Origin of the sequence: Burkholderia lata (assembly GCF_000012945.1) — a bacterium.
Lineage (GTDB): Bacteria > Pseudomonadota > Gammaproteobacteria > Burkholderiales > Burkholderiaceae > Burkholderia > Burkholderia lata.
In genome coordinates, this window is the sequence record NC_007510.1 from 2,214,393 (window position 1) to 2,325,523 (window position 111,131).

Annotated in this window: 107 protein-coding genes, 3 tRNA genes and 2 pseudogenes (2 of these 112 cut by a window edge); 50 read left to right on the forward strand and 62 right to left on the reverse strand. The window is 66.1% G+C overall.

The window, feature by feature from the left end; translation table 11 throughout:
* Both BCEP18194_RS15885 and BCEP18194_RS15890 read left to right on the forward strand, forming a co-directional pair.
* A protein-coding gene (locus tag BCEP18194_RS15885; RefSeq protein WP_011352309.1) for a PhoH family protein crosses the window boundary here: on the forward strand, window positions 1-134 show its final stretch. 1,669 nt of this gene lie to the left of the window's left edge; only the last 134 of its 1,803 coding nucleotides appear in the window; its start codon lies beyond the left edge, outside the window; it ends in the stop codon at window positions 132-134.
* A 240-nt stretch (window positions 135-374) separates the two neighbouring features.
* Complete coding sequence (locus tag BCEP18194_RS15890; protein ID WP_011352310.1) at window positions 375-1,469, forward strand: C40 family peptidase; 1,095 nt, start codon at window positions 375-377, stop codon at window positions 1,467-1,469.
* A 138-nt stretch (window positions 1,470-1,607) separates the two neighbouring features.
* On the opposite strand, the gene BCEP18194_RS15895 is transcribed toward BCEP18194_RS15890, so the two are convergent.
* The 10 genes from BCEP18194_RS15895 to BCEP18194_RS15940 all read right to left on the reverse strand — a co-directional run bounded on the left by BCEP18194_RS15895 (window position 1,608) and on the right by BCEP18194_RS15940 (window position 9,259).
* Entirely contained in the window at window positions 1,608-2,618 is a 1,011-nt protein-coding gene (locus BCEP18194_RS15895; protein ID WP_011352311.1) for an inorganic phosphate transporter, read from the reverse strand.
* A 10-nt stretch (window positions 2,619-2,628) separates the two neighbouring features.
* Window positions 2,629-3,255 (reverse strand): DUF47 domain-containing protein, encoded by a 627-nt coding sequence (locus BCEP18194_RS15900; RefSeq protein WP_011352312.1) that lies wholly within the window; start codon window positions 3,253-3,255, stop codon window positions 2,629-2,631.
* A 140-nt stretch (window positions 3,256-3,395) separates the two neighbouring features.
* A complete protein-coding gene (locus tag BCEP18194_RS15905; RefSeq protein ID WP_011352313.1) occupies window positions 3,396-4,778 on the reverse strand; it encodes a replicative DNA helicase in 1,383 nt (460 codons plus the stop codon).
* A gap of 139 nt (window positions 4,779-4,917) precedes the next feature.
* Window positions 4,918-5,370 carry a 50S ribosomal protein L9 gene (gene rplI, locus BCEP18194_RS15910; RefSeq protein ID WP_011352314.1) on the reverse strand — a complete coding sequence of 151 codons (453 nt, stop codon included), beginning with the start codon at window positions 5,368-5,370 and terminating at the stop codon, window positions 4,918-4,920.
* A gap of 27 nt (window positions 5,371-5,397) precedes the next feature.
* A complete protein-coding gene (rpsR, locus tag BCEP18194_RS15915) occupies window positions 5,398-5,673 on the reverse strand; it encodes a 30S ribosomal protein S18 (protein WP_006486248.1) in 276 nt (91 codons plus the stop codon).
* A 4-nt stretch (window positions 5,674-5,677) separates the two neighbouring features.
* Entirely contained in the window at window positions 5,678-5,977 is a 300-nt protein-coding gene (gene priB / locus BCEP18194_RS15920) for a primosomal replication protein N (protein WP_006486250.1), read from the reverse strand.
* Window positions 5,978-6,017: 40 nt separating this feature from the next.
* Window positions 6,018-6,392 (reverse strand): 30S ribosomal protein S6, encoded by a 375-nt coding sequence (rpsF, locus tag BCEP18194_RS15925; protein WP_006402295.1) that lies wholly within the window; start codon window positions 6,390-6,392, stop codon window positions 6,018-6,020.
* A 243-nt stretch (window positions 6,393-6,635) separates the two neighbouring features.
* A complete protein-coding gene (locus BCEP18194_RS15930; protein WP_011352315.1) occupies window positions 6,636-7,538 on the reverse strand; it encodes an anti-sigma factor family protein in 903 nt (300 codons plus the stop codon).
* A complete protein-coding gene (locus tag BCEP18194_RS15935; protein WP_011352316.1) occupies window positions 7,528-8,169 on the reverse strand; it encodes an RNA polymerase sigma factor in 642 nt (213 codons plus the stop codon). Before BCEP18194_RS15935 ends, BCEP18194_RS15930 begins: the two co-directional genes overlap by 11 nt.
* 178 nt (window positions 8,170-8,347) lie before the next feature.
* Entirely contained in the window at window positions 8,348-9,259 is a 912-nt protein-coding gene (locus tag BCEP18194_RS15940) for a LysR family transcriptional regulator (RefSeq protein WP_011352317.1), read from the reverse strand.
* Between the two features lie 172 nt (window positions 9,260-9,431).
* On the opposite strand from BCEP18194_RS15940, the gene gcl reads away from it, so the two are divergent.
* The 5 genes from gcl to lysM all read left to right on the forward strand — a co-directional run bounded on the left by gcl (window position 9,432) and on the right by lysM (window position 13,932).
* On the forward strand, window positions 9,432-11,207 hold the full coding sequence (gene gcl, locus BCEP18194_RS15945; RefSeq protein ID WP_011352318.1) for a glyoxylate carboligase: 1,776 nt from the start codon (window positions 9,432-9,434) through the stop codon (window positions 11,205-11,207).
* 43 nt (window positions 11,208-11,250) lie between these two features.
* Window positions 11,251-12,060, forward strand: coding sequence for a hydroxypyruvate isomerase (hyi, locus tag BCEP18194_RS15950; protein WP_011352319.1), 810 nt, complete (start codon window positions 11,251-11,253; stop codon window positions 12,058-12,060).
* A 41-nt stretch (window positions 12,061-12,101) separates the two neighbouring features.
* Window positions 12,102-12,995 carry a 2-hydroxy-3-oxopropionate reductase gene (locus tag BCEP18194_RS15955; protein WP_011352320.1) on the forward strand — a complete coding sequence of 298 codons (894 nt, stop codon included), beginning with the start codon at window positions 12,102-12,104 and terminating at the stop codon, window positions 12,993-12,995.
* 329 nt (window positions 12,996-13,324) lie between these two features.
* Window positions 13,325-13,450, forward strand: a complete 126-nt coding sequence (locus BCEP18194_RS42255) for a hypothetical protein (RefSeq protein WP_277399336.1) — start codon at window positions 13,325-13,327, stop codon at window positions 13,448-13,450.
* Between the two features lie 11 nt (window positions 13,451-13,461).
* Window positions 13,462-13,932 carry a peptidoglycan-binding protein LysM gene (gene lysM / locus BCEP18194_RS15960; RefSeq protein ID WP_011352321.1) on the forward strand — a complete coding sequence of 157 codons (471 nt, stop codon included), beginning with the start codon at window positions 13,462-13,464 and terminating at the stop codon, window positions 13,930-13,932.
* Between the two features lie 101 nt (window positions 13,933-14,033).
* Here lysM and BCEP18194_RS15965 read toward each other — a convergent pair whose 3' ends face one another.
* On the reverse strand, window positions 14,034-15,056 hold the full coding sequence (locus BCEP18194_RS15965) for an asparaginase (RefSeq protein WP_011352322.1): 1,023 nt from the start codon (window positions 15,054-15,056) through the stop codon (window positions 14,034-14,036).
* A gap of 271 nt (window positions 15,057-15,327) precedes the next feature.
* Between BCEP18194_RS15965 and BCEP18194_RS15970 the strand changes: the two genes are divergently transcribed.
* The 3 genes from BCEP18194_RS15970 to BCEP18194_RS15980 all read left to right on the forward strand — a co-directional run bounded on the left by BCEP18194_RS15970 (window position 15,328) and on the right by BCEP18194_RS15980 (window position 17,169).
* Complete coding sequence (locus BCEP18194_RS15970; RefSeq protein WP_011352323.1) at window positions 15,328-15,618, forward strand: PsiF family protein; 291 nt, start codon at window positions 15,328-15,330, stop codon at window positions 15,616-15,618.
* A 283-nt stretch (window positions 15,619-15,901) separates the two neighbouring features.
* Entirely contained in the window at window positions 15,902-16,351 is a 450-nt protein-coding gene (locus BCEP18194_RS15975; protein ID WP_011352324.1) for a membrane protein, read from the forward strand.
* A gap of 230 nt (window positions 16,352-16,581) precedes the next feature.
* The gene (locus BCEP18194_RS15980; protein WP_011352325.1) at window positions 16,582-17,169 is read left to right on the forward strand and encodes a BPSL1445 family SYLF domain-containing lipoprotein; all 588 of its coding nucleotides are present in this window, start codon (window positions 16,582-16,584) and stop codon (window positions 17,167-17,169) included.
* 105 nt (window positions 17,170-17,274) lie between these two features.
* On the opposite strand, the gene BCEP18194_RS15985 is transcribed toward BCEP18194_RS15980, so the two are convergent.
* The 9 genes from BCEP18194_RS15985 to mltG form a co-directional block, all read right to left on the reverse strand.
* Window positions 17,275-18,339: a glycosyltransferase family 4 protein gene (locus BCEP18194_RS15985; protein WP_041492866.1), complete on the reverse strand. Its 1,065-nt coding sequence runs from the start codon at window positions 18,337-18,339 to the stop codon at window positions 17,275-17,277.
* A 254-nt stretch (window positions 18,340-18,593) separates the two neighbouring features.
* Complete coding sequence (locus BCEP18194_RS15990) at window positions 18,594-19,769, reverse strand: AAA family ATPase (RefSeq protein ID WP_011352327.1); 1,176 nt, start codon at window positions 19,767-19,769, stop codon at window positions 18,594-18,596.
* Between the two features lie 28 nt (window positions 19,770-19,797).
* The gene (locus BCEP18194_RS15995; RefSeq protein WP_011352328.1) at window positions 19,798-20,970 is read right to left on the reverse strand and encodes a mechanosensitive ion channel family protein; all 1,173 of its coding nucleotides are present in this window, start codon (window positions 20,968-20,970) and stop codon (window positions 19,798-19,800) included.
* An 89-nt stretch (window positions 20,971-21,059) separates the two neighbouring features.
* Window positions 21,060-21,416, reverse strand: a complete 357-nt coding sequence (locus tag BCEP18194_RS16000) for a Rap1a/Tai family immunity protein (RefSeq protein WP_006485939.1) — start codon at window positions 21,414-21,416, stop codon at window positions 21,060-21,062.
* 119 nt (window positions 21,417-21,535) lie between these two features.
* Window positions 21,536-22,246 carry an ankyrin repeat domain-containing protein gene (locus BCEP18194_RS16005; RefSeq protein WP_011352329.1) on the reverse strand — a complete coding sequence of 237 codons (711 nt, stop codon included), beginning with the start codon at window positions 22,244-22,246 and terminating at the stop codon, window positions 21,536-21,538.
* A gap of 43 nt (window positions 22,247-22,289) precedes the next feature.
* Window positions 22,290-23,069 carry a TatD family hydrolase gene (locus tag BCEP18194_RS16010; protein WP_011352330.1) on the reverse strand — a complete coding sequence of 260 codons (780 nt, stop codon included), beginning with the start codon at window positions 23,067-23,069 and terminating at the stop codon, window positions 22,290-22,292.
* A gap of 141 nt (window positions 23,070-23,210) precedes the next feature.
* A complete protein-coding gene (locus BCEP18194_RS16015) occupies window positions 23,211-24,239 on the reverse strand; it encodes a DNA polymerase III subunit delta' (protein ID WP_011352331.1) in 1,029 nt (342 codons plus the stop codon).
* A gap of 19 nt (window positions 24,240-24,258) precedes the next feature.
* Window positions 24,259-24,879 carry a dTMP kinase gene (tmk, locus tag BCEP18194_RS16020; protein ID WP_011352332.1) on the reverse strand — a complete coding sequence of 207 codons (621 nt, stop codon included), beginning with the start codon at window positions 24,877-24,879 and terminating at the stop codon, window positions 24,259-24,261.
* Window positions 24,879-25,898, reverse strand: coding sequence for an endolytic transglycosylase MltG (gene mltG / locus BCEP18194_RS16025; RefSeq protein ID WP_011352333.1), 1,020 nt, complete (start codon window positions 25,896-25,898; stop codon window positions 24,879-24,881). The genes tmk and mltG overlap by 1 nt, the downstream gene beginning before the upstream one ends.
* A 77-nt stretch (window positions 25,899-25,975) precedes the next feature.
* On the opposite strand from mltG, the gene BCEP18194_RS16030 reads away from it, so the two are divergent.
* Together BCEP18194_RS16030 and BCEP18194_RS16035 are read left to right on the forward strand one after the other, a co-directional pair.
* Window positions 25,976-27,010 (forward strand): YgfZ/GcvT domain-containing protein, encoded by a 1,035-nt coding sequence (locus tag BCEP18194_RS16030; protein ID WP_011352334.1) that lies wholly within the window; start codon window positions 25,976-25,978, stop codon window positions 27,008-27,010.
* Between the two features lie 76 nt (window positions 27,011-27,086).
* Window positions 27,087-27,932 carry an NRDE family protein gene (locus tag BCEP18194_RS16035; protein WP_011352335.1) on the forward strand — a complete coding sequence of 282 codons (846 nt, stop codon included), beginning with the start codon at window positions 27,087-27,089 and terminating at the stop codon, window positions 27,930-27,932.
* A gap of 20 nt (window positions 27,933-27,952) precedes the next feature.
* Here BCEP18194_RS16035 and BCEP18194_RS16040 read toward each other — a convergent pair whose 3' ends face one another.
* From BCEP18194_RS16040 to BCEP18194_RS16055, 4 genes are all read right to left on the reverse strand, one after another.
* The gene (locus tag BCEP18194_RS16040; RefSeq protein ID WP_011352336.1) at window positions 27,953-28,393 is read right to left on the reverse strand and encodes a GNAT family N-acetyltransferase; all 441 of its coding nucleotides are present in this window, start codon (window positions 28,391-28,393) and stop codon (window positions 27,953-27,955) included.
* 41 nt (window positions 28,394-28,434) lie between these two features.
* Complete coding sequence (locus BCEP18194_RS16045; RefSeq protein ID WP_011352337.1) at window positions 28,435-29,394, reverse strand: alpha/beta hydrolase; 960 nt, start codon at window positions 29,392-29,394, stop codon at window positions 28,435-28,437.
* Between the two features lie 157 nt (window positions 29,395-29,551).
* Window positions 29,552-30,031, reverse strand: coding sequence for a PaaI family thioesterase (locus BCEP18194_RS16050; protein WP_011352338.1), 480 nt, complete (start codon window positions 30,029-30,031; stop codon window positions 29,552-29,554).
* Entirely contained in the window at window positions 30,028-30,342 is a 315-nt protein-coding gene (locus BCEP18194_RS16055; protein ID WP_011352339.1) for a Dabb family protein, read from the reverse strand. Before BCEP18194_RS16055 ends, BCEP18194_RS16050 begins: the two co-directional genes overlap by 4 nt.
* A 121-nt stretch (window positions 30,343-30,463) precedes the next feature.
* Between BCEP18194_RS16055 and BCEP18194_RS42450 the strand changes: the two are divergent.
* Window positions 30,464-30,664 (forward strand): annotated as a pseudogene (locus BCEP18194_RS42450) (Arm DNA-binding domain-containing protein); the annotation flags it as partial.
* Window positions 30,665-30,850: 186 nt separating this feature from the next.
* Window positions 30,851-31,774, forward strand: a complete 924-nt coding sequence (locus tag BCEP18194_RS16060; protein ID WP_011352340.1) for a recombination-associated protein RdgC — start codon at window positions 30,851-30,853, stop codon at window positions 31,772-31,774.
* Window positions 31,775-32,049: 275 nt separating this feature from the next.
* Here the strand turns inward: BCEP18194_RS16060 and BCEP18194_RS16065 are convergent, their stop codons facing one another.
* Window positions 32,050-32,580: an isochorismatase family protein gene (locus tag BCEP18194_RS16065; protein WP_041492867.1), complete on the reverse strand. Its 531-nt coding sequence runs from the start codon at window positions 32,578-32,580 to the stop codon at window positions 32,050-32,052.
* Window positions 32,581-33,400: 820 nt separating this feature from the next.
* Here BCEP18194_RS16065 and BCEP18194_RS16070 point away from each other — a divergent pair.
* A complete protein-coding gene (locus BCEP18194_RS16070) occupies window positions 33,401-35,548 on the forward strand; it encodes a hypothetical protein (protein WP_041492868.1) in 2,148 nt (715 codons plus the stop codon).
* 163 nt (window positions 35,549-35,711) lie between these two features.
* Here BCEP18194_RS16070 and BCEP18194_RS16075 read toward each other — a convergent pair whose 3' ends face one another.
* From BCEP18194_RS16075 to BCEP18194_RS16095, 5 genes are all read right to left on the reverse strand, one after another.
* Window positions 35,712-37,112, reverse strand: coding sequence for a GGDEF domain-containing protein (locus BCEP18194_RS16075; protein WP_011352343.1), 1,401 nt, complete (start codon window positions 37,110-37,112; stop codon window positions 35,712-35,714).
* 261 nt (window positions 37,113-37,373) lie between these two features.
* On the reverse strand, window positions 37,374-38,552 hold the full coding sequence (locus BCEP18194_RS16080; protein ID WP_011352344.1) for an acetyl-CoA C-acyltransferase: 1,179 nt from the start codon (window positions 38,550-38,552) through the stop codon (window positions 37,374-37,376).
* 50 nt (window positions 38,553-38,602) lie between these two features.
* Entirely contained in the window at window positions 38,603-39,235 is a 633-nt protein-coding gene (pncA, locus tag BCEP18194_RS16085) for a bifunctional nicotinamidase/pyrazinamidase (RefSeq protein WP_011352345.1), read from the reverse strand.
* Between the two features lie 40 nt (window positions 39,236-39,275).
* Complete coding sequence (locus tag BCEP18194_RS16090; protein ID WP_011352346.1) at window positions 39,276-41,360, reverse strand: 3-hydroxyacyl-CoA dehydrogenase NAD-binding domain-containing protein; 2,085 nt, start codon at window positions 41,358-41,360, stop codon at window positions 39,276-39,278.
* A gap of 202 nt (window positions 41,361-41,562) precedes the next feature.
* Complete coding sequence (locus BCEP18194_RS16095) at window positions 41,563-43,206, reverse strand: 3-(methylthio)propionyl-CoA ligase (protein WP_011352347.1); 1,644 nt, start codon at window positions 43,204-43,206, stop codon at window positions 41,563-41,565.
* Window positions 43,207-43,352: 146 nt separating this feature from the next.
* On the opposite strand from BCEP18194_RS16095, the gene BCEP18194_RS16100 reads away from it, so the two are divergent.
* The 5 genes from BCEP18194_RS16100 to BCEP18194_RS16120 all read left to right on the forward strand — a co-directional run bounded on the left by BCEP18194_RS16100 (window position 43,353) and on the right by BCEP18194_RS16120 (window position 47,160).
* Window positions 43,353-44,921 (forward strand): protein adenylyltransferase SelO, encoded by a 1,569-nt coding sequence (locus BCEP18194_RS16100; protein ID WP_041492869.1) that lies wholly within the window; start codon window positions 43,353-43,355, stop codon window positions 44,919-44,921.
* A gap of 44 nt (window positions 44,922-44,965) precedes the next feature.
* Window positions 44,966-45,397 carry a peptide-methionine (R)-S-oxide reductase MsrB gene (gene msrB / locus BCEP18194_RS16105; RefSeq protein WP_011352349.1) on the forward strand — a complete coding sequence of 144 codons (432 nt, stop codon included), beginning with the start codon at window positions 44,966-44,968 and terminating at the stop codon, window positions 45,395-45,397.
* Between the two features lie 121 nt (window positions 45,398-45,518).
* The gene (locus tag BCEP18194_RS16110; RefSeq protein WP_011352350.1) at window positions 45,519-46,049 is read left to right on the forward strand and encodes a septation protein A; all 531 of its coding nucleotides are present in this window, start codon (window positions 45,519-45,521) and stop codon (window positions 46,047-46,049) included.
* Between the two features lies 1 nt (window position 46,050).
* Window positions 46,051-46,359 carry a BolA family protein gene (locus tag BCEP18194_RS16115; protein WP_011352351.1) on the forward strand — a complete coding sequence of 103 codons (309 nt, stop codon included), beginning with the start codon at window positions 46,051-46,053 and terminating at the stop codon, window positions 46,357-46,359.
* Window positions 46,360-46,377: 18 nt separating this feature from the next.
* Window positions 46,378-47,160 carry a peptidylprolyl isomerase gene (locus tag BCEP18194_RS16120; protein ID WP_011352352.1) on the forward strand — a complete coding sequence of 261 codons (783 nt, stop codon included), beginning with the start codon at window positions 46,378-46,380 and terminating at the stop codon, window positions 47,158-47,160.
* A 171-nt stretch (window positions 47,161-47,331) separates the two neighbouring features.
* On the opposite strand, the gene BCEP18194_RS16125 is transcribed toward BCEP18194_RS16120, so the two are convergent.
* The gene (locus BCEP18194_RS16125; RefSeq protein WP_011352353.1) at window positions 47,332-47,877 is read right to left on the reverse strand and encodes a GNAT family N-acetyltransferase; all 546 of its coding nucleotides are present in this window, start codon (window positions 47,875-47,877) and stop codon (window positions 47,332-47,334) included.
* Window positions 47,878-47,882: 5 nt separating this feature from the next.
* Window positions 47,883-51,947 carry a phosphoribosylformylglycinamidine synthase gene (gene purL, locus BCEP18194_RS16130; protein WP_011352354.1) on the reverse strand — a complete coding sequence of 1,355 codons (4,065 nt, stop codon included), beginning with the start codon at window positions 51,945-51,947 and terminating at the stop codon, window positions 47,883-47,885.
* Window positions 51,948-52,278: 331 nt separating this feature from the next.
* Between purL and BCEP18194_RS16135 the strand changes: the two genes are divergently transcribed.
* The 3 genes from BCEP18194_RS16135 to pgi all read left to right on the forward strand — a co-directional run bounded on the left by BCEP18194_RS16135 (window position 52,279) and on the right by pgi (window position 56,911).
* Window positions 52,279-53,580 carry an FAD-dependent oxidoreductase gene (locus BCEP18194_RS16135; protein ID WP_011352355.1) on the forward strand — a complete coding sequence of 434 codons (1,302 nt, stop codon included), beginning with the start codon at window positions 52,279-52,281 and terminating at the stop codon, window positions 53,578-53,580.
* A gap of 52 nt (window positions 53,581-53,632) precedes the next feature.
* Window positions 53,633-55,177 (forward strand): NAD(P)H-hydrate dehydratase, encoded by a 1,545-nt coding sequence (locus BCEP18194_RS16140; RefSeq protein ID WP_011352356.1) that lies wholly within the window; start codon window positions 53,633-53,635, stop codon window positions 55,175-55,177.
* A 111-nt stretch (window positions 55,178-55,288) separates the two neighbouring features.
* Window positions 55,289-56,911: a glucose-6-phosphate isomerase gene (gene pgi / locus BCEP18194_RS16145; RefSeq protein ID WP_041492870.1), complete on the forward strand. Its 1,623-nt coding sequence runs from the start codon at window positions 55,289-55,291 to the stop codon at window positions 56,909-56,911.
* A 60-nt stretch (window positions 56,912-56,971) separates the two neighbouring features.
* Here pgi and BCEP18194_RS16150 read toward each other — a convergent pair whose 3' ends face one another.
* Entirely contained in the window at window positions 56,972-57,685 is a 714-nt protein-coding gene (locus BCEP18194_RS16150) for an ABC transporter ATP-binding protein (RefSeq protein ID WP_011352358.1), read from the reverse strand.
* Between BCEP18194_RS16150 and BCEP18194_RS16155 the strand changes: the two genes are divergently transcribed.
* A complete protein-coding gene (locus BCEP18194_RS16155) occupies window positions 57,684-58,358 on the forward strand; it encodes an arylesterase (protein WP_011352359.1) in 675 nt (224 codons plus the stop codon). The two genes, BCEP18194_RS16150 and BCEP18194_RS16155, sit on opposite strands and share 2 nt — an antisense overlap.
* A gap of 73 nt (window positions 58,359-58,431) precedes the next feature.
* Here the strand turns inward: BCEP18194_RS16155 and BCEP18194_RS16160 are convergent, their stop codons facing one another.
* From BCEP18194_RS16160 to tig, 7 genes are all read right to left on the reverse strand, one after another.
* Window positions 58,432-60,366 carry a SurA N-terminal domain-containing protein gene (locus BCEP18194_RS16160; protein ID WP_011352360.1) on the reverse strand — a complete coding sequence of 645 codons (1,935 nt, stop codon included), beginning with the start codon at window positions 60,364-60,366 and terminating at the stop codon, window positions 58,432-58,434.
* A gap of 458 nt (window positions 60,367-60,824) precedes the next feature.
* A tRNA-Asp gene (locus BCEP18194_RS16165) sits at window positions 60,825-60,901 on the reverse strand.
* 23 nt (window positions 60,902-60,924) lie between these two features.
* A tRNA-Val gene (locus BCEP18194_RS16170) sits at window positions 60,925-61,000 on the reverse strand.
* A 204-nt stretch (window positions 61,001-61,204) separates the two neighbouring features.
* Window positions 61,205-63,628: an endopeptidase La gene (lon, locus tag BCEP18194_RS16175; RefSeq protein WP_011352361.1), complete on the reverse strand. Its 2,424-nt coding sequence runs from the start codon at window positions 63,626-63,628 to the stop codon at window positions 61,205-61,207.
* Between the two features lie 197 nt (window positions 63,629-63,825).
* Window positions 63,826-65,097, reverse strand: a complete 1,272-nt coding sequence (gene clpX / locus BCEP18194_RS16180; protein WP_006489345.1) for an ATP-dependent Clp protease ATP-binding subunit ClpX — start codon at window positions 65,095-65,097, stop codon at window positions 63,826-63,828.
* A 164-nt stretch (window positions 65,098-65,261) separates the two neighbouring features.
* Complete coding sequence (gene clpP / locus BCEP18194_RS16185) at window positions 65,262-65,915, reverse strand: ATP-dependent Clp endopeptidase proteolytic subunit ClpP (protein WP_010092137.1); 654 nt, start codon at window positions 65,913-65,915, stop codon at window positions 65,262-65,264.
* 140 nt (window positions 65,916-66,055) lie between these two features.
* The gene (tig, locus tag BCEP18194_RS16190; protein WP_011352362.1) at window positions 66,056-67,402 is read right to left on the reverse strand and encodes a trigger factor; all 1,347 of its coding nucleotides are present in this window, start codon (window positions 67,400-67,402) and stop codon (window positions 66,056-66,058) included.
* Between the two features lie 388 nt (window positions 67,403-67,790).
* Between tig and BCEP18194_RS16195 the strand changes: the two genes are divergently transcribed.
* Complete coding sequence (locus BCEP18194_RS16195; RefSeq protein ID WP_011352363.1) at window positions 67,791-68,936, forward strand: glycerate kinase; 1,146 nt, start codon at window positions 67,791-67,793, stop codon at window positions 68,934-68,936.
* A gap of 62 nt (window positions 68,937-68,998) precedes the next feature.
* Window positions 68,999-69,448: a MarR family winged helix-turn-helix transcriptional regulator gene (locus BCEP18194_RS16200; protein ID WP_011352364.1), complete on the forward strand. Its 450-nt coding sequence runs from the start codon at window positions 68,999-69,001 to the stop codon at window positions 69,446-69,448.
* A gap of 174 nt (window positions 69,449-69,622) precedes the next feature.
* On the opposite strand, the gene BCEP18194_RS16205 is transcribed toward BCEP18194_RS16200, so the two are convergent.
* Both BCEP18194_RS16205 and BCEP18194_RS16210 read right to left on the reverse strand, forming a co-directional pair.
* A complete protein-coding gene (locus BCEP18194_RS16205) occupies window positions 69,623-70,621 on the reverse strand; it encodes a 2-dehydropantoate 2-reductase (protein ID WP_011352365.1) in 999 nt (332 codons plus the stop codon).
* Between the two features lie 99 nt (window positions 70,622-70,720).
* Window positions 70,721-71,866 (reverse strand): helix-turn-helix transcriptional regulator, encoded by a 1,146-nt coding sequence (locus tag BCEP18194_RS16210; protein WP_011352366.1) that lies wholly within the window; start codon window positions 71,864-71,866, stop codon window positions 70,721-70,723.
* A gap of 302 nt (window positions 71,867-72,168) precedes the next feature.
* Here BCEP18194_RS16210 and BCEP18194_RS16220 point away from each other — a divergent pair, with 302 nt between their 5' ends.
* The 4 genes from BCEP18194_RS16220 (at window position 72,169) to BCEP18194_RS16235 (ending at window position 75,917) form a co-directional block, all read left to right on the forward strand.
* Window positions 72,169-73,215 carry a porin gene (locus BCEP18194_RS16220; protein ID WP_011352367.1) on the forward strand — a complete coding sequence of 349 codons (1,047 nt, stop codon included), beginning with the start codon at window positions 72,169-72,171 and terminating at the stop codon, window positions 73,213-73,215.
* Between the two features lie 21 nt (window positions 73,216-73,236).
* Window positions 73,237-74,445, forward strand: coding sequence for an MFS transporter (locus BCEP18194_RS16225; protein ID WP_011352368.1), 1,209 nt, complete (start codon window positions 73,237-73,239; stop codon window positions 74,443-74,445).
* 16 nt (window positions 74,446-74,461) lie between these two features.
* On the forward strand, window positions 74,462-75,571 hold the full coding sequence (locus tag BCEP18194_RS16230; protein ID WP_011352369.1) for a class II histone deacetylase: 1,110 nt from the start codon (window positions 74,462-74,464) through the stop codon (window positions 75,569-75,571).
* A gap of 115 nt (window positions 75,572-75,686) precedes the next feature.
* Window positions 75,687-75,917, forward strand: coding sequence for a hypothetical protein (locus tag BCEP18194_RS16235; RefSeq protein WP_011352370.1), 231 nt, complete (start codon window positions 75,687-75,689; stop codon window positions 75,915-75,917).
* A gap of 105 nt (window positions 75,918-76,022) precedes the next feature.
* Here the strand turns inward: BCEP18194_RS16235 and BCEP18194_RS16240 are convergent, their stop codons facing one another.
* Window positions 76,023-76,319, reverse strand: coding sequence for a hypothetical protein (locus BCEP18194_RS16240; protein ID WP_041492872.1), 297 nt, complete (start codon window positions 76,317-76,319; stop codon window positions 76,023-76,025).
* A gap of 413 nt (window positions 76,320-76,732) precedes the next feature.
* Between BCEP18194_RS16240 and BCEP18194_RS41675 the strand changes: the two genes are divergently transcribed.
* Window positions 76,733-76,900 (forward strand): hypothetical protein, encoded by a 168-nt coding sequence (locus BCEP18194_RS41675; RefSeq protein ID WP_167316018.1) that lies wholly within the window; start codon window positions 76,733-76,735, stop codon window positions 76,898-76,900.
* A 70-nt stretch (window positions 76,901-76,970) separates the two neighbouring features.
* Window positions 76,971-77,291, forward strand: a complete 321-nt coding sequence (locus BCEP18194_RS16245) for a hypothetical protein (protein ID WP_041492873.1) — start codon at window positions 76,971-76,973, stop codon at window positions 77,289-77,291.
* A 235-nt stretch (window positions 77,292-77,526) separates the two neighbouring features.
* Here the strand turns inward: BCEP18194_RS16245 and BCEP18194_RS16250 are convergent, their stop codons facing one another.
* From BCEP18194_RS16250 to BCEP18194_RS16265, 4 genes are read right to left on the reverse strand one after another with little or no spacing between them, the layout of a single operon-like run.
* Window positions 77,527-78,153 carry an alpha/beta fold hydrolase gene (locus BCEP18194_RS16250; protein WP_011352372.1) on the reverse strand — a complete coding sequence of 209 codons (627 nt, stop codon included), beginning with the start codon at window positions 78,151-78,153 and terminating at the stop codon, window positions 77,527-77,529.
* On the reverse strand, window positions 78,150-78,635 hold the full coding sequence (locus tag BCEP18194_RS16255) for a hypothetical protein (protein WP_157687185.1): 486 nt from the start codon (window positions 78,633-78,635) through the stop codon (window positions 78,150-78,152). Before BCEP18194_RS16255 ends, BCEP18194_RS16250 begins: the two co-directional genes overlap by 4 nt.
* Window positions 78,636-78,689: 54 nt before the next feature.
* Window positions 78,690-78,884 (reverse strand): hypothetical protein, encoded by a 195-nt coding sequence (locus BCEP18194_RS16260; protein ID WP_041492874.1) that lies wholly within the window; start codon window positions 78,882-78,884, stop codon window positions 78,690-78,692.
* Window positions 78,885-78,886: 2 nt separating this feature from the next.
* Entirely contained in the window at window positions 78,887-79,522 is a 636-nt protein-coding gene (locus BCEP18194_RS16265) for a hypothetical protein (protein ID WP_011352374.1), read from the reverse strand.
* Window positions 79,523-79,569: 47 nt separating this feature from the next.
* Between BCEP18194_RS16265 and BCEP18194_RS41215 the strand changes: the two genes are divergently transcribed.
* Window positions 79,570-80,193 carry a hypothetical protein gene (locus BCEP18194_RS41215; RefSeq protein ID WP_011352375.1) on the forward strand — a complete coding sequence of 208 codons (624 nt, stop codon included), beginning with the start codon at window positions 79,570-79,572 and terminating at the stop codon, window positions 80,191-80,193.
* A gap of 364 nt (window positions 80,194-80,557) precedes the next feature.
* Here BCEP18194_RS41215 and BCEP18194_RS41225 read toward each other — a convergent pair whose 3' ends face one another.
* The 7 genes and pseudogenes from BCEP18194_RS41225 to BCEP18194_RS16295 form a co-directional block, all read right to left on the reverse strand.
* Window positions 80,558-81,100, reverse strand: coding sequence for an HNH endonuclease signature motif containing protein (locus BCEP18194_RS41225; protein WP_011352377.1), 543 nt, complete (start codon window positions 81,098-81,100; stop codon window positions 80,558-80,560).
* A complete protein-coding gene (locus BCEP18194_RS41230) occupies window positions 81,097-81,552 on the reverse strand; it encodes a hypothetical protein (protein WP_011352378.1) in 456 nt (151 codons plus the stop codon). Before BCEP18194_RS41230 ends, BCEP18194_RS41225 begins: the two co-directional genes overlap by 4 nt.
* Before the next feature lie 292 nt (window positions 81,553-81,844).
* Entirely contained in the window at window positions 81,845-82,168 is a 324-nt protein-coding gene (locus tag BCEP18194_RS16280) for a hypothetical protein (protein WP_041492875.1), read from the reverse strand.
* A 276-nt stretch (window positions 82,169-82,444) separates the two neighbouring features.
* On the reverse strand, window positions 82,445-82,714 hold the full coding sequence (locus BCEP18194_RS16285) for a serine protein kinase PrkA (RefSeq protein ID WP_011352379.1): 270 nt from the start codon (window positions 82,712-82,714) through the stop codon (window positions 82,445-82,447).
* Between the two features lie 22 nt (window positions 82,715-82,736).
* Window positions 82,737-83,003, reverse strand: coding sequence for a hypothetical protein (locus tag BCEP18194_RS42095; RefSeq protein ID WP_011352380.1), 267 nt, complete (start codon window positions 83,001-83,003; stop codon window positions 82,737-82,739).
* A 374-nt stretch (window positions 83,004-83,377) separates the two neighbouring features.
* Window positions 83,378-83,530, reverse strand: a pseudogene (locus tag BCEP18194_RS42100) (Arm DNA-binding domain-containing protein); the annotation flags it as partial.
* A 173-nt stretch (window positions 83,531-83,703) separates the two neighbouring features.
* Window positions 83,704-83,790, reverse strand: a tRNA-Leu gene (locus BCEP18194_RS16295).
* Window positions 83,791-84,025: 235 nt separating this feature from the next.
* Here BCEP18194_RS16295 and hpnD point away from each other — a divergent pair.
* Window positions 84,026-84,859: a presqualene diphosphate synthase HpnD gene (gene hpnD, locus BCEP18194_RS16300; RefSeq protein WP_041492876.1), complete on the forward strand. Its 834-nt coding sequence runs from the start codon at window positions 84,026-84,028 to the stop codon at window positions 84,857-84,859.
* A 10-nt stretch (window positions 84,860-84,869) separates the two neighbouring features.
* On the opposite strand, the gene BCEP18194_RS16305 is transcribed toward hpnD, so the two are convergent.
* From BCEP18194_RS16305 to BCEP18194_RS16315, 3 genes are all read right to left on the reverse strand, one after another.
* Window positions 84,870-86,090, reverse strand: a complete 1,221-nt coding sequence (locus tag BCEP18194_RS16305; RefSeq protein WP_011352383.1) for a DUF1501 domain-containing protein — start codon at window positions 86,088-86,090, stop codon at window positions 84,870-84,872.
* Window positions 86,091-86,157: 67 nt separating this feature from the next.
* Window positions 86,158-87,660: a DUF1800 domain-containing protein gene (locus BCEP18194_RS16310; protein ID WP_011352384.1), complete on the reverse strand. Its 1,503-nt coding sequence runs from the start codon at window positions 87,658-87,660 to the stop codon at window positions 86,158-86,160.
* A 132-nt stretch (window positions 87,661-87,792) separates the two neighbouring features.
* Window positions 87,793-88,071 (reverse strand): hypothetical protein, encoded by a 279-nt coding sequence (locus BCEP18194_RS16315; protein ID WP_011352385.1) that lies wholly within the window; start codon window positions 88,069-88,071, stop codon window positions 87,793-87,795.
* 258 nt (window positions 88,072-88,329) lie between these two features.
* Here BCEP18194_RS16315 and ompR point away from each other — a divergent pair, with 258 nt between their 5' ends.
* From ompR to BCEP18194_RS16335, 4 genes are all read left to right on the forward strand, one after another.
* Window positions 88,330-89,064, forward strand: a complete 735-nt coding sequence (gene ompR, locus BCEP18194_RS16320; protein ID WP_006478565.1) for an osmolarity response regulator transcription factor OmpR — start codon at window positions 88,330-88,332, stop codon at window positions 89,062-89,064.
* A gap of 40 nt (window positions 89,065-89,104) precedes the next feature.
* Window positions 89,105-90,466: an ATP-binding protein gene (locus BCEP18194_RS16325; protein WP_011352386.1), complete on the forward strand. Its 1,362-nt coding sequence runs from the start codon at window positions 89,105-89,107 to the stop codon at window positions 90,464-90,466.
* Between the two features lie 189 nt (window positions 90,467-90,655).
* Entirely contained in the window at window positions 90,656-91,204 is a 549-nt protein-coding gene (locus tag BCEP18194_RS16330) for a peroxiredoxin (protein WP_011352387.1), read from the forward strand.
* A 76-nt stretch (window positions 91,205-91,280) separates the two neighbouring features.
* Window positions 91,281-91,808, forward strand: a complete 528-nt coding sequence (locus BCEP18194_RS16335; protein WP_011352388.1) for a carboxymuconolactone decarboxylase family protein — start codon at window positions 91,281-91,283, stop codon at window positions 91,806-91,808.
* 134 nt (window positions 91,809-91,942) lie between these two features.
* Here the strand turns inward: BCEP18194_RS16335 and ispF are convergent, their stop codons facing one another.
* Together ispF and ispD are read right to left on the reverse strand one after the other, a co-directional pair.
* Complete coding sequence (ispF, locus tag BCEP18194_RS16340) at window positions 91,943-92,428, reverse strand: 2-C-methyl-D-erythritol 2,4-cyclodiphosphate synthase (protein WP_011352389.1); 486 nt, start codon at window positions 92,426-92,428, stop codon at window positions 91,943-91,945.
* A 28-nt stretch (window positions 92,429-92,456) separates the two neighbouring features.
* Window positions 92,457-93,167, reverse strand: coding sequence for a 2-C-methyl-D-erythritol 4-phosphate cytidylyltransferase (gene ispD, locus BCEP18194_RS16345; RefSeq protein ID WP_011352390.1), 711 nt, complete (start codon window positions 93,165-93,167; stop codon window positions 92,457-92,459).
* A gap of 107 nt (window positions 93,168-93,274) precedes the next feature.
* Here ispD and mfd point away from each other — a divergent pair, with 107 nt between their 5' ends.
* The 4 genes from mfd to BCEP18194_RS16365 all read left to right on the forward strand — a co-directional run bounded on the left by mfd (window position 93,275) and on the right by BCEP18194_RS16365 (window position 99,728).
* Window positions 93,275-96,745 carry a transcription-repair coupling factor gene (gene mfd / locus BCEP18194_RS16350; protein ID WP_011352391.1) on the forward strand — a complete coding sequence of 1,157 codons (3,471 nt, stop codon included), beginning with the start codon at window positions 93,275-93,277 and terminating at the stop codon, window positions 96,743-96,745.
* A 105-nt stretch (window positions 96,746-96,850) separates the two neighbouring features.
* Window positions 96,851-98,071: an acetylornithine deacetylase gene (gene argE, locus BCEP18194_RS16355; protein WP_011352392.1), complete on the forward strand. Its 1,221-nt coding sequence runs from the start codon at window positions 96,851-96,853 to the stop codon at window positions 98,069-98,071.
* A gap of 60 nt (window positions 98,072-98,131) precedes the next feature.
* The gene (locus BCEP18194_RS16360; RefSeq protein ID WP_011352393.1) at window positions 98,132-99,151 is read left to right on the forward strand and encodes a threonine/serine dehydratase; all 1,020 of its coding nucleotides are present in this window, start codon (window positions 98,132-98,134) and stop codon (window positions 99,149-99,151) included.
* Between the two features lie 145 nt (window positions 99,152-99,296).
* On the forward strand, window positions 99,297-99,728 hold the full coding sequence (locus BCEP18194_RS16365; protein ID WP_041492877.1) for a DUF3574 domain-containing protein: 432 nt from the start codon (window positions 99,297-99,299) through the stop codon (window positions 99,726-99,728).
* A gap of 84 nt (window positions 99,729-99,812) precedes the next feature.
* Here BCEP18194_RS16365 and BCEP18194_RS16370 read toward each other — a convergent pair whose 3' ends face one another.
* The gene (locus tag BCEP18194_RS16370) at window positions 99,813-102,329 is read right to left on the reverse strand and encodes a penicillin-binding protein 1A (protein ID WP_011352395.1); all 2,517 of its coding nucleotides are present in this window, start codon (window positions 102,327-102,329) and stop codon (window positions 99,813-99,815) included.
* A 443-nt stretch (window positions 102,330-102,772) separates the two neighbouring features.
* Between BCEP18194_RS16370 and BCEP18194_RS16375 the strand changes: the two genes are divergently transcribed.
* From BCEP18194_RS16375 to BCEP18194_RS16390, 4 genes are all read left to right on the forward strand, one after another.
* On the forward strand, window positions 102,773-103,453 hold the full coding sequence (locus BCEP18194_RS16375; RefSeq protein WP_011352396.1) for a PspA/IM30 family protein: 681 nt from the start codon (window positions 102,773-102,775) through the stop codon (window positions 103,451-103,453).
* An 88-nt stretch (window positions 103,454-103,541) separates the two neighbouring features.
* Complete coding sequence (locus BCEP18194_RS16380; RefSeq protein ID WP_011352397.1) at window positions 103,542-104,708, forward strand: tetratricopeptide repeat protein; 1,167 nt, start codon at window positions 103,542-103,544, stop codon at window positions 104,706-104,708.
* A gap of 231 nt (window positions 104,709-104,939) precedes the next feature.
* Entirely contained in the window at window positions 104,940-105,371 is a 432-nt protein-coding gene (gene mscL, locus BCEP18194_RS16385) for a large conductance mechanosensitive channel protein MscL (protein WP_006487991.1), read from the forward strand.
* A gap of 333 nt (window positions 105,372-105,704) precedes the next feature.
* On the forward strand, window positions 105,705-106,151 hold the full coding sequence (locus tag BCEP18194_RS16390; RefSeq protein WP_027784713.1) for a hypothetical protein: 447 nt from the start codon (window positions 105,705-105,707) through the stop codon (window positions 106,149-106,151).
* Window positions 106,152-106,217: 66 nt separating this feature from the next.
* Here the strand turns inward: BCEP18194_RS16390 and BCEP18194_RS16395 are convergent, their stop codons facing one another.
* On the reverse strand, window positions 106,218-107,111 hold the full coding sequence (locus BCEP18194_RS16395; protein ID WP_041492878.1) for an NAD(P)-dependent oxidoreductase: 894 nt from the start codon (window positions 107,109-107,111) through the stop codon (window positions 106,218-106,220).
* Window positions 107,112-107,246: 135 nt separating this feature from the next.
* Between BCEP18194_RS16395 and BCEP18194_RS16400 the strand changes: the two genes are divergently transcribed.
* Together BCEP18194_RS16400 and BCEP18194_RS16405 are read left to right on the forward strand one after the other, a co-directional pair.
* On the forward strand, window positions 107,247-107,456 hold the full coding sequence (locus BCEP18194_RS16400; protein WP_011352399.1) for a dodecin: 210 nt from the start codon (window positions 107,247-107,249) through the stop codon (window positions 107,454-107,456).
* Window positions 107,457-107,676: 220 nt separating this feature from the next.
* Complete coding sequence (locus BCEP18194_RS16405) at window positions 107,677-108,606, forward strand: LysR substrate-binding domain-containing protein (RefSeq protein WP_006402708.1); 930 nt, start codon at window positions 107,677-107,679, stop codon at window positions 108,604-108,606.
* A gap of 82 nt (window positions 108,607-108,688) precedes the next feature.
* On the opposite strand, the gene BCEP18194_RS16410 is transcribed toward BCEP18194_RS16405, so the two are convergent.
* Entirely contained in the window at window positions 108,689-110,101 is a 1,413-nt protein-coding gene (locus BCEP18194_RS16410; protein WP_011352400.1) for an 8-oxoguanine deaminase, read from the reverse strand.
* 509 nt (window positions 110,102-110,610) lie between these two features.
* Here BCEP18194_RS16410 and uraH point away from each other — a divergent pair.
* Together uraH and BCEP18194_RS16420 are read left to right on the forward strand one after the other, a co-directional pair.
* Entirely contained in the window at window positions 110,611-110,964 is a 354-nt protein-coding gene (uraH, locus tag BCEP18194_RS16415; protein ID WP_011352401.1) for a hydroxyisourate hydrolase, read from the forward strand.
* 52 nt (window positions 110,965-111,016) lie between these two features.
* A protein-coding gene (locus BCEP18194_RS16420) for a urate hydroxylase PuuD (protein WP_011352402.1) crosses the window boundary here: on the forward strand, window positions 111,017-111,131 show its beginning. It continues 1,079 nt past the right edge of the window; only the first 115 of its 1,194 coding nucleotides appear in the window; it begins with the start codon at window positions 111,017-111,019; the stop codon falls past the right edge of the window.

A 111,131-nucleotide genomic window follows, 5' to 3' on the forward strand; every position in this document is an offset into this window, starting at 1 on the left:
CTTACCTGACCGAAGGCAGCTCGGGGCTCACGTACGTCGTCGACCGCTTCAAGGGCTGGGGCCACAGCGGCCACGTGACGCTCGCACGCGGCGAACGCTCGCGACTCGCCGACTACGCGTCGGACATCCTGTAACGCGACAGGCCGGCCCGTCGGCCGGCTTCGACGCAACGCAAAGCGGCGCTCCTTTCCGGAGCGCCGTTTTTATTTGGGGTCGAAAACGCAAGTAACACATCGTCACGCAACAACCCGGTTTACGCGCGAAACTTCAAGTAAATTCTCAAGAATGGTTGCTTAAGCCCCGCCGGAGCGTCTACCATCGGGTCTGTCTGTTGTCATACGATTCGCGAGCGCGCCGCGCTTGCCCGCCTTGCCATGCTTCGAATCTGGGTTCCCGTTGCTGTCGTTTCACTGCTTGCGGCCTGCTCCAGCGTGCCGCCGCAGTCGGCATCGCGCCCCGCCTCGGGCATGAAGATCACGACACCGCGCGCATTCCCCGCCCCCGCCAATTTCCCGAAGTTCGTCGATCACAGCGTCGGCCAGGAAGAAATCTCGATCCAGGCGATGAGCCTCGTCGGCGTCCCGTATCGCTGGGGCGGCAACACGCCGACCAGCGGCTTCGACTGCAGCGGGCTCGTGCGCTACGTGATCGGCCGTGCGGCCGACGTGAACCTGCCGCGCACGACGGCCGACATGAGCGGCCGCGGCGTGTCGATCGATCCCGACCAGATCGCGCCGGGCGACCTGATCTTCTTCAATACGACCGGGCGGCCGCATTCGCACGTCGGCATCTATGTCGGCAAGCTGCGCTTCGTCAACGCACCGTCGACGGGCGGCACCGTGCGGCTCGACTACCTGACGAATCCTTACTGGGCCAAGCGTTTCGACGGCATTCGCCGCGTCGTGCCGCCGCGCGGGGCGCCTACGCCGTTCGATGCGCCGACCTATGAAGCCAAGCGTGACGAGCCGCGCAGCGCGCCCGTCGTGGCGCCCGCCCCGGTGGTCGTGACTGCCGCCGCGCCGCGGCAGCCGGCCTATACGTCGTCGCAAGCTGCTGCGACCCAGGCACCTGCACCGGTCATGCCGTCCCCGCAGGTCGTATCGACCGCAGCGGTTGCCCCCGCAGCCGCGTCGGCCGACCCGTATGAACCACCGCCGCCGCGCATGCAGGCGGCCCAGCAGCAGGCTACGTCCGTGAATGACGGTACGGGCAGCGCCGCGATGACGGCGAATGCCGCACCGGCCGGCCCGGCTGAGGCCGGCACACAGATTCCGACGACGGCGCTGACTGCCGCCCAGGCTGCTGCTTTCGATGCGGAGCCGCCGTCCGCCGCCGCCGCGGCGTCACCGCGCAGTGTCGAGCCCGCCCCCGTTCAGGTACTACGTGCGTCGACCCAATCCGCGCCCGCCAGCCCGCGCACCGCCACCGCTGACGATCCGATTGCCCGGTTCGCGAACGGAAGTTACTAGCCCGCTTCGCCCTCGCCTGCGGCCACCCGCGACCGCAGCCGCTCTTCGCCGCACCTTCCCGCACCCCAAAAGAAAATGCGCCGCAGCCTTTCGGCTTGCGGCGCATTTCATGTCCGTTCGACAGTATCGAATCGGCGATCAGAAGATCTGGTGACCGAGCCACCATCCACCGGCCGCGAACAACGCAGCCGCGGGCAGCGTCAGCACCCACGCCCACACGATGTTGCCGGCCACACCCCAGCGCACGGCCGACAGCTTCTGCGTCGCGCCGACGCCGACGATCGCGCCGGTGATCGTGTGCGTGGTCGACACAGGAATGCCGAGGAACGACGCGAGGAACAGCGTCATCGCACCGCCGGTTTCCGCACAGAAGCCACCGACCGGCTTGAGCTTCGTGATCTTCTGGCCCATCGTGCGCACGATGCGCCAGCCGCCGAACAGCGTACCGAGGCCCATCGACAGGTAGCACGCGCCGATCACCCACGCCGGCGGTGCATCGGCGGTCGCCGACGCATAGCCCGACGCGATCAGCAGCATCCAGATGATGCCGATCGTCTTCTGCGCGTCGTTGCCGCCGTGGCCGAGGCTGTACAGCCCGGCCGACAGCAGCTGCAGCCGGCGGAAGCGCCGGTCGACCTTGCTGGGCGCGGTACGGAAATACAGCCACGACACGCCGAGCATGAACAGCGAGCCGAGGATGAAGCCGAGCAGCGGCGAGATGAAGATGAACGCGATGGTCTTCAGCAGCCCGTCGATGTTCAGCGAGCTCCAGCCCGACTTGGCGAGCGCCGCGCCGACGAGGCCGCCGATCAGCGCATGCGACGAGCTCGACGGGATCCCGTAGTACCACGTGATCACGTTCCAGCCGATCGCACCGACGAGCGCACCGAACACGACGTAGTGGTCGACGATCTCGGGATCGATCGTGCCTTTACCGACGGTCTGCGCGACTTTCAGGTGAAAGATGAAATACGCGATGACGTTGAACGCCGCCGCGAACACGACGGCCTGCTGGGGTTTCAGCACCCCGGTGGACACGACGGTGGCGATCGAGTTCGCCGCGTCGTGAAAGCCGTTCATGAAGTCGAATACGAGCGCGACGAGCACCAGCGTCGCGACCATCCATAGGGCGAGTTGTATCGAATGCATCGTGGTCCGCTCAGGCGTTTTCCAGCACGATGCCTTCGATGATGTTCGCGACGTCCTCGCACTTGTCGGTGATCTCTTCGAGCAGCTCGTAGATCGCCTTCAGCTTGATGAGCGTCTTCACGTCGTCTTCCTCGCGGAACAGCTTCGACATCGCCGCGCGCAGCACGCGATCGGCTTCCGACTCCCAGCGGTCGATCTCCTCGCACTGCTTGAGGATCTGCGCCGACTGCTTCATGTCGGACAGCATCGCAACGGCCTGCTGAACGTGCTGGGCCGACTGCGTGACGATGTGCGCGAGCTGGCTCGCTTCCGACGTGACGGCACGCACGTCGTACAGCGACACGGCCGTCGCGACGTCCTCCATCAGGTCGAGGATGTCGTCCATCGTCGTGATCAGCTTGTGGATCTCGTCGCGATCGAGCGGCGTGATGAAAGTCTTGTGCAGCAGATCGATCGCTTCGTGCGTGAGCTTGTCGGCGGCCTTCTCGGCGGTTTGCACGTTTTGCTTGTGAATCTCGGCGTCGGCGAGATTGTCGATCAGCAGTTCGAGCTCGCGGCCACCGGAAACGATGTACTTCGCGTGCGCATTGAAGAGTTCAAAGAACTTGCCCTCGGTGGGCATGAATCGACCGAACATGGGATTCCTGAGAGATTGTCAAACTACTGTCACGAAAACGGGCGACATTGTACCGTTATTCGGTCGTGCCGCGACGCGCGCACATGCGCGCGCCGGGATTGGATACAACGTTTGGCGATTTAGGGCTTTACAAACCGGCGTTACTCGCCGTAGAACGTCTGCGCCCCTGCAAAGTTGTCGAACTTCGTGTATTGCCCCAGGAACGTGAGGCGAACGGGGCCGATCGGGCCGTTACGCTGCTTGCCGATGATGATCTCGGCCGTGCCCTTGTCGGGGCTGTCCGGGTTGTAGACTTCGTCGCGGTAGATGAACAGGATCACGTCCGCGTCCTGTTCGATTGCGCCTGATTCACGCAAATCCGACATCACCGGACGCTTGTTCGGACGCTGCTCGAGGCCGCGGTTCAGCTGCGACAGCGCGATCACCGGCACGTCCAGTTCCTTCGCGAGACTCTTCAGCGATCGCGAGATTTCCGAGATTTCGGTCGCGCGGTTCTCGCCCTGCGACGAACCCGACATCAGCTGCAGGTAGTCGACGATGATCAGGCCGAGCTTGCCGCATTGCCGCGCAAGACGCCGCGCGCGCGAGCGCAATTCCATCGGGTTCAGGCCACCGGTTTCGTCGATGAAGAGCTGTGCCTCGCTCATCTTCTGCACCGCGTGCGTCAGCTTCGGCCAATCCTCGTCCGTCAGGCGCCCCGTCCGCATCCGGTGCTGGTCGAGCCGGCCGATCGAGCCGAGCATACGCATCACGAGCTGGGTGCCCGGCATTTCCATCGAGAACACCGCGACCGGCAGCCCGTACTCGACCGCCACGTATTCGCCGATGTTCATCGAGAACGCGGTCTTACCCATCGACGGACGCCCTGCGACGATGATCAGTTCGCCACCGTGCATCCCGGACGTCATCCGGTCGAGGTCGACGAAGCCCGTCGGGGTGCCCGTGACGTCACTCGGATTTGCCGTGTGGTACAGCGTATCGATGCGCTCGACGACCTGCGTGAGCAGCGGACCGATCTCGAGGAAGCCCTGGTTGCCGCGCGCGCCATCCTCGGCGATCGAGAACACCTTCGACTCGGCCTCGTCGAGCAGCTGACGGACTTCCTTGCCTTGCGGGTTGAACGCATCGGCCGAGATTTCGTCGGCGACCGACACGAGCCGGCGCAGCACCGCGCGGTCGCGCACGATTTCCGCATAGCGGCGGATGTTCGCCGCGCTCGGCGTGTTCTGTGCGAGGGCATTCAGGTACGCGAGCCCGCCGACGTCGTCGGCCTTGCCGGACGTGGTCAGCGCTTCGTACACGGTCACGACGTCGGCCGGGCGCGTCGACGCGATCAGGCGGCCGATGTGCTCGTAGATGATCCGGTGGTCATAGCGGTAGAAGTCGCCCTGCGACAGGAAGTCGGCAATCCGGTCCCAGGCCGCGTTGTCGAGCAACAGGCCGCCGAGCACCGACTGCTCGGCTTCGACCGAATGCGGCGGGACTTTCAGCGATTCGATTTGAGGATCTTGCGGCGCGTTCATGGGTTGGGATTATCGCGAATTACACAGGACGGCGCCATACCGGCCACCAGCGAGCGGGCAATAAAAAAGGCAGGCCCCGGTTGCCCGGGCGCCTGCCCTTGTCCGGACGGCGGAAGCCGCCCGGAAAGCTTGCGTACGCTTACGCGTGGTCGCCGATCACGTTGATCGTGATGTCGACGACGACGTCCGTATGCAGCGCAACCTGGACGCTGTGCTCGCCGATCATCTTCAGCGGGCCTTCCGGCATGCGAACTTGCAGCTTCTCGACTTCGAAACCTGCCTTCTTCAGCAGTTCCGCGACGTCGCCGTTCGTGACCGAGCCGAACAGACGGCCGTCAACGCCCGACTTCTGCGTGATTTCGAACGACTGGCCGTTCAGCTTCTCGCCGACTGCCTGCGATGCTGCCAGCTTTTCAGCGGCGATCTTTTCGAGTTCAGCGCGGCGAACTTCGAATTCGGCGATCGCTTCCTTCGTTGCACGGCGAGCCTTGCGGTTCGGGATCAGGAAGTTGCGAGCGTAACCGTCCTTGACCTTGACGATGTCGCCGAGGTTACCCAGATTGGCGACTTTTTCCAACAGAATGATTTGCATTCGAATTCTCCTTATTGCGTCGCCTGATTACGCCTTGTGCTGATCGGTGTACGGCAGCAGCGCGAGGAAACGCGCACGCTTGATGGCCGTATCCAGCTGACGCTGATAGTGCGCCTTCGTACCCGTCAGACGAGCCGGCGTGATCTTGCCGTTTTCGCCGATGAAGTCCTTCAGCGTTTCCGTGTCCTTGTAGTCGATCTGCTCGACGCCTGCAGCCGTGAAACGGCAGAACTTCTTGCGCTTGAAGAGCGGGTTTTGTTGCTGACGACGCTTGTCGAATTTCTTACCAGTCGGGCGGGGCATGATTTCAGTCCTTTCCAATGTCCTGCAATGCTGTGATGTGAAACACCAAGGTTCTCGCGTTGCGGCTTTTCTTTGCCAGGAAGCCCGTGAACAGCGTTTCGACGCCCATTTCACGACTTTCCAGCTTGCCGCTCGCCTCACCGGCCGCCACCGCCTCGATCGTCATTTCGACCTGACGGGGAATGCCTGCTTCGACGACTTCCGTGCGGTGATGCAATGTGGCGCTTGCGATCGGAACACCAGCCGGCGTATATCGCACCGGCGCGCGTTCGACGACGCTTGCCGTCAATTGCAACCTGTTCACGTGAGTGACGCGCTCCTTGATGGCTTAATGAATGACGAACTTAAGCCTGCGCTTCGGTCGGCTGAGCTGCAGCCGCCTTCTTGGCTTCTTCGCGCTGAACTTCCTTCATCATCGGCGACGGGCCGGTTTCGGCCTTCTTCATCTTGACGATGAGGTGACGCAGCACGGCGTCGTTGAACTTGAACGCGTGTTCGAGTTCGTCGAGCGTCGTCTGGTCGCACTCGATGTTCATGCAGACGTAGTGAGCCTTCGCGAGTTTCTCGATCATGTAGGCCAGTTGGCGACGGCCCCAGTCTTCGACACGGTGGATCTGACCGCCGTGCGACGTGATCGTGGTCTTGTAACGCTCGATCATCGCGGGCACTTGCTCGCTTTGATCGGGGTGCACGATGAATACGATTTCGTAATGACGCATTACACACTCCTTGTGGATTAAAGCCACCCGGGCGTCTGAACCGGTGTGGCAAGTGAGAAGCCGAAGATTCTAACCCGGATACGGGGCGCATGCAAGACCAATCGACGATTCGCGTGCGGATTCGGCCGTGTTTTCAAAGACTTGAAGGGGGCGCCCGGCAAGCGGGCCACCTTTCGGCCCGTTTTCCCGGTCAGGGTCGGAACAGAGATGCGCGGCGGGCCCGCAGCCCGCGCCGCCATGCCGTCACTCGGTGCGCGTGACGCCGAGCCGCGCATCGAGCGCGGTCCTGAACGCCGCGAGCGCCGACGGCTCGGCATCGGTCACGGCCCACCACGTCATCCCGGCCGCGTCCCAGCGGTCGAGCGCATAACCCTGCGACACGGTCGAGTACGGCGCCCCCGGCCCTTCCCCGGCCGGCCGCACGTAGACGTCGATCACGTGCTGCCGGTAACGGTAGACGAGCACCGCGACGCGACGCCGCCCGACGTAGTCGAGCCGGCCGCCGACCAGCGCGAAGCCGTCCGTCGCAAGATCCTCGACCGGCGGCGCATAGTCGATCCGGCCGTTGAACCACGGCTTGACCGTGTGCCGATCGGTCGAGATCACGTCGATGTCGCGCGCCGACAGGTCGGCCCGCACATGGCTCGACACGAGTTCGTCGACCGTGCGGTCGGTGTCGGCGTGACGCGCCGACAATGCCATCCCGCCCGCCGCGGCAACCGCCACCAGCAGCGCGACGCCCCAGCCGAGTCCCGGCAGCGCGGCGACCCGCGGCCCCGTGCCGGCCGACGCCGGGCGTGCCGACCCGCCTTGATCGGTCAGCCACGAGAACCAGCGGCGACCACGCGGACGCGGCTGCGCCTGCGGCTGTGACCGCGGTTCGGGCTGCGGCTCCGCCCGCGCGGGTTCGCGCACGGGCGCATCGGCCGCGGCCGGCAGGCTCGCGAGAATGCGGGCCCGCAACGCATCCGGCGCACGGTGATAGTCGGCCTGACGCACGGCCTGCACCAGCGTGACGATCCGCGCGCGTTCACGGCGGCACGCTTCGCACCCTTCGACATGCTGCTGGACCCGCAACGCATCGGGCGCCGACAGCTCGCGGTCGACGTCCGCGTCCAGCAACGCTCGCGCTTCGTTACAGTCCATCGATAGCCTCCGATGCGGTTCCGCCAGCCGGCGTACGGCCCGGCCTGCCTTCGGCCGCCGGTGCCGGCGGGCCACCCAGCAGCGCGGCAAGCTTGCGCCGGCCGCGTGCGAGCCGCGACATCACCGTGCCGACCGGCACGTCCGCGATCGCCGCAATCTCGCGGTAACTCAGGTCCTCCATCTCGCGCAGCACGAGCACCTCGCGGTATTCGGGCGGCAGCTTCGCGAGCGCTTCATTCACGAGCCGCACGTTCTCGCCGCGCAGCAGGTGCGCGAGCGGATCGTCGGTCGCCGGTTGCCAGTCGTCGGGCACGTCGGTGTCGTCGAGCGTGTCGGGCAGCGCAACCTCGTGCGCATGCGTGCGGCGCCTCCACTCGGTGTACCAGGTGTGGCGCACGATCGTCAGCAGCCACGGCCGCGCGTTGTCGCCGCGACACGAATCGACGAAGCGCAGCGCGCGCATGCACGCGTCCTGGACGACGTCGTCCGCATCGCCGGCGCTGCCGCTCAGCCAGCGCGCGAGGTTGTACGCGGCGTCGAGATGCGGCAGCACGAGCACGCGAAACCGCTCGCCGCGCGCAACCGCGTCGTCCGCCGACCGCTCATCGACTGCCTGTCCGGCTTGCCCCACATGGCCTCCCTGGTCCCGGCGGCCGAAGCCGCGCCCGTTCCGGGCACGGTGCCCGGACAGACCGGCAACGTGCGCGCTCGATGACCTTACCGTCGTTGCGTCGAGTTTATTCCCGCGCCGCGCGCCCGAAGCGTAAATAAATCGTCGAACAGCCCGGTGGCCGGGCCGTCCGCGCCGGTTACGGCGTGGTGCTCCAGTAGCCGGGGCTCGCGTAAGCGGCGCGCAGGTAGTCGATGAAGTAGCGCACGCGCGCCGGCACGTAGCGCTGCTGCGGGTAGACCGCGAGGATGTCGTAGTCGGGCAGCGCATACTCGTCGAGCACGGTCTCGAGCGCGCCCGTCTCGAGCTGCGCGGCGATTTCCCACGTCGAGCGCCAGCCGAGCCCGAGACCCTCGGCGACCCAGCGGTGCAGCAGCTCGCCGTCGTTGCAGTCGAGATTGCCGGCCACGCGCATCGTCGCGATCTTGCCGTGGCGCTGGAAATACCAGCCGCGGTTCTGCCCGCCCTGCAGGTTGAACGCCAGGCAGTTGTGCTTGAGCAGATCGTCGAGCGACTTCGGCCGGCCGTGCCGGCGGAAATACTCGGGCGTGCCGCATACGACTCGCCGGTTCGACGCGAGCTTCACCGCGACGAAGTTCGGATCGACGGCCCCGCCGATCCGGATCGACAGGTCGTAGCCCTCGCGCACGAGATCGACGACGCGGTCGGTCAGGTTGAACGACAGCTGCATCTCGGGCTTGTCGACCAGAAAGCCGGGGGCGTGCGGCGCGACGTGCTTGCGCCCGAACGCAGCCGGTGCGGACACGATCAGGTGCCCGCTGACCGCCCGCCGCCCGGCGGCCAGCTCGTTCTCGGCCTGGTCCCATTCGGACAGGAGGCCGCGGCAGCGCTCGAGGAACGCGGCGCCCTCCTCGCTGACCACCAGCCGCCGCGTCGAGCGGTACATCAGCTTCACGCCAAGACGCTTTTCGAGCGCGTCGATGCGCCGCCCGAGCACCACCGGCGACACGCCCTCCTCGAGCGCCGCCGCCGCGAGGCTGCCGGCATCGGCCACCCGCACGAACGTCTCGATCTGCTTGAAGCGATCCATCTCCTGTCTCCGTCTCTGTTCCGGCACCGGCGGAAAGCCCCGCCCGGCCGTCATTCCATACTTTTAGTTTCGAAAAAAGCGACTCCGGCTGATCTTATCAAACCTTTCCTGCATCCCTAAAGTGTCCTCAACAGACCCATTTGCAAGATCCACCCCATTCAAGGAGACATTCATGGCCAAGATGAGAGCCGTCGACGCAGCTGTGCTCGTGCTCGAGAAAGAAGGCATCCAGACCGCGTTCGGCGTGCCGGGCGCAGCGATCAACCCGTTCTACTCCGCCATGCGCAAGTCGGGTGGCATCAGCCACGTGCTGGCACGCCACGTCGAAGGCGCGTCGCACATGGCCGAAGGCTTCACGCGTGCCGCCCCGGGCAACATCGGCGTGTGCATCGGCACGTCGGGCCCCGCCGGCACCGACATGATCACAGGCCTCTACTCCGCATCGGCCGACTCGATTCCGATCCTCGCGATCACGGGCCAGGCACCGCGTGCCCGCCTGTACAAGGAAGACTTCCAGGCCGTCGACATCGAATCGATCGCGAAGCCCGTCACGAAGTGGGCCGTCACCGTGCGTGAGCCGGCACTCGTGCCGCGCGTGTTCCAGCAGGCATTCCACCTGATGCGCTCGGGCCGTCCGGGCCCGGTGCTGGTCGACCTGCCGATCGACGTGCAGCTCGCCGAAATCGAATTCGACATCGACACGTATGAACCGCTGCCGGTCTACAAGCCCGCGGCCACCCGCGCGCAGATCGAGAAGGCGCTCACGATGCTCAACGACGCGGACAAGCCGCTGATCGTGTCGGGCGGCGGCGTGCTCAACGCAGCGGCCGAAGACCTGCTCGTCCAGTTCGCCGAAACGATCGGCGTGCCGGTGATCCCGACGCTGATGTCGTGGGGCGCGATTCCGGACGACCACCCGCTGATGGCCGGCATGGTCGGCCTGCAGACGTCGCACCGCTACGGCAACGCCACGATGCTCGCGTCCGACTTCGTGCTCGGCATCGGCAACCGCTGGGCGAACCGCCACACGGGCAGCGTCGAGGTCTACACGAAGGGCCGCAAGTTCGTGCACGTCGACATCGAGCCGACGCAGATCGGCCGCGTGTTCGGCCCGGATCTCGGCATCGTGTCGGACGCGAAGGCCGCGCTCGAGCTGTTCGTCGCCGTCGCACAGGAATGGAAGGCCGCCGGCAAGCTGAAGGACCGCAGCGCATGGGTCGCCGACTGCCAGGAACGCAAGCGCACGCTGCAACGCAAGACGCACTTCGACAACGTGCCGGTCAAGCCGCAGCGCGTGTACGAAGAGATGAACAAGGTGTTCGGCCGCGATACGTGCTACGTCAGCACGATCGGCTTGTCGCAGATCGCCGCCGCGCAGTTCCTGCACGTGTTCAAGGCGCGTAACTGGATCAACTGCGGCCAGGCCGGCCCGCTCGGCTGGACGATTCCCGCCGCGCTCGGCGTGCGTGCAGCGGACCCGAGCCGCCCGATCGTCGCGCTGTCCGGCGACTACGACTTCCAGTTCATGATCGAGGAACTGGCAGCCGGCGCGCAATTCAAGCTGCCGTACGTGCACGTCGTCGTGAACAACTCGTACCTCGGGCTGATCCGCCAGGCGCAGCGTGCGTTCGACATGGACTACTGCGTGCAGCTCGCGTTCGACAACGTGAACGCACCGGAACTGAACGGCTATGGCGTCGACCACGTGGCCGTCGCGGAAGGCCTCGGCTGCAAGGCGCTGCGCGTGTTCAAGCCGGAAGAGATCGAGCCGGCGCTGCGTCAGGCGCAAACGCTCGCGGAAGAGTTCAGCGTGCCGGTGGTCGTGGAAGTGATCCTCGAGCGCGTGACGAACATCTCGATGGGCACCGAAATCGACGCGATCAACGAATTCGAGGATCTCGCCGAAAAGGCCGAGCACGCACCGACCGCAATCTCGATGCTCGACTGAACCGCACGACATTTTTGACTGACCGACCGAAGAGGCTTAGCTCATGCCGAAGTTTGCTGCAAACCTGACCATGCTGTTCAACGAAGTGCCGTTCCTCGACCGCTTCAAGGCGGCCGCCGACGCGGGCTTCGACGCCGTCGAGTTCCTGTTCCCGTATCCGTACGCGAAAGAGGAACTCGCCGAGCGGCTCGAGACGCATCGCCTGCGCCTCGTGCTGCACAACCTGCCCGCCGGCAACTGGGACCAGGGCGAGCGCGGCATCGCGTGCCTGCCCGATCGCGTCGGCGAATTCCAGGAAGGTGTCGGCCGTGCGATCGAGTACGCGAAGGCGCTGAAGGTGCCGCAGCTGAACTGCCTCGTCGGCATCCCGTCGGCGAGCACGGCGCGCGACAAGACCTTCGTCACGATCGTCGACAACCTGCGCTTTGCCGCCGACGCGCTCAAGCGCGAAGGCATCCGCCTGCTCGTCGAGCCGTGCAACTGCTTCGACATCCCGGGCTTCGCGCTGAACCGCTCGTCGGAAGGGCTCGACGTGATCCGCGCGGTCGGCTCGGACAACCTGTTCCTGCAGTACGACATCTATCACATGCAGCGCATGGAAGGCGAACTGGCCGCGACGATCGAACGCAACCTCGCATCGATCGGCCACGTCCAGCTCGCGGACAACCCGGGCCGTAACGAGCCGGGCACGGGCGAGATCAACTACGCGTTCCTGTTCGCGCTGCTCGACCGGCTCGGCTATGCCGGTTACGTCGGCTGCGAGTACAAGCCCCGCACCACCACGACGGAAGGCCTCGGCTGGCTGCAAAGCGTCGCCGGCTGCGCACCGGGCTCGGCGCGTCGCGCCGCCTGAGTCACGCCCTTCCCGTTTTCAGCCCTATAGGAGACATTTACATGGCAACCATCGGTTTCATCGGCCTCGGCATCATGGGCGCGCACATGGCGCGCAACCTGCTCAAGGGCGACCACCAGCTCGTCGTGAACGGCGCGTTCCCGATCCCCGACGACCTGCGCACGAGCGCAAAGGTCGTCGCGAACTCGACCGAAGTCGCGCAGAACGCGGACATCATCGTCGTGATGGTGCCGGATACGCCGGACGTGCGTAACGTGCTGTTCGCCGACGACGGCGTCGCGAAGGGCCTGACGGCCGGCAAGCTCGTGATCGACATGAGCTCGATCTCGCCGCTCGACACGCAGGAATTCGCGAAACAGATCAACGCCCTCGGCTGCGACTACCTCGACGCACCGGTGTCCGGCGGCGAAGTCGGCGCACGCGAAGCGTCGCTGACGATCATGGTCGGCGGCCCGGAAGCGGCATTCGAGCGCGCCAAGCCGCTGTTCGAGAAGATGGGCAAGAACATCACGCTCGTCGGCGACAACGGCGCGGGCCAGACCTGCAAGGTCGCGAACCAGATCATCGTCGCGCTGAACATCGAAGCGGTCGGCGAAGCGCTGCTGTTCGCCGCGCGTTCGGGCGCCGATCCGGAGCGTGTGCGCCAGGCGCTGATGGGCGGCTTCGCCGCATCGCGCATCCTGGAAGTGCACGGCGCGCGGATGACGAAGCGCACGTTCGATCCGGGCTTCCGCATCGAGCTGCACCAGAAGGACCTGAACCTCGCGCTCGACGGCGCACGCAAGCTCGGCCTCGCACTGCCGCACACGGCCAGCGCACAGCAGCTGTTCAGCGTGTGTGCATCGCACGGCGGCAAGGCATGGGACCACTCGGCACTCGTGCGCGCGCTCGAGATCATGTCGAACTTCGAGATCGGCCAGACGCCGGCCGCGTAACACGGCTGCAACGATGCGCGTTTCCGCTGCGATGGCGGACGCGCACGACAGACACACGTGACCGGCACGGCCGGTCGCATCGATGCGCGATGCACCACGCACTCGCGCATCACGGTGGGGCGCCCCGCCCTGTACTGCCGAACGGCATGCGGGACGGGGCGAAAAACGCCGCTCTGGGCTGAGAGCGGCGTGGTGGGGTCCGCAGCGGCACCCGGCGACGCCGGGGAAGCCTTGGTCGGTCAGACGTCGTCGTCGGGTGTCCGCCTGTCGGATTTCGCGTATTACATTTCTTTACGTTCAAGCGTGCGATTTTTCATGCAATCGTCGTCATGAACGCCTACACTTTCGCCACGCCTTTCGAGAAAACCGCCGCGCTTGCGCTCACCTCCGGTGACCGCGCCCAGCGCGGTGTTTTTTTCGCCACTTCACGGCGCGTTTTCTTTTCAACCACCTAAGGAGTGCAACGATGGGTCTTCTTTCGTTTATCAAAGAGGCGGGTGAAAAACTGCTGGGTCATGCCGATGCGCAAGCAGCGGAAGATCCGAATGCCGCAAACCAGACCGCGGCCGATGCGATCAAGAACTACATCAACACGCAGGGTCTCGATACGTCGAACCTGACCGTCGCGTTCGACGGCGCATCGCGCACCGTGACGCTGTCGGGCAGCGTCGCCGACCTCGACACGAAGGCCAAGGTCAAGGTCGCGGCCGGCAACGTGCAAGGTGTCGCGGGCGTCAACGACGACGATCTGCAGCCGGACGATCCGGAAGTGCAGTACCACGACGTGAAGTCGGGCGACACGCTGTCGGCCATCGCCAAGGAAGTCTATGGCGACGCGAACAAGTACCCGGTGATCTTCGAGGCGAACAAGCCGATGCTGTCGAGCCCGGACCGGATCTACCCGGGCCAGAAGCTCGTGATTCCGCCGCAGTCCTGAGCATTGTTGCCGGACTGACGGACGCAAAAAAGGCAGGCCGATGGCCTGCCTTTTTTTCATGGTGACGCGCGCGGCCCGCGCCGCACGTATCGGTCAGCCGGTTACAGCGTATCGAACATGCGTTGCAGCGCGTCGCGACCGTCGATGCCGTTCGCGAGCGCGAGCATCAGCAGCACGCGCGCCTTGTACGGGTTCAGCGACCCCGCGCTCACGAAGCCGAGCGCATCGTCGCTCGCGGCGCCGTTGCGCATCACGTGCCCCGACCCGACGCGCGACGCGCGAACCACCGCAACGCCTGCGTTTACCGCATCGGCCAGCGCCGCCTGCAGCGTCGCATGGATCGAGCCGTTGCCGGTGCCCGCGACGACGAGACCGCGCACGCCGGCTGCAACGAGCGCATCGACGGCCGTACGCGTCACGCCCGCGTAGCTCGCGACGACTTCGACGGGCGGCCACACGGCGGCGATCGCCAGTTGCGTGTCGCGCGAACGCGTCACGCGGCGTGCGAATTCGACCCGGCCGTCCTGCACCCAGCCGAGCGCGCCGAGCTCCGGCGACTGGAATGCATCGACCGCGTAGGTGCTCGTCTTCACGACGTCGCGCGCGCCGTGGATCCGGTTGTTGAACGCGACCAGCACGCCCTGCCCGCGCGCGGACGGATGCGCAGCCACCGTCACCGCGTTCAGCAGGTTCAGCGGGCCGTCGGACGACAGCGCGGTCGCCGGGCGCATCGCGGCCGTCAGCACGACCGGCTTGTCGCCATTAACGACCAGATGCAGCGCATACGCGGTTTCCTCGAGCGTGTCGGTGCCGTGGGTGATCACGATGCCGTCGACCGCAGGATCGGCCATCAGCGCGTCGATCCGCGCGGCGAGCGCATTCCACAGCGGCAGCGCGAGATCCTTGCTGTCGATGCTGGCGATCTGCTCGGCGTCGATGCGCGCGACGGACGCGAGCGCCGGCACCGCGTCGACCAGGAAATTGACGCCGAGCGCACCGGCCTGGTAGCCGGCCGTGCTGGCCGCGTCGGGTGCGGCGCCGGCGATCGTGCCGCCGGTAGCGAGCACGGCGATGCGCGGCAGGGCCGCCGCGGACGAAGGAGATGCGGAATTCGGAGTATTCATGGCCGCGATTGTAAAGGCTTGCGGCCGGGATCCGGCAGGTTCCGGCGCGGCGATCGGGGCTGGCCGCCGCACATCATGGTTTGTCCCGATCGTTCGGCCGCACGTGCCGTCAACGGCCGTGGTGTCCGCAACGTTATAGAAAGTGCCGTTTTGGTGTTTTCACATTGATTTGCCATAATCGGAACGCGCTGTGCGATGCGGCCCTATCCTCATCGCGCGGTGCTTCGTGACGGCGTCGATAACACGCAATTCACCCCATGGGAGTGTCGAAATGAAAATCCAATCGCTCGTAGCCGCAGTGCTTCTCGGCGGCATGCTGGCTTCCCCCGCGTTCGCGGCGAACAGCCAGCAGGACAAGATGAAGGCCTGTAACACCCAGGCATCCGGCAAGACGGGCGACGAACGCAAGGCGTTCATGAAGGACTGCCTGTCGGCAAAGCCCGCGAAGGCCATGTCGCAGCAGGAAAAGATGAAGGCGTGCAACACGCAGGCCACCGGCAAGAAAGGCGACGATCGCAAGGCGTTCATGAAGAGCTGCCTGAGCAACGCGCCGGCCGCCTGAGTTCCGGCGCTCCCGTATCGAATGCCGCGCACCGCTTCGGCGGGCGCGGCATTTTTGTTTTCGTTGCATGCGCATCGACGCGCCCCGCCCCCCCGCGCTTCTGCCGCGCTTTAGCCACGCCTCCCGCCCCGCTTTCCCGCCTTGCCGTACCGGCGCCGCCACATGGTGCGGCAATTCGCCGCGTTTTCTTCTATGATGGCTGCAACGCGGCCCATCCAAGTACAAGAAGCGCCATCGGGCCGCCCTCGAGACAGACGCGCACGCGCGTCAAACGGAGGCATGGATGGCATGGAGACAACACCGCTGGTTCCGCCGCTGGCTGATCGTGATCGTATTCTGGGCCGTGCCCGTTGCGATCGTCGCCGTGCGCGAGATCCGCGAGGAAATGGCGTACAACAAGGCGGACCTGCAGCTCGCGCTGACCACCTGGCAGCTCACCGACGCGCAGCAGGCAGCCGGCACCGCCGCGAAGTGCCACGGGGATCCTGACGAGGCGCGCGCGGCCGGCTGCCCGGCCGACGTGCTCGCCGCCAATGCGCCGCGCCAGCAGGCAGCCCGCGACGAATACGTGGTGCGCCGCAGCACGCTCGCGAGCTACCTCTGGCACGCGTTCGTCGGCTACTGGGTCGTGCCGGCCGCGTTCCTGTTCGCCTGCGGGGTCGTGATCGCGCTGATCCGTCGCGCGCTGCGCCGCCCCCCGATCAAGCCGCCTGTTCCGCCCGTCACGCACTGATGCGCGCGGCAGGCGCCGCCGTCCGATCGACCACCGTGTTTCCCGCATGCCGACGCGACGTCGACGCGCGGGCGCCGGTGCGTCCGTTGGCGCGCCGCGACATCCCCGAGCGATTTGACGCTTTTTCACGCCGCAACGAAAAGAGGCCGTAATCCGCTGTGATATAACTGCCGACGTGATCCGCTCCCTGAGCGAGACTCACTCCGAACATCATCCGATGGAGAAGAACGATGCAAAAACGGAATCTTGTGCTGAAAGCCGCCGCTGCGCTCATCGTCGGTAGCCTCGCGCTCACCGGTTGCACCACCACCCCGGACAAGCCGGACAACGCCGCAACGAACGCGTCGAAGCGCCAGGCAATCGACTCGAGCGTCGACGCCACGCTGTCGCGCATGTACTCCACGGTCAAGGGTTCGCGTGAACTCGTCGCGAAGTCGCGCGGCGTGCTGGTCTTCCCGGACGTCATCCAGGCCGGCTTCATCGTCGGCGGCCAGTCCGGCAACGGCGCACTGCGCGTCGGCGGCAGCACGGTCGGCTACTACAACACGTCGTCGCTGTCGGTCGGCCTGCAGGCAGGTGCGCAGTCGAAGGCGATCGTGTTCCTGTTCATGACGCAGGAAGCGCTCGACGAATTCCGCGGCTCGGACGGCTGGGCTGCCGGCGCCGGCGCGTCGGTCGCGCTCGTGAAGATGGGCGCGAACGGCGCGGTCGACACGACCACGGCCACCGCACCGGTCCAGGTCGTCGTGCTGACGAACGCCGGCCTGATGGGCGACGTGTCGATCAACGGCACGAAGGTCTCGAAGCTGAAGATCTGACGCTCGTGCACCGCCCGTGCGCACGGCGCGCGGACCATGCACAAACGGCGATGTCCTTGCGGGCATCGCCGTTTTTTTATCCGCGCGCGTCCTGCGCCTCGCGCATCAGGTCGTCGAGTCGATCACCTTGAAACGCGAGCGTTTCTGCGCACGGATCACCGACTGGTAGACGTCGACATACTGCTGCGCCATACGGCGCGACGTGAAACGTTCCTCGAAGCGCTGCCGCACGCGCGCGCGCGGCAACAGGTGCAGCCGGTTCACGGCGGCCACCGCACTGATTTCATCCTCGACGATGAAACCCGACACGCCCTCGTCCACCACTTCGGGCACCGCGCCGCGATTGAACGCGATCACCGGCGTGCCGCACGACATCGCCTCGATCATCACGAGGCCGAACGGTTCCGGCCAGTCGATCGGAAACAGCAGTGCATGCGCGCCCGACAGGAATTCGGCCTTCTGGTGATCCGCGATCTCGCCGATGAATTCGACGTGCGGCAACGCGAAGAGCGGCTTGATCTCGCGCTCGAAGTATTCCTGGTCGGCCGCGTCGATCTTCGCGGCGATCTTGATCGGCAGCCCGCACTGGCGGGCAATGCGGATCGCCGTGTCGACGCGCTTCTCCGGCGAGATGCGGCCGAGGAACGCGAGGTAGCGCGGCTCGACCGGCTGCGGCATGTACAGCGTATCGGGCAGCCCGTGGTAGACGGTCGTCAGCCATTTCGCCTGCGGCAGCGGCTGGCGCTGCGAGTTCGAAATCGAGATCACCGGCGCCGTGTTGAACGTGTCGAACACCGGCTGCTGCTCGGGCAGGTCGAGCCGGCCGTGCAGCGTCGTCACGTAAGGCGTTTCCTGCCGGTTGAAGACCGAGAACGAGTAGTAGTCCATGTGGAAATGGAGCACGTCGAAGTCCTTCGCGCGGCGCGCGACCGTCTCCATCAGCAGCATGTGCGGCGCGACCCGGTCGCGGATCGACGAGTCGAGCCGCAGCGCGCGCGGCCAGACCGGCTCGAGCTTCGCCCGCGTCGTCGAATCGCCGCTGGCGAACAGCGTCACATCATGGCCGAGCTCGACGAGCGCCTCGGTGATGTAGGACACGACGCGCTCCGTGCCGCCGTACAGCTTCGGCGGTACCGATTCCGTCAGCGGCGCGATCTGGGCAATTCTCATGGTCCACGTCTCCTGTGTCCTGTCCGTTGCGGCACGGCCGGCGGGCCTTCGGGCTGTCGCGCCCTGCTCGCCCCCATGCAGCGCTGGCCGGTTCGGGGCGCCGGCCGGATATCCCTTCATTATTCGCGATCCCGCTGCCCGGAGCCGCCCGTCTTTCATTTTATGGGTGTTGTTACAGGCAGGATACATTCCGCCTGTCGGGCCGATCCGGCCCCATGTTGACGATCACGCCAGAGTGCAGGCCGCCGCGCCCGTCAGCGCGACGGCCACTTCCATGCGGGCAGGTCGCGCGTATCGGCATCGACGAGCCCCGTCGCGCCGAGCTGTTTGTCGAGCACCAGCGATTCGCAGCCGGCCTCGCGCTCGAGCGTCGCGATCAGCCGCGCCGCGTGCGACACGACGAGCACCTGGGAACGCTGCGCCGCCTGCGCGATCAGGCGGCCGAGCGCCGGCAGCAGATCGGGGTGCAGGCTCGTCTCCGGTTCGTTCAGCACCATCAGCGCCGGTGGCCGCGGCGTCAGCAGCGCGGCCGCGAGCAGCAGGTAACGCAGCGTGCCGTCCGACAGTTCGGCCGCCGCGAGCGGCCGCAGCAGCCCCGGCTGGCGCATCAGCACGTCGAAGCGGCCACGGCCGCCCGGATTGTCGATTTCGACCGACGCGCCGGGAAACGCGTCGTCGAGCGCCGCATCGAGTGCGGCGCCGTCGCCGATTTCGCGGATCGTCTGCAACGCGGCGGCCAGGTCGGCGCCGTCGTCCGCGAGCACCGGCGTATGGGTGCCGATGTGCGACTGCCGCGCCGGCGCCTGCGCATCGGTCCGGAAATGGTCGTAGAAGCGCCACGAGCGGATCCGTTCGCGCACCGCGATCATCTCGGGCGCGCCGGTCGGATCGGCGAACTCGGTCATCATGCTGTCGAAGCTGGCCACCGGCTGCGGAATCGTCTGCCAGTCGCCCGATGCGGTGCGCGCGCGGATCTGCGCGCCCTGCCGGTCGACCAGCAGCGTCGACGGGCGCAACATCGCACCGCCCCAGATGCATTCGCGCTTGACCACCGGATCGAGCGAGAACTGCGAGCTGCTCGGAATCGGCATGCCGAGATCGATCGCATAGCCGAAATCGTCGCAGGCGAAGCCGAGCTTCAGGCTGACCGGCCCCTTGCGCACCGTGCCGGTCACCGGCGTGTCGCCGTCCAGCATCGCCCGCGAGAAACGCTCGGGGCCGGCCCACAGCGTCGACGGCAACCCGCCTTCGCGGGCGAGCGACGGGATCACGCGCCCCTGCGCGGTGTCGGCGAGCAGCCGCAGTGCGCGGTATACGCTCGACTTGCCGCTGCCGTTCGGCCCCGTGACGACGTTGAGCGCCGCGAGCGGCACGATCAGCTCGCGCAGCGAGCGGTAATTGGCGATGGCGAGCGTGTTCAGCGCGGTCATGACGATGGAGGAGGCATGCGGGCCGCTGTCAGCGGCCTTCGGCAGTTTGCGGGTCGGCCGCGGTATTGGCCGCCGTACTGGCGGCAAGCGACCGCGCGTGCGGCCGTTCGGGATTCGGTGCATCCGGCGCGGAATCGTGCGGATACAGTTCCATCCGGCTGCGCGGCAGGCATTGCGGATAGCGGTCCTGCAGGTAGGCGATCAGCCCTTCGCGCACGCGACAGCGCAGGTCCCAGCACGACGACGAATCGGCCGCGCTGACGAGCGCGCGCAACTGCATCGTGCGTTCCGTCGCGTCGGTCACCTGCAGTACCTGCACGCGGCCGTCCCACTCGGGTGCCGCATGAACGAGCCTCGCGAGCTCCTCGCGCAGCGGCGCGAGCGGCGTGCGGTAATCGACCGACAGATAGACCGTGCCGATGATTTCCGAGCTGCTGCGCGTCCAGTTCGTGAACGGGTTCTCGATGATCCACTGCAGCGGCACGACGAGGCGCCGCTGGTCCCACAGCCGCACCGACACGAACGACCCGGTGATTTCCTCGATGCGCCCCCACTCGCCCTGGATCACGACCACGTCGTCGAGCCGGATCGGCTGCGTGAGCGCGATCTGCAGCCCGGCGATCAGGTTACCGAGCACCGGCCGCGCAGCGATCCCGGCGACCAGGCCCGCGACGCCGGCCGAAGCCAGCAGGCTCGCGCCGACCTGGCGCACGTTCGGGAACGTCATCAGCGCCGCGCCGGTGCCGATGATCACGATCAGCACCATCACGGTCCGCACGAGCACCCTGGCCTGCGTATGGATCCGCCGGGCCTGGAGGTTGTCGGCCGTATCGATCGGATGGGCCTGGATGATGGCGTCGCCGACGCCGGCCGCGAGCCGCACCAGCAGCCACGTGAGGGAAATGATGGAGCCGACCGCCGCCGCCGTGCGCATGCCGCGCACGAACGACATGCCGTCGTCCGCCTGGACCCACAGGAATTCAAGCGCCAGCAGCGCGAGCACGACGAGCGACGGTCGGTCGATGTAGCGCAGGATCGCGCTCATCAACGGATACGGCTGCGCGATGCGCTTGACGATGCGTGCGCCGAGACGGTGCACGACCGTGACGACCAGCAAGACAATGACGGACACGGCCAGCGTGCCGAGCCACGAATGCAGCGGCGCATCGGTGATGCGCTGTAGTTCCTCGATTGAAATCATCGGCGCCCGTGGGTGATGAGGCGCGCACGCCTCGTCCTGGATGCGTCGGCGACATCCGGGCCACGCGCGGGCCCGGACACGGCGTCAGGTCAGTTGCCGCTCCTGCAGGGGAACGCCTTGCCGAGACCGAGCGACACCGCGGTGCTCGCGTTGTAGTCGGCCAGCTTCGGATTTTCCGCGATGTACTTGCGCACCGCGTCGGTCATCTGCTGCGCCCGGATGTCGGGCGGCAGGCAGAAATACTGGCCGACCCGCGGCCCCGTCGTCCCGCCGATCGCATCGATGGTGTTGTAGACGCCGTCGGCGGCGCCTTCGATGTAGGCCGCGCACGACGCCCGCGACTTGACGTCCGTCTTCGCGCACAGCCGGTCGAGATCAGCGCCCGTGAAAGCCGCCGCCGACAACGGCACGGCAAACGCCGCGGCACAAAACATTGCGCGCAACATGGTGTTCCTTATGTCAATGCGGCCCGAGGCCGCCTGCTGCCTTGGCCGGCGCGGCGCCCGGACGCCCTGCTCCGGCCGGAATCCGGCCGGGCGGGCATCGTCTGCCGCACCGAAAACCGTCATTTTGCACTCTTTTGCGCATCTGCCGGCGTCGATGCCCCGATGCGCGTCGTCCGCTTGCTCAGGATCTCGATCGCGTCCGGCGCGTTGTAGTGCTTCGCGAATTCGAGCGCGGTGATGCCGAGCTGGTTCTTCACCTGCGGATCGGCGCCCTGGTCGAGCAGCAGCGTGACCGTCGACGGATGGTTGCCGCGTGCGGCCATCATCAGCGGCGTCGTGCCGTTCGGCGATGCGGTATCGATGTACGCGTCGTGGTCGAGCAGCAGCTTCACCACGGCGTCCTGGCCGTTGGTCGCCGCGTAGTGCAGCGGCGCCCAGCCCTTCTTGCTGACTTCCGCGCCCTTGTCGATCAGCAGTTTCGCGAGGCCGACGTCGCCGTTCAGCGACGCGAGCATCAGCGCGGTTTCGCCGGCCTTGTCCTCCTTCTCGAGGTCGACGTTCGGCGTCGTGGCGAGCGCCGCCGCAACCTTGTCGGACTTCTCGCGCGCGGCGATCACGATCAGCGGGTCGCCGTTCGGCGCGATCGTGTTCGGGTCGAGCTTGCCGCTCTTGAGCTGCTTGCCGATGTCGGCGATGTCGTCGAACTTGACGGCCTTGACGATCGCATCGAGCGATTCGGCATGCGCGCCGGCTGCCGCGAACAGGCCGCTCGCGACGAGCGCGGCAGCAACGAGTGCACGTTTCGGCAGATGATTGGTCGGCTTCGTCATTGTTGTGGGCTCCTTCCCTGGGTTGTCGGCTGCGCGCACGTCGTTAGCGGGCGATCTTGAACAGCCGGAAAAAGTTCTGTGTCGTCGCATCGGCGAGCGCCTCGACGGCAATCCCGCGCTCGGATGCGATAAAGCGTCCGACATGGCTGACGTACGCAGGTTCATTCGGCTTGCCGCGATACGGCACCGGCGCGAGGTACGGCGAGTCGGTCTCGATCAGCAGCCGGTCGAGCGGCACGCGCCGCGCGACGTCCTGCACGTCGGTCGCACTCTTGAACGTGACGATGCCCGACAGCGAGATATGGAAGTTCTGCGCTAGCGCCTGCTCGGCCACCGACCACGGCTCGGTGAAGCAGTGCATCACGCCGCCCGGTACGTCCGCACGCTCCTCGGCCATGATCCGCAGCGTGTCTTCCGACGACGAGCGCGTGTGGATGATCAGCGGCTTCATCGTCGCGGTCGCCGCGCGGATATGCGTGCGAAAGCGTTCGCGCTGCCATTCCATGTCGTCGATCGAGCGGCCTTCGAGACGGTAGTAGTCGAGGCCCGTTTCGCCGATCGCGACGACCTTCGGGTGCGCGGCCAGCTCGACGAGCTCCGCGAGCGTCGGCTCGTGCATGTCCTCGTGATCGGGATGCACGCCGACCGACGCATAGACGTTGTCATGCGCGTCCGCGATCGCAAGAACCTCCGGCAGCGTCTCGAAATCGACCGACACGCACAGCGCGTGCGTGACGTCGTGCTCGCGCATGTTCTCGAGAACGGCCGGCAGGCGGTCGGCCAGGCCCTTGAAATTGATATGGCAGTGAGAGTCGACGAACATCGTGTTTCCTGAATACGTAAGGCGGGTGCTCATGCGCGCGCCGGCATGCGGCAACGGGCGGCGTTCGCGGGCCGGACGGCCACGGTCGCGTCGCGGCGTGCGCCGGTCATCGTTTCGCAACCCACACGAAACAATGCCGGATCACGCGAACATTTCCCGGTATCCGAGAAACAATTCCTCGAATACGAGCCGCGCGTTGAGCGGATGGTTCTCGACCGTCCGCTGCCGCGTCACGGCCTTCATGAAGCGGGCGAACGCGTTCGCGTCGACCGCTTCCGCACAGCGCGCGAGCGCCGCCGCGTGCGCCGGGAAGTAGCGCGGCGCGCCCGCCATCCGCTGGGCAAGCAGGTCGTACAGCCAGCGCTGCAGCCAGCCGAGCACCAGCGGCACCGGCAGCTTCTGCAGCGTCTCGCCGCACGCGAACGGGTCGCAGGCCGCACCGGCCGCGAGCTGCCCGAGCGTGTAGTCGCGCAGCGGGCGGTTCTCGTCGCTCGCGAGCGCCAGCGCAGCGAGCGGCGCACCACCGACCTCGGCGAGCAGTGCAGGCGCATGATCGACGCCCTGTGCGGCGAGCCAGGCCGCGGCCGCGTCGGGCGCCGGCACGGTCATCGGCCACTGCCGGCAGCGGCTGATGATGGTCGGCAGCAGGCGGTCGATGCGCGCCGACACGAGCAGGAACACGACGCCGGACGGCGGCTCCTCCAGCGTTTTCAGCAGCGCGTTCGACGCGGCGACGTTGAGTGCCTCGGCCGGATACAGCACGACGACGCGCGCGCCGCCGCGATGCGAGCCGACCCCGCAGAAGTCGAGTAGTGCGCGCACCTGCTCGATCTTGATCTCCTTGCTCGGCGCCCGCGTCTTCTTGCCGCCTTCGTCCGCATCGGCCGCCTTCGCGTCGTCCGCGGCGCCCGGCGCCTCGCCCGCCAGCGCTTCCGGCAGCACGATCCGGTAGTCCGGATGGTTGCCCTGCGAGAACCAGGTGCAGGCCGCGCAGGTGCCGCACGGCTCGCCGTTCGGCTGCGGCGATTCGCACAGGAAGCCCTGCGCGAGATGCTGTGCGAACTGCAGCTTGCCGATCCCGGCCTGACCGTGCAGCAACAGCGCGTGCGGCCATTGCGCACGCAGTTGCTGCAGGCGGTTCCAGTCGTCGGTCTGCCACGGATAGATCATGTGGTGCGTTCCTTGCGAATTACAGCGCGGCGAGCACGCGTTCGAGCTGATGGCGAATCTCGGGAATCGTCTGCGTCGCATCGACGATCGCGAAGCGGTGCGGCGCCTCTTCCGCGCGCCGCAGGTATTCGCTGCGCGTGCGCGAGAAGAACGCGTCGGATTCGCTTTCGAACTTGTCGGGCATGCGCGCGGCGCCGCGACGCTCGCTCGCGACTTGCGGCGCGACGTCGAACAGCACCGTCAGGTCGGGCTGGAAGCCGCCCTGCACCCAGCGCTCGAGCGTCTCGAGCTTGTCGCGCGGCAGCCCGCGGCCGCCGCCCTGGTACGCGAACGTCGCGTCGGTGAAGCGATCGGACACGACCCAGTCGCCGCGCGCGAGCGCCGGCTCGATCACGAGCGCGAGATGCTCGCGGCGCGCGGCGAACATCAGCAGCGCTTCCGTCTCGAGATCCATCGGCTGGTTCAGCAGGATCTCGCGCAGTTTCTCGCCGAGCTGCGTGCCGCCCGGCTCGCGGGTGACGACGACCTGCCGGCCGGCCGCGGCCAGCTTGCCCTGGAGGCGTTCGCAGAACCATTGCAGGTGGGTGGTCTTCCCCGCCCCGTCGATGCCTTCGAACGTGATGAATTTACCGCTCGCCATTATTGACCTCGTATGTACTTGTCCACGGCCTTGTTGTGGTCGCCGAGCGTGTCCGAGAACACGCTCGTGCCATCGCCTTTCGCGACGAAATAGAGCGCGCTCGTCTGTGCCGGATTGATCGCCGCCTGCAGCGCGGCCACGCCCGGCAACGCGATCGGCGTCGGCGGCAGCCCGCGTCGGGTGTAGGTATTGTAAGGAGTGTCCGCTTGCAGGTCGCGCTTGCGCAGCCGGCCGTCGTACGCATCGCCGAGCCCGTAGATCACCGACGGATCGGTCTGCAGCGGCATGCCGATGCGCAGCCGGTTCGCGAACACGGCCGCAACGAACGCGCGATCGGCCGCGTGGCCCGTTTCCTTCTCGACGATCGACGCGATCGTCAGCGCTTCGTAAGGTGTCTTGTACGGCAAGCCCGGCACGCGCGCGGCCCAGGCCTCGTCGAGACGCGTCTGCATCAGATGGTACGCGCGCCGGTAGATGTTCAGGTCGCTCGTACCCTTGTCGAACAGATAGGTATCGGGAAAGAACAGCCCCTCGCCGCTGCCGCGCTGCACCGCGTTGTCCGACGCGCCGATCGCGCGCAGCAGCTCGGCGTCGCTCATGCCGGCCGTCGCGTGCGCAAGATCGGGGTTCGAGTCGAGTTCCGCGCGCATCCGCTTGAAGGTCCAGCCTTCGATGACCGTCGCGACGTACTCGTTCACGTCGCCGCGCGCGATCTTCTGCAGGACCTCGTATGGCGTGATGCCGGTCTTGAATTCGTAGTTGCCGGACTTGAGCCGGCTCGACAGCCCGAGCACGCGCGTCATCGCGACAAAGCCGAGCGGCTCGACCGGCACGCCGCCGCGCTTCAACTGGAGCGCAACGCTCTTCACGCTGCTGCGCGGCTTGATCGTGACGTCGAGCGATGCCGAACCCAGCAGCAGTGGCCGGGTTGCCCAGTAATATCCGCCGCCCGCGCCGGCAGCGGCCACAACGACGGCCAGCGCCACGATCGTCGCGGCGCATTTCTTCAGTAGGGACATGGAAACGTGACTCAGGTAAGACCCATATAATACTTGCTCGCCTCCGTCAAAGTCAGGGTTGACTGTTCCCTCATTCCATGAGCACACCGTTCGCTTCACCGGCAGTCCAGGCCGCACCCGCCTCGCTCCCCGTTTTCCCCCGCCCGTCCGCCGCCGATTTCGATGCGCCGGGCGCCTGCATGCCGTTGCCGCAGTTCGGCGTGATCGACGTGGCCGGCGATGATGCCGCGACGTTCCTGCACAGCCAGCTCACCAACGACATCGAACATCTCGACGCCGCGAGTGCGCGGCTGTCCGGCTATTGCTCGCCGAAGGGGCGCCTCCTCGGCTCGTTCCTCACGTGGCGCGCCGGCCACGGCGTGCGCCTGCTGGTGTCGAAGGACGTTCAGCCCGCCGTGCAGAAGCGGCTGTCGATGTTCGTGCTGCGTGCCAAAGCGAAGCTGACGGATGCGAGCGACACGCTCGCGGTGGTCGGCTTCGCGGGCGACGTGCGCGACGTGCTGTCGGGCATCTTCGATGCGCTGCCGGACGGCGTGCACGTGAAGGTCGACGGCCCCGCCGGCACGCTGATCCGCGTGCCCGATGCAGCCGGCCGCAAGCGCTACCTGTGGATCGGCCCGCGTGCGGAAGTCGATGCACGCCTCGCCGCACTCGGCAGTTCGCTGCCGGTCGTGTCGCCGGCCGTCTGGGACTGGCTCGACATCCGCGCGGGCGAACCGCGCATCACGCAGCCTGCCGTCGAACAGTTCGTGCCGCAGATGGTCAACTTCGACGTGATCGGCGCCGTTAACTTTCGCAAGGGGTGCTACCCGGGCCAGGAAATCGTCGCGCGCAGCCAGTACCGCGGCACGATCAAGCGCCGCACCGCGCTCGCGCACGTCGCCGGCGAGACCGATACCGTGCATGCCGGCGTCGAGCTGTTCCACAGCGACGATCCCGGCCAGCCGTGCGGGATGATCGTCAACGCCGCGGCCGCGCCCGCGGGCGGTGTCGACGCGCTCGTCGAGATCAAGCTCGCCGCGCTCGACAACGGCACGGTGCACCTCGGTTCGGCCGACGGCCCGGTGCTCGCGTTCGATACGCTGCCGTACGCCTGGCCGACGGAAGCGTGATGCACTGACAACCCGTTCGCGCGCCGGCTCGCGAGTCGCAGCCGGCGCCCGATGTTTCCTGCGAGAGATTCGCCCGATGTGTCTGATTGCCTTTGACTGGCAGCCCGATGCCGCCGCCGGTCCCGTCTTTACCCTCACCGCCAACCGCGACGAGTTCTTTCGTCGGACAAGTGCACCGCTCTCGTGGTGGGAAGATGTACCGGGCGTGCTGGCCGGCCGCGATCTCGAAGCGGGCGGCACGTGGCTCGGCGTATCGCGCGACGGCCGTTTCGCTGCACTGACGAACTACCGCGCGCCGTTCGATATTCGCGCCGGCGCGCCGACCCGCGGCAAGCTCGTGTCCGATTTCCTCGGCGGGCCGTCCGTCGCGCCGCTCGACTACCTTAGGCAGTTGGCCGAGCATGCGGCCGTCTACAACGGCTTCAACCTGCTCGTCGGCGACTGGCGGCGGCGTGAACTCGCGTGGTTCTGCAATCGCGCGCCCGAGGGCGAAAGCGCTGTTGCCGCGCCCGTCGCGATCGCGCCCGGCGTGCATGCGCTGTCGAATGCGCGGCTCGATACGCCCTGGCCGAAGGTGGTACGCAAGCGCGCGGAGCTCGGCACGCTGCTCACCGACAATCCGACCCCGTCGCTCGACGAGCTGATCGCGCTGATGCGCGACCCGCATGTCGCGGACGACGACGCACTGCCGCACACGGGCATTCCGATCGAGCGCGAGCGTGCGCTGTCGGCCGCATTCATCGAGACGCCCGAATACGGCACGCGCGGCACGACCGCGCTGCGCGTCACGATGAAGGAAGGCGTGCGGCTGACGGTCGAGATCAAGGAACGCTGCGACGACGACGGCTCGCACCGCACCGTCCGCCCGGGCACGTTCGAGCGCGCGTTCACGTTCGACCTCGACGCAACACCGCCGCGCTGAGCGCGCGAGCAGGCGCCGCGCTACGGCGCGCGCGCCATCTCGACGTGCGGCACGCCGGCTTCGACGAACGGTTCACCGACCGCCGCGAAGCCGTGCCGCAGGTAGAACGACACGGCCGAATCCTGCGCGTAGAGCCGCACGACAATTTCGCCGCGTCGCCGCGCCGCTTCCAGCAGTGCGTTGAGCACGGCTGACCCGACGCCCTGCCCGCGCGCGTCGGCCAGCACCGCGACGCGCCCGATCGTGCCGGACGGCAGCAGCCGCCCCGTCGCAACCGCGCGTCGTCTGCCGGTCGCCGCATCGACCCGGTACGCCACCGCATGGAGCGACAGCGGATCGTCGTCGTCGAGCTCCCATTCCGGCGGGATCTGCTGCTCGCGCACGAACACCGCGTCGCGAATCCGCGCGGCGTCGCCGCCCAGTACCACCCAGTCGCCCGTTTCCACCACGCCGTCCGTCATCGCAGCTCCCATGCGGCGCGTCCGCCGCTCAACAACCGCCGTCAAACGTCGTCGAATGCGGCCTTCAGCGCCGCGACCGCATCGGCATGCGCGGCCCGTACCTCGGGCACGTAGCCGCCCATCTTGAAGAATTCGTGGATCATCCCCGGATAGCAGACCAGCGTGACCACGTTGCCCGCCGCACGCAACTTCTCCGCATACGCGGCGCCTTCGTCGCTCAGCGGATCGTATTCGGCCGTCGCGATCCACGCCGGCGCGACACCCGCGAACGACGGTGCATCGCGCGTGCCGTCGAGCGGCGCGAAACGCCAGTCGTCGCGGTCTGCCCGATCGCGCACGTATTGCGTGAAGAACCACTGGATCGTGTCCTGCGTCAGCAAGTAGCCGTTCGCGAGCCGTGCGTGCGATTCGGTGTCCTGGTAGCCCGTCACGCCCGGATAGATCAACATCTGCAGCGCAAGGCGAATGCCTGCGTCGCGTGCGAGCACCGCGCAGACGGTCGCGAGCGTGCCGCCCGCGCTGTCGCCGCCGACGGCCAGCCGTGCGGCGTCGATGCCGAACGTGGCGGCCTCGCGATGCAGCCATTGCAACGCATCGTCGGCGTCGTTCACCGCGGTCGGGAATCGATGTTCCGGCGCGAGCCGGTAACCGACCGAGAGCACCGCGCATTGCGCATCGCGCGCGAACATCCGGCACAGCGCATCATGTGTATCGACGCTGCCGACCGTGAAGCCGCCGCCATGGTAGTAGACGAGCGCGGGCAGCGGCTCCGCGAGGCTCGGCTCAACCGGCAGGTACAGCCGTGCACCGATCGTGCGGCCGTCGCGCGTCGGCACGACGCATTCCTCGACCGAATGCATCGGCGCCGATGCGACGTCGAGGATCGGCGCGCTCTTCTCGTACGCGGCGCGCGCCTGCTGCGGCGTCTGGTGGTGATAGGACGGACGTTTCGCACGCTCGATCATGTCGAGCACCTGGGCGATCTTCGGATTCAGCGGCATCGGTTAGGACGGCGCCTGCGGGGCGCCGTGAACGGACAAGCGTGCATGATGCCATGCGCGCGTCAGGTGAGCGTTATGCGCCGGGCGTATCGAAAATCCCGCCCCGCAAAACAAAACGGCCCTGCCGGTGAAGAGGCAGGGCCGTGGGTCCGGGCGCTTACGCGTCGCTCGGGCCGGGCTGGGCGTCCGGCGCGGTGCGCGAGCGTTGCCGCTTGATGTCGCGGCCCACCGCGAGCCGCCGCATGTACTTGAACGTGCCGAGCGCCTTCGCGACGAAATTGCCGTCGCTGTCGCGCACTTCGCCTTCGCAGTAGGCCATCGTCGTCGAGCGATGCATCACGCGCCCGTAAGCGCGCAACTCGCCGCGCCCCGGCTGCATGAAGTTCACCTTCATCTCGACCGTCACGACGCCGACGCCGTCATCAGTCAGGCTGCGTGCGGCCATCGCGAGCGCGATGTCCGCGAGCGTCATCGTCACGCCGCCGTGCGCAATGCTCCACGTGTTCATGTGCCGCTCTTCGAGCGGCAGCACGAGCTCGCTCGCGCCGTCCTTCGCGGACACGAGCTGCACGCCGAGCAGGTCGACGAACGGGCTTTCGATCGACGGGCCGTCCGTCGGGGTTGCCGCGTCGCTCATCGCGGGCTGTCGACGATGTAGTCGACGCACTCGCGCGATTCAGCCACCGCGACGACGAATTTCTTCACTTCCTGGTGAACGGGGTGCACCTGGTACGCATCGAGCGCGGCCTTGTCCGCAAAATCGGACACGAGCACGATGTCGGCGGTCGCGTCGAGGCCGGGCGTCGCCACGCCGACGTCGATCTGCAGCGTGCCCGGCACGAGGTCGCGGCAGCCTTCGAGCTTTTCCTTCAGCTTCAGCGCGTTCTGCGCGCGCGTCGCGCCTTCGGCCGATTCTTTCAACTTCCACATGACGATATGACGGATCACTTCGGTTGCTCCTGTTCGTTCTGGTTCGGCGACTTGCCTGTCACCCTTCTTGCCAGTCGGGCATCTTACGCCCTTCCACCGTTCGCTCGCGTTCGTCGGGAATTGCGTCTAGCCGAGAAAGATGCGGGTAACAAAGCGGGTATCGTTTCGATCACGCGAAGACGATACCCGCTTTTTCACCGTGTCACTTGATGCCGTCAAGATCCGACAAGCAAAGGCAGGCGATAAGCGTACCAAACTTGCCGACTTCGATGGACTGGATCTGTTGGTGAGTCCGCCCGGCTCCAGGCTCTGGCGATACAAGTGCAGAATTGCCGGGAAGGAGAATTTCTTTGCTGTCGGCGAATATCAAAGCATCACCCTTCAAGACACGCGTGGCGAATTTAGCGAGCGATGCCCACCTACCCGGTGCTACAACCGCCAACGACTTGAACCGTCGCACCGATCGACCGAATCCGCACCGGAAGCATCACCGTCATATAGAATGGTGCGCTTTGCCCGTACTCCTATGTGGTTCAAGAACCTTCAGCTTCATCGTCTTCCGGCACCTTGGGCCGTTACCCCCGATCAGATGGAAAAATGGCTGGCGCCCCACGCGTTTCAGCCGGGCAGCAGCGTCGAGATGCAGAGCCACGGATGGGCGTCGCCGCGTGACGACGGCGCACTGGTGTATTCGATCAACCGGCAAATGTTGCTGACGTTTCGTGCCGAAAAGAAGCTGCTCCCGGCGTCGGTCGTCAATCAGGTGACCAAGGAGCGAGCGCTCGAAGTCGAGGAGCAGCAGGGCTTCAAGGTAGGGCGAAAGCAGATGCGCGAACTCAAGGAGCAGGTGACCGACGAACTGCTCCCGCGTGCGTTCACCATTCGCCGCGACACCCGCGTGTGGATCGATACGGTGAACGGCTGGCTCGTCATCGATGCGGCTTCACAGGCTGTTGCCGACGATGTTCGCGGCCTGCTCGTCAAATCGATCGATCAGTTGCCGCTCGCCGGTGTTCAGGTGGCACATTCGCCGGTCGCCGCGATGACGGATTGGCTGTTGTCCGGCGAGGCGCCGGGCGGATTCACCGTGGACCAGGACGCCGAGTTGCGCTCGAGCGGCGAAGGCGGCGCCACGGTGCGATACGTCGGCCACGCGCTGGAAGCGAACGACATGCGCCGGCACATCGAGGCCGGCAAACAATGCATGCGCCTTGCGATGACCTGGGACAACCGGATCTCCTTCGTGTTGACGCCGTCGTTGACGATCAAGCGCGTTACGCCGCTCGACGTAATCAAGGAAGCGGCGGATCCGACCGCGCAGAACGACGCTGAACGCTTCGACTCGGATGTCACGCTCATGACCGGTGAATTGGGGCGGATGCTCACCAGTCTCATCGATATCCTGGGTGGCGAGCAGCACAACTCGCTTCATCAGGCGGCAGCAGCCTGAACGCCGTCGGCAGCCGCGAAACCTCCCCGCGACGGCGAGGTTTCGCGCCGGCGCGACAGTACAACGAGGACTGTCGTCGCCCTGTCGGAGGGTCACGACCGGGCGCTCGCGCACGATGCCCGATTCTTCTCCGTGTCGGCCGCCGACGCGAGGATCCCGCCCGCGACCGCCGGCAGCCAGCCTGCCAAACCTGCCGGCGCCAATGTCCGGCATCCCGAGATTCACGCCTCCGGCTCCAGCAACGCTGTTTCCGTCAGCGCATCCGGCACCTCGAGTCACTTGATCAGGCGCAGCACATCGCGAAAACGCGGATGCCGGCTGGAGCCCAGCCATTCGAACGCGATCATCTCGACCGTCGCGATTTGCACCCCCGCCGCCCCGAGCCGAGCGATCCCCGCGTCCCGGTCGATCGTCCTGCGCGACCCCACGGCATCGCTGACCACCGTGACTTTGCGGCCGCTGTGCAACAACCCGAACGCCGTTTGCAACACGCACACGTGCGCCTCGCAACCGGCGACGATGACGCTATTGCGCCCGGCCGGCAATGCATCGACCAGGCCCTCCGCGCACGCGTCGAAATGGTCCTTGACGACGGTGTTCGAACACAGCTCCTTGATCTCCGGTACGTTCCGGCCCAGCTGGACTGGGCTCTGCTCGGTACCCATCACCGGCACATCGAGTATCTGCGCAATACGGGCCAGTCGGACAGCCTGCGTGACAACGGCTACCCCGTCGTGAATCACCGGCATCAGCCGCGTCTGAAAATCAACCAATACGACCACTGAATCGTCGGACACGTGCAGCACGGCGCATTCTCCGAAGTGAAGGCGACGTCAACCACCATCGACCATCGATGAATAGTCGCTCAGTCGCAAAATCGTCAGCCCCGCAAGAGACGAATATCGAATCGCATCAGTGACCGACTGCGTCAATTCGGTAAACGGAGGCGAGCCCCAAGCCTACCAAACTTGCCGACGCCGTAGGTGCGATCGCGTGACGTCCGGTTCTCGGGATCACTCGCCGGTCCGGTCGCAGGAACGCCGTTTGCTCACCGCTCCGGATTGCCTAATCCACCGCATTCCGCGCCTTCCGTTTGCACCACCCGGGATACAGCGACGGGCGAACCGTCACGATTCAATCCCGGTTCGGAATCAATCGCCAATACGGACATCGATTGCCAATCTAATTTCACCAACCTCAATAATCAGCGCACTACCTCCTCATTAATTCGCATATTTTACCGATTCGGTAAGCAATAATTGCAACCTCATTTCAGAACACTATTCGAAATCCATAAAATCATTATTGACTTCGACTTTATCCGAACTTTAGAATCCCCTACGACGGCTTACGTTTTGTTTATCACGCCGCACACGCACCACCGCCGGCACTACCCCGGGACCTCAACCGAGAAGTCTTTCATGCCTGGCCGGGGCAGCGCCTCCTTTTGTTTTCAAATCGAGAATTAACCATCAATCGGTTATTTCCCATTCAATTCACCCCCGAATCACGCCCGGATTAATTCCACCATTCCCAGGAATTCCGCAATACCGGATGAAGCAAGCCGAGCAGCCGCTCACTCGATAATTCTCATAAAAATCGCCAGTCATCAGGAGGGACATCAACATGCATCGCCTTGCGAAGTCGCTGTGTCTCGGATTCATCTGCGCCGGCCTGCTCGCGGCCTGCAACGACGACGACGTCAAATCGAGCAACCCGCCGTCGAACACTGCCGCGCTGTCGTTCCGCATGGACACCGGCGGCCAGATCAACGCGTTCTACCGGCAGGACAAGGTCGCCGCGCACCTGCTGGTGCGCTCGTCGACGAAGCCGCGCCTGCTCGTCGTGTTCCCCGCCGGCAACAGCGGCACCGGGCTGTGGTTCGACGACACTGCACAGCCGGTGAACTGGAGCCTCGATACGTCGCCGTCTGCGCTATCGGCTCCCGACGCGCACGGCCGCCCGCTGTACGGCATCGGCGCCGACGTGTCGGTCGACACCGCCACGCTGACGATCCGCCAGGGCGTGCTCAGCAACGTGCGCTTCCTGCGCGACTTCAACGGCGGCGCGACGATTCCGCAGCAGATCCTCACCGCGCCGACGGTCCAGGGCAGCGCCGCGCAATGGCAACGCGACCGGATCGACGGCGCGCCCGGCTATTCACTGCGCATCACGCTGCGCGACGGCGGCGGCAGCATTACGCCGGCAGCGGACGGCAAGCTCGTCCTGAGCGCACCCGCGGGCTCGCATACGCTGCGGCTGCATATCGATGCGCTGTCGGGCGAGACGCCGTTGTCGCCGATCACGCACGCCGACCTGCTCGCGCCGTCCGTGAACCCCGACCCCGTGAGCCAGAACGTGCTCGAGTTCCTGAGCTTCCACGACAAGCTGCTGGCCGGCTCGTGGCAGTACGACACCTACTTCGGCCGCGACACGCTGATCTCGGTGCGCATGCTGATGCCCGTGCTCGAACCCGCGGCGGTCGAGGCCGGCCTGTCGTCGGTGCTGAGCCGGCTGTCGACCGACGGCAAGGTCGCGCACGAGGAAGGGATCGGCGAATTCGCCCTCGTCGACAACCAGAAGAACGGGCGGCCGAACGATCCGACGCCGACCTACGACTACAAGATGATCGACAGCGACTATCTGCTCGCGCCGATCGCGGCCGCGTGGCTGATCGACGATACGCGCGGCCAGGCCCGCGCGGCCGCGTATCTCGCGCAGCGCGGCAGCGACGGGCAGACCAATGGCAGCCGCCTGGTCGTCAACCTGCTGCACGTCGCGACGACCGCACAGCCGTTCGCGCAGCAGCCGTCGGTCGCGAACCTGATCCACCTGCGGCCCGGCGAGATCGTCGGCAACTGGCGCGACAGCACCGACGGGCTCGGCGGCGGCGTCTACCCGTACGACGTGAACGCGGTGCTCGTGCCGGCTGCGTTGCGCGCAGCGAACGCATTCCTCACGCGCGGCCTGCTCGATCCGTATCTGGATGCCGGACAGCGCGCGACGCTCGCCAACACGGCGAACCAGGCGGCGACGTGGGAAACGCAGGCACCGCCGCTGTTCCAGGTCAGCGTGCCGGCCGCGCAGGCAGCCACCGACGTGTCGGCCTATGCGCCATCCGCTGGTGTGCCGACCGGCGCCGCGCCAGGCACGCCGCTGGCGTTCTACGCGCTGTCGCTCGATCAGCAGGGCAACCCGATTCCGGTGATGAATTCGGACGGCGGCTTCGCGCTGCTGTTCGGCACGCCGCCGGACAACGAACTTCAGCGGATCGTCGCCGACGTCACGCGGCCGTTCCCGACCGGGCTCGTGACCGATGCCGGCATGCTGATCGCGAATCCCGCGTATGCCAGCCAGGCGCTGTGGCCGAAGTTTACGAGTTCCGCATATCACGGCACGGTGATCTGGTCGTGGCAGCAGGCGATGTGGGTAGCCGGGCTCGATCGCCAGCTCGCGCGCCAGGACCTGTCGGCCGCGACACGCACGCTGCTCACGCAGGCGCGGCAGACGATCTGGCAGGTGATCTCGAACGGACGCGACATGCGCACGTCGGAGATGTGGACGTGGTCGTACGTGAACGGCAAGTACCAGACCGATGCATTCGGCACGCGCAGCGCGGACGCCACCGAGGCGAACGCGGCGCAGCTCTGGAGTACGACGTATCTCGCGATCCGCGATCCGCAGCAGCGCGCGGGCAAGTACTGGTGGCAGGCGTCGCAGCGGATGCAGGATGCGCAGCCGAAGCAGAGCGCGGCGGCCCTGGCATCGCGGTAACGCATCACCGGACGCGTGCTGATCGGGCATGCAAAAGCCCCGGGGGCGTTACCGCCTCCGGGGCTTCGTTAGAGATCGAGGCGCGCGACACCGCCGCTGTACGCCCGAGTTGCCGAATGTCCCGCGCCCGGTCACCGGTACCTGCGTGCCGCGCAAACCGCTGTCACCGCGACACGACCCGGTTCCGCCCTTCACGTTTCGCCTGATACAAGCGTTCGTCGACCACGCGCAGCAACGCATCCACCGTGCTGCCGTCGGCCCCGTATTGCGCGACACCCACGCTGACCGTCACCTGTACGCGCTTGAAATCGAGCCCGAATGGCGAGCTCGCGATCGACGAGCGCACGCGCTCGGCCGTCATCCGCGCGCCTTCGAGCGGCATATCCGGCAGCAACGCCATGAACTCCTCGCCGCCGACGCGTGCCAGCCCGCCCGCCGGCCGGATCGCATCGAGGCACTGGCGTACGACGCCGCGCAGCACCTCGTCGCCGATCTGGTGCCCGTACGCATCGTTGATGTTCTTGAAATTGTCGAGATCGAGCGCGAGCAGGCAGAACGGTGTGCCGTCACGCTCGGCCCGCACCATCTCGCGCTCGACCTGCGCGATGAACTGCCGGCGGTTCGACGCACCCGTCATCGGGTCGGTCGCGGCCATGTATTCGAGCTTCTGGTTCGTGCGCCGCAACTCCTGCAGCGCGCTCTCGGTACGCGCCATCGATTCCGACAGCCGGCTCATCAGGTCTTCCTGGCTGTAGATCGCCGAGAATGAGCGCGTCGTCTGCAGCGCCTGCACGACACCGTAGCTGAGCAGGAAGAAGCCGCCGGCGAAAATCGCATGCGCGAGCCACCACATGTGATTCCACGGCTTGCCGAGGATGAACGCGAGCGACGACAGCGCGAACGCCATGATCGACACGCCGTAGATCACCATCAGCGGCGAGCGGATCCGCCGCGCGAGCAGCACGGCGACGTTCAGCAGCGAGAACACGAGCGCACCGCCCTCCATCGACAGCCGTGTGCCCAGCGCGCCCGCGACCGGTGAATACGCGATGTACGCGACGACCACGTTCACGATCACGAAAAACACGATCCACGGCAGCCACGTGCGCACGCTGGTGCGCCTCTCGATCCGATCGGGCGGACGCGAATACGACAGCAGGCCCGTGAGCAGCAGGATCGACATCACGAGCCGCGACGCGGGGCCGTACAGCAGGAACAGCCAGATGTTGTGATGCGCCATTCCGGTGAACGCACCGTGCAGCGCGTAGATCATCGCGAAGCCGAGAAAGCCAAGTGTCAGCCAGCGCAGCAGCGGCTCGCCAGATGAGCGGTAGCACACCCACGTCACGTAGGTGACGAACGCGCCTTCGAGGGTCGCGGCAGCGATTGCGATTTCATGGAACGCGTGGCTCTCGAACACGACGTGCGGGTCGCTGAAGAACCACAGATAGGCGATCAGATAGGCTGGCAGCAACGCGAATCCAATCAGCAGGCATTTCGCGTAGAGCCTCGCGGCCGCGCTGACGACGCGCGGCGGTTCCCCGGCTGCATAGGTCGTACTCATTCGGTCCCCGGTCGGTCTGCTGCGTTGGTTCGAACCTTCGCGGCACGGATCGCGCGACGCATGATCCGGCCCATCGTGCCGAAAGGCAAATGTCAGAGCAAGTATAGGTGGGGCAATTCGTTTGACAAGTAAGGGGAAACGGCATTGCCGGGCGCATGCCTTTTGCTTCCCGATTGTTTCGAATGGTGGTTCAGTCGCACCGATTCGCGTCGCGGCCGCCTGCCTCGCCGAAGCGAAACCGCGGCCGCCATCTGCCAAAGATCAGAGGATTTCGAACAGGCCGGCTGCGCCCTGCCCGCCGCCGATGCACATCGTGACGACCACGTACTTCACGCCGCGTCGCTTGCCTTCGATCAGCGCATGGCCCGTCAGGCGTGCGCCCGATACGCCGTACGGATGGCCGACCGCGATCGCGCCGCCGTTCACGTTCAGTCGATCCTCAGGAATCCCGAGCGTGTCGCGGCAGTACAGCACCTGCACCGCGAACGCTTCGTTCAATTCCCACAGGCCGATATCGTCGACCTTCAGCCCTGCCTGCTTCAGCAGCTTGGGGACCGCGAACACGGGACCGATGCCCATCTCGTCCGGCTCGCACCCGGCCACCGCGAAGCCGCGGAACACGCCGAGCGGCTGCAGCCCTTCGCGCTGCGCGGCGTCGGCGCTCATCACGACGCAGGCCGACGCGCCGTCCGAGAACTGGCTCGCGTTGCCGGCGGTGATCACGCCACCCGGCACGGCCGACCGGATCTTCGACACGCCTTCGAGCGTCGTGTCGGGGCGGATCCCTTCGTCGGCCGAGACCGTCACTTCCTTCGTGAACAGGCGGCCCGTTGCCTTGTCGGCGAGGCCCGCGAGCACGGTGATCGGCGCGATCTCGTCGCGGAAGCGCCCGGCTTCCTGCGCGGCCGCGGCCCGCAGTTGCGACTGCACGCCGTACTCGTCCTGCCGCTCCTTCGAGATGCCGTAGCGCTTCGCGACGTTCTCGGCGGTCTGCAGCATGTTCCAGTAGATCTCGGGCTTGTGCTGGACGAGCCAGCCTTCCTGGATCATGTGGTGGTTCATCTCGTTCTGCACGCACGAGATCGATTCGACACCGCCCGCCACATACACTTCGCCTTCACCGGCGATGATCCGCTGCGCGGCCAGTGCGATGGTCTGCAGCCCGGACGAGCAGAAACGGTTCACGGTCATCCCCGGCACCGTCACGGGCAGCCCCGCGCGCAGTGCGATCTGCCGCGCGATGTTCGCGCCGGTCGCGCCTTCGGGGTTCGCGCAACCCATGATCACGTCCTCGACGCGTGCGGGGTCGAGCTTCGAGCGTTCGAGCGCGGCCGCGACCGCGTGGCCGCCGAGCGTCGCGCCGTGCGTCATGTTGAAAGCACCGCGCCAGGATTTCGCCAGCGGCGTGCGGGCGGTCGATACGATTACGGCTTCGGTCATGCGAGTCTCCTTCGGTCCTGCATCATGTCCTGAATCGGATGGGGAATGCGCTACGCCTGCGGGCGCGCGCCCGCGGACGTCACATGCGCGACGCCCGCTGCCTGCATCTGTTGCCATGCGTGGGCGAGCGACCCGTTCAGGTCGATCGCGCGGCACGCATCGTTGATCACTGCGGCTTCGAAACCGGCCGCGCGCGCATCGAGCGCCGACCACGCGACGCAGTAGTCGGTCGCGAGCCCGCAGCACCACACGCGCTTCGCGCCCAGCTCGCGCAGATAGCCCGCGAGCCCGGTGCGCGTCGTGCGGTCGGCTTCGACGAACGCGGAATAGCTGTCGACCTGCGCGTCGCCGCCCTTGCGGATCACGAGCCGCGCGTGCGGGATGTCGAGGTCGCGATGCAACGCCGCGCCGTCGGTGTCCTGCACGCAGTGCACGGGCCACAGCACCTGCTCGCCGTACGGCAGCGCGAGCGTGGAGAACGGTTCGCGGCCCGGGTGGTTCGCCGCGAACGACACGTGCTCGCGCGGGTGCCAGTCCTGCGTCAGCACGACCTGGTCGAAGCGTTGCGCCAGCGCGTTGATCACCGGCACGACCGCGTCGCCGTCGGGCACCGCGAGCGCGCCGCCCGGCATGAAGTCGTATTGCACGTCGATCACGAGCAGTACGTCGTCGGTGCGTTTCATTGCATTTCTCCGGGTGTGCGTCGCGCCGCGATCCGGCGCGTCAGCCGTTGAACCCGCGGCCCGCCTTCGCGAGCTCCGCGATCGACGGCGCGAGCTGCCATGCGTCGCCGTTCGGTGCCGCCGCGTAGCGGCGAATCGCGCGCTCGACGTTGTAGAGGCCGACCGCGTCCGCGTACAGCATCGGGCCGCCGCGCCACAACGGGAAGCCATAGCCGGTCAGGTAGACCATGTCGATGTCGGACGCCTTCGACGCGATCTTCTCTTCGAGGATCTTCGCGCCTTCGTTGGCCAGCGCGAACACGAGCCGCTCGACGATCTCGTCGTCGCCGATCTTGCGTCGCTCGACGCCGCGTTCCTTCGAATACGCGACGACCATCTCGTCGACGAGCGACGACGGCTTCGCCTTGCGATCGCCCGGCACGTAGTCGTACCAGCCGGCGCCCGTCTTCTGGCCGAAGCGGCCCTGCTCGCACAGGTGGTCGGCAATCTTCGAGTACTGGAGATCGGGCTGCTCGATGTAGCGGCGCTTGCGGATCGCCCAGCCGATGTCGTTGCCGGCGAGGTCACTCATCCGGAACGGGCCCATCGCGAAACCGAATTTCTCGATCGCACGGTCGACCTGCGCGGGCAGCGCGCCTTCCTCGAGCATGAAGAGCGCCTGGCGGATGTACTGCTCGATCATCCGGTTGCCGATGAAGCCGTCGCACACGCCCGACACGACCGCCGTCTTGCGGATCTTCTTCGCGACGGCCATCACGGTGGCGAGCACGTCCTTCGCGGTCTGCGCGCCGCGCACGACCTCGAGCAGCTTCATCACGTTCGCCGGGCTGAAGAAGTGCATGCCGACGACGTCCTGCGGGCGCTTCGTGAACGCCGCGATCTTGTCGACATCGAGCGTCGACGTGTTCGACGCGAGGATCGCACCCGCCTTCGCGACTTCGTCGAGCTTCTTGAACACCTGCTCCTTCACGCCGAGTTCCTCGAACACGGCCTCGACGATCAGGTCGGCGTCCTTCAGGTCGTCGTAGGACAGCGTCGGCGTGATCAGCGCCATGCGCGCATCGAGCTTCTCCTGCGTGAGCTTGCCCTTCTTCACCTGCGCGTCGTAGTTCTTGCGGATCGTCGCGACGCCGCGCTCGAGCGCGTCCTGTTTCGTCTCGAGCAGCGTGACGGGCAGGCCCGCGTTGACGAAGTTCATCGCGATCCCGCCGCCCATCGTGCCCGCGCCGATCACGCCGACGCGGCGAATCTCGCGCAGCGGCGTATCGGCCGGCACGTCGGGAATCTTGCTCGCGGCGCGCTCGCCGAAGAACGCATGCCGCAGCGCGCGGCTTTCCGGCGTCATCATCAACGCGACGAAACCCTCGCGCTCGGCAACGCTGCCCTTGTCGAAGCCGTGCAGCACGCCGGCCTCGATCGCGTCGATGCACTTGTGCGGTGCAGGGAAATTCGGTGCGGCGGCCCGGGCCGAATTGCGCGCGAACTGGATGAAGCCCGCGGCGTTCGCGTGGACGATCTTGCGATCGCGCACGCGCGGATGCGGCCCCTTCTGCGCACCGACCTTGCGGGCGAACGCGACGGCCGCGTCGAGCAGGTCGCCGTCGGCCATTTCGTCGAACAGCCCGCTCTTCGCGAGCTGCTCCGACGGCACCGGCGCGCCCGACACGATCATGTTCAGCGCGGTTTCGAGCCCCACCGCACGCGGCAGGCGCTGCGTGCCGCCCGCGCCCGGCAGCAGGCCGAGCTTCACTTCGGGCAGCGCGACCTGCGCGCCCGGTGCCGCGACGCGGTAGTGCGCGCCGAGCGCGAGCTCGAGGCCGCCGCCCATCACGACGCTGTGCAGCGCCGCGACGACGGGCTTCGCGCTTGCCTCCACCGCGTGAATCACGGTGTGCAGCGTCGGCTCCTGCAACGCCTTCGGCGTATTGAATTCGGTGATGTCGGCGCCGCCCGAGAATGCGCGTCCCGCGCCGGTCAGCACGATGGCCGTGACCGACGGGTCCTGCACGGCGCGATCGAGCGCGTCCATGACGCCCTGACGGGTCGACAGGCCGAGCCCGTTGACGGGCGGATTGTTGAGTGTAAGGACGGCCACGCCGTCGCGAGTCGAGTAATCCACTGCCATCTGCCTGCCTCCATGCATCGCGCGCCGGGGTGGCTGCGCTTCATTGTGCGCGGTCGAACAGCCGCATGTCCGGATGAACGGAGGCAGCATACAACGAAAAAGCACGGTCGTTCAATTTGAATTTTGCTCCCGATGCCGGTCGCCCGATCCGGGGACGGATCGGGCGACCGCTTCACGAGCCGCTTCGGGCCCGGGCCCGGCGTTACGGCTCGCAGACCGCCGTCGGCAACACGTAATCGCGGAACGTCTCGCGCAGCTTCAGCTTCTGCAGCTTGCCGGTCGCGGTGTGCGGCAGCGATTCGACGAATACGACGTCGTCGGGAATCCACCATTTCGCGACCTTGCCTTCGTAGAACGCGAGCAGCGCGTCGCGGCTCAGGCTCGCCCCTTCGCGCGGCACCACGACGAGCAGCGGGCGCTCGGTCCATTTCGGGTGTGCACAGGCGATGCAGGCGGCCTCGGCCACGCCCGGGTGCGCGATCGCGACGTTCTCGATGTCGATCGAGCTGATCCACTCGCCGCCCGACTTGATCACGTCCTTGCTGCGGTCGGTGATCTGCAGGAAGCCGTCGGGGTCGATCGTCGCGACGTCGCCGGTCGGGAACCAGCCGTCCGACAGCGGCGACGCCTCGCCGCGAAAGTAGTGGTCGATCACCCACGGGCCGCGCACCTGCAGTTCGCCGAACGCGACGCCGTCCCACGGCAGCTCGTGGCCGTCGTCGCCGACAATGCGCATGTCGACGCCGCAGATCACGCGCCCCTGCTTCTCGAGCAGCTTGCGCTGCGCGTCGAGCGGCCGCTGCGATTGCGCCCAGTTGAGCTTCGCGAGCGTGCCGAGCGGCGACAGCTCGGTCATCCCCCATGCGTGGATCACGCGCACGCCGTATTCGTCCTCGAAGGTGCGCAGCATCGCGGGCGGGCACGCGGAGCCGCCGATCACCGTGCGGTTCAGCGTCGAGAAGCGCACGCCGGCTTCGCGCATGTAGTTGAGCAGGCCGAGCCACACGGTCGGCACGCCCGCAGAGAACGTCACGCGCTCGGCTTCCATTAACTCGTACAGCGATTTCCCGTCGAGATCCTTGCCGGGCAGCACGAGCTTGCCGCCCGTGAGCGGTACCGCGTACGGCAGCCCCCACGCGTTGACGTGGAACATCGGCACGACGGGCAGCACGGCGTCCATCGCGGACAGGTTCATCGCGTCGGGCAGCGCGGCGCCGTACGCGTGCAGCACGGTCGAGCGGTGCGAATACAGCACGCCCTTCGGGTTGCCGGTCGTGCCCGACGTGTAGCAGAGCCCCGACGCCTGCTGCTCGTCGAGGCGCGGCCAGTCGTAGTGGCCATCCTCCGCTTCGACGAGCGTTTCGTAGCAGAGGAACGGCGTCGTGCCGGACGGCAGGTGCGCCGCGTCCGTCATCGCGACCCAGCCCTTCACATGCGGACATTGCGGCGCGATGGCCTCGACGAGCGGTGCGAAATTGATGTCGAAGAAGACGTAGCGGTCTTCCGCGTGATTGACGATGTACGCGATCTGCTCGGGGAACAGGCGCGGGTTGATCGTGTGGCACACGGCGCCCATCCCGCCGATCCCGTAATACGCTTCCAGATGCCGGTAGCCGTTCCACGCAAGCGTACCGACGCGATCGCCGGATTCGACGCCGAGCCGCGTGAGCGCCTGCGCCAGCTGCTTCGCGCGGCGTTCGCAATCGCGGTACGTGTAGCGATGCAGATCGCCTTCCACGCGCTTCGACACGATCTCCGTATCGCCGGCGTGCCGCGCGGCATGAGAAATCAGCGAGGACACCAGCAACGGCATGCCCATCATCTGGCCCAGCAACGGCTTACCCATCGTCTTGTTCTCCGTGAGGATGCGAATCGGTGCCTCTGCGGCGCGCCCGTCAGCGGCCCCGGACGGGCGTGGCGCACGGTGCGCGCGCCACCATGCGGGCGGCGCGGCGCCGCCTTACAATATCGGCTTACCCAGAGGCGCTCAACATGTCGTTTTCCCGAAGCGCAGCCGATGCGGCTGACACCCTCCCCGACCTCGCCGCCACGCTCGGCGAGCCCGCCGTTGGCGCATTCGTCACGCTCGGCGACGCGTTTCATACACGGCTGCCGGCCGCGCCGCTTGCGGCGCCGTACGTCGTCGGCTTTTCCGGCGAAGTCGCGCAACTGCTCGACCTGCCGCCGTCGATCGCCGCGCAGCCCGGCTTCGCCGAGCTGTTCGCCGGCAACCCGACGCGCGACTGGCCTGCCAACGCGATGCCGTATGCATCGGTGTATTCCGGCCACCAGTTCGGCGTGTGGGCCGGCCAGCTCGGCGACGGCCGCGCGCTGACGATCGGCGAGCGCACCGGCACGGACGGCCGCCGCTACGAGCTGCAGCTGAAAGGCAGCGGCCGCACGCCGTATTCGCGGATGGGCGACGGCCGCGCGGTGCTGCGCTCGTCGATCCGCGAATTCCTGTGCTCGGAAGCGATGCATCACCTCGGCATCCCGACCACGCGCGCACTGACGGTGATCGGTTCCGACCAGCCGGTGGTGCGCGAAGAGATCGAGACGTCGGCCGTCGTCACGCGCGTGTCGGAGAGCTTCGTGCGCTTCGGCCACTTCGAGCACTTCTTCTCGAACGATCGCCCCGACCTGCTGCGCCAGCTCGCCGATCACGTGATCGACCGCTTCTATCCGGAGTGCCGCCGCGCCGACGATCCGTACCTCGCGCTGCTCGAAGCCGCGACGCTGCGCACGGCCGATCTCGTCGCGCAGTGGCAGGCCGTCGGCTTCTGTCATGGCGTGATGAACACCGACAACATGTCGATCCTCGGCGTGACGATCGACTACGGCCCGTTCGGCTTCGTCGATGCGTTCGACGCGAACCACATCTGCAACCACTCGGATACGAGCGGCCGCTACGCCTACCGGATGCAGCCGCGCATCGCGCACTGGAACTGCTATTGCCTCGCGCAGGCGCTGCTGCCGCTGATCGGCCTGCAGCACGGCATCGACGACGACGATGCGCGCGCCGAACGTGCAGTGGAGGATGCGCAGGCCGTGCTCGCGAAGTTCCCGGAACGGTTCGGCCCCGCGCTCGAACGTGCGATGCGCGCGAAGCTCGGCCTCGAGCTCGAACGCGAGAGCGATGCCGAGCTCGCCAACAAGCTGCTCGAGACGATGCATGCGAGCCATGCGGATTTCACGCTGACGTTCCGCCGGCTCGCGCAGATCTCGAAGCACGACGCGAGCCGCGACGCACCCGTGCGCGACCTGTTCATCGACCGCGACGCGTTCGATGCGTGGGCGAACCTCTACCGCGCGCGCCTGTCCGAGGAAACGCGCGACGATGCGGCACGTGCAGCCGCGATGAACCGCGTGAACCCGAAATACGTGTTGCGCAACCATCTCGCCGAAGTCGCGATCCGGCGCGCAAAGGAAAAGGATTTTTCGGAAGTCGAGCGGCTCGCGCAGATTCTGCGTCGGCCGTTCGACGAACAACCGGAGCATGAAGCGTACGCGGCGTTGCCGCCCGACTGGGCCGGGTCGCTCGAAGTGAGCTGCTCGTCCTGAGCCCCAACCCGCGCGTATCGACCGACCGATCAGGAGAACCCCACATGTCCCACGATTCCGACGACAAGACCTTCCCGTACGAGAAGGACGACGCCGAGCTGCGCCGCCGGCTCACGCCGATGCAGTACGAAGTCACGCAGCATGCGGCCACCGAGCGTGCGTTCACCGGCGAATACACCGACACCGAAGACGACGGCATCTACAAATGCGTCGTCTGCAGCACGCCGCTGTTCGAATCCGGCTCCAAATTCCACTCGGGCTGCGGCTGGCCCAGCTACTTCAAGCCGCTCAACGGCGAGGTGATCGACGAAAAGGTCGACTACTCGCACGGGATGGTGCGTGTCGAGGTGCGCTGCAACCACTGCGGCGCGCATCTCGGCCACGTCTTCGAGGACGGCCCGCGCGACCAGACCGGTTTGCGGTACTGCATCAATTCGGCTGCGTTAAACTTCGAGTCCCGACCCGAAAACGAATGAGCGGCGCCGGGCGGATCCGCGGGGCGCCCCTCACGCCGCCCGATCCGCTCCGGCGGTGCCTGGCGGGTCCCTACAACGGTGAAAGGCCGCGCAAGCGGCCTTTTACGCAGCTGCGAGCGCCATGAAATTCCTGTTCGATCTGTTTCCGATCATCCTGTTTTTTGCCGCCTTCAAGGTCTGGGGCATCTTTACCGCTACCGCCGTCGCGATCGTCGCGACGCTGGCCCAGGTCGCATGGGTTGCCTTCCGGCACCGGAAGGTCGACACGATGCTGTGGGTCAGCCTCGGCGTGATCGTCGTTTTCGGTGGCGCCACCCTCGTCCTGCATGACGAGAAATTCATTCAATGGAAACCGACTGTGCTGTACTGGCTGTTTGCGATCGGGCTGCTCGCCGCGCGCTATGCGTTCGGCAACAACCTGATCGAGAAGATGATGGGCAAGCAGCTCACGCTGCCGCACCCCGTGTGGGACAAGCTGAACGTCGCCTGGGCGCTGTTCTTCGCGGTGCTCGGCGTCGCGAACCTGTACGTGGTGCACAACTTCACCGAATCGCAATGGGTGAACTTCAAGCTGTTCGGCACGACGGGCGCGATGGTCGTATTCATCATCCTGCAAAGCCTGTGGCTCACGAAATACCTGAAGGACGAGTGACATGACGGACGCCTTTCTCCACGCGTCGCCCGACGAACGCATCGCGCTGATCGAAGCGCGCCTCACCGCGGCGCTCGCGCCCGAATCGCTCACCGTGCGCGACGATAGCGCGCAGCACGCGGGCCATGCCGGCGCGTCCGCCGGCGGCCACTTCACGGTCACGATCGTGTCGGCCGCCTTCGCGGGCAAGCCGCGCGTCGCGCGCCACCGGCTGGTGTATGATGCGCTCGCTGATGCGATGCAGCGCGGCATTCACGCGCTCGCGATCGTGGCTTACACGCCCGAAGAATTCAACGAATCTTCAATCTAGTCTCATTAGGAATTCCCGATGATCCTGAAATCCCCCCGCCTGTGGGTCGCGGCGGCTGCTTTTGCAGCGGCACCGGCATTTGCCCAGAACATCGCCGTCGTCAACGGCACGCCGATTCCGAAGTCGCGCGCCGACGCGATGGTTGCTCAGCTCGTCCAGCAAGGCCAGACCGACAGCCCGCAACTGCAGCAGGCCGTTCGCCAGGAACTCGTGAACCGCGAAATCCTGATGCAGGAAGCGATCCGCGAAGGCATCCCGAACCGCCCGGACGTGAAGGCGCAAATCGCCGTCGCGCAGCAGACCGTCGTGCTGCGTTCGATGATCGAGAGCTTCCTGAAGAAGAACCAGCCGACCGATGCCGAAGTGAAGGCGCGTTACGACGACCTCGTCAAGGGCGCCGGCGGCAATCGTGAATACCACCTGCACCACATCCTCGTCGACAACGAGCAGCAGGCGAAGGACCTGATCGCGAAGATCAAGGCCGGCGCGAAGTTCGAGGATCTCGCGAAGCAGTACTCGAAGGATCCGGGTTCGGGCAAGAACGGCGGCGATCTCGACTGGTCCGACCCGAAGGCGTACGTGCCGGAATTCGCGGCGGCCGCGCAGAAGCTGCAGAAAGGCCAGATGACCGACACGCCGGTGAAGACGCAGTTCGGCTGGCACATCATCCGTGTCGACGACATCCGCGACATCGCCCCGCCGCCGTTCGATCAGGTGAAGGCACAGATCGCGCAGCAACTCGTGCAGCAGAAGCTGCAGGCGTTCGAGGAAGGTCTGCGCCAGCAGGCAAAAATCCAGTAACGCTGGCGCTCGTCGCCCGTGTATCGAAAAGCCGCTCTTCGGAGCGGCTTTTTTATTGCTCGCAAACTGACTGCCGGTGCATCACGATGCGCTCGCAGCCCGGCAAAAGAAAAAGGCCGCTCCAAAGAGCGGCCCTTTCCGTACCGGATTCACGCACACCGCAAGCGCCGGCTACGCGGGATAGAACACGTCGTGATAGCGAACGTCACCCGACGGCCGCGGCGCCGAATCGTCGAGCGACAGCGCGAGGAAATACTCGGGCGGCACGCCCGGGAACACGATGTCACCGGATGGCGCAAAGCCGAACCGCGTGTAATACGCGGGTTCGCCGAGCAGCACGCAGCCGCGCGCGCCAATCCGGCGCAACGCGTCGAGCCCCGTGCGCACCAACCCTGCACCGATGCTCTGCCGCTGGCAGTCGGGCAGCACCGCGAGCGGGGCCAGCCCGTACCAGCCCTGGCTGCCGGACAGTTCGCCGCCGATCGACACCGGCGAGAACGCAACATGCCCGATCAGGCGGCCGTCGCGCTCCGCGACGAGCGAGACGCTCAACGCACCGTCCGCACGCAGCGTATCGACGATCCGCCGTTCGAACTGCCCGCCTTCCGGCTCGCCCGCGAACGCCGCGACGATCACGCGACCGATCGCGTCGCCCTCGCTTGCGCGCTGGTCGCGCAGCGTGACGACCTCGACCGGTGCGTTCGGGTCGAACATCATCCCGATCAGCCGATCCAGCGGCGCGCGTTGCGGAACACGCGCATCCACGGGCTCGCTTCACCCCAGCTTTCCGGGTGCCAGCTCATCGCGACCGTACGATGCACACGCTCCATGTGCGGCATCAGCACCGAGAAGCGGCCGTCGGCCGTCGTGACCGACGTGATGCCGGCCGGCGAGCCGTTCGGGTTGAACGGATAGCCCTCGGTCGCTTCGCCGCGGTGGTCGACGAAACGCATCGCGACCGCGACGCGATCGATGTCGCCCTGCTGCGAGAAGTCTGCATAGCCTTCGCCGTGCGCGACCGCGACCGGAATCCGCGAGCCTTCCATCCCCGCGAAGAAGATCGACGGCGACTTTTCCACTTCGACGAACGAGAAGCGCGCCTCGAACTGCTCGGACTTGTTGCGCGTGAACTTCGGCCACGCTTCCGCGCCCGGAATCATCGACGCGATGCTCGACAGCATCTGGCAGCCGTTGCAGATGCCGAGGGCGAACGTGTCCGGACGCGCGAAGAACGCCGAGAACATGTCGGCGAGGTTCGCGTTGAAACGGATCGTCTTCGCCCAGCCTTCGCCCGCGCCCAGCACGTCACCGTACGAGAAGCCGCCGCAGGCGACCGCACCCGCGAAATCGGCGAGCGTCGCACGGCCCGCGAGCAGGTCGCTCATGTGCACGTCGTGCGCATCGAAGCCCGCGCGATCGAACGCGTAGGCCGTTTCCAGGTGAGAGTTCACGCCCTGCTCGCGCAGGATCGCGACGCGCGGCCGTGCGCCCGTCGCGATGAACGGCGCGGCGATGTCGTCGGCCGGATCGAAGCTCAGCACCGGCGAGATGCCCGGATCGGCCACGTCGAGCAGCGCGTCGTATTCGGCATCCGCGCATGCGGGGTTGTCGCGCAGGCGCGCGATGCGCCAGCTCACTTCGCTCCATGCGCGATGGAGTTCGGTGCGCGGTGCGTCGAAGACCTTCTTCGCGTCGCGATACACCTCGATCACGTCGCGATCGTTGACCGAGCCGATCACGTGCGAGCACGCCGACAGGCCGAACTCGCGCAGCGCGCCGAGCACCGCGTCACGATCGGTCGCACGCACCTGGACGACAGCGCCGAGTTCTTCGGAGAACAGCGCGCGCAGCGTGCGATCTTCGCGACGGCCGCTCGTCTGCTTCGCCCAGTCCTTCGCGTCGCCGTAGTCGGATTCGTGATTCGGGTCGAGCGTCAGCATGTCGACGTTCAGCGACACGCCCGCGTGGCCCGCGAACGCCATTTCGCACACCGTCGCCCACAGGCCGCCGTCCGAGCGGTCGTGGTATGCCAGCAGCTTGTCTTGCGCATTGAGCGACTGGATCGCGTTGAAGAAACGCTTCAGGTCTTCTGCGTCGTCGACGTCCGGCGTCGTGTCGCCGACCTGCTGCGTAACCTGCGCGAAGATGCTGCCGCCCATCCGGTTCTTGCCGCGGCCGAGATCGATCGCGATCAGCACGCTGTCGCCCGCGTCGGCGATGCGGCGCAGTTGCGGCGTCAGGTGACGGCGCACATCCTCGACCGGCGCGAACGCGGAGATGATCAGCGACACCGGCGATACCACTTCCTTCGCGACGCCCTGCTCGTCCCACTTCGTCTTCATCGACAGCGAATCCTTGCCGACCGGGATGCCGATCCCGAGTGCCGGGCACAGTTCCATGCCGATCGCCTTGACCGTGTCGAACAGCGCGGCGTCCTCGCCGGCCGTGCCGCATGCAGCCATCCAGTTCGCCGACAGCTTCAGCTTGTCGAGCGACGCAATCGGCGCGCTCGCGATGTTCGTGATCGCCTCGCCGACCGCCATGCGGCCCGATGCCGGTGCATCGATCACCGCGAGCGGCGTGCGCTCGGCCATCGTCATCGCTTCGCCCTTGAAGCCCGCGTAGTCGAGCGCGGTGACCGCGCAGTCGGCCACCGGCACCTGCCACGGGCCGACCATCTGGTCGCGCACCGACGTGCCGCCAACCGAGCGGTCGCCGATCGTGATCAGGAACGACTTGCTGCCGACCGTCGGGTGCTTCAGCACGTCGACCGCGACTTCCGACAGCGCGATGCCCGTCACGTCGACCGGCACGCGCTCGGTCGCCACGCGCGTGACGTCGCGATGCATGCGCGGCGGCTTGCCGAGCAGCACTTCCATCGGCATGTCGACCGGGTATTCGTCGGCGCCCGTCGCTTCGTCGTCGACGAGCTTCAGCTGGCGTTCGTCGGTTGCGACACCGACCACCGCGAACGGGCAGCGCTCACGTGCGCAGATCGCCTCGAAGCGCGGCAGGTCGGCCGGCGCGATCGCCAGCACATAGCGCTCCTGCGCCTCGTTCGACCAGATTTCGCGCGGCGACAGGCCCGATTCCTCGAGCGCGACCTTGCGCAGCTCGAAGCGCGCGCCCTTGCCCGCACCGTCGACGATCTCGGGGAACGCGTTCGACAGGCCGCCCGCGCCGACGTCGTGGATGCTCAGGATCGGGTTTTCCGCGCCGAGCTGCCAGCAGCCGTTGATCACTTCCTGCGCGCGACGCTCGATTTCGGGGTTGCCGCGCTGCACCGAGTCGAAGTCGAGTTCGGCCGTGTTCGCGCCGGTCGCCATCGAGCTCGCGGCGCCGCCGCCCATCCCGATCCGCATGCCGGGGCCGCCGATCTGGATCAGCAGCGAGCCGGCCGGCACGTCATGCTTGTGCGTATGTTGGTCGGCGATGTTGCCGAGGCCGCCCGCGATCATGATCGGCTTGTGATAGCCCTGCACCTTCCCGCCGACGTTCTGCTCGTACACGCGGAAATAGCCGCCGAGGTTCGGACGGCCGAATTCGTTGTTGAACGCGGCGCCGCCGAGCGGGCCGTCGATCATGATCTGCAACGGCGAAGCGATGCGGTCCGGGCGGCCGTACGGGCCGTGCGCGTCGTTCGGGTTGCGCTCGCCGACCGGCTGGGCCGCGTCGCGTGCGTTTTCCCACGACTGGCGTGCGTCGGGCAGATCGAGGTTCGACACGGTGAAGCCCGTGAGGCCGGCCTTCGGACGCGCACCGCGGCCCGTCGCGCCTTCGTCGCGGATCTCGCCGCCCGCGCCGGTCGCCGCACCCGGGAACGGCGAGATCGCCGTCGGGTGGTTGTGCGTCTCGACCTTCATCAGCGTGTGCGTGAGCTCGGTGTGGCGGCCGTAGCGCTCGCCCGGCTCGCCGGCCGCGCCCGCGTTGCGCGGGAACCAGCGTTCGGCTTCGGCGCCGACCATGATCGACGAGTTGTCCGAATACGCGACGATCGTGCCCTGCGGGTTCAGCTTTTCGGTGTTGCGGATCATCGCGAACAGCGACATGTCCTGCGCTTCGCCGTCGATCGTCCACTGCGCGTTGAAGATCTTGTGGCGGCAGTGCTCGCTGTTCGCCTGCGCGAACATCATCAGTTCCACGTCGGTCGGGTTGCGTTCGAGCTTGCGGAACGCGTCGACCAGGTAGTCGATCTCGTCGTCGGCGAGCGCGAGGCCCAGCTCGACGTTCGCGCGTTCGAGCGCACCACGGCCGACGCCCAGCACGTCGACGCTCGCGAGCGGCTTGGCCGGCAGTTCGTCGAACAGGTGCTTCGCGTCGTCACGCGCCGCGACCACGCTTTCGGTCATCCGGTCATGCAGCGCGGCTGCGACGGCCGCGCGAGCGTCGTCCGACAGCGCCTTCTTGCCGCCGAGCAGGCCCGACTTCAGCGTGACCGTGAACTCGACGCCGCGCTCGATGCGGCGCACCTGCGTGAGGCCGCAGTGCTGCGCGATGTCGGTCGCCTTGCTCGCCCACGGCGAGACCGTGCCGAAGCGCGGCAGCACGACGAAGGTCTCGGCCGTGCCCTTCTCGGTCGCCGGCTCGAACGGCGCGCCGTAGTGCATCAGCGCGTCGATGCGCGCGCTGTCGTCGGCCGACAGCGGCTCGGCCGCATTGACGAAGTGCAGGAACTGCCCGCGCACCGCGACGATGTTGGCGTCGATTTGCTTGAGCGTGTCGAGCAGACGGGTTTGACGGAAATCGGAGAGGGCCGAAGCGCCGGGAAAACACGAGAAGTGAGCCATGGGCTGGACTGACGTCGATGAGTCGCGCGAGGTGGCGACGTGGGGCGAAAGGAAGGCCGTAATTATACCCGGAAGTCGGTCGCCCCAGACCGGCCAATCGGTAGCCCGCATGCACCGCAACGGTGCCGCGGTGTGCGCCGCCCACGGGCCGCCCGCCAGGCCGCCCCGCGCGGGCGCGGCAGCCGGCGGCCGTGGCGCGGCCGCACGGTCCGTGCTCGCCCGGCGCCGGTTCCCGCGATTTTGGCGCTATCATTCCGGGTTCACCGGGCCGGGGCCCTCAGCGAATTCTCACCGGGTGGCGCACACGCGCCGCCCGTCATCGAAGCAATCCATGGATGTCATCGTCATCGGCGGCGGAATCAGCGGCGTCGCCACCGCCTACCAGTTGCGCGCGGCCGGCCATCGCGTGTGCGTGGTCGAACGCCACGCGACCGTCGCGCAAGGTGCAACCTACGGCGACGGCGGCGCACTGCTGCCGAGCCCGCTCGACGTCTGGTTCGGCCCGACCTTCATGCGCCAGCGCCAGCCGCGCGACACCGGCATCGTCTACAAGCCGGGCTTCAACGGCGGCGTGCGCCGCTTCGTCAAGCAGCTCGGCACGCTGCGCGAGCCCGACGCGTTCGCCGCCCAGTACGCGCGGCTGCGCCCGCTGATCGACGCGTCGCGCGACACGCTCGCCGACATCGAGACGCGCCTCGAGCTCGAATTCGAACAGAAGCCCGGCATCCTGCACGTGGTGCGCGACCCGCGCGACTGGGACGCGATGCAGCCCGCGCTCGACCTGCTGCGCACGCTCGACCAGCCGTACCGCCTGCTCTCCGCCGACGAATGCGCGGTGCTCGAGCCGTCCGTGCCGGCCGAGCCCGGCTTCGCCGGCGGCGTGCTGCTCGAAACCGAACGCACCGGCAATTGCCCGCTGTTCGCGAAACTGGTCAAGCAGACGCTCGACGAGCATGGCGTGCAGTTTCGCTTCGGCGCGGAAGTCGCCGCGATCCGCGTCGATACCGGCCGCGCCGCGGTCGAGCTCGTCCCGCCCGGCGACCGGCGCGCGTCGAACGCTCGCGAGGTCGACGTGATTTCCGCCGATGCGATCGTGGTCGCCGCCGGCGCCGGCAGCCTGCCGCTGCTCGACCGGCTCGGCTGGCGCCTGCCGCTGCACCCGGTGCGCGTCCATACGCTCACCGCACCGGTCGCCTACGAAGAACACGCACCGCACCTGAACGTCATCGATTCGATCAAGCGGATCTCGATCACGCGCACCCACCAGCGGCTGCGCGTCGGCGGCGGCGCCGTACTGCAAAGCCTGCCCGACACCGCGAAGCCGCTCGCCGAACCGCTGTCCGAGGCCGCACTCGCGCTGCTCGGCCAGGCCGTCCACGACTGGGTGCCCGGCGCCGCGCGGATCTCGGCCGCGCTGTCGTGGCAAGGCACGCAGTTGCTGTCACCGGACGGCCTGCCGGTCGTCGGTCCGACCCCGCATCCGCGCGTGTTCGTCAATTTCGGGCACGGCCCGGCCGGCTGGGGGCTCGCATGCGGGTCTGCTAAAGTGGTGACCGACTACCTGGGCGGCGACGTGCAGCACTGGCCCGCCGACACGCTCGCCGCGCTGCGCGCCGGGCGCTTCACGACCTGACCGCCGCGGGCCCGTCCGCGGCGGCCTCCTTGCCAGCCGCCACGACCCCGCGATGACCGTTACCCGCCCGCTCCCCGATTCCGATCCGATCGCGCTGCTGCGCGTCGCCGACCTGCGCACGGCCGAAGCCGACGCCGCGGCGGCGCTGCCGCCGCATACGCTGATGGGTCGCGCCGGCGCCGCCGCCGCGCACTGGCTGTCCGAGCGCATGGCCGGCGACGACCGCCCCGTGTGGTTCGCGGTCGGCCCCGGCAACAACGGCGGCGACGCGCTGGTTGCCGCCGCTCACCTCCAGCAGCTTGGCGTCGCCACGCAAGCATGGATGCCGGTGCCGGTGAAACCGGACGACGCCCAATGGGCGCTCGGCCTCGCGCGCGCAGCCGGCGTGCCGCTGTCCGCCTCGCCACCTGCTTCACTCGACGGCTATGCATGGGTCGTCGACGGGCTGTTCGGCATCGGTCTCGGCCGCGCGCTCGACGGCGCGTTCGCGGAGCAGGCCGCGCGCATCGCCGCGCATGCGCGCAGCGGCGGCCATGTGCTCGCGCTCGATGTCCCGAGCGGGCTCGACAGCGATACGGGCCAGATCGTGGGCGCAGGCGTCGCTGTCGCCGCCACCCATACGCTCACCTTCATCGCCGCGAAGCCCGGCCTCTACACCGGCGAGGGCCGCGATCTCGCCGGCGAGATCGACGTCGCATCGCTCGACGTCGCGCCACCCGCCGCGCCGGCCATCGTGCTGAACGCGCCCGCCCGATTCGCCGCCGCCCTGCCCGCGCGCGCATTCGCGTCCCACAAGGGCACGTTCGGCAGCCTCGCGGTGCTCGGCGGCGACACAGGCATGTGCGGCGCGCCGATCCTGGCCGCCCGCGCCGCGCTGTTCGCCGGTGCCGGCAAGGTGCACGTCGGCTTCCTCGGCGCCGGCGCACCGCCGTACGACCCACCGTTCCCCGAACTGATGCTGCATCCGGTCGACGGCCTCGATCTCGATGCGATGACCGCCATCGCGGCCGGCTGCGGGCTCGGCACGCGCGAAGCTGCGGCGACGCTCGTGCGCGACGTGCTCGCGCACGATGCCGCAACGCTGCTCGATGCCGATGCGCTGAACCTCGTCGCGACACATGCCGACCTCGCGACCGCCGTCGCCACGCGCGGTACGCGCGGCAATCCGTGCGTGCTGACGCCGCATCCGCTCGAAGCCGCCCGGCTGCTCGGCAGCGACACGGCGACGATCCAGCGTGACCGCGTCGCGGCCGCGCAGGCGCTCGCGGCACGTTATGCGGCGCACGTCGTACTGAAAGGCTCGGGCACGGTGATTGCGGCGCCCGACGGCCGCGTGACGATCAATCCGACCGGCAACGCCGCGCTCGCTACGGGCGGCACCGGCGATGTGCTCGGCGGCCTGATCGGCGCAATGCTCGCGCAGCGCGTCGCACCATACGAAGCGGCGCTCGCGGGCGTCTACCTGCACGGCCTCGCGGCCGACACGCTGACCGCACACGGCACCGGCCCGGCCGGGCTCACGGCCGGCGAACTCGCGCCGATGGTGCGCACGCTGATCAATCGCCTTTTTTATGCGTCGCCGCGCGCCGACACGTAACGCCGCTATACTGACTGCCCCGCCGCACGGCGGGCCCTCTCGTCCGCCGGCCTTCCGATCCCGATGAGCCGGCGCGGCATTCCTCCCGATTCACGCTTCACTCGAACCGCCATGACGCTGAATTCGCTCCCCGCCTGGACTGCCCTTCAATCCCACTTCGAGCAAATCCGCCACGCTCGCCTGCGCGACTGGTTCGCGCCGGAAAACGACCACACGCCGACGCGTGCCGAACGCTTCACGATTCCGGGCGGCGGTATCGCGGCCGATTTCTCGAAGAACCGCATCAACGACGACACGCTGCGCCTGCTCGTACAGCTCGCGCGCGACGCGGGCGTCGAAGCCCGCCGCGACGCGATGTTCGCGGGCGAGATCGTCAACCCGACCGAAGGCCGGGCCGCGCTGCACACCGCACTGCGCGCGACCGATCCGCAAGCACCGTTCCACGCACAGATCAGCGCCGAGCGCGCGAAGATGGCGACCTTCGCGCGCGCCGTGCGCAGCGGCACGTGGACGGGCTACACCGGCAAGCGCATCCGCCACGTGATCAATATCGGCATCGGCGGTTCCGACCTCGGGCCGAAGATGGTCGTGCATGCGCTGCACCACGTCGCGACGCCCGAAATCACCACGCACTTCGTGTCGAACGTCGACGGCGCCGATCTCGCGCGCGTGCTCGAACAGGTCGATCCCGAGGAAACGCTCGCGATCATCGTGTCGAAGACCTTCACGACGCTCGAGACGATGACGAACGCACGCTCGCTGCGCGACTGGTTCGTCGCGCGCGGCTGCCCCGAGGACGCGCTCGCGAAGCACTTCGTCGGCGTATCGGCGAATCCGGCCGAAGTCGTGAAGTTCGGCATCGCCGCGGACAACGTGTTCGAAATGTGGGACTGGGTTGGCGGCCGCTATTCGCTGTGGTCGGCTGTCGGCCTGTCGATCATGATCGCGATCGGCCCCGAGCAGTTCGACGAGCTGCTGGCCGGCGCGAACGACATGGACCGTCATTTCCGTGAAGCGCCGCTCGAGCGCAACCTGCCCGTGCTGCTCGGCCTGATCGGCATCTGGTACCGGAATTTCTTCGGTTCGCAAAGCTATCTCGTCGCGCCGTATTCGGAAGCGCTGCACTACCTGCCGTCGTACCTGCAGCAGCTCGAAATGGAGAGCAACGGCAAATCCGCGCGCCTGGACGGCACCTTCGTCGACTACCCGACGTCGGCCGTCACGTGGGGCGAACCGGGCACCAACGGCCAGCATGCGTTCTTCCAGATGCTGCACCAGGGGCCGACGATCGTGCCGATCGACTTCATCGCGGTGCTGACGCCCGAGCATCCGCTCGCGAGCCATCATCCGAAGCTGCTGGCGAACTGCTTTGCGCAGAGCGAGGCACTGATGCTCGGCCGCACGCTCGACGAAGCGCGCAAGGTCGCAGGTCCGGGCAAGGAAGCGCTCGCGCCGCACCTGACGTTCCCGGGCAACCGCCCGACGACGACGCTGCTCGTCGATGCGCTGACGCCGCGCACGCTCGGCGCGCTGATCGCGCTGTACGAACACAAGGTGCTCGTGCAGGCAACGGTGTGGGACATCAATCCGTTCGACCAATGGGGCGTCGAGCTCGGCAAGATTCTCGGCAAGGTGGTGGAAGCCGACCTGTCGGCCGAGTCGATCGATCCGGCGAAGCACGACTCGTCGACCACTGCGCTGATCGAGCGCGCCCGCGCAGCGTTGAAGCGCTGACGCAACGGCGACATGCCGATGCCGGCCGCGCAGCCCTGCCTGCGCGGCCGGCCGCTAAATTCAGGTGCCGCGTTGCTCCGCATGCGGCTCGACGATGCGTCCCGCGTCGATCGTCACAGTCGTCGCGCAGCGGCGCGCGAGCTCGACATCGTGCGTGACGAGCACGAGCGTGGCACCATGCGTGCGGTTCAGTTCGAACATCAGGTCGATGACCGCATGGCCCGTAGCCGCATCGAGGCTGCCGGTCGGCTCGTCGGCGAACAGGATCGCCGGGCGCGTGACGAATGCGCGCGCAAGCGCGACACGCTGCTGTTCGCCCCCGGACAACAGCTTCGGATAATGCGCGGTGCGCTCGCCGAGACCGACCTGCACGAGCAGCGCCCGGGCACGATCGGCGGCGTCACGCGCGCTGATACCGCCCTGCAGCTCGAGCGGCAGCATCACGTTCTCGAGCGCCGTGAGGTGCGGCATCAACTGGAACGACTGGAACACGAACCCGACTGCGCCGTTGCGCAGTGCCGCGCGCGCATCCTCGTCGAGCTGGTCGAGCGCGCGACCGAGCAGGCGAACCGTGCCGCTCGTTGCGCTGTCCAACCCTGCAAGCAGGCCGAGCAGCGTCGATTTACCCGACCCCGACGCGCCGACGATCGCGAGGCTGCTGCCTGGCTGCACGGCGAGCGTGATGCCGTCGAGGATCGTCAGCTCGCCCGTTGCATCGGCGACCCGCTTGCACACGTCATGGACTTCGATGATCGGATCGGTAATCTTGAACATGGACACGACATTTCGCTGGAAAAGACGCGCGGCGTTCGCCGCGCTGCTGGGCACCCTGCTGGCCGCCACCGTATCGGCACGCGCTGCGACGACGCCGGCCGCGACATCGGGCCAGCCCGTGATCGTCGTGCTCGGCGACAGCCTGTCGGCCGAATACGGGTTGCCGCGCGACACCGGCTGGGTGGCATTGCTGCGGCAACGGCTCACGACCGAGCGAATCGATTATAGCGTCGCGAACGCCAGCGTCAGCGGCGACACCACGAGCGGCGGCCGAGCGCGGCTGCCCGCGGTGCTGCAACGGCTCAAGCCGTCGATCGTCGTCGTCGAGCTCGGGTCGAACGATGCGCTGCGCGGCGTGCCGCTCGCCACGACCGAGCAGAACCTGCGCGACATCATCGCCGGCGCGCGGCAGGCGCGGGCGAAGGTCGTGCTGGTCGGCATGTACGTGCCACCCAATTACGGCCCCGACTACACGCAGAAGTTCCACGCCGTCTATACGCGGCTGTCGAAGGATCTCGGCGTGCCGCTCGTGCCGTTCCTGCTGGCCGGCATCGAGAACAAGCCGGAGTTGTTCCAGGCCGACCAGATGCATCCTGCGCAGCAGGCGCAGGGCATTCTGCTCGACAACGTCTGGCCGGCGCTGAAACCGCTGCTCGGCAAGCCGCGCGGCTGACGCCACCGCCCCGCCCGGAAAACAAAAAGCCCCGCATGAAGCGGGGCTTTTTTTGTTGCGTGCGAAACGACGCTCAGTTGTCGCCGTCCTGCGACTGGCCGGCCGTCGAGCCGTACAGCTTCACCTTCGAGCGATCGCGCAGCGCGGCGAGATACGCTTCGCCTTCGCTTTGCGCGTCGACCTGCGCCATCTGCTGCTGCGCGGCCGCCAGTTGCTGCGGATCGACCGCCGAACCCGGGATCACCGCGTTCACACGGTAGATCGCGTAGCCGTCTGCGCCGAGATCGACACCGACGTACGCGGGCAGCGTCTTCGCGTCGACCTTGTACACAGCGCTCAGCGCAGCCGGCGTCAGGCCCTGCGACTGCGTGCGCGAGACCTTCTGCGCGGCGGCGAACCCGTCGGCCGACTTCGACTTCTGCAGTTCGGCGAGCTTCGCCACGCCGTCCTTCTTCGCGAGTTCAGCAGCCTGCTCGGCGACGACCTTCTGGCGCACGACGTCCTTGATCGCGTCGAGCGCGGGCACGGCAGCCGGCTTGTAGTCGGTCACGCGCGCCGAGATCAGCGTGTTGTTGCCGATGTCGATCGCCTGCGTGTTGTTCTGGCTCTTCACCGAGTCGTTGGCGAACACGGCGGCCAGGAACTTCGGATTGTTCAGCGGGCTCGTCGGCGGCAGCTGCGGATTCGGCGTCGGCGTGACGGTGGCCGTCTGGATCGTCAGCTTGTACTTGTCCGCGGCAGGCTGCAGCGTCTTCGCCTTTTCGTAGACGGTGGACGTGAAGCCTTCCGCGTTGTCCGTGAACGCCTTCGATGCGTACTGCTGCTTCAGTTCCGCGGCGATCTGGTCCTTCACGTCAGCGAACGGCTTGACGGCCGCCGGCTTCACTTCCGTTGCCTTCAGGATGTGGAAGCCCAGATCCGACTGCACGACACCGCTCACGTCACCCTGCTTGAGCGCGAACGCGGCATCGTCGAACGCCTTGCCGCCCGCCGTCGAGCCGCGCGTGATGAAGCCGAGGTCGCCGCCCTTCGCCGCCGACGGTGCGTCCTGCGAGCTCTTCTGCGCGACCTGCGCGAACTGGTCGGGATGCGCCTTCACGTCGGCCAGCAACTGCTCGGCCTTCGTCTTCGCTGCCGTCTTGTCGGCCGCGCTTGCGCTGCCCGGCGCAGCGATGAAGATGTGGCTCACGCGAACCTGCGCTTCGGTGCGGAAGTGCGTCGGGTTGTCGTCGTAGAACTTCTTGATGTCCGCATCGGTCGGCTGTGCGCTCGCAGCCGCTGCGGCCGGCGAATAGACGAGGTACTGGATCGTCGCGGTCTCCGGCGTCGCGAAGCTTTGCTTGTGCGCGTCATAGTACGCGGCGAGTTGCGCATCGGTCGGCTGGACCTTCGCTGCGAAGTCGCTCGTCTTCAGCACAAGCGCCTGCACTTCGCGCTGCTGCGCGGCGAGTTCGGACAGGCGTTGCGCAAGGCTCTTCGGCGTGAATGCGCTCGATACGATGCTGGCCGGAATCTGTTGCAGCGAGAGGCTGTAGCGCACGCGTTCCTGATACTGCTCGGGCGTCATTCCCTGGAACGACAGCAGTTGCGCATAGCGTTCGACGTCGATCGAGCCGTCGGGCTTCTTCAGCGACGCGATCATCGGGTCGCTCATCAGCGCGTCGCGCACGGCGTTGTCGGATGCGGTCAGGTGCAGACGTTGAGTCTCGTCGGCCAGCACGCGTTGCTGGATCAGGCCGTCGAGCACTTGCTTGCGGTGCTCGGGCGTATCGAACATCTTGATGTCGAACTGCCCGCCGAGCGCCTGACGCGCCTGGTCGATCTGCTGGCGGAACGCGCCGTCGAATTCGACCCGCGTGATCTTGTGCCCGTTGACTGCCGCGACGTTCGCGCTATCGTCGAAGAAGCCGCGGAAGCCTTGGATCCCGACGAAACCCAGCCCCGGCAACACGATCAGGAGCAGGAGCGCCATCATCAGGCGCTGGTGATTACGGAAGAAATCGAGCATGCGTGACGGGAAAATTGGACAAAACGACCGATATTACAACATACGGGGTGGGACGGGAGAAAAGCAGACGTGCTGCGGGCGAGTACGACACGGCAAGCAAGCGCAGAAAACAAAAATGCCCGCATTGCGCAGGCATTTTTGCGTGAGCGGCGGAGCGGACGGAAGTCGCCTGCATCCTGGCGGTCACATCCCCCACTCCGCGGTTGCGTGCCCGATAGCGCGTCAATCGGAAACGAAAATAAAAAAGCCCGCACAAGGCGGGCTTCTTCATTTTCTGGCGGAGCGGACGGGACTCGCCTACATCCCGCAGGCCGCGGCTGCGCTTGCAAGCGCAGCCCTTCGAGTCCCGCCGGAAGCCGCGCAGGCGGCTTCCTCCACTCCGCAGTCACGCGCCCGCAAGCGGGCGCAACGAACGATACAAATGAAAAAGCCCGCACAAGGCGGGCTTCTTCATTTTCTGGCGGAGCGGACGGGACTCGAACCCGCGACCCCCGGCGTGACAGGCCGGTATTCTAACCGACTGAACTACCGCTCCTTGGTCTGGCTGAATCGTGAAACTGGTGGGTGCTGAGGGGTTCGAACCCCCGACCTACGCCTTGTAAGGGCGCCGCTCTACCAGCTGAGCTAAGCACCCGTTTCCGATTCGTTCTGGCTGCGATCTGCGTTTCGGCATCAACAACCAGCGAGCCCGCAAGTTTAATTCATCCCCGATCATTTTGCAAAGCCCTGACGTGAATTTTTTTAACACTCGCGCGCACGATTTCAAGACGCATAAAAAAACCCGCGGCCATGCCGCGGGTTTCGTGAACAACCGTCAGGAAGGACGGTGTTCCGATGCTTAGTGCTTGACGAATTCCGTCGAGCCGGCATCCTTCGCCGCATCGGCGACCGGTGCCGCCGCCTTCGCCTCTTCTTCCGGCGGCAGCGGGGTCGGCGAACGCTCGAGCGCGAGTTCCAGCACCTTGTCGATCCAGCGGACCGGCACGATCTCGATCGCGTTCTTCACGTTGTCCGGAATCTCGGCGAGATCCTTCACGTTCTCTTCCGGGATCAGCACGAGCTTGATGCCACCGCGATGCGCTGCGAGCAGCTTCTCCTTCAGGCCGCCGATCGGCAGGACTTCACCACGCAGCGTGATTTCGCCCGTCATCGCGACATCGGCACGCACGGGGATACCCGTCAGCACCGATACCAGCGCGGTCGTCATCGCACCACCGGCAGACGGACCGTCCTTCGGCGTCGCGCCTTCCGGCACGTGGATGTGGATGTCCTGCTTCTCGAACGCTTCGTCCTTGATGCCGAGACGACGCGAACGCGAGCGCACGACCGAACGTGCCGCCTCGACCGACTCCTTCATCACGTCGCCGAGCGAACCCGTACGGATCACGTTGCCCTTGCCCGGCATCACCGCGGCTTCGATCGTCAGCAGATCGCCACCGACTTCCGTCCACGCGAGGCCCGTCACCTGACCGACCTGGTTTTCCTTCGCCGCGAGGCCGAAGTCGTACTTGCGCACGCCGAGGAACGTGTCGAGGTTTTCGCCGTCGACCTTGATCGCGCCCGATGCCTTCTTCAGCAGCAACATCTTCACGACCTTGCGGCAGATCTTCGACACTTCCCGCTCGAGCGAACGCACACCGGCTTCACGCGTGTAGTAGCGGATGATGTCGCGGATCGCCTGCTCGGTGACCTCGATCTCGCCTTCCTTCAGCCCGTTGTTCTTCTTCTGCTTCGGCAGCAGGTAACGCTGGGCGATGCTGACCTTCTCGTCTTCCGTGTAACCCGACAGACGGATCACTTCCATCCGGTCGAGCAGCGGCGGCGGGATGTTCAGCGAGTTCGACGTCGCGACGAACATCACGTCCGACAGGTCGAAGTCGACTTCGATGTAGTGGTCGGCGAACGTGTGGTTCTGTTCCGGATCGAGCACTTCGAGCAGCGCCGACGACGGATCGCCGCGGAAATCCATGCCCATCTTGTCGACTTCGTCGAGCAGGAAGAGCGGATTGCGCACGCCGACCTTCGTGAGGCTCTGCAGGATCTTGCCCGGCATCGAACCGATGTACGTACGGCGGTGGCCGCGGATCTCGGCTTCGTCACGCACGCCGCCGAGCGCCATCCGGACGAACTTGCGGTTCGTCGCACGGGCGATCGACTGGCCGAGCGAGGTCTTGCCGACGCCCGGAGGCCCGACGAGGCACAGGATCGGTGCCTTGACCTTGTCGACGCGCTGCTGGACCGCGAGATACTCGAGGATCCGTTCCTTCACCTTCTCGAGGCCGAAGTGATCCTCGTCAAGCACCTGCTCGGCGTTCGACAGGTCGTTGTTGACCTTGCTCTTCTTGCGCCACGGCAGGCCGATCAGCGTGTCGATGTAGTTGCGCACGACGGTGGCTTCCGCCGACATCGGCGACATCAGCTTCAGCTTCTTCAGCTCGGCGTCGGCCTTCTTCTTCGCTTCCTTCGGCATGCGCGCAGCGTTGATGCGCTTCTCGAGTTCCTCGAGATCGGCACCCTCTTCGCCTTCGCCCAGTTCCTTCTGGATCGCCTTGACCTGTTCGTTCAGGTAGTACTCGCGCTGGCTCTTTTCCATCTGGCGCTTCACGCGCCCGCGGATGCGCTTTTCGACCTGCAGGATGTCGATCTCGGCTTCGAGCTGCGCGAGCAGGTGCTCGAGGCGCTCGATGACCGGGAACATCTCGAGGATGTGCTGCTTCTGGTCGAGTTTCAGCGGCAGGCGCTCGGCGATCATGTCGGCGAGGCGGCCTGCTTCGTCGATGCCCGACAGCGACGTGAGGATCTCCGGCGGGATCTTCTTGTTCAGCTTCACATACTGGTCGAACTGCGACACGATCGCGCGGCGCAGCGCTTCCGTTTCAGCGCTGTCGGCGTGATCGGGCTCGAGCGGCATCACTTCGCAGGAGAATTGCGTTTCCTGCTCTTCGATCGACAACGCCTTCGCGCGCTGCAGGCCCTCGACGAGCACCTTCACGGTGCCGTCCGGCAGCTTCAGCATCTGCAGGATGTTGGCGATACAACCGACCTCGTACATGTCCTTTTCGGTCGGTTCGTCCTTGGCCGCGGTTTTCTGGGCGACGAGCATGATGTGCTTGCCGCCTTCCATCGCTGCTTCGAGGGCCTTGATCGATTTCGGCCGGCCCACGAAGAGCGGAATCACCATGTGCGGGAAAACGACGACATCCCGCAGCGGCAGCAGCGGGAGCGTGATGCGTTCCGGCGGGAGAAGTTGGGTGCCTGACATTTCATTTCCCCATGAGTGGAATCAATTGTTCGGTAATTGAGGCCGCCACAACGAATTGCAAGCCTTCAAGTGCGGGAAATATTCGGTAAGAAAGTAACCACCGCGTGTCGAGTCAGAGTTACCCACAAGATAAACGAAAAAAAGCCGCCCACGGTCTCATGAACGGCCTTTTTCGCAGAACATCGTCGGCAAGCCGGTCAGTTCGAACCCGCCACCTTCGGCGTGTCCTCGTAGATCAGCAAAGGCTTGCCGTCTCCATCGATGACGTTCTCGTCGATGATGACTTTGCTGACCCCTTTCATCGTCGGCAGCTCGTACATCACGTCGAGCAAGGCCTGTTCGATGATCGAACGCAAACCGCGCGCGCCGGTCTTGCGGCGGATCGCCTTGCGGGCGACTGCCTGCAGTGCGCCCGGCCGGATCTCCAGCTCGACGCGCTCCATCGCGAACAGCTTGTGATACTGCTTGACGAGCGCGTTCTTCGGCTCGACCAGGATCTTCATCAGCGCGGCTTCATCGAGCTTGCCGAGCGTCGCGACCACCGGCAGGCGGCCGATCAATTCGGGGATCAGACCGAATTTGATCAGGTCTTCCGGTTCCGTTTCGCGCAGCACTTCGCCCGCGTCGCGTTCCTGCTTGCTCTTGACCGTCGCGCCGAAGCCGATACCGGTTTTCTCGGTACGATCGGTGATCACCTTCTCGAGGCCGTCGAATGCACCGCCGCAGATGAACAGGATGTTGGTCGTGTCGACCTGGATGAAATCCTGGTTCGGATGCTTGCGGCCACCCTGCGGCGGCACCGACGCCATCGTGCCCTCGACGAGCTTCAGCAGTGCCTGCTGGACACCCTCGCCCGACACGTCGCGCGTGATCGACGGGTTGTCCGACTTGCGGCTGATCTTGTCGATTTCGTCGATGTAGACGATCCCGCGCTGGGCCTTGTCGACCTCGTAGTTGCAGTTCTGCAACAGCTTCTGGATGATGTTCTCGACGTCCTCGCCGACGTAGCCGGCTTCGGTCAGCGTCGTCGCATCGGCGATCACGAACGGCACGTTGAGCAACCGCGCGAGCGTCTGCGCGAGCAGCGTCTTGCCGGAGCCCGTCGGGCCGATCAGCAGGATGTTGCTCTTCGACAGCTCGACGTCGTCCTTCTTGTCGAGATGCTTGAGGCGCTTGTAGTGGTTGTACACGGCCACCGCGAGGATCTTCTTCGCGCGCTCCTGGCCGATCACGTACTGATCGAGGATGTCGCGAATTTCCTGCGGGCTCGGGAGATCCGACCGGGACAGGCTGGCCTCGACGCCGGCGGCAGCCGCCTCGTCGCGAATGATTTCGTTGCAGAGGTCGATGCACTCATCGCAGATGAACACCGACGGGCCCGCGATGAGTTTTTTCACCTCATGCTGGCTCTTCCCGCAAAACGAGCAATACAACAGCTTCTCGCTGTTCGAACCTTTTTTGTCCGCCATGAATGTAGAGCCTCCGGACAGGTAAATGACATGATACGCCGAATGCTCCGAGCGCCGCGCCTAGGGCGCGACCGGAGCCGGCTGGATGCGCTTGCCGCAGATGCTCAAGGCGTTCGGGACGTCGCAGGGGCGCCGCACGAATCGGGGCGGCACCCCACTTAAGCTCACGGACGCTTCAACAGCACCTGATCGATCAGCCCGTACGCCTTCGCATCCTCGCTCGACATGAAGTTATCACGGTCGGTGTCGCGCGCGATGCGCTCGACGTCCTGGCCCGTGTGCTGCGCGAGCAACTGGTTCAGCCGCTCCTTCAGGTAGAGGATTTCGCGTGCCTGGATCTCGATGTCGGATGCCTGGCCGCGCGCGCCGCCGAGTGGCTGGTGAATCATCACGCGCGAGTTCGGCAGCGCGAAACGCTTGCCCTTCGCACCCGACGCGAGCAGGAACGCACCCATGCTGGCCGCGAGGCCCATGCACAGCGTCGACACGTCCGGCTTGATGAACTGCATCGTGTCGTAGATCGCCATGCCGGCCGACACCGACCCGCCCGGGCTGTTGATGTACAGGCTGATGTCCTTGTCGGGATTCTCGCTCTCGAGGAACAGCAGCTGCGCAACCACGAGGTTGGCGGTCTGGTCGTTCACTTCGCCGACCATGAACACCAGGCGCTCCTTCAGGAGGCGCGAGTAGATATCGTACGAACGCTCGCCGCGGCCGCTCGTTTCGACGACGATCGGCACCAGCCCCAGCGCTTGCGCCTCGAAACCCTGCGGCGCGTTCGAAGCAAGCATGTCCAGCAATTCAGCGCGAGTGATCATTCAATGAACCTTGTTCGAATGGAAAATTGAACGGAAGGAAGACGCCCGCTCAATCGCCATATTAATGGCAACCGTGCGCTTGACGTAAAAACGGCGTGCGGGCCGTCGCTCCGACAGCCGGCACGCCGCTAGAGCAACACTTACGCTTGCGCCGATGCGCTCGCGAGTGCTTCGAAGCTCACTTCCTTGTCCGTCACCTTCGCCTTGCCCAGCACGAAATCGACGACGTTGCTTTCAACGACGAACGCTTCCATCTCGGCGAGGCGCTGCTGGTTCGAATAATACCAGCGGACCACTTCCTTCGGGTCTTCGTAGCTCTTCGCGAACTCGTCGACTTCCGCGCGGATCTGTTCCGGCTTCGCTTCGAGGCCGTTCGACTTCACCAGCTCGGCCAGCACGAGGCCCAGCTTCACGCGGCGTTCTGCCTGCTCGGTGAACATCTCGGCCGGGATCGGTGCGTCCTTCGCGTTCGGCACGCCGCGCTGCGCCAGATCCTGGCGAGCCATTTCGACGAGGCGTTGCTGATCCTGCTCGATCAGCGCCTTCGGCACGTCGAGTTCGGAGATCTTCAGCAGCGCGTCCATCACCTGGTTCTTGACGATCGACTGCGTGCGGCGCTTCGCTTCACGCTCGAGGTTGTCCTTGATCTCGCCGCGCATCTTCGTGAGATCGCCGTCTTCGATGCCGAGCGACTTCGCGAATTCACCGTCGATTTCCGGCAGGTGCGGCCACTCGATCTTCTTCATCGTGACCGTGAATTGCGCCGTCTTGCCCGCGACGTCCTTGCCGTGGTAGTCCTCCGGGAACGCCAGGTCGAACGTGCGCGATTCACCGACCTTCAGGCCCAGTGCCGCGGTTTCGAATTCCGGCAGCATGCGGCCTTCGCCGAGCACGAACGGGAAATCTTCAGCCGTGCCGCCCTGGAACGCGACGTCGTCGATCTTGCCGACGAAGTCGACCGTCACGCGGTCGCCGTTCTTGGCTGCCGTGTCCGCACCGCCGTCGCCGTGTTCGCCGGCTTCGCCGCGTGCGTGGAAGTGCACGCGCTGCTTGCGCAGGATGTCCAGCGTACGGTCGATTTCGGCGTCGCCGATCGACGTCGTCGAGCGCTCGACTTCAGCCGTCGCCAGATCGCCGATCTTGACTTCCGGGTAGACCTCGAACGTCGCGTCGAACGCGTATGCACCTTCAGCCTGCTCCTGCTTCGGCTCGAAGCTCGGCTGGCCAGCGACGCGCAGGTTTTCCGCGCGGCTGATCGTGAAGAATTCCTGGCCGATCTTGTCGCTCAGCACTTCTGCTTCGACCTGACCCGCGTACTGTTGCGCGACCATCTTCACCGGCACCTTGCCCGGGCGGAAACCCGGCATGCGCACGGTCTTCGCGAGTTTCTGGATACGGGCGTCGATTTCCTTCTGCACGGTGTCTTTCGGCAGGGAAATCGTCACGCGGCGTTCAAGCTTGCCGAGGTTCTCAACAACGTTAGCCATGGCTTCAATCGTCCTAAAATTATTCGAGCGAATCGGGTTTTCCTTGCCGTGCCTGCCTGCGGCGTGATGTGCGTCACATCCACTCGCCGCGCCGGAGCGCCACGCCATCCCTGCACGCGCCGGATGGCTAGCGCAAGCGGCTCGGAGCACGGCTTTGGCCGGAAGAATCGACTATTCTAGCAAACAATTTTCATCACACCGCCAGATCGGCGCGACGCGCACGCGTCTGCACCGCCTCGACAGCCCTCTGCACGGCAATGCACGCGGATCGCCGCTATGCCGAACGCCGTATCCACCACGGGCCCGCCATCCTGTAAGCTCCGATTGAGGGTAGGCCGCCGTCGCGACCCCAATATTCTTCACACCAATCACGCCTTCCGGAGACACCATGCCGCAACACCCGTCCGCGCCTGTCGTCGTCATCGCGCCCGATTCGTTCAAAGGCTCGCTTTCCGCCGAGCAGGTCGCGGACGCGATCGCCACCGGCATCCGCCGCGCCCGCCCCGACGCTGTCGTGCGCTGCTGCCCGATGGCCGACGGCGGCGAAGGCACGCTCGACGCGATGCTGGCGGGCGGCGGTACGCAGCGCGCGCTGCGGGTGGCCGGCGCGTCGCTCGCGGCACGCGACGCGGCGGTCGGCGTGATCGACGCGCGCACCGCGATCGTCGAGACGGCCGAGATCGTCGGCATTACGGATCCGGTCGGCATGAGCGTGCCGGTCGACGCACGCAGCACGCGCGGGATGGGCGAGGCGATCCGCACGCTGCTCGACGAAGGCGTGCGCCGCTTCTTCGTCGCGCTCGGCGGCAGCAGCACCAACGACGCAGGCGCCGGGCTGCTCGCGGGCCTCGGCCTGCAGTGCTTCGACGCGGCCGGCCAGCCGGTCGAGCCCGTGCCGTCGCGGCTCGCCGACATCGCACACATCGACGCGTCGGGGCTCGACCCGCGCCTGAAGGAAACGGAATTCATCGGCATGTCCGACGTCGACAACCCGCTGACGGGCACGCACGGCGCGACCGCCGTGTTCGGCCCGCAAAAGGGCGTGACGCCCGAGCAGGTTGCGACCCTCGACGCGGCCCTCGCCCGCTTCGCCGACCTGCTCGAAGCCGCGCTCGACCGTCGCAGCCGCGACCTGCCGGGCGCAGGCGCCGCGGGTGGCCTCGGTTTCGCGTTGCACATGCTCGGCGCGCAGTTCGAAGCAGGCGCCGAAGTGGTCGCGCGGCAGGTCGGCCTTGACGCCGCGCTCGCCGGCGCCGACTGGCTGATCACCGGCGAAGGCCGCTCGGACGTACAGACGCTGCACGGCAAGGCGCCGTTCATCGCGTGCCGCCACGCGCAGGCCGCCGGCGTGCCCGCGTCGCTGCTGTCGGGCGCCGTCGACCCGGCTGCGCTGCCGCGCCTGTCCGAACATTTTTCCGGCTGCTTCTCGCCGGCTCCCGGGCCGATCACGCTCGACGTCGCGATCCGCGACGCGGCCAATCTGCTCGCGAACGAAGCGGAGCAATTGACACGCCTGAAGTACGGCGCACACTGACCGTTGACCCGAGCGCGCGATACAGGAACAATCGGGCCCGCCCTTTTTCTTCAGGATTCGACATGAAAGGCCGTCAAGCCGGGCTCGATCAGTTTCTGACCTATCGCCTCCACGCGCTCACGAAGCGATCCGACCGCGGGATCGGTGAGATGTACCGGCACAAGCTCGACATCTCGCTGCCCGAGGCACGCGTGATCGCCGCCGTCGGCGCCTTCGGCCCGTTCTCGATCATGGATCTCGCGCGCCACACCAATCTCGACAAGAGCCAGGCGAGCCGGGCAGCCGAGGCGCTGCTGCGCCAGGGGCTGCTCGAACGCAGCGCAAGCGAGGAGGATGGCCGGATCGTGCTGATCGCGCTGACCGCCGACGGCCGCGCGCTGCATCGCAAGATCATGCCGATCGTGCGCAAGTGGAACGACGGCTTGCTCGCGTGCCTGTCCGACAGCGAACGCCAGACGTTCGAACGGCTGCTCGACAAGGTCGTCGCACACGCGACCGAGCGGGACGACTGAGCGGCAGCACGGGCACGGTGCCCGCAGTATTGATCCGACGAATTCGACGGGCCGCCCCGGTCGCCTCACCAGCGACGCGGGCGGCCCGCTTTGCGTCATACGGCGCTACGCGTTGAAAGCGGATCGCAGCGCTTCGCCTCACCGGCGTCGCGCATGCAGCGGCCCCGCCCGTGCTTATAACCCGCTGTTCGCCGCGCGCTGCCGGAGCAGCCCGAGCACCGCGTCGCAATACGGGGTCGGCACGCCGAGCTTGCGCCCGAGTTCGGGAAACACGCCGAGGATCGGCCCGATCTCGAGCGCGCGCCCCGCTTCGAAATCCTGCAGCATCGACGTCTTGAACGCGCCGAGCTTGCGCGTGACCGCGATCCGCTCGGGCCCGCTCATCCCCGTCGACAGGCCGAGCTTCGCGCCGATCGCGGCCGCCTCCTCCATCATCCGCAGCGCGAGATCCTGCGTGAACGGATCGTCGAGCAGCTGCTCGGCCGTCGACCCCGTCAGCGCGCTCAGCGGATTCATGTTCATGTTGCCCCACAGCTTCGTCCAGATCTCGGTCCGGACCGCAGGCGTCGACTCGACATCGAAACCACCCGCCGCCAGCGCCGCGGCGAAGCGCGCCGTGGCAACATCGAGCCGCGCATCGGGCGCACCGACGATCAGCCGGTTGCCGCGCCCGCGGCGCACGATGCCCGGCGCGTCGGTGCTCGACGACAGGTGCACGACGCAACCGATCGCCTGCGCGGGCGGCAATGCCGCCGACACCGCGCCGGCCGGATCGACCGCATCGAGCGGCACGCCGTCCAGCGCCCCTTCGAGCCCGTGCGTGAACCACCACGGCAGCCCGTTCATCGCCGCGACGATCACGGTATCCGGCCCGACCAGCGGCGCGATGCGCGCGGCCAGCGCCGGCAGCGCCTGCGCCTTCAGCGCGATCACCACGTAGTCCTGCACGCCGAGCGCGGCCGCATCGTCGCTCGCCCGCACCGGAACCGACGATGTGACGCCCGCCTCGTCGATTACACGCACGCCGTGCGTGTTCAACGCGTCGAGCGTCGCGCCGCGCGCATACGCGCTCACGGTCATGCCGGCCCGCGACAACGCGGCCGCGAGCAACCCGCCGATCGCGCCGACCCCGACCACCGCCGCGCGCACCGACCCTGAATTCGTGTCGTTCATGATGGAATTCCGTCTCCTGGGAGCTGACGAGCATAACGCTCAATGGTTGCGGGCACAACCATTCACGCGACCGCGTGCAACGCGCGGCGGTCGTGCGACTCAGCGCGGCTCGCCACCCGCTTCCACCGGCTCGTCGTCGGCCGCGCCGCCCGTCGCGCCGAGCACGCCGGCGATCTGGCTCTTGTCGTGCATGCCGAGCTTGCGGTACGCGCAGCGCAGGTAGTGGCGCACGGTCGTCGGCGAAATCGCCATCTGTTGCGCGACTTCCTTGTGCGAACGCCCCGCGCCGTAATAGCGGATCGCCGCAAGCTCGCGCGGGCTCAGGCGGTCGAGCAGCGAGCGCGGCCGCGCCTCGATCTGGAACAGCCCCGCAACCGGCACGCACTGGATCCGCAGCGCATCGCCGACGAACGGCTGGCCCGACTGGCGCCGCAGGTGCGCGACGAGCGGCTCCGGCACGCGGGCACCGGCCCATGCCGGCCATTCGGTACGCAGCACGTCGTCGAAACCGTGATCGGCGTGGTGAAGCACGCCGAAGTTGTCGCACAGTGCGCGCGCCGCCGGCGCCACCGTATCGCTGCGTTCGCGCGTGAGCTGCGCGGCGCGATTGATCGTCAGCGCCGCCGCGAGATGCGGAATCACTTCCTCGAAACGGCGTGCATCGTCGTCGCTGAACGGGCGATTCAGGCCCTGGCGGTAGATCGACATGAACGTCGTCAGGCCGAACCGGCGATCGAGCGTGCACACGCACATCAGCTGCGCGAGCCCGTACTTCACGCACCAGTCGCGAAACCGGGCATCGAGCCCCGGCTCGACGACCGACAACCGCACCGCGTGGCCGTGCGCGCCGCGCAGCGTGCGGTGCGCAAGCGGGTCGCAATCGCGCACGCGCTTCCAGTCGCTGAAGAACGCGTGCGGCAGACGGTACAGGAAGCTGTTGTGCATCACCGGGCCAGTCGGCACATGAGTCGCGACGCCTGTCCATGCGGCGTCGAACGGAATGAGCGCCTGCAGCAGCGAAAAGAACCGGTATTCGAATTCGCCGATGCCGGACCGTGCGGCAACCGCGTACAGGTCGAGCAGCATCAGCCCGAGTTCGCGCTGCGATGCGTCGCCGCGCGTCACGCCGTCGAAATCGGCGCGCCGGGACGGCAGCGGCGGCCAGGCGAAATCGTCGAGCACGATGGCGGCCGGCACGTCGCGCAGCGCATCGAGATCCTGCCCGAAATCCGTCGTGATCCTCACCTTCCGCTCCCCTGCCCGATCGGGCTGCTGATGTGCGCAACGACACCGGCCGATTATAGCGATCGGCTTTTTTGACGGGCCACGGTGCCGGAACGGGCGCCAGCCCCATCCATTTGAACGGTGCACGGCACGTTGCTGCTTCGCAGCACGCCGCGTCACGGCAGCCCGCCGCGTGCATGCCGCGCACCGCGGGTTTTCCACACCGTTCATCTGTACGACTGTTCGAAGGTTTTCCCGCTGCGGACACTGCGTCGCGACAACACCAACGACAAACCGATGCAGGACGGTATGGAGAACCCCACGTGACGAAACCCCGCTTCATCCGCACGGCCACGGCCGTCGCGACACTTGCCGCGTGCAGCGTTGCCGCGCACGCGCAGTCGAGTCTCACGCTATACGGTGCGCTCGACGCCGGCGTGCAATACCTGACGCACGCCGACGGGCGCCACTCGGCCGTGCAGTTGCAGAACTACGGCATCCTGCCTTCGCAGGTCGGGCTGAAAGGCCACGAGGATCTCGGCGGCGGCTGGCGCGCGCTGTTCAAGCTCGAACAGGGCCTCAACCTCAACAACGGCACCGCGACCGTGCCCGGCTATGCATTCTTTCGCGGCGCCTACGTCGGCATCGCCGGGCCCGTCGGCACCGTCACGCTCGGCCGGCAGTTCAGCGTGCTGTTCGACAAGACGCTGTTTTACGACCCGCTCTGGTACGCGTCGTACAGCGGCCAGGGCGTCATCGTGCCGATGAACGCGAACTTCATCGACAACTCGGTCAAGTACCAGTCGCCGACGTTCGCCGGCTTCGACGTGGAGGCGCTTGCCGCGACGTCCGGCGTCGCCGGCAATACGCGCGCCGGACGCGTGCTCGAACTCGGCGGCCAATACACGAGCAACGGCCTGTCGGTCAGCGCGGTGCTGCATCAGTCACATGGCGATGTTTCGGCGGCCGACAACACGTCGGCGCGCCGCCGCGAACTCGGCACGCTCGCCGCGCGCTATGCGTTCGCCACATTGCCGCTCACCGTCTATGCGGGGGTCGAACGCCTGACCGGCGACCTCGACGCGGCACGCACGATCGTCTGGGGCGGTGCGCGCTACCAGATGTCGAGCGAGATCGGCCTGAACGCGGGCGTCTATCACACCGATTCGCGCACGCCGGCGATCGGCCACCCGACGCTGTTCATCGCGAGCACCACGTACGCGCTGTCGAAACGCACCGTCGCCTACGTGAACCTCGGCTACGCGCGCAACAGCGGCCAGAGTTCCCAGACCGTCTACGAATACGACCCGACGCCGCTCGCCGGCGCATCGCAGTTCGGCGCGATGGTCGGCATGTACCACCTGTTCTGATTTCCCACACGAGATCCCGCCATGAAAACCCTTTCTACGGATGCCGCACTCCCGCCAGACGGCCGTGCATCGACCTTCGCGCGCTCGACGCTCGTCGCGCTCGTCGTGTTCGCGGCCATCACGCCGCTGCTGCTGCTCGTGGCACCCGCCGTCGCGGGCCAGCTCGCGATGCAGCTCGGGTTGTCCGCGTCGCAGATCGGCACCTACTTCTTCGTCGAGCTCGGTGCGTTCAGCCTCGCGACCGTGCCGTCGTACCTGTGGCTCGGCCGGGTCGATGCGCGCCGCGTCGCCGCGCTCGCCATCGCGCTGTTCGGCGCGGGCAACCTGCTGACCGCGCTGTGGATGCCGGGCTTCGTCGCGCTGCTCGCGCTGCGCGCCGTCACCGCGCTCGGCGGCGGCTCGCTGATGGTGCTCTGCATGACGAGCGCCGCGACGAGCGAGAACAGCGACCGCGTGTACGGCCTGTGGGTCGTCGGCCAGTTGATCGCGGGCGCGATCGGCCTGTTCGTGCTGCCGCATGTGTTCGCGGCGTTCGGGCTGCGCGCGCTGTATGTCGCGCTCGCCGCGCTCGCACTGCTCGCGGCGCCGCTGTCGCGCGGCTTTCCGTCCTCGCTGGGCGCACGAACCGCACCCGCGCAGAACGCACGCGGCGCGGCGGCGCCTGCGCCGCAAAGTTTCGTCGTGCTCGCGATCGGCGCGGTGCTGACGTTCTATCTCGCGATCGGCAGCGTGTGGACGTTCGCAAGCCGCGCCGCGACCGAAGCCGGGCTCGATCCGCAGTCGACCGGCAACGTACTCGCGATCGCGAGCGTGATGGGCATCGCCGGTGCGGCGCTCGCGTCGTGCGCGGGCGGCAGGCTCGCCCGGCGCGCGATGCTCGCGGCCGGTTACGCGCTGCTGGCGGCCTCGCTCGTCGCGCTCGCGGTGATGCGACACGCCGGCGGCTACAGCGCTGCGATCTTCGCGTTCAAGTTTGCGTGGACGTTCGTACTGCCGTTCATCCTCGCGACCGTCGCGCAGATCGACACGTCGGGCCGCCTCGTGGCCACACTCAATTTCGTGATCGGCGCCGGCCTCGCGGCCGGCCCGCTGCTCGCCGGACTGATGCTCGACGCCGGCGGCACGATGCGCGTGCTGTTCACGGCCGCGACGGCCGTCGCGATCGTGTCGTTCGCCGCGCTGCGCCACATCGATCGCCGCACGCGCCCCTCCGTTTCCACCCAACCGTGACAGGTCACGCACATCCATGAATCGCACTGCCTTCTTCACCGACGAACGCACTTTCTGGCATACCGGCGGCACGCACGCGCTGTTCTTCCCGGTCGGCGGCTGGGTCCAGCCGCCGTCGAGCGCGGGCTACGCGGAATCGCCCGATTCGAAACGCCGTTTCCTGTCGCTCGTGCAGGCCTCGGGCCTGGCCGCGCAACTCGACCTGCGCGGCGCCGAGCCGGCCTCGACCACCGACCTGTTGCGCATTCACCCTGCGCACTATCTCGACGCGTTCCGCGCACTCAGCGATGCGAACGGCGGCGACCTCGGCGATCTCGCGCCGTTCGGCAAGGGTAGCTACGAGATCGCCGCGCTGTCCGCCGGCCTCGCGATCACGGCCGTCGATACGGTGCTCGGCGAACGTGCGGCGAACGCTTTCTCACTGTCGCGGCCACCCGGCCATCACTGCCTGCGCGACCGCCCGATGGGCTTCTGCCTGCTGGCGAACATTCCGATCGCGATCGAAGCCGCGCGCGCGAAACACGGCATCGAGCGCATCGCGGTGATCGATTGGGACGTGCATCACGGCAACGGCACGCAGTCGATCTACTACGACGATCCGGACACGCTGACGATCTCGCTGCATCAGGATCGTTGCTTCCCGCCCGGCTACAGCGGCGCGGACGACCGCGGCGAAGGCGCTGGCGCGGGCGCGAACCTGAACGTGCCGCTGCTCGCGGGCAGCGGCGACGATGCATATCGCTACGCATTCGAGCGGATCGTGCTGCCGGCGCTGGAGCGTTTCCGGCCCGAGCTCATCGTCATCGCGAGCGGCCTCGACGCGAGCGCGGTCGATCCGCTCGCGCGCATGCAACTGCATACCGACAGCTACCGGTTCATGACGCGTGCGGTGAAGGAGGCCGCGCAACGCCATTGCGGTGGGCGCCTCGTGATCGTTCACGAAGGCGGCTATTCGGAAGCGTATGTGCCATTCTGCGGGCTCGCGATCGTCGAGGAACTGGCGGGTGTTCGCACCGACGTCGCCGATCCGATGCTCGACCTCGCGATCGCGCAGCAGCCGGGCGAGCGGTTCGTCGCGTTCCAGCGCGAACTGCTCGACGAACTGGCGGCGTCGTTCGGGTTATAGCGCGCGCCGGGAGACGCGACGAAGGGTCGGCCTGAGCCGGCCCTCTTGCGCGATCGGAGCGAATGGGGTTTCCTGTGCTTTTACCCCCGTTCCGGCGCAAAGCCCCACTCTTCCGATGAAATCGTCCCCGCGCGATAACAATGACGATGCCAAGACGCGCCGCCAGCCTTCGAAGCTGGTCCTGAACATCGCCGCCGTGACGGTCGGCCTCATCACGTTCGCGATCGGCGCGGCGTGGGTGATCTATAGCTGGGTCGTCGATCGCGAAGCGCAGTATTTCGCGATCCCGCTGGTGTTCTCGGTGCCGGTGATCGTCGCGGTCGCGATCCGGAGTTTCTGGGAATAGGCGCGCCTGACATGACGAAGCGCCGCGGGTCGGGCGACGCGCGGCGCTGGGTGTCTGGCTTGTTTCAGATGAAGCGGGGATTCCCGCGGTTCGCTTGCGGGCCGGTCACAGGCCCGGACGCGCACACGGATTGGGGGCTGCGCCCTGATATCCGCCTGTGACGGCGCCCAGCGCGGTGCCGGCCAGCGACGTGCCGAGCGCTTTCAGCACGTTTTCCGTCGATAATGTCTCGCCGCTCGACATCACGCGCCCTGAATACGCAGAGCACGCCGACGACGTCGATGCCACCGTCTGCACGGGCCTGGCGCTCCACGCAATGTTCTCGGCAGGCGTATTGGCAAAAGCCGGCGCGACCAGCATCAGTGCCAGTACGGAAATCGGAATGCGTACGGTGTGTTTCATCGGTGGTCCTCGGCGCAATTGTGTTTCTAATTTGAGCGGTGAACACGATATTACCCGCAGCACGAATATTCGCGCACCGCTTGCCCAGGCTCGTGCGCCCGGAAAAGCACCGACATCAACAAAAAAGCGCTGCGGCCAATCGACCGACAGCGCTTTTTGGTGAACGGCCCCTGTCAGAGGCGCATTCGACTTCTGGTGTGAGGCCGACATCACACCGGGAGCATAAATGATTGTTATAAAACAACATTCTTGAGTTCGAGTTTTCCGAATGCCCCCGGATGTGCCCCCTTGATGATTTCACTGAGGTGGACGCTTGGACCGGAAATCGTTATCTCCCGATCCGCTCGCCTGTATCTTTCGCGCAACAGGCTAAAATTGGTGACCGCACGCCAGTTATCTATCGGGGACGCATAATGGACGAGCAGACCGCACGAACCATTCTTCGCCAGGCCGACGGGCGCATTGATTGGAATAACGCCCGCGATTGCCCTGCGTGGTATCTAAGCAAGATCTATCTCGACGGACGATTTACTGCAGACGAGTTGCGAGCAATCATCGAGTTTGAGCGAAAGGTAAAATAAGCTACGCAAAGATACATCTGCCCCAGCGCCTTACAAGTTCGTCGTTCCCTACATTAACAAAGACACCAATATGAACCAGACCTACGATCCCTCAGAGTACCGAATCACCTTGGAAGTCGACCCGCGTCTCCCGCTCGAAGCGCAAATTGATTCCATGTTTAAGCGCTTTGCCGAAGCGGAATGGGGCCCGGGGAGCAGCATCACATACACGACTCCGATGCACATCGATACGGGAAACAACTACACGTCTGTTGTACAGCTCCGCTCCTTATTCCCTCACATCACAAAGATGAAGGAAGAAGGCTGGGTCGATATTGTTGACAATGTAGTCATTTTGACCAAGCTCGGATATGACGAAGCCCAGACCCGCTACGGGGAAAGCAAAAAATAAGGGCTTCAGCCGTCTTGTAATCCACGGCTCAGGGCGTGCCGTCGGCAACCGTCGCGCTCGCCCGGCATCAGCTACGCCTGATTTTGCCGGACGAGGCCCGGCTCGCCGCGGATTGACTGCGCGTTAATCACGCGCGAGTTGGGCCCCAACATATTCCAAATGCGATGGCCTCGCGCGTTGGCACGTACGGCCAACGCAACTCCCTGCGAAGGCGCGATGACGCGATTCGCTGCCGTCAGCGTATCGTAGCCTCGCTCCCACTGCTCGCCGGCGATTCGATTTCAGGGAGCGCCATAATCACCCGCGCAATCGCATGATCGGTCACGTTTGGGAAAGGTAAGGCCGCATGGCCGATCGGCTGGATCGCGCCGGCGTGATGCCAGTCGGGCGGCAAGTCTGGAACGATGTCGTTCCCGTTCTTGAATAGATGCAGCGGCACCTTCCCGAGCATCGCCGCCACGCTCCCGTTTGTGCTCACCCTTGGCGGCTCGAAGCCGTAGACGGCCGCTGGCGGCTTGCCGCCGACCACCATAGCCGCGGCGGCTATGATCGCGATCGCGGCGCCGAGCGAGTGCCCGACGAGCGTCACCGGCCGACCGTCGATCGCAGCGAGCACGTCGACGGCGATTGCGCCCCATGCTTTCCAGAACCCGTGGTGCACGTGCCCGATGCCGATCACGTCGATCGGATGGGCGTACAGATCGGTGGCGACGCAGTCGAGGTTGTCGGTGCCCGGAAAGGCAACGACCAGGCCGGCTGCCGTCTGGCGCACGATGGCGCGCGAGGCGCTGTCCGCCTTGCCGATGTCCGGCTTGGCGGAATACGCCTCCTGCGCGAGCAGGGCGTAATCGCGCGGAGTCATTGCAGCGGGGCGCCCGCGAGCGGCGTCGATACGGCGGCCGGCGCGGCCGGAGCCGCCTTCGCTGCCTGCAGTGCGCTCTCGTACCTGCCGACCAGATTCGCAGCGAGTTCGGCTGCGGCGAAACCGGTCTGGATGGCCGCTTGAGTGGCGGGCGGCAGCGGCAGCGCCGCAACGACGCCGGCGATCGCCGAAATTCCCTGCGTGATCAGCGCCTGAACGCTGGTCGACGTGATCGTCGCGCCCGCGGCACAAACGCCATTGACGATCGGCTTGACGGTCGTCTCGATCGTGGCATTCGCCGAGGCGGCAGCGGGCAATGTCGGCGCCATGGCCGCATTGAACGCCGTGATCTGGGTGATCGCGCTGTTGGTAGCCGGGCACAAGACTGCAGCGACCTGTGCCGGCGATTGGTGAATGCTGCCGAGCGACTGACAACCAGCAACGAGGAAAGCGGACGCGGCAATGCCTGCCGCGAGCAGCATGAACTTCTTCATGGAGGATCCTTCAGGAGTGGTGCCGCGGCGCGCGGCAGGTGGTTATTGCGGTGTGGCGGCTTGCGGAAAAAAACGATCGACGATGGCATGACCGATCGTGATCAGCCCTGCAGCGATTTGCAGTTGTGCATCGAGCGGGATCTTCACACCCATCGCGGATGCGGCCCAATCGATGAGCGGGACGAACGACGACGCGGTGAACGTGACAGCGCCGGTTTGCAGAATGGATCTCGGCATAGCTACTCCTTCTTGGACTGGACGAGCTCGTCCGGGGTGAAGACGAACCCGGCCTTGCGCGGGAACGCCTGGAATACGTAGGTCGGGAACGACCGGTGATGGATGCCATGCGTCGGCGACCGATGAAACTTCGCCGAGAGCGGCAGCATGTTCACCATCGCGTCGACGAAGGTCTCGGGCTTCGCCGGGTCGAACGCATGCCAGTCGAAGCCGCGCAGCTCGACCAGCTTGCAGATGAGCCAGATGAAGGATTCCTCGGCGGGATACAGTTCCTTCGTCGGCTGGTCGGTCTCGGGATCGAGCACGGGGATTTCCTTGATCTGACCGAGCGCGATGCCGCGCACGGTCGCCCAGTCGACGCCATCGGAATCCGCCCACGCGCAAAACAGGTGGTGATACTCGGGTGCGGGCTGACCGCTGATCGAGCAGCGCAGGCCGGCCGCGTGCCCGACCTTCTTCGTGTGGCGGAACGTCGCCGACTCGGTGCGCGGAGCAGCGTGGTCCGGGTAATACTCGATCTCGACGTCTGTCACGCGTACGGCATGCTCGCCGGCGATCTTCGGGAGGCTCGCGAGCCCCTCGGCCGTGCACTTCTCGCAGCGCTGCTCGAGCGCGACGTCATGGCTGCATCGGGTCATGTCTTGTTCCAAAAACGAAAAAGCCCGGCGCGCGGCCGGGCGATCAAATGACGATCAAGAGCGGAACCCCTTGTCAGAAATGGATTCCCACCAAGTCGAATAAGTCGGGCCGATGTGATGACAAGAAGACCCAAGTCAGGCTGCCCTCACCACCTGCCTGCGGAAAATCTGTCGCTCCACTAAAGTTCCCTGGCGCCGAAGCCGATATTTCATTTCGCTGTCGCGCCGATCACAAAGGCCCGCATGCGATAAGATGGTCGTCTCACGCGCCACCGCAACGAATTGCAACTGCTTACAGGTACACCAGGAAGCTATCGAAGAATATGAAAGAAATCCTCCAGATACTTGATTCGATCGACTGGCCAACGAGCGTTACTCGACCTGACATAGAGAATCACTATGACGTTTATCTAGTGGACGACAAGGCCGTTGACGAACTAAACAGCAAGTACGGCATTTCAATTTTCGGCAGCAAAGACAATAACCGCATCGCAATCCATCGAAACCACACACCCCAACCCGGGGAACATCATTTTGTTTTCAATGGGTCTAACAACATTGCCGTTTTAGACGAAAAATCCGCTTTTCGCGGAAAAGTTATTTTTGAGAATAATTGCCGGTGCGTCCTGATGGGCCATCAGCACGCACTGACCATTCACGCCCACCTTTAGAAGAAGGCACCCTGATATGGGGACGAGGGGCGCGAACTTACGACTGCAGGATATGGGTGCATGGAGGGCGCACGGTATCAATTGGAGATGACTGCCTATTTTCCGAGGCCATCACCATTCGAACCAGCGACCATCACTCTGTTGTCGACCTTGATACGTACGAGGTAACAAATCGTCCGGAGAATGTTGCTCTCGACCGCCACGTCTGGATTGGGCCAAGCGTGTCAATTACGCGCGGCGTCACTATCGGAAAAGGGTCGATCGTTGGAATAGGCTCGGTGGTTACAAACTCCATTCCAGAAGCTGAGTTATGGGCCGGAGTACCGGCTAAATGCATCCGCAAAAATGTCTCGTGGGTAGATTCTCATCCCGCCAACAAATCCAATATTGAAGATTTGAAATCGCTCATGGGCGTATCGACTGCATCTGATCGATCTAACTGACGTTCAATGCCTTTTTGCAGGAATCCCACAGCGCCAATCGATCCGGCATGCCGTTCGGAGTGGCTGCTGATCGAGGGTTCCCGCGCAAGCACACGTGCAGACTGGGGCGAACGCCGGATCATCCTGACGATGGACTCGTCGACCTTTGCTGCCGGATGATCTGTGCCGCGTAGACGCGCGGCGCGCCCTTTCGCGACCTTGTCCTGGACGTTCTGATCGTTGGTTCCGAGCCAAAGATGGTTAGGATTCGCGCAGCACGGAACATCACACCGGTGCAGCACATGCAAGCCGCTGGGAATATCGCCGTTGAACAGCATGTACGAGACGCGATGGGACAGTTGCATGGATCCGTTGAGCCAGAACATGCCGTATCCCATCTCTGCGTCGACGTAGCCCTCCCACGCCCAGCACCCGCACATCGGGATCGGCTGAATCTTTTCGAGGAAACGTTCTCGCGCGCTCATGCCGGCGCTCCTTGCCGTACACCGTTGGCCCAGAGATGCGCCGATCGATCGCTGCAGCCCGCGTTTGTGGCCTGCCACTGGTACGTGAAGCCCGCCGCCTTCCACCACGGAACCGCGCCACCATCGAAGAGATCACCCTTCGCTCCAGGCTTCGCGTATTCCTCGAAGTGCCGATCACGTCCGAAGAACGTCGACGCCTGCTTCACGTACGGCGTGCCGATGTTGCCTGCAGCCTTCATGGCCGCTGCGTAGGCGACCACTGCCGCGATCAGCACATCTGGATCGATGCCTTCACGGACCCGAGCGTTCCATGCCCACTGAGCAGCCTGCTTCGAATTCGAGCCTTCACGGTTCGGATATTGCCGCCATGCATCATCGAATTTCGAATCGCACGAACGAGTAGGTTTACTTCCTGGTTTAACTTCCTGTTTTGTGGTGCTGTCAGCACCCACCCCTCCCTGCTGTGAGCACCTACCGTAGGTGCAGTGTGCACATACCCGTCGGTGCTATCAGCACCTACTACCCCCACGGATGCCCCCACTCTCAGGAGGTACTGATTCGGAAGGTTGACGCCATTTTGCGTCTGGCGACGAATCTCGATCAGCACGCACTCTTTGGCGAGTCGGTCATGCGACGGATCGCAACGACCCGTATGCGCATTGCAGCAATTCGCCAGCATGAGCAGGACGAGCTTCTGGAGGGCCGGCAAGTCCTGCTCGACAGCCCAGGTCATTGCCTGGAAGCTCATCGCATGGACTCCTGGATCGCCAGTTCCATGACCAGTCGTTGATCGGCGCTGCGCGCACGGATCTCGCTGTACATCGCGTGTTTGCAGACGCGCCGCCAGAGAGGTGTTGCAACGGGCGACAGCATTAGGGCGCCGAGTGCGCTGATGCGGAGCTCACGCTCGTAGTCGGCTCGAGCCTGCCCGGTCAACTCAGTCACATCGGCTTGGTCGATCGACCAGATTCGAATGTCCGGACAGAAAAACCGCCGGCTCCTCCAAATGGATCGATAACCCTGGCACGGGGGATTTCCATACACGACGTCAAGTTCGATACGATTCATTCTTACCATCCCTGCCCAATACTTACTAAGTAGTACGAATCATGCAAAACAAAGCCCCGCCTTTGTGGAAAGCTGCCGGCGGCCAAGCCGGTTCGGTTTGCCGGAGGGTTCGGCTTACCTCAACTCTCCCCAAAAACGGGGCTTCCCTCTTTGCCCATCGATTGGCAGTCGACAGACATAAGCTAACTCAGTTTCCCGTCGGTTTCTGGCGTCCACCAGCCATATCGACGGCGAAGACCGCCGGACGGGCTTCAAAGCCCACCACAAAGGCCGCCACTACCAGAAAAGAAGTCGCCCAAAGCCTTGACGCAGACAGCGATATTGCGCGAACTGTGTAGCCCCGAGCACCGCACGGCGAGCGGACCTGGCGAAGTTCACCATCACGTGCTCGATCACTTCATCCATTCCGTGGAACTCACGGAATTCCGGATACACCTTGATGACCTTGTTCGCGAAGATCACCATGTTCACGAGCATTCCCGGTGTCGGCTTGTTGACGTTCTCGGCGATCTTCGGCGGCTCGCTACCCTCGATGATCGGTGCCATTTTTTTGTTTGCGCAAGGGCAATCACGCCGCCTCCTGCCCTTCGTGAGGCGCCATGGCATAGCCAAGCGGATGCTGCAGCCACCAATGCACCTCGGCGTTGCTGTAGCAGGAGTGCGTGCGGCTCATGCGGATCGGCTGGGGCGCCTTGCCGGCGAGCCCCAGCTTCCTCCAGGACTCGCGGCACATCGGAATAAAGGGCGCGATCTGAGCCCATTTGGAGAGGCCGACCCTCGGGAGGATCGGCTCGATCGGCTTGCCGGAATCGGCTGGCGCTGCTGTTTTCTTCACTTTCGCTCACCGCTGGAGGTGTTGGTGAGCTAATGCTACGGATTCGGTACGCTCGATGTAACGGCAGTATTTCTATGGTTTTGGTTCGTCTACCGCCGTTGCGCTCGACAATGAAAATGGATCGAATGGGCGTCCCCATTGAGCAACGTACTTCTCTATGTTCCTGTCATCTAATGTTGTCCGAAAGCCCTCGAACCGCATAAGTTCAGAAATGATCCAACTGTGAGGTTTCCCCAAGCGCAAACGATTAATTTGGTCGATCCGATACGCAAAAAGCCGTTCTTTCGCCGTTTCGTCGAAACGCGAAATCGGATAGACCTGTTGAGCGCCCATCTGTCGTAGTGCCGCGAGCACCCGAGCCAAGTCCTCGAAGTCATCCGCTTCTCTTTGCCGTCGATGCGATACTTCAATCGCCAGTACTTCGACCCGTTCGGCATGACCTCAAGGTACATGCCTTGGCCGTCGGCCAGCTTGTAGGATTTTTCGCGAGGCTTGGCCGCACGAACGGCGACATCGGTAAGGGGCATTTGAGCATGGCGGCATTTCGATGCCCTTGATCAGGAAAACTGCCCCCCTACGATGCCCCCTGATTTCGTGGGTGTCAATGAGAAACACTGGGCAACGCTGGTAGCAAAAAGCCCCGCAAGTCATTGACTGGCAGGGCTTTTTGGGCAACGACGGTTGTCGTTGGGAGTATCTGTGGTGCGTGAGGCCGGACTCGAACCGGCACACCCTTGCGGGCGTCAGGACCTAAACCTGGTGCGTCTACCAATTTCGCCACTCACGCGCATTTCTGTCGCCTGACCACGCGGCACGCAAGATGCGTTGCCACGCGCCCGGGACATCGCGCCGGCTTGTAACCGGCACGCCCGATCAGGCGAGCGCGAGATTCTACCCGATCCGTACGAGCTTGTCTCGCCCCCGCCGGCACCCATCGTGCAGCGATGCTAGAATGCCGCGCTCGACGTTTCGGCACCGCGCCGCCGCGCGTCCCCCGAACCCGCCCCCACACGATTCCGCCCGTGAACTTCGACGACTACTGTCAGCAAAAGGCCGCCCCTGCGGGCTCCAGCGTCTACTACGCGCTGCGCCAGGCGCCGCTCGCCACGCAGCCGCGCCTGACCGCGCTGTTCGCGCTGCGCCGCGAACTCGAGGAAACCGTCAAGGAAACCAGCGACCCGACCGTCGGACACACGAAGCTCGCGTGGTGGCACAAGGAACTCGCGGCGCTGGCCGACGGACAGCCTTCGCACCCGGTCACGAAGGCGCTCGCCAAGCATCACCCGGCGATCGCCGCCGAAGCCGATGCGTTGCGTACGCTCGTCAACGGTTACGGGATGGATCTCGAACAGGCGCGCTACCTCGATCTCGCGAACCTGCAGCGCTATATCGCGCAGGTCGGCGGCACTTTCGCGTCGCTGGTCGCGCGCGCAAGTTCGGCAAACCCGGCGGACCCGCAACCGTGGGCCGCGGACGCCGGCCGCGCGCTGATGCTCGCGCAATTCGTGCAGGACCTCGGTAACGATGCGCGCCACGGCCGCATCTACCTGCCGATCGACGAACTGCAGCGCTACAACGTGACCGCGGCCGATCTGCTGAACCGCCGCTACAGTCCGGCCTTCACCGAATTGCTGCAATTCCAGACGGCCCGCGCGCGCGAAGCACTCGTGGCCGCCGAAGCGGCGATCCCGGCATCCGAACGCCGCGCCCAGCGCACGCTGCGCGCGCAGCTCGCACTGGCCGCTTCGCTGCTCGACGAAATCGAACGCGACGGCTACCAGGTGCTGCATCAGCGCATCGCGCTGACGCCGATCCGCAAGCTGTGGATCGCGTGGCGCACCGCGCGCCGCCGCTGATCCTCGCTCCTCACGCCTTCAACAACGGCAGCGTATCGAAGCGCTGCTGCAGCACGCGGGTCGCGTCGAGCCCCCACCACGGCCCGAGCACGGTCGCGTAGAGCTGGCGGAAATCGACCGCGACCGGCAGATTGCCGTTGCCGTCGAGCCGCCCAAGCGCCGGCGGCGCACCGTACAGCCCGCCGGCCACGCGGCCGCCCATCACGAAATGCGGCGCGGCCGTGCCGTGATCGGTGCCGTTGCTCTGGTTCTCGCGCACGCGCCGCCCGAATTCCGCATACGTCATCACGAGCGTCTGGTTCCAGCGGCCGAGCTCGATCAACGCGCCGCGCATCGCGCTCATCCCTTCCGCGAACTGCTTGAGCAGTGCAGCCTGCTGCCCCGGCTGGTTCTGGTGCGTATCGAAGCCGTTGAGCGTCAGACGCAGCACCGCGACACCATCCTGCGCGCCGGGCCCGGACGCTTCGCATGCGGCCAGCACCTGCATCGCGGTCTTGACCGACGTGCCGAACGCGCCGGCCGGAAAGGCTGTCCGGAATTCACGCATCCCGCCGCGCGGGCGCAGCCGGTCGGCCGCCTTCACGATGTCGTTCTCGACGTCGATGATGTGGGCGAGCGCAGGGTTCTGTTCGCGCAGCGACGACGGCTCGGCAAGCCGGGCCGCACGGATGAACTGCGCGGGATTGACGAGCGCGATCGCACGCGCACCGTTCGACAGCGGCCCCATCTCGGCGCTGCCGAGCACGACGCCGTCGGCCGCGAAACCGGGCGGTACGGGTGCTTGCGCGAACGTGCGCGTGAGCCAGCCTTCGTGCAGGTATTGATCCGAGCGCGACGCGGTATCCCAGATCTCGATCGAGCGAAAGTGCGACAGGTTCGGCTGCGGATAGCCGACGCCCTGCACGACCGCGACCTGCCCGTCGCGCCACAGCGGCATCAGCGGCGCAAGCGACGGATGCAGCCCCGTGTGTGCGTCGAGTTGCAGCACCTGCTCGCGCTTGATGCCGATGCTGCGCCGGAACTGGTAATACAGCGGGTCCGCATACGGCACCACCGTGTTGAGGCCATCGTTGCCGCCCTTCAACTCGACGAGGATCAGCACGTTCGCATACCCGGGCGCCGGTTGGCGCCCCGCCTGCGCCACGGAAGCCGCCATCGCAGGCGCCTGCCACATCGACACGCCGGCCGCGGCCGCAGCGCCCGTCAGCGTCAGAAAATCACGTCGGTTCATCGCGCATCCTTTGGTTCGCCGTCCGGCACCTTTGCCGCACCGGCTCCCCGCTTCATCGTCGTTCGAATCATTTCAGTTGATAGGCCGGATCCATCAGCAGCGCCTCGAGATACGCGCTGCCGGTCGAATCCGTGTCGATCGCCGCGACCGGCGACAGTTGCAGCACCGCGTGCTGCAACTGAAGCTCGGTCGACAAGCCCGCGATCGCCTGCGGCCGTGCGCGATATTGGGCAAGCCAGCGTTCGAGGTCGAAACGCAGGCCGGCGCGCGCGGGCTTGGCGGGCGTGCTGCGCATGCCGGCGGCGGACGCCGTATCGACCACCGGCATCGCATGCGCGCGGACATTCGGCGCCGGCGACATCGCATGCGCCGGCGGGTGCATGCCGGCTGTCTCCGTCGCGCGAAACAGTTGCTCGACGAACTGCTTGCGCGCGAGCAGCGTGGTGCTGTTGATCCACAGCGCGCCACCGGGCCAGCCCTTCACGTTCGGCGGGTAGAACAGGTTCTGCCCGAGCGTGCGCACGGTGTTCGCGAGCATCTGCGGATCGCCGTATGACACGTCGAACAGCCGCACCGACCCGACGACGAATTCCGCCGGCGACTTGACGAGCACGCCGCGGTTGCGTGGATCCCAGAAGGCGTCGGTCGACCACAGCGCGGCGAGCGCCGCGCGAATGTCGTAGCCGCTCGACCGAAACCGTTCGGCCACCGCATCGAGCGCGCCCGGATCGGGCGTATCCGACACGAACTCGCGCCACAGCTTGGCGGCGATGAAGCGCGCGGTGCCGGGCCGCTTCAGCAGGATGTCGAGAAAGCCGTCGCCGTCGAACGGCCCCGTTTCGCCGAGGATCGTCTTGTCGCCCGCATCGTGCAGATCCGGCCGCACCTGGAAGCGATAAGTATCGGGATCGACGGTCCAGCCCGTCATCGCGCGTGCGGCTTCGGTCACGTCGTATTGCGTGTAATGCCCTTCGCCGAGCGTGAACAGCTCCATCACCTCGCGCGCGAAATTTTCGTTCGGGCGCCCCTTGCGATTGCTCGCGCCGTCGAGGTACTGCAGCATCGCCGGGTCCTTCGCGACCGCGTGCAGCAGCACGCCGAAATTGCCGAGCGCCTCGCGGCGAAACAGTGCGTTCTGTGCCGCCATCGTCTGCGGGTAAGGCACCTTGTCCTGCCCCGACGTGAAGTGCCCGTGCCAGAACAGCGTCATGCGTTCGGTGAGCGGCGACGGCGTCACGATCATCTCGTTGACCCACGCCGCGCGCAGCGCATCGTAACGAACGTTGCGCTCGCGCTGCTCGTCGCGCCGCATGTCGGGGGTCAGCGCCTGGCGCTGCGCGCGCGTCGGCGGCAACTCGGCGATCCAGTCGGGCCACGTCGTGACGGGGTCGCGGCGAACGTTGCCGAGCGTGTCGGCCACGACCTGCGCGCGCGTCATGCCGACGACGCGCGCAACATCGGCGGGCGCGGGAGAAAAACCGGTACGACTCAGGAAAAACAATGCATCGTCGGCATCGAGCGGCGACTGCATCGCGGGCGACGGCGCCGGTGCGGCAACGTTCGCTTTCATCGTCATGGACTCCCGGAACGCACCGGCGGTGCGGATGCCGGTACAACGGCAATCGGCAGGCGAAAGTTGACGGAAAAATTGCTACGAATCTTTTCCGCGCGGCATGTTCCGCGCAAGGCGAAGGACGGCGTGTCAGCGCTTGTACAGCTCGCGAACGGCGTCCTCGATGTGCTGGCGCAAAAGGTGGCGCTCCTCGGGCGTCATGTGCCCGTCGCGGCGGCGCTGTTCGAGATCGGGAGGCACGGCGGAACGGACCGTCATTTCGGCGGTACGATCGGACTGCGGCGCTTTGCCGCGCGGCAGCTTGCGCGACGATGCGCCCTGCTCGGGGCGCTGCGCATACGCGAAGTTCGACGCATACGGACCGGCAAGCGCGATCGTCAGCATCAGTGCAATCCGGGCAGATCGCATGACCGTCCTCGCTTCTTTGGTCGATTTGTTCCCTTCGTCACGCGGCAACCGGTTACCTCTGGTACTTGAAAAACCCTGCGGAATTCGGGTGTGCAAAGATGAAAGATGGAGTGCAGGGGAGTATCTACCGAATTTCGGCTTCGAGTAAAGGAATCTCTATAGCCTGCCTTTACTCGGCGCGACACTACGGGTAAATTTTGTAACCGACTGTAACGCCCGAAAATACGCGGCCGTGCGTCAATTCCCATTCGCGATAAGATGCCGATCATGGAAACGAAAAACCCCTCCAAGATTCTCGTCGTCGACGACGACCCGCGCCTGCGCGATCTGCTGCGCCGCTATCTCGGCGAGCAGGGTTTCAATGTCTACGTCGCCGAAAACGCGACCGCAATGAACAAGCTCTGGGTACGCGAGCGTTTCGACCTGCTCGTGCTCGACCTGATGCTTCCGGGCGAAGACGGCCTGTCGATCTGCCGCCGCCTGCGCGGCAGCAACGACCGCACGCCGATCATCATGCTCACCGCGAAGGGCGAGGATGTGGATCGCATCGTCGGCCTCGAGATGGGCGCCGACGATTACCTGCCGAAGCCGTTCAACCCGCGCGAGCTCGTCGCACGCATTCATGCGGTGCTGCGCCGCCAGGCGCCGGCCGAACTGCCGGGCGCGCCGTCCGAAACCACCGAGGTGTTCGAGTTCGGCGAGTTCTCGCTGAACCTCGCGACGCGCACGCTGACGAAGTCCGGCCAGGAAATTCCGCTCACCACCGGCGAGTTCTCGGTGCTGAAAGTGTTCGCGCGTCACCCGCGCCAGCCGCTGTCGCGCGAGAAGCTGATGGAACTCGCGCGCGGCCGTGAATATGAAGTATTCGACCGCAGCCTCGACGTGCAGATCTCGCGCCTGCGCAAGCTGATCGAACCGGATCCGGGCAGCCCGCGTTTCATCCAGACCGTCTGGGGCCTCGGCTACGTGTTCATCCCGGACGGCGCCGCCTGATCTTTTTTCTTTCCGGTTTCGCCCGCCCACGGCCCGTCCCATGCGTATCGACCGGCGCCTCCTGCAGCTCGCGTTCGGCGGGCTGTTCTGGCGCACCTTCCTGCTGATCGCGCTGCTGATCTCGGTCAGTCTCGCCGCGTGGTTCCAGAGCTTTCGCGTGATCGAGCGCGAGCCGCGTGCGCAGCGCGTCGCGCTGCAGCTCGTCGCGATCGTGAAGCTCACGCGCACCGCCCTGCTCTATTCCGATCCCGATCTGCGGCGCGCGCTGCTTCAGGATCTCGAGAGCAACGAGGGCGTGCGCGTTTACCCGCGCGAGAAAACCGACAAGTTCAAGCTGCAGCCCGACGAATCGCTGAACCGTCTGATCGAACACGACATCCGCAGCCGCCTCGGCGACGATACCGTGATCGCACAGTCGGTCAACGACATTCCCGGCGTATGGATCAGCTTCAAGATCGACGACGACGATTACTGGGTCGCGCTCGACCGCGACCAGCTCGACAACGTCACGGGCCTGCAGTGGGCCGGCTGGGGGCTGTTCGCGCTCGCATTGTCGCTATTCGGCTCCGCGTTCATCACAAGCCTCGTGAACCGGCCGTTCTCGCGGCTCGCGCTCGCCGCGCGCCAGGTCGGTTCGGGCCAGGCGCCCGACCCGCTGCCCGAGCGCGGGATGGGCGTCGCGGCCGACACCAACCGCAGCTTCAACCAGATGGTGCGCGACCTCGAGCAGCTCGAGGCCGACCGTGCGCTGATGCTCGCGGGCATCTCGCACGACCTGCGCACGCCACTCGCGCGGCTACGGCTCGAAACCGAGATGAGCCCGTCCGACCAGGCGACCAAGGATGCAATGGTCGACGACATCGAGCAGATGGACCGCATCATTGCGGCCTTCATCGACTACGCGCGCCCGTCGCAACGCAAACCGGAGCCCGTCGACCTGTCGTCGATCGCGCAGGAAGTCGCCGCACGCTTGTCGGGCGAGGATGGCGTCGAGATCCGCACGCGGCTCGCGCCGAGCGCGATCATCGAAGCCGACGAGACCGACATGCGCCGCGTGATCGGCAACCTCGTCGAGAACGCGCGCAAGTACGGGCAAAGCAAGCAGGACGGCGTGTCGCGCATCACGCTCGAGACACGTGTGTCGCACGCACGCGTCGAGCTGTCGGTGAGCGACGAAGGCCCCGGCATCCCCGAGGATCAACTACCGCTGGTGATGCGGCCGTTCTACCGCGTCGACACCGCCCGCACCAAGGCGGACGGCACGGGCCTCGGGATGGCGATCGTGCTGCGTCTCGTCGGCCGTTATCGCGGCGCGCTGCGCCTGCGCAACCGCAACCCCGAAGCGGGCCTCGAAGTCACGCTCGAATTCCCCGGCGCCGGCAAGGCGCGTGCGACTGCGTGACGCGCTCGCGCACGCTTCTTGCACTGCACACTATCGATCCGGTTGAAAAAAGCTATGAAGGTCGTTAGTCAAAATCTATTGAAGTGACTAACTAATAGTGTTATAGTTTTGCCCATGCTGTCACATCATCGTTGCAGCACCGAGGTAGCTTGACTCAGTCTTCTTCCCAACTCATACAGGAGTATCCGCATGAAAACCGTGGGCGATAAACTCGAAGCTTTCACCGTCGTAGCCGCGAAGCCGGGCTTCAATCATCACGAGGAAAACGGCCAGTCGGCATTCGAGACCGTCACTGAAGCGTCGTTCCCGGGCAAGTGGAAGATCATCTACTTCTATCCGAAGGATTTCACGTTCGTGTGCCCGACGGAAATCGTCGAGTTCGCGAAGCTCACGAAGCAGTTCGAAGAGCGCGATGCCATCCTGCTGGGCGGCAGCTCGGACAACGAATTCGTCAAGCTCGCATGGCGCCGTGAGCACAAGGACCTCGACAAGCTGAACCACTACGCGTTCGGCGACGTCAAGGGCGAGCTGATCGACCAGCTCGGCGTGCGCGACAAAGAAGCCGGCGTGGCCCTGCGTGCAACGTTCATCGTCGATCCGGACAACACGATCCAGCACGTTTCGGTGAACAACCTGAACGTCGGCCGTAGCCCGGAAGAAGTCCTGCGGATTCTGGACGGCCTGCAAACGGACGAACTGTGCCCGTGCAACCGTGCAGTCGGCGGCGCAACGCTGTAAGCGCATCGATGCACGAAGCCCGCGGCGCACGTCCTGCCTGCGGGCTTTTTTAACGGCCAACCCATAGGAGATATCAATGGAATTCATCGATTCGATTAAGGCGCGTATTCCCGACTACGCGAAGGACATTCGCCTGAACCTCGACGGCACGATCTCGCGCTCGTCGCTCGAAGGCACCGACGCGGTCGGCGTCGCGCTGGCGGCGGCCATCGCGGCGAAGAGCACGGTGCTCATCAAGACGATCCGCGAAGCCGGCGTCCTGTCGCCCGAAGAGACGAACGCCGTGCTGACGGCGGCCGCGCTGATGGGGATGAACAACACCTGGTATCCGTATGTCGAGATGGCCGACGATGCCGACCTGAAGACGCAACGCGCCGAGCTGCGGATGGGCGCGTATGCGACGCACGGTGGCGTCGACAAGCGCAAGTTCGAGATGTACGCGCTCGCCGCGTCGATCGTCGGCAAGTGCCACTTCTGCGTGAAGTCGCACTATGCGCTGCTGAAGAACGAGCAAGGGATGACCGTCACGCAGCTGCGCGACGTCGGCCGCATCGCGTCGGTGATCAACGCCGCCGCGCAAGTGATCGCCGCGGAAGGCGAATGAGCGGTTGCACCACCGGGCCGGCAGCCATGCCGGCCCGGTAGCCGCTCCAAAAAAAGAAAATGCCACGCATTCGCGTGGCATTTTTCATTTCCGCTGCACAGCGCGACGGGCGAACCGCGCGCCGCAGCCGGGCGTCAGCCGCCCTGCTTCACCAGCAGCGCGGCGGCCTGCGCCTCGATCCCCTCGCCGCGGCCGAGATAGCCGAGCTTCTCGTTGGTCTTCGCCTTCACGTTCACGCGATCGAGCGGCAGCCCGAGATCGGCCGCGATGTTCGCGCGCATCCCGTCGATATGCGGTGCCAGCTTCGGTGCCTGGGCGATCACGGTGCTGTCGACGTTCTGGATCGTGAAACCGGCCGCGTTGATGCGTGCAACGCACTCGCGCAGCAGCACGCGGCTGTCGGCGCCCTTGAATGCCGCGTCCGTGTCGGAGAAATGGCGGCCGATGTCGCCGAGCGCCGCCGCGCCGAACAGCGCGTCGGTGATCGCGTGCAGCAGCACGTCCGCGTCCGAGTGGCCGAGCAGGCCGCGTTCGTACGGAATCGTCACGCCGCCGATGATGAGGGGGCGCCCCTCGACGAGCTGGTGCACGTCGTAGCCTTGTCCGATTCTGAAATCCATGCGTATTCCGATTGTGAGGGGGTGAAAGTCAGGAAGCGTTCGTGGAACGCGCGAGGATCGCTTCCGCGAGCGCGAAATCTTCCGGGTACGTGACCTTGAAATTGCGCAGGCTGCCCTGCACGACGCGCGGCGTATGGCCGGCCCATTCGATCGCGCTCGCTTCGTCGGTCAGGTCGTGCCCTTCGCGCTGCGCGCGCAGGATCGCCTCGCGCAGCATGCCGATGCGGAACATCTGCGGCGTCTGCGCCTGCCACAGCGCGTCGCGCGACTCGGTGCGCGCGATCGCGTCGCCGCCGGCCGGCACGCGCTTGAGCGTATCGGCCACCGGCAGCGCGACGATGCCGCCGACCGGATCGTCCTTCAGCGTCGCGACCAGCGTGCGGATCAGCTCCGGCGTGATGCCCGGGCGCGCGGCGTCGTGCACCAGCACCCAGTCGTGGTCGGTCGCGCCGAATTCGGCCAGTTCGAGCAGCCCGTTCAGCACCGACGCCTGGCGCGAGCCGCCGCCGCAGCGGCGCACCGCGAAGCGCAGGCCCGCGAAGCGGCGTGCGTCGAAATGGGAATCGTCGGGCGCGAGGACGACGAGCGTCTGTGCGAATTCGCTGCACGCGTCGAACGCGGCAAGCGTGTAGTGCAGCAGCGCGCGGCCGGCCAGCGTGCGGTATTGTTTCGGCACGGCCGAGCCGGAACGGCTGCCGGTACCGGCACAGGGAATCAGGGCGAAAAGTCGGGGAGTCACGAAAGGAAACGCCGGAAAGATGAAATCGAGAAGCGGATTTTATAATAGGTCTTTCGTCTCGACCGGCGCACCGCGATGCGCCCGTGCACGCCACCCCTGTCGTCCCTATGCCAGATAACGCTTCCACCCCGTCCGCCTCGCCCGTTGCCCGCGTCAAGCCCGGCCAGCGCTTCGCCTTCGACGGCGCGCATGGTTCCGCCGACGCGCTCGCCATCGCCCGTTATCTCGCCGACAACCGCCAGGACGTGCCGCTCCTTGCGGTGATCTGCGCGAACGCGGTCGACGCGCAACGGCTCTCGCAGGAAATCCGCTACTTCTCGCCCGACGCGCGCGTGCGCCTGCTGCCGGACTGGGAAACGCTGCCGTACGACACGTTCTCGCCGCACCAGGATCTCGTATCCGAGCGGCTCGCGACGCTGCACGACCTCGGCGAGGGCCGCTGCGACATCCTGCTCGTCCCCGCGACCACCGCGCTGTACCGGATGCCGCCCGCGTCGTTCATGGCCGCGTACACGTTCGCATTCGCGCAGGGCGAGCGGCTCGACGAGGCGAAGCTGAAGGCGCAGCTCACGCTGGCCGGCTACGAGCACGTGAGCCAGGTCGTGCGGCCCGGCGAATACTGCGTGCGCGGCTCGCTGATCGACCTGTACCCGATGGGCTCGCCGCTGCCGTACCGGATCGACCTGTTCGACGACCAGGTCGACTCGATCCGCGCGTTCGACCCGGACACGCAGCGCAGCCTGTACCCGGTGCGCGACGTGCGCCTCCTGCCCGGCCGCGAGTTTCCGTTCGACGAAGCCGCGCGCACGGCCTTCCGCAGCCGCTGGCGCGAGACCTTCGAAGGCGACCCGAGCCGCGCGCCGATCTACAAGGACATCGGCAACGGCGTGCCGTCGGCCGGCATCGAGTATTACCTGCCGCTGTTCTTCGACGAAACCGCCACGCTGTTCCACTATCTGCCGCAGGATGCGCACCTCGTGTTCACCGGCGATCTCGAAGCGTCGATCCGACGCTTCACGGCGGATACGAAGCAGCGCCACGCGTTCCTCGCGCACGATCGCGAGCGGCCGATCCTCGAGCCGCAGCGCCTGTTCCTGTCCGACGAGGATTTCTTCGCGTTCGCGAAGCCGTTCGCACGGGTCGTACTGCCCGCGCAGCCGGCCGGCGGCTGGGCGACGGCGCTGCCCGAGCTCACCGTCGATCGCCATGCCGACGATCCGCTCGCGTCGCTGCGCACGTTCGTCGAATCGTCAGGCAAGCGCGTGCTGCTGACCGTCGAATCGGCCGGCCGCCGCGAGACGATCCTGCAACTGCTCGCCGAACACCATCTGCGCCCCGCGTCGAACGACCACTTCGCCGGCTGGCTCGAGAGCGACGAACGCTTCGCACTTGGCGTCGCGCCGCTCGCGAACGGCTTCGCGGTGCCGGACGAAGGCTATGCGGTCGTCACCGAAACCGAGCTGTACGGCGCGCTCGGCCGCCGCGCGGGCCGTCGCCGTCAGGAACAGGCGAGCAACGTCGACGCGATGGTGCGCGACCTGTCGGAGCTGAAGGTCGGCGACCCGGTCGTCCACGCGCAGCACGGCATCGGCCGCTACATGGGCCTCGTGTCGATGGATCTCGGCGAAGGCGAAACCGAATTCCTGCATCTCGAATACTCGGGCGACAGCAAGCTCTACGTGCCCGTCGCGCAATTGCACGTGATCTCGCGCTACAGCGGTGCCGATCCCGACAGCGCACCGCTGCACGCGCTCGGCTCCGGCCAGTGGGAACGCGCGAAGCGCAAGGCCGCGCAGCAGATCCGCGATACGGCCGCCGAGCTGCTGAACCTGTACGCGCGCCGCGCGGCCCGCGAAGGCCACGCGTTCTCGCTCGATCCGCGCGACTACGTGAAGTTCGCGGAAAGCTTCGGCTTCGAGGAAACGCCCGACCAGGCGGCCGCCATCGCGGCCGTGATCGGCGACATGACGAGCGGCAAGCCGATGGACCGCCTCGTGTGCGGCGACGTCGGCTTCGGCAAGACCGAGGTCGCGCTGCGCGCCGCGTTCATCGCGGTGCTGGGCGGCAAGCAGGTCGCGCTGCTGTCGCCGACCACGCTGCTCGCCGAGCAGCACACGCAGACCTTCGCCGACCGCTTCGCGGACTGGCCGGTGCGGATCGTCGAGCTGTCGCGCTTCAAGACCGCGAAGGAAGTCAACGCGGCGATCGCGCAGATCAACGAAGGCAGCGTCGACATCGTGATCGGCACGCACAAGCTGTTGTCGTCGGACGTGCAGTTCAAGCGCCTCGGTCTCGTGATCATCGACGAGGAACACCGCTTCGGCGTGCGCCAGAAGGAAGCGCTGAAGGCGTTGCGCGCGGAAGTCGACGTGCTGACGCTCACCGCGACGCCGATCCCGCGCACGCTCGGGATGGCGCTCGAAGGGCTGCGCGATTTCTCGGTCATTGCAACCGCGCCGCAGAAGCGGCTCGCGATCAAGACCTTCGTGCGCCGCGAGGAAGAAAGCGTGATCCGTGAGGCGATGCTGCGCGAACTGAAGCGCGGCGGCCAGGTGTACTTCCTGCACAACGAGGTCGAGACGATCGAGAACCGCAAGGCGATGCTCGAGGCGCTCGTGCCCGAAGCGCGCATCGTGATCGCGCACGGCCAGATGCACGAACGCGAACTCGAACGGGTGATGCGCGATTTCGTCGCGCAGCGCGCGAACGTGCTGCTGTGCACGACCATCATCGAAACCGGCATCGACGTGCCGAGCGCGAACACGATCATCATGCACCGCTCGGACAAGTTCGGTCTCGCGCAGCTTCACCAGCTGCGTGGCCGCGTCGGCCGCTCGCATCACCAGGCGTACGCATACCTGCTGGTCCACGATCCGCAGGCGCTGACCAAGCAGGCGCAGCGCCGGCTGGAAGCGATCCAGCAGATGGAGGAACTCGGCTCGGGCTTCTATCTCGCAATGCACGACCTCGAGATCCGCGGCACCGGCGAGGTGCTCGGCGACAAGCAGTCGGGCGAGATCCACGAGATCGGCTTCCAGCTCTATACGGACATGCTGAACGACGCGGTGAAGGCGCTGAAGAACGGCAAGGAGCCCGACCTTACCGCCCCGCTCGCGGCGACGACGGAAATCAACCTGCATGCGCCCGCGATCCTGCCGGCCGACTACTGCGCGGACGTGCAGGAGCGGCTGTCGCTGTACAAGCGTCTCGCGAACTGCGAGCACGGCGACGCGATCGACGGTATCCAGGAGGAGCTGATCGACCGCTTCGGCAAGCTTCCGCCGCAGGCGCACGCGCTCGTCGAAACGCACCGGCTGCGGATCGCCGCGAAGCCGCTCGGCATCGTGAAGATCGACGCGAGCGAGGTGGCGATCGGGCTGCAGTTCGAGCCGAATCCGCCGATCGATCCGATGCGGATCATCGAGATGGTGCAGAAGCATCGGCACATCAAGCTCGCGGGCCAGGACAAGCTGCGCATCGAGACGCGCTCGCCCGATCTCGCGATCCGCGTGTCGACGATCAAGGAAACGCTGCGCGCGCTCGGACCCAGGCAGGGAGCAGCTGCCGCGGCGCGCTGACGCGATAGTGACGGGTGTGGCGTTGCTGCACCGCACTGCACCCGGCGCGGGCGGGCCGACGCGTTTTTGAGTATGATTTTCCCATTCATCAGACGGAGTTTTGCCATGTCCACTCTCGACGCGACAGCGCCGTCCGCCGCAACCCAAGGCGACGCGTCGCTCGTCAGCCTGCCCTGGATCAAGCAACTGGTGTCGATGGACACGACGAGCCGCGTGCCGAACCTCGGCCTGATCGAAACGGTGCGCGACGCGCTCGCCGCGAAAGGCATCGCATCGACGATCACGCACGATCCGCGCGAAGGCTGGGCGAACCTGTTTGCGACCGTGCCCGCGCACGACGGCTCGACGAACGGCGGCATCGTGCTGTCGGGACATACCGACGTCGTGCCGGTCGACGGCCAGCAATGGGACAGCAACCCGTTCGCGCCGGAAATCCGCGACGGCCGCCTCTACGGCCGCGGCACCTGCGACATGAAGGGCTTCATCGGCACCGCGCTCGCGCTGCTGCCCGAAATGCAGGCGACCAAGCTCGCGAAGCCGATCCATTTCGCGCTGTCCTACGACGAGGAAATCGGCTGCGCCGGTGCGCCGCTGATGATCGCGGATCTGGTCAAGCGCGGCGTGCAACCGTCCGGCTGCATCGTCGGCGAGCCGACCAGCATGCGGCCGATCATCGCGCACAAGGGCATCAACGCGTACCGCTGCTGCGTGCGCGGCCACGCGGCGCATTCGTCGCTGACGCCGAAGGGGCTGAACGCGATCGAGTATGCGGCGCGCCTCATCTGCCACATCCGCGACATCGCCGACCGCTTCCGCGCCGAAGGCCCGTTCGACGCACTCTACGACGTGCCGTTCACCACCGCGCAGACGAGCACGATCCAGGGCGGCAACGCGATCAACACGGTGCCGGCCGAATGCCGGTTCGACTTCGAGTTCCGCAACCTGCCGACGCTCGATCCCGAGCAGATCTTCACGCGCATCGAAGCGTATGCACGCGAAACACTGCTGCCGCAGATGCTGCGCGAGCATCCGAATGCCGCGATCGAGTTCTCGAAGATCGCCGCGGCGCCCGGCCTCGACGCAACCGAACAGGCCGCAATCACGCAGCTCGTGCGCGCGCTGACGGCCGACCAGGACAAGCGCAAGGTCGCCTACGGCACCGAGGCCGGCCTGTTCGAACGCGCGGGCATCCCGAGCGTCGTGTGCGGGCCCGGCAACATCGAGCAGGCGCACAAGCCGAACGAATATGTCGAGCTCGCGCAGCTCGCCGGCTGCGAGCAGTTCCTGCGCAAGTTCATCCGCAGCATGTCGGTCGACGCGCACTGACTGCCCCCCGCCACGCCGGCCCGCGTGTGCGGGCCGGCCCACTCCGCCACCCGCCACGTCATGTCGACTGAACAACAGGGCACCGCCCATCCGACGATCGACGGCGAGCCGATCCCGACGCTCGACGAAATCGCCGCGCAGCATTTCGCGCTGTCGCCCTGGGTCGCGCGCACGCCCGTGTTCGAGCGCGCCGACCTGCCGTCCCTCGAGGGCACGCACGTCAACTTCAAGTTCGAGTTGCTGCAGGTCAGCGGCAGCTTCAAGGCGCGCGGCGCATTCACGCACCTGCTCGCGCTCGACGAGGCGCGCAAGAACGCCGGCGTCACCTGCGTGTCGGCCGGCAATCACGCGGCGGCCGTCGCGTATGCGGCGATGCGGCTCGGCAGCAGCGCCAAGGTCGTGATGTTCCATACCGCGAGCCCGTCGCGCATCGCGCAGTGCAAGCAGTACCGCGCGGAAGTCGTGCTGGCCGGCAGCGCGTCGCAGGCGTTCGACCTGGTCCGGCGGATCGAGGCCGAGGAAGGCCGCTTCTTCATCCATCCGTTCAACGGGTATCACACGATCCTCGGCACCGCGACGCTCGGCTACGAATGGGCGACGCAGACGCCCGACCTCGACGCGGTGATCGTGCCGATCGGCGGCGGCGGGCTCGCGGCCGGCATGGCGACCGCGCTGCGGCTCGCGAACCCGCGCGTGCACGTGTACGGCGTCGAGCCGGAAGGCGCCGATGCGATGAGCCGCAGCTTCGCGGCGAATCACACGATCAAGATGAGCGCGATGCAGACGATCGCCGATTCGCTGATGGCGCCGCATACCGAGGAATACAGCTACCAGCTGTGCCGGCGCCACGTCGACCGCATCGTCACCGTGTCCGACGACGCACTGCGTGCCGCGATGCTGTTCCTGTTCTCGCAACTGAAACTGTCCGTCGAACCGGCGTGCGCGGCCGCACTGGCCGCGCTGCTCGGCCCGCTGCGCGAAACGCTGCAGGGCAAGCGCGTCGGCGTGCTGCTATCCGGCACCAATACCGACCCAGGCACACTCGGCATGCATCTCGCACACGCGAAATTGCAGCCCTGACCCCACATCGGGCCCACGCGGACAAACCTAGGGTTATCCCCAGATTATGTTGACAGCCCTGTTGATAACCCGCCGGACAAGCACGCAAGTGGTTGAGCGCGCAGCATTTTGCGCGCGCGGAGGTCGATCGTCACGAAATGGGCAAATGCGGTCGCTGGCCGCATGCACGATGGCGATCGCGCTGCTCGCCGGTTGCGCGGCACCGCCCTCGCCCGTCGCCGGCGCGCCGTCGGCCTGCACGCAACCGGGCGAAAGCGCCATGCTGCAGGCCGACCTGCTGTTCGGGCGCGACATCACGGGGCGCGGCCCCGTCACCGATGCGGAGCGCGCGGCCTTCCTCGCCGACACGGTCACGCCGCGGTTCCCCGACGGCCTCACCTACTGGGACACGCACGGCCAGTGGCGCGACCGGGCAAGCGGCGGGATCACGCGTGAAGACAGCTTCGTGATCCGTATCATCGCCGACGATACGTCCGACACACGTGCGCGGCTCGCCGCGATCCGGCAAACGTACATGCAGCGATTCCACCAGCAATCGGTCGGCATGACGGTCGTAGCGGCCTGCGCGTCGTTCTGATTCCCCTTCTCTCCGCCGACAATTCGCGCAAAAAAAACGGGCGCCCGAAGGCGCCCGTCGCATGCCGGAACTGCGGCGTGCCGCTTACTTGCTCTCGAACATGTCCATGATCTGCTGCTTCTCCTGCGGCGTGACGGGCGGCGGCGCCAGCCCCGCCGCGCCGGCCGAACCGAGTGCGTCGTTCGCGCTGATCGAATTCTCGGCCGGGTTGATGTCGACGTTCGCGACGAAGCCATTGCCCGGCGTGCGATCGGCGTAGTACAGCTCGCCGTCGATCGAAGTCAGGCCGTCCGGCATCGGCATCTGCTGTTCGGGTACGCCGTTCAGCGCGGTGCGCATGTAGTTCACCCAGATCGGCAACGCGAGCTGTGCGCCGAATTCGCGGCTGCCGAGGCTCTTCGGCTGGTCGAAGCCCATCCACGCGACCGCGACGAGCGACTGCTGGTAGCCGGCGAACCAGCCGTCCTTCGCGTCGTTGGTCGTACCCGTCTTGCCCTGCAGGTCGCTGCGGCCCAGTGCATTGGTGCCCGCGCCGGTGCCGGCCGTCGCGACCGAATGCAGCAGGCTGTTCATCACGTACGCGTTGCGGCCTTCGATCGTGCGCGGTGCCGTGCTGCCCGCGAGCACCGGCTGCGACTTCTGCAGCGCCTGGCCGCGTGCATCGTCGACCTCGGCGATCAGGTACGGATCGACCTTGTAGCCGCCGTTCGCGAACACCGCATAGCCGGTCGCGAGCTGCAGCGGCGTCACGAGGCCCGCGCCGAGTGCCATCGGCAGGTAAGGCGGCGTCTTCGCGGGATCGAAGCCGAAGCGCTGCGTCACGTACTGCTGCGCATACTGCGTACCGATCGACGCGAGGATCCGGATCGACACGAGGTTCTTCGAACGCTGCAGGCCGGTGCGCATCGTCATCGGGCCATCCGGCTGGTCGTCGTCCTTCGGCTCCCATGCGGTGCCGCCCGGCACGCTCGGCGGGAAGTACAGCGGCGCGTCGTTGATCATCGTCGCCGGCCCCATGCCCTTGTCGAGCGATGCCGAGTAGATGAACGGCTTGAACGACGAGCCCGGCTGCCGCCATGCCTGCGTCACGTGGTTGAACTTGCTCTTGTTGAAGTCGAAGCCGCCGACGAGCGAGCGGATCGCGCCATCCTGCGGCGCCATCGCGACGAGCGCGCCTTCGACCTGCGGCAGTTGCACGACCTGCCAGCCCGTCTTGCCGTCCTTCAGCACGCGCACGACCGAGCCCGGCTTGATGCGCAGCGTGTCGTTCGCGCGGGGGCTGAGCGCGCCCGCCACGAAGCGCAGCCCGGCCGGGCCGATCGTCGTGGTCGCGCCGCCGACGAACTGCACCTCGACCGCATTCGGCGACGCCGACAGCACCACTGCCGACTGCAGGTCGCCGTTGTCCGGGTGATCGGCGAGCGCGTCGTCGATCGCCTCGTCGCGGTCGTCGCCGGCCGCGGGCAGCTTGATCGTCGCTTCCGGCCCGCGATAGCCGTGGCGGCGCTCGTAGTCGAGAATGCCGCGACGCACGGCCTGGTACGCGGCTTCCTGGTCGGACGAGTTGATCGTCGTCGTGACGGTCAGCCCGCGCGTATAGGTTTCATCCTTGTACTGCTGGTACATCATCTGCCGCACCATCTCGGCGACGTACTCGCCGTGCACCGCGTACTGGTTGCCCGGCGTGCGCACGTGGATCTCTTCCTTCACGGCTTCGTCGTACTGCGGCTGCGTGATGTAGCCGACCTCGAGCATGCGCTTCAGGATGTATTCCTGGCGCACCTTCGCGCGCTTCGGATTGACGACCGGGTTATACGCGGACGGCGCCTTCGGCAGCCCCGCGAGCATCGCCGCTTCCGCGAGCGTGATGTCCTTCAGGTCCTTGCCGAAATACACGCGCGCGGCGGCCGCGAAGCCGTACGAACGCTGGCCGAGATAGATCTGGTTCATGTACAGCTCGAGGATCTGGTCCTTCGTCAGGGCCCTCTCGATCTTGTACGCGAGCAGCATTTCGTAAATCTTGCGCGTGTAGGTCTTCTCGCTCGACAGGAAGAAGTTGCGCGCGACCTGCATCGTGATCGTGCTCGCGCCCTGGCGCGCGCCGCCGTGCATCAGGTCGGCGACACCCGCGCGCAGGATACCGACGAAGTCGACGCCGCCGTGTTCGTAGAAGCGGTAGTCCTCGATCGCGAGCACAGCCTTCTTCATCACGTCCGGGATTTCCTGGAAGCGCACGAGGCTGCGGCGCTCTTCGCCGAACTCGCCGATCAACACGTGATCGGCCGTGAACACGCGCAACGGTACTTTCGGCTGGTAGTTGGTCAGCGCATCGAGCGACGGCAGCTGCGGCGCCATCACGACCAGCGCGTAGCCGACGATCAGCGCGCCGACGATCGCCAGCGTCACGAACAGGCCGGCGAACCACAGCATGACGCGCGAGCCGAACGAGCGACCGCGCCCTCCGCCGCCGCTGCGCTGGGTGCGGCGGTCGTCGTCGCGATCGTCGTCATCGGGGTAATAGGCTCCGGACGGTGAACGGCGCAGCGTGTAGTGGGGTTCGTTCCTGTCGGAAGAAGAAGGCGGTCGTTTGATAATTGGCATGTCGGAATGGCGGGCGTACGTGGCGCCCTCGGACGCATGCGGAAATGCAGGCGAATGAATCAGAGCGGATACAGCGTGATGCGGCTGTCACGTCGACAGACCCCGCCGCGCGGCGATCCGTTCCCGCGACGTGACAGCGCATTTTAATGAAATCGACCGGGTGCCTTCGCGATTTTTTGTAAAAATTCCCGCAATGCCGTGATTTAAGGAACGTATTGTCGGCATCCTCTGCCTATCATGGACACGCAATATGACGCGCACCGTCGATTTTCTTTCAATCGCGAAAGGTTCGAAATCCTGATGCGCAAGCCGCTTGAACTCGCGCGTTTAAGCCGTATTTAAGTGAACCGGTGGTGTAATATCCGCCGGCTCATGCGGGTCGGAACCGGCTCGCAACGGGCACTGCCGCTCTCACGCGGCGCCTTTCAACCACGGAGGATTTCATGTCGCTTTTCGACTCTGTTTCGCGCACGATCAAAGGCCTGCTGAACGATGCGGCCGATTCGGTACAGGATCCGTCGCGCGACGCACGGCAGATCGTGCGGGAGCTCGACGACAGCATCGGCCGTGCCGAGAATTCGCTGATCGAGATCGAGGCACAGGTCGCGACCCAGCGCAGCAAGCGCGATGCGGCCGACGACAAGGTGAAGAAGTACGAGGACGGCGCGAAGCGCGCGCTGCAGTCCGGCGACGAAGCACTCGCACGCGAGGCGCTCGGCGCGCAGTCGAACGCGGAAGCCGAGCGTGACGCGCTCGCGGCCGAGCTGTCGACGCTCGAACCGTCGGTCGACAAGCTGAAGGGGCAGATCGCCGACATGCGCCAGCGCCGCAACGACCTGAATGCCCGCTCGAACATCCTGCAGGCCAAGCAGGAAATCGCGCAGGCGAAGGATGTCGCGGCCAGCGCCTTGGGCGGCATCGGCGGCAAGAACCTGTCCGAGGATTTCCAGAAGCTCGAGGACAAGGTCGCGCTGCAGAACGCACGTTCGGACGCGCGCCTGAATTCGGCCGACACGTCGAGCGGCAAGGCGCTCGACGACAAGCTCGCCGCGCTGAACAAGGGCCCGTCGGTCGAGGACCGCCTCGCCGCGCTGAAGAAGCAGCTCGATACGCCCGCGCAGTAACGGCCACCGCGGGCAACCGCGCCGCTGCCCGCCCCGGGCGCGGCGCGAACCGATCGTCAGGAGACGGGCGCCTGCGCCCGGTTCGACCATGAAGAAATCTCTCGCCGCACTCGGCCTCTCGCTGATGTTGCTGTCGTCCGCCGCGTTTGCGGTCCCGTCGCTGCAGCAGGTCGAGCAATCGATCGCGCAACGCAACTGGCAGCAAGCCGACACGCAGCTGTCGCAAGTCATCGACGCTCATCCGAACAATGCGCATGCGCGCTACCTGTATGCACAGGTGCTGGACCGCGAGGGCCGCGCATCCGACGCGCTCGAGCAACTGCAGCGCGCGAAGTCGCTCGACCCGCAACTCAAGTTCACCGACGCATCGCGCTTCGCGCAGACGGAGTCGCGCATCCGCGCCGACGCGGCACGCGTGAGCGGCAATGTGCCTTCGGCCACGCAGTCCGGCACGTTGCAATCGTCGCTCGCGCCCGCCGTCGCGCCGGCCGAAAAACATGGCCCGTCGACCGGCATGTGGATCGGCCTCGGACTGATCGTCGCGGTGATTGCGCTGGTGCTGCGCTGGACGCTGCGGCGTGCCCGCACGGCCGACGACAGCCGCGCCGACGACGAACGCCGCACGCAGCTCAAGCGCGCCACCGACGTGCTGAACGACATCCGCCCGCTGAAACTCGACGCGAAGCTGTCGACAGCGCCCGGCGCCGCGGCGCTCACGGGCGAACTCGAAGCGATCGAGACCGATGCGCGCACGCTCGTCGAAACGCTGTCGAACGGCAAGAATCCGGTGCCGCCGTATCGCGTCGACGAACTCGAACAACGCCATGCAAGCGTGAAGGCACGCGTCGAAGGCCGTCCCGATCCGGCCGCACAACCCGCGGCACCGGCGAACGGCAGCGGCTCCGTGTATGCGCAGGAAGCCGACCGCATGACGGGCGCGCAAGGCCAGCCGTATCCGAAGCAACAGCCCTACCCGCAGCAGCAACCGCCTGTCGTGATCCAGCAAGGCGGCGGCGGTTTCGGTGGCGGCATGGGCGGGCTGCTGACCGGCGTATTGCTCGGCGAAGCGATGTCGGGCGGCCGCGAGCGCGTGGTCGAACGCGACGTGATCGTCGACGGCGAGCGCCGCCGTCAGGAGAACGACCCGGGCTTCGACCTCGGCCGCGGCGACAATTCGAACTGGAGCGACGGCAACGGCGGCGGCGGCATGGATCTCGGCAGCAACGACGACGGCTGGACCGACGACAACACCTGACGCTACGCAGCGCGTCGACGCACCCGCGACGCGCTGCAACGCACGCCACGCTCCCCAGCAGGCCGGCCGCGCCGACGCGCGGATTTGTCAATCATTTCAAGATGGGCTACCGGCAATGGGGAGCGTTCGCTATCATGCGGCCATCGGCGTGCCACCGACCCTCATTCGACGCTCTGCATCCCTGCGCGTCGCGGCACGCCTCCCCTCGCCCCAACCAGGAGAAAGCCGCTCATGAGCATCATCAAGGAATTCAAGGAGTTCGCCGTCAAGGGCAACGTCATGGATCTCGCCGTCGGCGTGATCATCGGCGGCGCGTTCTCGAAGATCGTCGACTCGGTCGTGAAAGACCTCATCATGCCGGTCATCGGCGTGCTGACCGGCGGCCTGGATTTCTCGAACAAGTTCGTTCTGCTCGGCACCATCCCCCCGACGTTCAAGGGTAATCCCGATTCGTTCAAGGACCTGCAGGCCGCAGGTGTCGCCGCGTTCGGTTACGGCTCGTTCATCACGGTGGCAATCAATTTCGTCATCCTCGCGTTCATCATTTTCCTGATGGTGAAATTCATCAACAAGCTGCGCAAGCCGGAAGAAGCCGCACCGGCCGCGACGCCGGAAGACACCGTGCTGCTGCGCGAGATCCGCGATTCGCTGAAGCAGCGCTGATCGCCAAGCGCCCCGCCAGCCAGGCCCGCCCCGTGCGGGCCTTTTTATTGCGCGCGCGATGCACCGCCGCATGCGGCCTATCTCACTTTTTTGTGACGGGCGAATGCACGCGCGGGGAAAGCAGGTCTATGATGGAGACTAAACGACAGTACGGGCGCCAAGACGCTGGCTGTGTCGATCATGGCGAGCAGGTCGACGGGAGACATTGATCGTCGTACTGCACGAAGGCAGCATTTTCGTGTGCTATAAAGGATCGACATGCGGCGTACATAGCCGGGAGTGGGTCGCATGAAAGTGCCGCATTTCTTGCAATTGTTTTTGAGGCGAGTGTTTATGTCCTTCCCGAAAAAACGTCGGCGTGCCCAGCAGGATGGCCAGGAGTCATTCCTCGCGGTATTGCGCCACTCGAAACCGTTTGCCCAGCTCGACACCAAGATTGCCCGCGCCCGTGCGCAGGACGAACCCGTCCTGTACGCGCATGTGCTGCCCGGTCTCGACGTGCTCCTGTGCAGCGTGCGCGGCGCCCAGCCGCCCTATCCTGCCATCGCCGAACTGCGCAAGCGCTGCATCGAATCGATCGCCAACGCGCTCGAGCAGCCGCTGGACGGCCTCGAGAACGGCGGATACTGGTATGAAGCAAACGGCTTCGGCTTCCTCGTGTTCGCCAGCCGTGCGCGTGCGCGCATCCTGCCCGAGTTTGGTGCAGGCACGAAAGCGAGCCTGCGCGGTGGGCTCGGCCGCCAGAACGCCGGCGATACGACACCACGCTCCCTCGGCTGATCTACCTGCCATTCGATGGGCCGCCTCCGGGCGGCCCATCTGCCATTCACGCGCCCCGCTTGCCCGTCACGACGCCTGCTGACGACCGTTGCCGGGCCGCACGATGTCGATGAACGCGGCGAAATCGGCGCCGGCGAGCCCTTGCGCAGCGCCGAGCCGCAACACCTGCTGCACGGTGGCCGATACCGGCATCACCGCGCCGGTGTCGCGCGCTGCGTCGGCGATCGCATCGACGTCCTTCTGAAACGTGCTGAGCGCGCCGATCGGCGGATGACCGCCCGACGTCATGCGCGGCACGAACGTCTGCAACAGTACCGAATCGGCCCAGCCGCCGGCCAGCGCTTCGGCCAGCCGCGCGGCATCGATGCCGCTCGCCTGTGCAAGACCGACGGCCTCGGCAATCGCGGTCACCGTCGCGGTGACGATCGCCTGGTTGCACAGCTTCGCCGTCTGCCCCGCGCCCGCGTCGCCCATGTGCGTGATCCGCGACGCATACGTGTCGATCAGCGGCCGCACCGCGTCGAGATCGGCCGCCCGGCCGCCGGCCATCACCGCAAGCGTGCCGGCCTGCGCGCCGGGCACGCCGCCCGACACCGGCGCATCGACCCAGCCGACGCCGAGTGCGGTCGCACGCGCCGCGTAATCACGCGTCGCGGCAGGCGGGATGCTCGAATGATCGACGATGCGCTGCAGGCGACGCGCAGCGGCGTCGCCGGAGAGCAGCCCGTGCTCGCCGAACACGACATCGCCCACCGCACGGCCGTCGAGCACGCACACGAATACCGTATCGACGCGCTCCGCCAGTTCGCGCGGCGTGCCGACCACCTGCGCGCCGTCCTTCACGAGCGCCTCGGCCTTGTCGCGCGAGCGATTCCACACGCTGACCCGATGCCCGGCCGCCAGCAAATGCCGAATCATCGGCGCGCCCATCAATCCCGGTCCGCAAAATCCGACTTCCACGATGTTCCTCGTCTCCGATATGGGTTGAACTTGCCGCCCATCATACCTATCACTCAAGAAGCCGGGCACGCGCGGCGCCGCTTCGGGACCACGGCTTGCACCGGCCATCCATACCGATATCCCAGGGAGCGCATCATGAGCGACCACGTGTACAAGATGATCGAGCTGACCGGTTCGTCGAAGCAATCGAGCGACGACGCCATCCGCAACGCGATCTCGAAAGCCGGCAAGACGCTGCACAACCTGCACTGGTTCCAGGTGACCGAAACGCGCGGCCACATCGAAGGCGACCAGGTCGTGCACTGGCAGGTCACGCTGAAGGTCGGCATGCGCATCGACGACTGACGCGCCCGTCGCATCACACGCCACGCCGCGATCCGGATCCGCGCAACGCGCGTCCGCGCGGCGCCGCACGCTTCACCTCACCCCCGTTCGGACCCCTTGTCGCGGCCCGGCCGGCGGGTGCCTGCGGGTATCCATCTCTTGACGCTGGCCCAGCTTCATATTAAAAACGATATACCCCTATGCCCCCTCGATCAGCCCAGACATATAAAACGGAGATATCATGAGTCAGCAACGCGAGGCGATCGACACGTACCTCTTGCGCGTCTTGCACACCTTGTTGATGGAGCGCAGCGTCACGCGCGCGGCCGTCAAACTGAACCAGTCGCAACCGGCGATCAGCGCCGCGCTGCGGCGCCTGCGCGACATCACCGGCGATCCGCTGCTGGTGCGCGGCAAATCCGGCATGGTGCCGACCGAATACGGGCTGCGCCTGCTCGAGCCCGTGCAGAATGCGCTGCGTGAAATCGAGCGCATCAAGTTCCAGCAGCACAACTTCGACCCGGCCACGTCGATCCGCTGCTACCGGATCGGCTGCCCCGACTACCTGAACGTGCTGTTCGTGCCGACCGTCGTCGAGCGCTTCCGCCAGGCCGCGCCGAACGCGACGCTCGAATTCCATTCGCTCGGCCCCGCGTTCGACTACGAGCTCGCGCTGGAAGACGGCAAGCTCGACATCGTCGTCGGCAACTGGCCCGAACCGCCGGAGCAACTGCACCTGTCGAACCTGTTCGTCGACGAAATCGTCTGCCTGATGAGCAACACGCACCCGTTCGCGAAGCGCGGCGGGCTCACGCTCGACCAGTACCTGAACGCACCGCATCTCGCGCCGACGCCGTACTCGGTCGGCCAGCGCGGCGCGATCGACGTGCATCTCGCGCGTGAACGGCTCAAGCGCCACGTGGTCGTCACGCTGCCGTACTTCAACCTCGCACCGTACGTGCTCGTGAAGTCCGACCTGATCTTCACGACGACGCGCCTGTTCGCCGATCACTACGCGAAGTTCCTGCCGCTGTCGGTCGTGCCGGCCCCGCTCGACTTCCCGCCGATGCAGTACTACCAGCTGTGGCACGAGCGCTGCCACTACTCCGACGAAGTGCGCTGGCTGCGCGGCCTCGTCGCCGAAGCCACCCGTACGCTGATCGAGCCGTAACGGCATGCGCCGCCCGCGCCGTCCCGGCGCGGCGTGGCGACAGCTGGCGGCAACACGGCCGCCGGATGGCGTCAGCCTTCCTTCAGCGCGATGCCTCGACCAGTGCCTGCGCGAGCGCGTTGTGACGCGCGATAACGGGCGGCAGGTCGAGCGTCGCCAGACGCCCTTCCCGCACCACCACCTTCCCGTTCACCACCGTGTACGCCGTCTGCGACGGCGCGCAGAACACGAGCGCCGCGACCGGATCGTGCAGCGCGCCCGCGAACAGCGGCTGGCGCAGGTCGAATGCGGCGAAGTCCGCGGCCATGCCCGGCTTCAGCGCGCCGATATCGTCACGGTTCAGCACCTTCGCGCCGCCGAGCGTCGCGATTTCGAGCGCTTCACGCGCGGTCATCGCATCGGGCCCGAAACCGACCCGCTGCAGCAGCAGCGCCTGCCGCACTTCCGCCACCATCTGCGCGCCGTCGTTCGATGCGGAGCCGTCGACGCCGAGGCCGACCGGCACGCCCGCGAGACGCATCTTCTTCACCGGCGCGATACCCGACGCGAGCCGCATGTTCGAGCACGGACAGTGCGCGACGCCCGTACCGGTGCGCGCGAACAGGCTGATGCCCGCATCGTCGAGCTGCACGCAGTGCGCATGCCACACGTCGTGGCCGACCCAGCCGAGATCTTCCGCATATTCGGCGGGCGTCATCCCGAATTTCTCGCGGCTGTACGCGATGTCGTTGACGTTCTCCGCGAGGTGCGTGTGCAGCGACACGCCGTATTCGCGTGCGAGCACGGCCGCGTCGCGCATCAGGTCGCGGCTCACCGAGAACGGCGAGCACGGCGCGACGACCACGCGCAGCATCGCGTAGCGGCCTTCATCGTGATAGGTCTCGATCAGGCGCTGTGTGTCGCGCAGGATGTCGGGCTCGCGCTCGACGACCGAATCGGGCGGCAACCCGCCATCGCGCTGGCCGACGCTCATCGCACCGCGGCTCGCATGAAAACGCATGCCGATCCGCTGCGCGGCGCCGATGCTGTCGTCGAGGCGGCTGCCGTTCGGGTAGATGTACAGATGATCGCTCGACGTCGTGCAGCCCGACTGCAGCAGCTCGGCCATCGCGGTGAGCGTCGACACTTCGATCATCTCGGGCGTCAGGTGCGCCCAGATCTTGTAGAGGTTCGTGAGCCAGCCGAACAGCTCGGCGTTCTGCGCCGCAGGCACCGCGCGCGTCAGGCTCTGGTACATGTGGTGATGCGTGTTCACGAGGCCCGGAATCACGAGGTGGCCGCGCAGGTCGAGCACTTCGTCCGCCGTATCGGGCAGCTCAGCGGTCGGGCCGACCGCGACGATCCGGTTGTCTTCGATGTAGAGCCCCGCGTCGCGCAGCTCGCGGCGCGTGTCGTCCATGGTCACGAGCACGTCGGCGTGCTTGACCAGCAGGGTTTTCGGGCGGGATGAGGAAGTGTTCGGCGCGCGTGCGCCAGCGTGCTGCTCGAGGTTCATGCGTTCTCCGCGTCGGTCTGCCCCCAGGGGCGGATCCTGGGGACGGTCACACACGTTCGAACGTTGAATCGCGGCACGCTCCGGTGCCTGCGTCCGTTCGAACGCCCTGGCCCGGTTACCCGGCGTGCTCGCCGTCTTCGGGGTACGCGCGGGCCACAGGCCGACGCGCACGGCGGGAGGATCGCCCAAGCGCTCGCCGCACACAATGCGCGATCCGGAATACCGCGTTTCACGGTTTCGATATGGTACGCCGCGCGACGCCCGAACGGAGGCCCGAAATGCCCGCCGGAAGCCGTATCCGGCGTGCCGTCGACAGCCGCTCATGCGCGGCGCATTATCTTTGATATCGCGCCCGTATTTGCGCGGGGAACCTTTTTACAATGCCTGCACGGCGCTCGCTTCAATCTCGCCGACGGGTATGTAGCCACGTGACGTGGAGCCTCGATCCGCCGCACAGTCAATGGATCGAGTCGCCGCCGAACCTCGCATTCACACAAGGACAATTGCGAATGGGAAAGCTCACTACCCACGTACTCGATACGGCGCACGGCCGTCCCGGCGCTGCAATCAAGGTGGACCTCTACGCGCTGGACGGCGAATCGCGCCGCGCGATCAAGACCGTGCTGACCAATAGCGACGGCCGCTGCGACGAACCCCTGCTCGAAGGCGCCGCGCTCGCCGCCGGCGAATACGAACTCGTGTTCCATGCCGGCGACTACTTCGCGTCGCTCGGCGTGAAGGTGCCCGAACCCCGTTTCGTCGATCGCGTCGTGCTCCGCTTCGGCATCGCCGACACCGGCTCGCACTACCACGTGCCGCTGCTCGTGTCGCCGTGGTCGTACAGCACCTATCGCGGCAGCTGACATTCGAATCAGCGCCCGCATCAAACAAACGATTTGAGTCTGGAGGAGTTTCATGGAAGGCTTCATCACCGACTGGCTGAACCTCGCGCTGCGATGGCTGCACGTCATCGTCGCCATTGCGTGGATCGGCGAGTCGTTCTATTTCGTCGCGCTCGACAACAGCCTGA

What these genes read in the sequence shown, in the direction of transcription:
- BCEP18194_RS41215 (WP_011352375.1), top strand. Translation starts at nt 79,570, where the DNA reads ATGACGATCAAGAGCGGAACCCCTTGTCAGAAATGGATTCCCACCAAG.
- BCEP18194_RS16110 (WP_011352350.1), top strand. Translation starts at nt 45,519, where the DNA reads ATGAAATTCCTGTTCGATCTGTTTCCGATCATCCTGTTTTTTGCCGCC.
- BCEP18194_RS16380 (WP_011352397.1), top strand. Translation starts at nt 103,542, where the DNA reads ATGAAGAAATCTCTCGCCGCACTCGGCCTCTCGCTGATGTTGCTGTCG.
- BCEP18194_RS16155 (WP_011352359.1), top strand. Translation starts at nt 57,684, where the DNA reads ATGGACACGACATTTCGCTGGAAAAGACGCGCGGCGTTCGCCGCGCTG.
- BCEP18194_RS15965 (WP_011352322.1), bottom strand. Translation starts at nt 15,056, where the DNA reads ATGAATACTCCGAATTCCGCATCTCCTTCGTCCGCGGCGGCCCTGCCG.
- purL (WP_011352354.1), bottom strand. Translation starts at nt 51,947, where the DNA reads ATGGCTCACTTCTCGTGTTTTCCCGGCGCTTCGGCCCTCTCCGATTTC.
- BCEP18194_RS16000 (WP_006485939.1), bottom strand. Translation starts at nt 21,416, where the DNA reads ATGTTGCGCGCAATGTTTTGTGCCGCGGCGTTTGCCGTGCCGTTGTCG.
- pgi (WP_041492870.1), top strand. Translation starts at nt 55,289, where the DNA reads ATGACGCTGAATTCGCTCCCCGCCTGGACTGCCCTTCAATCCCACTTC.
- BCEP18194_RS16140 (WP_011352356.1), top strand. Translation starts at nt 53,633, where the DNA reads ATGACCGTTACCCGCCCGCTCCCCGATTCCGATCCGATCGCGCTGCTG.
- BCEP18194_RS16095 (WP_011352347.1), bottom strand. Translation starts at nt 43,206, where the DNA reads ATGGGTAAGCCGTTGCTGGGCCAGATGATGGGCATGCCGTTGCTGGTG.
- BCEP18194_RS15895 (WP_011352311.1), bottom strand. Translation starts at nt 2,618, where the DNA reads ATGCATTCGATACAACTCGCCCTATGGATGGTCGCGACGCTGGTGCTC.
- BCEP18194_RS16235 (WP_011352370.1), top strand. Translation starts at nt 75,687, where the DNA reads ATGAAATCGTCCCCGCGCGATAACAATGACGATGCCAAGACGCGCCGC.
- BCEP18194_RS16245 (WP_041492873.1), top strand. Translation starts at nt 76,971, where the DNA reads ATGAACCAGACCTACGATCCCTCAGAGTACCGAATCACCTTGGAAGTC.
- BCEP18194_RS16070 (WP_041492868.1), top strand. Translation starts at nt 33,401, where the DNA reads ATGCATCGCCTTGCGAAGTCGCTGTGTCTCGGATTCATCTGCGCCGGC.
- BCEP18194_RS16015 (WP_011352331.1), bottom strand. Translation starts at nt 24,239, where the DNA reads ATGATCTATCCGTGGCAGACCGACGACTGGAACCGCCTGCAGCAACTG.
- BCEP18194_RS15900 (WP_011352312.1), bottom strand. Translation starts at nt 3,255, where the DNA reads ATGTTCGGTCGATTCATGCCCACCGAGGGCAAGTTCTTTGAACTCTTC.
- BCEP18194_RS15930 (WP_011352315.1), bottom strand. Translation starts at nt 7,538, where the DNA reads ATGGACTGTAACGAAGCGCGAGCGTTGCTGGACGCGGACGTCGACCGC.
- mltG (WP_011352333.1), bottom strand. Translation starts at nt 25,898, where the DNA reads ATGTCCCTACTGAAGAAATGCGCCGCGACGATCGTGGCGCTGGCCGTC.
- BCEP18194_RS16225 (WP_011352368.1), top strand. Translation starts at nt 73,237, where the DNA reads ATGAAAACCCTTTCTACGGATGCCGCACTCCCGCCAGACGGCCGTGCA.
- BCEP18194_RS16115 (WP_011352351.1), top strand. Translation starts at nt 46,051, where the DNA reads ATGACGGACGCCTTTCTCCACGCGTCGCCCGACGAACGCATCGCGCTG.
- BCEP18194_RS16315 (WP_011352385.1), bottom strand. Translation starts at nt 88,071, where the DNA reads ATGCGATCTGCCCGGATTGCACTGATGCTGACGATCGCGCTTGCCGGT.
- BCEP18194_RS16160 (WP_011352360.1), bottom strand. Translation starts at nt 60,366, where the DNA reads ATGCTCGATTTCTTCCGTAATCACCAGCGCCTGATGATGGCGCTCCTG.
- BCEP18194_RS15940 (WP_011352317.1), bottom strand. Translation starts at nt 9,259, where the DNA reads ATGGATCGCTTCAAGCAGATCGAGACGTTCGTGCGGGTGGCCGATGCC.
- BCEP18194_RS16035 (WP_011352335.1), top strand. Translation starts at nt 27,087, where the DNA reads ATGTGTCTGATTGCCTTTGACTGGCAGCCCGATGCCGCCGCCGGTCCC.
- gcl (WP_011352318.1), top strand. Translation starts at nt 9,432, where the DNA reads ATGGCCAAGATGAGAGCCGTCGACGCAGCTGTGCTCGTGCTCGAGAAA.
- BCEP18194_RS16100 (WP_041492869.1), top strand. Translation starts at nt 43,353, where the DNA reads ATGTCGTTTTCCCGAAGCGCAGCCGATGCGGCTGACACCCTCCCCGAC.
- ompR (WP_006478565.1), top strand. Translation starts at nt 88,330, where the DNA reads ATGCCGATCATGGAAACGAAAAACCCCTCCAAGATTCTCGTCGTCGAC.
- mscL (WP_006487991.1), top strand. Translation starts at nt 104,940, where the DNA reads ATGAGCATCATCAAGGAATTCAAGGAGTTCGCCGTCAAGGGCAACGTC.
- BCEP18194_RS16195 (WP_011352363.1), top strand. Translation starts at nt 67,791, where the DNA reads ATGCCGCAACACCCGTCCGCGCCTGTCGTCGTCATCGCGCCCGATTCG.
- BCEP18194_RS16410 (WP_011352400.1), bottom strand. Translation starts at nt 110,101, where the DNA reads ATGAACCTCGAGCAGCACGCTGGCGCACGCGCGCCGAACACTTCCTCA.
- BCEP18194_RS41225 (WP_011352377.1), bottom strand. Translation starts at nt 81,100, where the DNA reads ATGAGCGCGCGAGAACGTTTCCTCGAAAAGATTCAGCCGATCCCGATG.
- BCEP18194_RS15975 (WP_011352324.1), top strand. Translation starts at nt 15,902, where the DNA reads ATGGCATGGAGACAACACCGCTGGTTCCGCCGCTGGCTGATCGTGATC.
- BCEP18194_RS16360 (WP_011352393.1), top strand. Translation starts at nt 98,132, where the DNA reads ATGTCGACTGAACAACAGGGCACCGCCCATCCGACGATCGACGGCGAG.
- rpsR (WP_006486248.1), bottom strand. Translation starts at nt 5,673, where the DNA reads ATGCCCCGCCCGACTGGTAAGAAATTCGACAAGCGTCGTCAGCAACAA.
- BCEP18194_RS16010 (WP_011352330.1), bottom strand. Translation starts at nt 23,069, where the DNA reads ATGTTCGTCGACTCTCACTGCCATATCAATTTCAAGGGCCTGGCCGAC.
- BCEP18194_RS16370 (WP_011352395.1), bottom strand. Translation starts at nt 102,329, where the DNA reads ATGCCAATTATCAAACGACCGCCTTCTTCTTCCGACAGGAACGAACCC.
- BCEP18194_RS42255 (WP_277399336.1), top strand. Translation starts at nt 13,325, where the DNA reads ATGAACGCCTACACTTTCGCCACGCCTTTCGAGAAAACCGCCGCGCTT.
- BCEP18194_RS16080 (WP_011352344.1), bottom strand. Translation starts at nt 38,552, where the DNA reads ATGACCGAAGCCGTAATCGTATCGACCGCCCGCACGCCGCTGGCGAAA.
- BCEP18194_RS16250 (WP_011352372.1), bottom strand. Translation starts at nt 78,153, where the DNA reads ATGACTCCGCGCGATTACGCCCTGCTCGCGCAGGAGGCGTATTCCGCC.
- BCEP18194_RS16310 (WP_011352384.1), bottom strand. Translation starts at nt 87,660, where the DNA reads ATGAAAGCGAACGTTGCCGCACCGGCGCCGTCGCCCGCGATGCAGTCG.
- rplI (WP_011352314.1), bottom strand. Translation starts at nt 5,370, where the DNA reads ATGCAAATCATTCTGTTGGAAAAAGTCGCCAATCTGGGTAACCTCGGC.
- lysM (WP_011352321.1), top strand. Translation starts at nt 13,462, where the DNA reads ATGGGTCTTCTTTCGTTTATCAAAGAGGCGGGTGAAAAACTGCTGGGT.
- BCEP18194_RS16390 (WP_027784713.1), top strand. Translation starts at nt 105,705, where the DNA reads ATGTCCTTCCCGAAAAAACGTCGGCGTGCCCAGCAGGATGGCCAGGAG.
- BCEP18194_RS16075 (WP_011352343.1), bottom strand. Translation starts at nt 37,112, where the DNA reads ATGAGTACGACCTATGCAGCCGGGGAACCGCCGCGCGTCGTCAGCGCG.
- BCEP18194_RS15970 (WP_011352323.1), top strand. Translation starts at nt 15,328, where the DNA reads ATGAAAATCCAATCGCTCGTAGCCGCAGTGCTTCTCGGCGGCATGCTG.
- BCEP18194_RS15990 (WP_011352327.1), bottom strand. Translation starts at nt 19,769, where the DNA reads ATGACCGCGCTGAACACGCTCGCCATCGCCAATTACCGCTCGCTGCGC.
- BCEP18194_RS16040 (WP_011352336.1), bottom strand. Translation starts at nt 28,393, where the DNA reads ATGACGGACGGCGTGGTGGAAACGGGCGACTGGGTGGTACTGGGCGGC.
- tmk (WP_011352332.1), bottom strand. Translation starts at nt 24,879, where the DNA reads ATGGCGAGCGGTAAATTCATCACGTTCGAAGGCATCGACGGGGCGGGG.
- BCEP18194_RS16200 (WP_011352364.1), top strand. Translation starts at nt 68,999, where the DNA reads ATGAAAGGCCGTCAAGCCGGGCTCGATCAGTTTCTGACCTATCGCCTC.
- BCEP18194_RS16230 (WP_011352369.1), top strand. Translation starts at nt 74,462, where the DNA reads ATGAATCGCACTGCCTTCTTCACCGACGAACGCACTTTCTGGCATACC.
- BCEP18194_RS16125 (WP_011352353.1), bottom strand. Translation starts at nt 47,877, where the DNA reads ATGATGTTCGACCCGAACGCACCGGTCGAGGTCGTCACGCTGCGCGAC.
- lon (WP_011352361.1), bottom strand. Translation starts at nt 63,628, where the DNA reads ATGTCAGGCACCCAACTTCTCCCGCCGGAACGCATCACGCTCCCGCTG.
- uraH (WP_011352401.1), top strand. Translation starts at nt 110,611, where the DNA reads ATGGGAAAGCTCACTACCCACGTACTCGATACGGCGCACGGCCGTCCC.
- BCEP18194_RS16330 (WP_011352387.1), top strand. Translation starts at nt 90,656, where the DNA reads ATGAAAACCGTGGGCGATAAACTCGAAGCTTTCACCGTCGTAGCCGCG.
- BCEP18194_RS16260 (WP_041492874.1), bottom strand. Translation starts at nt 78,884, where the DNA reads ATGCCGAGATCCATTCTGCAAACCGGCGCTGTCACGTTCACCGCGTCG.
- BCEP18194_RS15995 (WP_011352328.1), bottom strand. Translation starts at nt 20,970, where the DNA reads ATGATTTCAATCGAGGAACTACAGCGCATCACCGATGCGCCGCTGCAT.
- BCEP18194_RS16255 (WP_157687185.1), bottom strand. Translation starts at nt 78,635, where the DNA reads ATGCTGCTCGCGGCAGGCATTGCCGCGTCCGCTTTCCTCGTTGCTGGT.
- msrB (WP_011352349.1), top strand. Translation starts at nt 44,966, where the DNA reads ATGTCCCACGATTCCGACGACAAGACCTTCCCGTACGAGAAGGACGAC.
- BCEP18194_RS16205 (WP_011352365.1), bottom strand. Translation starts at nt 70,621, where the DNA reads ATGAACGACACGAATTCAGGGTCGGTGCGCGCGGCGGTGGTCGGGGTC.
- BCEP18194_RS16005 (WP_011352329.1), bottom strand. Translation starts at nt 22,246, where the DNA reads ATGACGAAGCCGACCAATCATCTGCCGAAACGTGCACTCGTTGCTGCC.
- BCEP18194_RS41675 (WP_167316018.1), top strand. Translation starts at nt 76,733, where the DNA reads ATGGACGAGCAGACCGCACGAACCATTCTTCGCCAGGCCGACGGGCGC.
- BCEP18194_RS16405 (WP_006402708.1), top strand. Translation starts at nt 107,677, where the DNA reads ATGAGTCAGCAACGCGAGGCGATCGACACGTACCTCTTGCGCGTCTTG.
- clpP (WP_010092137.1), bottom strand. Translation starts at nt 65,915, where the DNA reads ATGATCACTCGCGCTGAATTGCTGGACATGCTTGCTTCGAACGCGCCG.
- BCEP18194_RS16120 (WP_011352352.1), top strand. Translation starts at nt 46,378, where the DNA reads ATGATCCTGAAATCCCCCCGCCTGTGGGTCGCGGCGGCTGCTTTTGCA.
- BCEP18194_RS16150 (WP_011352358.1), bottom strand. Translation starts at nt 57,685, where the DNA reads ATGTTCAAGATTACCGATCCGATCATCGAAGTCCATGACGTGTGCAAG.
- BCEP18194_RS15980 (WP_011352325.1), top strand. Translation starts at nt 16,582, where the DNA reads ATGCAAAAACGGAATCTTGTGCTGAAAGCCGCCGCTGCGCTCATCGTC.
- BCEP18194_RS16305 (WP_011352383.1), bottom strand. Translation starts at nt 86,090, where the DNA reads ATGAACCGACGTGATTTTCTGACGCTGACGGGCGCTGCGGCCGCGGCC.
- tig (WP_011352362.1), bottom strand. Translation starts at nt 67,402, where the DNA reads ATGGCTAACGTTGTTGAGAACCTCGGCAAGCTTGAACGCCGCGTGACG.
- clpX (WP_006489345.1), bottom strand. Translation starts at nt 65,097, where the DNA reads ATGGCGGACAAAAAAGGTTCGAACAGCGAGAAGCTGTTGTATTGCTCG.
- BCEP18194_RS16240 (WP_041492872.1), bottom strand. Translation starts at nt 76,319, where the DNA reads ATGAAACACACCGTACGCATTCCGATTTCCGTACTGGCACTGATGCTG.
- argE (WP_011352392.1), top strand. Translation starts at nt 96,851, where the DNA reads ATGTCCACTCTCGACGCGACAGCGCCGTCCGCCGCAACCCAAGGCGAC.
- BCEP18194_RS16060 (WP_011352340.1), top strand. Translation starts at nt 30,851, where the DNA reads ATGTGGTTCAAGAACCTTCAGCTTCATCGTCTTCCGGCACCTTGGGCC.
- BCEP18194_RS16265 (WP_011352374.1), bottom strand. Translation starts at nt 79,522, where the DNA reads ATGACCCGATGCAGCCATGACGTCGCGCTCGAGCAGCGCTGCGAGAAG.
- BCEP18194_RS16030 (WP_011352334.1), top strand. Translation starts at nt 25,976, where the DNA reads ATGAGCACACCGTTCGCTTCACCGGCAGTCCAGGCCGCACCCGCCTCG.
- BCEP18194_RS16135 (WP_011352355.1), top strand. Translation starts at nt 52,279, where the DNA reads ATGGATGTCATCGTCATCGGCGGCGGAATCAGCGGCGTCGCCACCGCC.
- BCEP18194_RS16090 (WP_011352346.1), bottom strand. Translation starts at nt 41,360, where the DNA reads ATGGCAGTGGATTACTCGACTCGCGACGGCGTGGCCGTCCTTACACTC.
- BCEP18194_RS16285 (WP_011352379.1), bottom strand. Translation starts at nt 82,714, where the DNA reads ATGGCACCGATCATCGAGGGTAGCGAGCCGCCGAAGATCGCCGAGAAC.
- BCEP18194_RS16400 (WP_011352399.1), top strand. Translation starts at nt 107,247, where the DNA reads ATGAGCGACCACGTGTACAAGATGATCGAGCTGACCGGTTCGTCGAAG.
- BCEP18194_RS16325 (WP_011352386.1), top strand. Translation starts at nt 89,105, where the DNA reads ATGCGTATCGACCGGCGCCTCCTGCAGCTCGCGTTCGGCGGGCTGTTC.
- rpsF (WP_006402295.1), bottom strand. Translation starts at nt 6,392, where the DNA reads ATGCGTCATTACGAAATCGTATTCATCGTGCACCCCGATCAAAGCGAG.
- BCEP18194_RS16280 (WP_041492875.1), bottom strand. Translation starts at nt 82,168, where the DNA reads ATGAATCGTATCGAACTTGACGTCGTGTATGGAAATCCCCCGTGCCAG.
- BCEP18194_RS16045 (WP_011352337.1), bottom strand. Translation starts at nt 29,394, where the DNA reads ATGCCGCTGAATCCGAAGATCGCCCAGGTGCTCGACATGATCGAGCGT.
- BCEP18194_RS15905 (WP_011352313.1), bottom strand. Translation starts at nt 4,778, where the DNA reads ATGAACGCGCCGCAAGATCCTCAAATCGAATCGCTGAAAGTCCCGCCG.
- pncA (WP_011352345.1), bottom strand. Translation starts at nt 39,235, where the DNA reads ATGAAACGCACCGACGACGTACTGCTCGTGATCGACGTGCAATACGAC.
- BCEP18194_RS15955 (WP_011352320.1), top strand. Translation starts at nt 12,102, where the DNA reads ATGGCAACCATCGGTTTCATCGGCCTCGGCATCATGGGCGCGCACATG.
- ispF (WP_011352389.1), bottom strand. Translation starts at nt 92,428, where the DNA reads ATGGATTTCAGAATCGGACAAGGCTACGACGTGCACCAGCTCGTCGAG.
- mfd (WP_011352391.1), top strand. Translation starts at nt 93,275, where the DNA reads ATGCCAGATAACGCTTCCACCCCGTCCGCCTCGCCCGTTGCCCGCGTC.
- BCEP18194_RS16375 (WP_011352396.1), top strand. Translation starts at nt 102,773, where the DNA reads ATGTCGCTTTTCGACTCTGTTTCGCGCACGATCAAAGGCCTGCTGAAC.
- hyi (WP_011352319.1), top strand. Translation starts at nt 11,251, where the DNA reads ATGCCGAAGTTTGCTGCAAACCTGACCATGCTGTTCAACGAAGTGCCG.
- BCEP18194_RS15985 (WP_041492866.1), bottom strand. Translation starts at nt 18,339, where the DNA reads ATGAGAATTGCCCAGATCGCGCCGCTGACGGAATCGGTACCGCCGAAG.
- BCEP18194_RS16365 (WP_041492877.1), top strand. Translation starts at nt 99,297, where the DNA reads ATGCGGTCGCTGGCCGCATGCACGATGGCGATCGCGCTGCTCGCCGGT.
- BCEP18194_RS16335 (WP_011352388.1), top strand. Translation starts at nt 91,281, where the DNA reads ATGGAATTCATCGATTCGATTAAGGCGCGTATTCCCGACTACGCGAAG.
- BCEP18194_RS16050 (WP_011352338.1), bottom strand. Translation starts at nt 30,031, where the DNA reads ATGAGCGACGCGGCAACCCCGACGGACGGCCCGTCGATCGAAAGCCCG.
- BCEP18194_RS15890 (WP_011352310.1), top strand. Translation starts at nt 375, where the DNA reads ATGCTTCGAATCTGGGTTCCCGTTGCTGTCGTTTCACTGCTTGCGGCC.